Here is a 114298-nt window from a genome sequence, read left to right on the forward strand (position 1 = left end):
CACTTCCGCCGCGTGGACGGGCTGCGCGCCGCGGTCGGCGGCGGGCACAAGGCGCAGTGGCTGGAGAAGCACCTCGCGGAGCTGGGGCTCGACGGTCGGGACGTGGTGCTGATCGGTGACTCGCTCGACGACGCGGACGCGGCGACCGCGGTCGGCGGCGCCGCGGTCCTCTACACCGGTGGCATCTCCGACCCGGCCACGCTGCGCGCCAGCGGCCACCCGGTGGCCGACACCCTCACCGCGGCGGTACGGATGGCCCGCGCCCTGCCCTGACCGCGGGTCAGGCGCGCAGGTGGGCCAGGACCGCGAGCACCCGGCGGTGGTGGGTGGTGGCGTCCGGGGGCAGGTCGAGCTTGGTGAAGATGTTGCGCACGTGCTTCTCGACCGCGCCGTCGCTGACCACCAGGGCGCGGGCGATGGCGGTGTTGGAACGGCCCTCGGCCATCAGCGCCAGCACCTCGCGCTCGCGCGGGGTCAGCGCCGCGAGCGGGTCGTCCCGCCGGCGCCGCACCAGGAGCTGACTGATCACCTCCGGATCGAGCACCGTGCCCCCGCCGGCCACCCGGGCCAGCCCGTCCAGGAACTCGTCGATCGCGGCCACCCGGTCCTTGAGCAGGTAGCCGATCCCGCCCCCGGCGCGGCCCGCGGTGTCCAGCAGGTCGTCGGCGTACGACACCTCGACGTACTGGGACAACACCAGGACCGGCGTGCCCGGCACCCGACGGCGGGCCTCCACCGCCGCGCGCAGTCCCTCGTCGGTGTGCGACGGCGGCATCCGCACGTCCACCACCGAGACGTCCGGCCGGTGTGTGACCACGGCCTCGACCAGGGCGTCCCCGTCGCCGACGGCGGCCACCACCTCGTGCCCGAACTCGGTGAGCAGCCGGATCAGCCCCTCCCGGAGCAGTACGGCGTCGTCCGCGATCACCACCCGCATGGGTCCGGTGTCTATCACGTCCGGGGCCCGCGGCGCTGCCTCCGGCGGCCCTCAGCGTCGTCCGGCGGCGTCGGCGGCCGGCTCCGGGCCGACCGACGTCACCGGGGCAGTTCCGCGTGGACCCACGTCGGCCCGCCGGCCGGACTGGCCACCTCCAGGGTGCCGCCGGCGGCCCGCACCCGGTCGTCGATGCCGCTGAGCCCGTGCCCCTTGGCCAGGTGGGCGCCGCCGATCCCGTCGTCGGTGACGGTGATCTCCAGCCGGCCCACCTTCCGGGTCACCTCCACCCGGCAGGCGGTGGCCCGGCTGTGCTTCGCGACGTTCGTCAACGCCTCGGCCACCACGAAGTACGCGGTGCTCTCCAGACCCGGGTCGAGCCGGCCGCCGGCCCGACCCAACTCGTCGTCGACGAGCAGCTCGGTCGGCACCAGGGCGCGGGCGGCGAGCGCGGCGAGCGCGCTCGGCAGCCCCCGGTCGACCAGGATCGGCGGCGCGATGCCGCGGGAGAGGGCACGCAGCTCGTCGAGCGTCTCCCGGGTCTGGGCGACCGCCTCGTCCAGGGTGCGCCGGGCCGCCTCCGGGTCGGCGGCGAGCTGGTGGCGGGCCCGGCCCAGGTCCATGGCGAGTCGGACCAGGCGCTGCTGCGGCCCGTCGTGGATGTCGCGCTCCAACCGGCGCAGGGCGACCGCTTCGGCCGAGGCGGCGGCCCGCTTCTGCTCCTCCAGCGTGATGATCCGCTGCCGCATCTCGGCCACGCCGGTGAGCAGGGAGTACGCCAGGCCGGCCTGGATCCGGGCCAGCCCGCGGGCGACCAGGGGGAGGGTGAAGAGCGCGAACAGCCCGATCGCGGTGTTCAGTGCGATCCGCGCACCGGCCCCGTCACCCATCCCGAGGAAATAGCTCAGGTGCTGGTCGTCCGGCCCGCGCGGGATGGACCAGTCGTACAGGCCGTAGAACGGGCCGGCCAGCGCCACCGCCCACCACACCACCATGATCACGAACGTGGGCAGGGTCACCGGGAACCGGAGGAACGCGTGCAGCAGGTCGAGCCAGGACTGCGGGTCACGCATCGGGGTGAATACCCGCCGCCAGAACCGGGCGCCACGGCCGGGCACCAGGTAGACCGGGCGGACCCGGGGTCGGCCGAGCACGCCGGGGAGCCGGAGCCGTTCGAGGTCGGCCAGCCCGCGGGCCGCGTACAGCAGGCCCGCGAGGACCGGCAGGCCGAGCGTGGTGACCAGCAGCCCGGCGGTGAGCGAGATCCCCGCGATGACGAGCACGAAGCCGACAATCGCGAACGGAAGGCTGAAGATCACGTACCCGGTGTCGTTCCCGAGCTGGCGGAGCAGGCCCCGGACGGGCGACGAGGGGGCGGGCGCGGCGGCCGACGGCATGGCGGTCATGGTTCGAGGCTAGGAGCGCGGACCCGGCCGGCCCATCCCGCGCGCCGGTGCATCCAGGGTGGGGTTCTCCCTACCGGGAAGTGAGAAGCGCCTCGCTGCGCCGGTCACTGAGCGCTACCGGGCGCGCGCGATTGGTCAGAGAAGTCTGGATTGAGCAATAATCGCCACGCGCTGCGGGGAAGGCGCGGTTGATCGATCTTGTGAGAATGGAGGGGCAGGTGGAGTGGCGTCGCGAGTCATCAAGATCGCGATTTGTGCACCTCTTCACAAGCGCCTACTCTGTAGTTCCGACGCGCCCTGCTAGCACAGCCGGCAACAACGGTCGCCAGCGGGAGTCCCGAAACGACCGGCCTCCGACGCTGGTCGAGGATCGCACCGCACGGAGTCTCATGAGTCAGCACCGTCCACCCGGCGCGCCCGGCCGCACCGGTGCCGTACCGGCGCTTCCGGAGCTGCCCGAGGCGACCGTGTCCCGGCTTCCGGAATACCTGCGCGCGTTGCACGCGCTCGCCGACGCCGGTCACGAGACCGTGTCGAGTGAGAGCCTGGCCAGCGCGGTCGGCGTCAACTCGGCGAAACTCCGCAAGGACCTGTCCCACCTCGGCTCGTACGGCACCCGGGGCGTCGGCTACGACGTCGCGCTGCTGATCGATCAGATCTCCTCGGTGCTCGGGCTCACCCAGTGCCGGGCCGTGGCCCTGGTCGGGGTGGGTAATCTCGGTCACGCCCTGGCCGGCTACGACGGCTTCGCCAGCCGCGGATTCCGCATCGCCGCGCTCCTCGACGCCGACCCGTCCCGCGTCGGCGAACAGATAAACGGGTTGGTCGTGCGGCACGCCGACGAGCTGCCCCAGGTCGTCGCCGAGGAGTCGATCTCGATCGGCGTGATCGCCACCCCGGCGCCCGCCGCCCAGGCCGTCGCCGACCAACTCGTCGCCGTCGGCGTGACGAGCATCCTCAACTTCGCGCCGTGCGTACTCTCGGTCCCGGACGGGGTCGACGTGCGCAAGGTCGACCTCGCGATCGAGCTGCAGATCCTGTCCTTCCACGAGCACCGCAAGGCGTCGTTGACCGCGCTGCCCGCCACCGGCGGGCCCGGTCTCACCGCCCTGCCCGGCGGGCTCGCGGCCACCGACACCCAGGAGGCGATCGGCACGTGAAACTGCTCGTCGTCGGCGCGTCCTACCGCACCGCCCCGGTCGCCACGCTTGAGCAACTGGCCGTCCCGCCCGCGGACCTCACCCGCACGCTGGACCGCCTCGTCGCCCAGCCGTACGTCGCCGAGGCGGTCCTCGTCTCCACCTGCAACCGGGTGGAGGTGTACGCCGCGGTCTCCGGGTTCCACGGTGGGCTCGGTGACATCTGCGCGGTCCTGGCCGAACAGGCCGGCTGCCCGCCGTCGGCGCTCGCCCCGCACCTCTACGTGCACTACGACGCCGCCGCCGTCGATCACGTCTTCCGGGTCGCCACCGGGCTGGACTCCATGGTGGTCGGCGAGGCGCAGATCCTCGGCCAGCTACGCGACGCCTACCATTCGGCCGGCGGCGCCGAGTCGACCGGCCGGCTGTTGCACGAACTGATGCAACAGGCGCTGCGGGTCGGCAAGCGCGCGCACACCGAGACGAACATCGACCGGGCCGGACAGAGCGTCGTCACCGCCGCCCTCGGCCTCGCCGCCGACCTGCTCGACGGCGACCTGACCGAACGACCCGCCATGGTGGTCGGCGCCGGGGCGATGGGCTCGCTGGGCGTGGCGACCCTGTCCCGGCTCGGCGCCGGACCGGTCGTCGTCACCAACCGGGGCGCCGCCCGCGCCGTCCGCCTCGCCGAGTCCTACGGCGCGACCGCCGTGCCGATCGCCGAGCTGGTCGAGTCGCTGTCCACGGTGGACATCGTGGTCGCCGCGACCGCCGCCACCGAGCCGGTGCTCACCCGGGACGTGGTGACCCGGGCGCTGGCCCGCCGGGGCGCCGACCGGCCCTCGCTGGTCCTGCTCGACCTCGCCGTCCCGCGTGACGTCGAGGCGGGCGTCGCCGAGCTGCCGGGCGTCGAGGTGATCGACATCGACCGGATGGCCGCCGTCCTCGCCGACGGGCCGGCCGCCGCCGACGCGGCCGAGGTCGGCCGGATCGTCGCCGGTGAGGTCGAGGCGTTCCTGAGCTGGCTGCGCGGGGCTGACGTGGCACCCACCGTGGCCGCCCTGCGCGGCCGGGCCGACGACGTGGTCACCGCCGAGCTGCGCCGGCTCGGCCAACGCCGACCCGACCTCAGCGACGACCAGCGCGCCGAGGTGGCCCGCACCGTGCACCGGGTGGTCCAGCGCCTGCTGCACCAGCCGACCGTGCGGGTCCGCCAGCTCGCCGCCGAACCCGGTGGCGACCAGTACGCGGCCCTGCTGCGCGAGCTGTTCGACCTGGAAGTGCCACAGACGTCCCCGGTCGACACCGTCCCCGACGTGGTGGCCACCGACCTCGACGGCCGGTCGTCGTTCGACGCGGCCGACGTCCCGACCTCCGGAGGTGCGCGATGACCGCCCCCCTGCGCCTCGGCACCCGGGGCAGCGTCCTGGCGATGGCCCAGTCCGGCCACGTCGCCGACGCCCTCACCGCGGCCACCGGCCGCCCGGTCGAGCTGGTCGAGGTGGTGACCGCCGGGGACCGCTCCACCGCCCCGGTGCAGCGGCTCGGTGTCGGCGTCTTCGTGTCCGCCCTGCGGGACGCGCTGACCGCCGGTGAGATCGACTTCGCCGTGCACTCGTACAAGGACCTGCCCACCGCGGCGGCGCCCGGTCTGCACATCGCGGCCGTGCCGCCCCGGCAGGATCCACGGGACGCGCTCGTCGCCACCGGCGGCCGAACCCTTGCCGAGCTGCCGCCCGGCGCGCGGATCGGCACCGGCGCCCTGCGCCGGATCGCCCAGCTGCACGCGCTCGGCATGCAGTTCGAGGTCACCCCGATCCGGGGCAACGTCGACTCCCGGGTGGGCCGGGTGCTCGGCCCGGACGCCGACTTCGACGCCGTCGTGCTGGCCCGGGCCGGGCTCGCCCGGATCGGCCGCGCCGACGTCATCACCGAGACGCTCGACCCGATGCTCATGCTGCCGGCGCCCGCACAGGGCGCGCTCGCGGTCGAGTGCCGGGCCGACGACCACGACCTGATCGAGCTGCTGGCGCGGCTCGATCACGCGCCGTCCCGCGCCGCGGTCACCGCGGAACGGGCACTGCTGGCCACCTTGGAGGCCGGGTGCAGCGCACCCGTGGCCGCCTACGGCGAACTCGCCGAGGGTGAGACCGGTGAGGAGATCTACCTGCGCGGTGCGGTGATCAGCCCGGACGGTTCCCGTGACCTCCGGCTGTCCCGCACCGGAACGCCCGCCGACGCGGCGGAGATCGGCAAGGCTCTCGCCGCCGAACTCCTCGAACTCGGTGCCGACTCGATCCTCGGCCAAGAAGGACACGCCGGCCCGGGGACCCAGCAACTTGGGAGCACAGAATGACCCGCACCCGTAAGCCCGTAGGCCGGATCGCTTTCGTCGGGGCCGGCCCCGGCGACCCGGGCCTGCTGACCCGCCGGGCGCTCGACGCCCTGGTCGAGGCCGACCACGTGGTGTACGACCGGGGAGTCCCCGAGTCGCTGCTGACCCACGTACGCGCCCAGGCCCGGTCCGACGCCGAGTTCAGCCCCGCCGAGGGCGTGCCGGGGGACGTGGCGAAGGTGCTGATCTCCGCGGCCCGCTCCGGCCAGAACGCGGTGCACCTGGTCGCCGGTGACCCGTTCGGCCACGACTCGGTGGTCAAGGAGGTGCAGGCGGTGGCGCGCACCGCGGCCCACTTCGAGGTGGTGCCGGGCGTCGGCCAGGCCGAGGGCGTCGCCACGTACGCCGGCGTCCCGCTGCCGGGCGTGCGCACCGCCGCCGACGTCGAGGACGTCACCGCGCTGGACTTCGACGCGCTCGCCACGGCCGTGGGCCGGGGCTCGCTGGCGCTCGCGGTGGACGCCGGTGACCTGGCCGCCGTCCGGGACGGGCTGCTGGCGGCCGGGGTCGACGGCGCCACCGCGGTCGGGGTGACCGGCGACGGCACCGGCGAGACGCAGTACACCACCACGTCGAGCGTGGACTCCTTCGTCGCGGCGGCACTCGGCTTCACCGGCCGCGTCGTGCTCACCGTCGGCGCGGGCGTCACCGACCGCGACAAGCTGAGCTGGTGGGAGAACCGCCCGCTGTACGGCTGGAAGGTGCTGGTGCCCCGCACCAAGGAGCAGGCCGGCGCGATGAGCGCGCGGCTGCGCGCGTACGGGGCGATCCCGTGCGAGGTGCCGACCATCGCGGTCGAGCCGCCCCGCACCCCGGCCCAGATGGAGCGCGCGGTCAAGGGCCTGGTCGACGGCCGGTACGCCTGGGTGATCTTCACTTCGGTGAACGCGGTCCGGGCGGTCTGGGAGAAGTTCGCCGAGCACGGGCTGGACGCCCGGCACTTCGGCGGCGTCAAGATCGCCTGTATCGGTGAGGCGACCGCCGACGCGGTCCGCGCGTTCGGCATCCAGCCGGAGCTGGTCCCGGCCGGGGAGCAGTCCTCCGAGGGCCTGCTGGCCGAGTTCTCCCCGCACGACGAGATCCTCGACCCGGTCGGCCGGGTGCTGCTGCCCCGCGCCGACATCGCCACCGAGACGCTTGCCGCCGGCCTCACCGAGCGGGGCTGGGAGGTCGACGACGTGACCGCGTACCGGACCGTCCGGGCGGCGCCGCCGCCGGCCGAGATCCGCGACGCGATCAAGTCGGGCGGATTCGACGCGGTGCTCTTCACCTCGTCCTCCACCGTTCGGAACCTGGTCGGCATCGCCGGGAAGCCGCACGCGCGTACCGTTGTTGCCGTCATCGGGCCCAAGACGGCGGAGACCGCGACGGAGTTCGGCCTGCGGGTCGACGTGCAGCCGCCGCACGCCTCGGTGCCCGACCTGGTGGAGGCGCTCGCCGCCTACGCCGTCGAGCTGCGCGAGAAGCTCGCCGCCATGCCGGCGAAGCAGCGCCGCGGCTCGAAGGTGCAGGGCCCGACCGCCCTGAGGTTCCGCTGACAGGAGGACCCCTCATGCCGTACCCCGAGATCCGGCCCCGCCGGCTGCGCCGCAACGCGGCCGTGCGGCGGCTGGTCTCCGAGACCCGCGTCGCCCCGGCCGAACTGGTCATGCCGATGTTCGTCAAGGAGGGCCTGACCGAGCCGCGGGCCGTCGCGTCGCTGCCGGGGGTGCTCCAGCACTCCCGGGACTCGCTGCGCAAGGCGGCCGTCGAGGCGGTCCAGGCCGGGGTCGGCGGGATCATGCTGTTCGGGGTGCCGGCGACGCGGGACGAGACCGGCTCCGGCGGCCTCGACCCGGCCGGCATCCTCAACGTGGCCATCCGGGACGTGATCGCCGAGGTCGGTGACGCCACCGTGGTGATGAGCGACCTCTGCCTGGACGAGTTCACCTCGCACGGGCACTGCGGCCTGCTCACCCCGGACGGCGGCGTGGACAACGACGCGACGCTCGCCGCGTACGCCGAGATGGCGGTCGCCCAGGCCGACGCCGGGGTCCACATGGTCGGGCCGTCCGGGATGATGGACGGCCAGGTCGGCGTGGTCCGCAAGGCCCTGGACGCCGCCGGTCACCGGGACGTCTCGGTGCTGGCGTACGCGGTGAAGTACGCCTCCGCCTTCTACGGCCCGTTCCGCGACGCGGTGGAGTCGGCGTTGGACGGCGACCGGCGCACCTACCAGCAGGACCCGGCGAACCTGCGGGAGTCGCTGCGCGAGGTCGAGCTGGACGTCGCCGAGGGCGCCGACATGGTGATGGTCAAGCCGGCGCTGCCCTACCTCGACGTGGTGTCGGCGGTCCGGGCCGCGGTGGACGTCCCGGTCGCCGCCTACCAGGTCTCCGGCGAGTACGCGACGGTCGAGGCCGCCGCCGCCAACGGCTGGGTCGACCGGGAGCGGGTCATGCTGGAGACGCTCACCTCGATCCGCCGGGCCGGCGCACAGATCATCCTCACCTACTGGGCGGTCGAGGCGGCCCAGCTCCTCCGCCAGCGTTACTGACCGTACGGGCGGCGCCGGCGGGCGGCCCGGAGCGCCTCGCCCCACCAGGTCAACTCGCCGAGCGTCGCGTCGGCGGCCCGCTCCAGTGGCCCGTCGGCAACCAGCCGCCCCTGCCGGTCGAGGCGCTCCCACGGCGCGGTGAGCACCACGCCGCTGCGGGTGGTGGTGGCGTGCAGCTCGGCGAAGACCAGCCGGAGCTGCTCGACCGCGCGGATCCCGCCCGAGCCGGCGCCGTACGAGACGAACCCGACCGGCTTGGCCACCCACTCCCGGTGATGCCAGTCGATGGCGTTCTTCAGGGCCGCCGGGAAGCTGTGGTTGTATTCGGGCGTGACCACGACGAAGGCGTCCGCGGCGCCGAGGCGGCCGGCGATCGGGCTGGCCGGGTTGCCGCCGGGCGGAGTGTAGGCGAGCGGAAGCGGCACCTCGGCGAGGTCGACCAGGTCGATGCGGAGGCTGTCGTGGCGGCCGGCGTGGTCGACGAACCAGTCGGCGATCATCCGACCCATCCGGGGCTGGCGAACGCTTCCGACGAGCACGGCGAGGGTGAGCGGTGATTCCTGGGTCGTCTCTTGCGTCGTCATGGGTTGGACGCTAAGACTTGAACAATTGTTGAAGTCAAGCACTCGCGGGAGTGGGCGTGACCATGCTGACGGTGGGCGAGGTGGCCCGGGAGAGCGGTGCCAGCGGCTCCGCGATCCGCTTCTACGAGCGGCAGGGCCTGATCGCGGCCAGTCGCACCAGCGGTAACCAGCGCCGGTTCGGTCCGGACGCCGCGTGCCGGGTCCGGGTCGCCCGGGTGGCGCAGCGGATCGGCCTCACCGTCGGTGAGATCCGCGACCTGCTCGCGGCTCTGCCGCCGGAGCCGGACCTGGCCGACTGGCAACGGCTGCACGACCGGCTGACCGCCGACGCGGAACGACGGATCGCCGAGCTGCACACCGCACTCGACGACATCCGCTCCGGTCGCCGGCTCTGCGACCTGTGACCCTGTAATCTGACACCCCCCACGCCGCCACGCCGCCACGCCGCCACTCCGCCACTCCGCCGCGCCGGCCGTCCTCCGACTCCGTCTCCACCCGCTTTCGCGCGCTGCGGCCTGCGCGCTCCCCAGCCATGCGCCCGATACGCTCACGTGCCGCGGCCTACCGTGCCTGTCCCCGCTGCTTGCCCGCGCTCTGTCGTGACGTGTGATATCCCGCTCTCGTGCATCGGTCACCAGCTTCGGCCGGCCATCCTGGCCATGCTCGGCGGCCTTTCCGTACCGCTCGATCTGCTGCAGCGATTTCGTCACAGGGAGTCGCATTTCCTTCGCCTGTGGGCCTCGTCGTCCACAGACTTTGCTCTGCAGCCATCGAGTCAGCAGTAACCGCTGGTGTCTGCTGCGCCGGTGGCTGCAGAGCAAAGTCAGCGAGAGGTGATGTCGGTGGGCGTTCAGGACTGTCCTATTTTGAATCATTAGAGGCATTGGTCATGGCGCATCGATCGCCACGGCGGTCGGTGCGCGTCACTTTGGGTGATGTTTACATTCTGTGACTGCCATTCGGCCCGCGTACCCCGTGGGTCGTGATGGGGTGATCGGCGGATGCCGGGTTTTCCACAGTCGGGGAGGGCGGGGTTGCCGTGGCACCCGGGGAGGCGCGAGCGTGGCGGGGTGACCGACACCGCCGACGCCGCGCCTGAAGCGGCCACCGCGCCTGAAGCGGCTACCGCCCCCGAAGCGGCCACCGTGCCGGAGGTGACCGCCGCGCCGGGGGCGGCCTGCGCGCCGGCCGCAGACGAGCGGCCGGCGTTGCTCACCGAACCCTTCGACATCCCCTTCCCGGCCGCCGGGATCGTCCGTGCGGTCCGCCGCCGCGCCGACGCCAGCCAACGCGAGCTGGCCCGGTTCGCCGGGGTGCACCCGACCACCGTCGGGCGGATCGAGGCGGGCACCCTGGCACCCAGTCTCGCCATGCTGTCGCGGATCGTGGGTACGGCCGGCTTCCGGCTCGTCGTCGTCGACGAGGCCGGCACGGTGCTCAAGCCGATGCGTGACCGGGCCGACCTGCGTGACGGCGCCGAGCGGCGATATCCGTCCCACCTCGACATCGTCACCGACCCGGAGCCGGGGGAGTGGTGGGCCGACAGGTACGGGCTGGCCCGGCCGCCGGAGACGTTCTACCGCGACCGGGCCGTCCGGGACGCCCTGCGGCGCCGCAGCCAGTGGGAGGTGCGGGTGGCCAAATACCGCAACGTGCCGCCCCCGAAGGACCCGCAGCGGTGCGGATACCGCGGCGGCCCGCCGATCCGCTGGAGAGCGAAGTGACGGGCCGCCGCGCGCAGCGCCGATCAGTCGTCGTTCAGGATCGTCCCTACCGCGGACGGGTCGGCGAGCCGGAGCCCCGGCACCCCGGCCACGTACAGCGTGAGCCGCTCGTCCGCCTCGCGTTTGCGGTCGCCGCGCACGGTGACCGGGAAGGCCAGCGAGGTCCGGCCCGGGGCCAGGATCCGGCAGCCCACGTACGGGTCGTAGTCCGAGCCGGCCTGAGCCGTGGTGCCGTAGGTGGTCGCGCAGATCAGGGCCGGCTCGGAGAGCGGACGGGACACGGTGACCGTGAACGTCATCGTGCTGGTGCCCTTGTCGCCCTCGGTCACCGAGGTGTCGGCCACCCGCAGCGCGGCACGCGAGGCGAACCGGGCCACCTGGGGGTCGTGGTCGCTGGCGCCCCGGTCGCCCAGATCCGTGGCGTCCGTGGGGTAGTCGGCGTTGATGTGCGCCGTACGCACCTGCACCAGGTCGTCGTGCATCGGGTCGTTGACGAACATGTTGTCCAGGGTCTGCGCCTGCCCACTGAAGGTGTACGAGTAGGCCGACGCCGGAGCGTCCGCGACCAGGTCGTCCCAGAGGTTGTGCAGGCCGGCCTGGTAGAGCGGGGCGAGCTGGTCCGACAGGGTCGGGTTCTGCCCGGTCGCGATCGGGTCGTCCGGCCGCGGGAAGACATTCAGGTCGCCGCCGTAGACCACCCGCGCGTTCGGGTCGGTGGCCTCGACCGCCCGCACCAGCGCGGCCCCGTACGCCGCCTGCTCGCGGCGCTGCCCGACCCGGCTGTCCGGGCCGGACGAGAAGTGGTTGGCGACCGCCCAGAGCGTGAACCGCTCGGCCGAGCCGGGCGCCGCCTTCACGGTGAACCGGGCCAACTGCGCCGCGCGGGTGTAGACGTTGCTGCCGTCCACCCCGGTCGACCTGTCGACATCGGCCGGCAGCACCGCGTTGAACGCCTTCGGGTTCTGCACGTCCGCGTTGGACGGCAACGCGGCAGACCGATACTGGACGGTCGGCGCGGACCCCAGCAGCGGGTCACCGGCGGTCGCGGAGGCCAGCGCCAGCCGGTCGGTGCGGTAGAGGAAGGCCGAGACGATGCCCCGGGCGTCCGCGCCGGTGCGGTCGTACGCGGCGGCGTAGACCGGGCCGCCGGCTGCCGCGACGGCCAGCGCCAACTCCTGCACCGTGTCCGGCGCGCCGTCGGCGTCGTTGCTGTCGCCGCAGGCCAGGTTGCCGTCGACCACCGAGCAGATGTCCTGGTCCTCGGCCTCCTGCACCAGGATCAGGTCCGGGCTGTGCAGCGAGTGGACGATCTGCCGGGCCTGGGTGGCCAGCTTCGCGGCGTACGCCTCCGGGCTGGCCGGCACGTAGTCGAACGGCGGGCTGACGCCGGGACAGCCGCTGTTGCCGGCGAAGTCGCAGCCGTCGAACGGGTCGTCCCGGTAGTCGTACAGGTTCTCCACGTTGTAGGTGGCGACCGCCACCTCGCTGTTCCGGTCCGCCGGGCGCGGCGGGTTGTTCTCCGCCGGGTCCGCGCCACCGGTGAGGGTGAGCTGTTCGGGTTGCACGCTGTACTTGCTGAACGCGTACGAGACGGCGCCGTAGGCGTCCTCGGTCAGCGTGTCGAACGTGCGGGCCTCGGGCAGCAGCGCGCCGGAGTCGGCGGCGGTCGCCTTCACGCCACCGGCCCCCAGCAGGATCCGCTGGTTGTTCCCGTTGTCGAAGAGCGTGCCCGGGATGTCGTCAAGCGGGTGCGCGTCGCGGAACACCCGACGGGCGTACGGGTCGGACCGCTTCATGATCGGGTCTTCGCGGTCCAGCACGTAGATCTCCGAGTCGGCGGTGGAGGCGTAGATGTGCCGGGGCGCGGAGACGCCACTGCCGGCGCGAACCCGCATCCGTTCGCCCTCGTGCCGTTCCCAGAACAGGTCGGCGGCGTCCGCCTCGGCCGGCGGGACCGCGTCGGTCACCCCGACCACGGAGTCCACGTCGAGGCCCGAGTCGAGCTTGCGGACCAGCGAGGCGCCGGAGAGTTGGGTCTGGTCGAAGTATTCCGAGACCCGGCCGCGCAGCACGACCTCGTCGCCGACGGTCGGGGCGTAGCCGCCGATCAGCGTGGTGAACGAGCCCATGAAGACGTAGAGGCCGTCCGAGGTGAGCGGGTCCCCGTCCTCGCTGCCGAGCCGGCTCTGGAGATAGAAGCCCCACTGGTCCGCCCCGGCCGAACTGCGGGTCAGGGACCTGCTGGTGATCACGCCGCGGACGTCGTACAGCATGGGGCTGGTGCCGTTTCCGGTGGCCGGCGCGAGCGGCGACCGGTCGGTGCGCCCGCTCTCGTCGTCGGTGGTGCGGCCCTGCACCTCGCCCACCGACAGCACGCTTGTCGCCTGCACCGCGAGCGTGCAGGTGGCGGTGCCGCCCTCGGCGTCCGTCGCGGTCACGGTGACCGTGTAGCTGCCGGCCGGCAGGCCGGTCGCGGTCAGCGTCGCACGGGCCGTGCCGCCGACCCCGGCCGCGGGGGTGAACGCGGTACGGCTGATCGAGCCGCTCACCGGGGCCGGGGCGACTCCGGTGACGGCGAGGTCGGTGACGGTGTCGTCGGCGTCGGTGGCGGTCACCTCACGGGTCGCGGTGGCGCCCGCCTCCACGATGAGCGCGCCGCCGCACGCAAGCGTCGGTGCCTGGTCGACCGGGCCCCCGCCGTCGACGGCATGGCTGCCCAGCCCGTCGAACGTGTCGGTGGCGAAGCCGGCCCACTGGGCGGCCGGGTCGAACGGGTCCGTCGGGTCGGTGTCGCCGGCGCTGACCGAGGGCAGCCGGCGCAGCGTGTTGTCGGCCGTGCTGGTGAGCCCGCTGCCCCACTCACTGCCCGGGTCGACGCCGACCTGGCCGATGGAGTCGACCACCGTGTCGCCCCTGCGCAGCACGATCGCGTCGTCGCCGTTGAACAGCGCCCCGCCGTACGTCTGGTCGGCCTGGGCGAGGATCGTCGGGGTGGCCGCCGAGGCGGCGAAGACGAACACGTCCCCGGTGGCAACGGTGCCGCTCAGCGCCACGTTCGTCGAGGTGGTGGAGCCGTTGAAGAAGATCTGGAGCTGGTAGCCGCCGGCGGCCAGGTCGACCGGGCCGCCGGTGCCGTTGAACAGCTCGACGGCCTTGTTGTTGGACGACCCTTCGACGTATTCGGAGATGAACAGGTCGGTGGGCGCGGCGCTGGCCGCGGGGGGCACGACCACGATTGCCGTGGCGGTGACGGCGGCAGTGGTCGCGAGCACGGCCAGTGTGCGGCGCGGGCGCATGGAGCCTCCACGATGGGTGGTCGGGAACTAACGCACGTTAAGGGCCGTGGCCGTCCGTCGTCCATCCTCCGGGCGGCCGTTTGGTGAAGAGGTGTCAGCGGTGACTGTCCAGCCGGTGCACCAGCTCGGCGACGTCCACACCGTATTCGCACCAGTCCCGGTCCGGCTGGTAGCCCAGCTCCGCGTTGACCTTGAGCATCGACTCGTTGGCCTGCGCGTTCCAGGTCTGCACCTCGGCCACCTCGGGCTCGGCCGAGCGCAGCTCCAGCAGCATCCGTGCCTTGATGGCACGGTCGATGCCGAAACCGCGGTGCTCACCGACCACGATGGTGTCGTACTGATCGGCCCGCGTCGGGTGCTGTGCCGGCACCACCACCTCGGTCAGCCCGGCCACCTCGCCGCTCTCCTCGTGCAACGCCAGCACGATGTACGGCTTCATGCCCCGCCGGTGCAGGGTGGCGAGGCTGTCCCGGAGCCGCTCGGGATCGTAGGAGCTGGGGCGCAGCTCGCCGTCGTCCATGTCGCGCACCTCGGCCTTGGCCCGCGCGTACGCCTCGATGAGCTCGTCCGGCGGCCCGCCCGGGCAGAACTCGACGTGGTAGCCCGCGCTCACCTCGGTGGCCATCTCGGTCAGCGCCGGCCAGTCCACCCCGCTCAGGTCGAGCACGCTGCGGGTCTCGACGTATTCCCGGGTGAAGCCCAGCGCCTCGTAGAACGCCAGGGCCGGGGTGTCGCCGACCACCTCCACGCCGATCGACTGGAACCCCTCGTCCCAGACCCGGCGGGCAGCCACCCGCACCAGCTCGCGGCCGAGCCCGGTGCGCCGCAGCGCCGGATGCACGAGCACCTCGAGCACGCCGATCCCGCCGAGCAGCAGCACGTGCACGTGCCCGACGATCCCGCCGGGGCTGCCGTCCGGCGCCGGATCCTCCTGGGCGACCCAGGAGATCCGGCGTTCGCCGGGCATCACCTCGGACAGGTATTCCCGTAGGAAGCTCACCCGCCAGGGCGGATCCTGCGGCAGATCCGCCGCCAGGACCGCGTTCAGCGTGTCCAGCAGTGACGTGATCTCGGCGGACGACGCTGTCCGAGGGTCCCACTCGCGCACCATCACCCGTCTAGCTTGCCGTCAACCGCAGCTCGGGGGAAGGGTTGTGGCCGCGAATGTGCGCGCGTCGTCACGTCACGTGCCGCTTTTGCGTCCGTACTCGTCGGCTTTGTCGAAGACCTCCTGGGCGTACCGCCGCACGTCGTTGTAGGAGAGGATGGCGCCCCACCAGTCGCCCGGGATGGTCATGTTCCGCCCGGCCTTGCACAGGTATTCGCCCGCGGCCAGCGCCGCGTCGTCGATGTCGTGCGGGTTCTTCACGCCGTCGTTGTCGGCGTCCGCGCCGATCTCCTGCCAGGTGCTCGGGATGAACTGCATCGGCCCGAGCGCCCGGTCGAAGGTCGTGTCGCCGTCGAGCCGGCCCTGGTCGGTGTCGAGGATCCGGGAGCGGCCACCCTGACCGTCGAGTCGGGCGCCGAGGATCTCCTTCGAGGTCAGGCCGTCAGGTCGCAGGGTCGCCCCGCCGGCCGTGCCGTGCCGGGACTCGACGAAGCCGATGGCGGCGAGCGTGGTCCAGCTCAGTTGGCAACTGCGGTGGGTCTGTGCCAGCACCAGTTCGGCGTAGCCGTACGCCTGCAACGCCGTCGCCGGGATCCCGGTGGTGACGCCGACCCGCTGCGCCCACCCGGTCAGCGCGTCGGCCGGGCGGGCGGCCGGCAGGACCGGATTGGCGGTCGCGCCACCGGCCGGCGGCGAGCCGGACGGCCCGGCGGTGCCGGGCAGGCCGGTCAGGCCGGGCGCGGCGGTCAGGCCCGGCACGGCGGTCACGCCCGGCACGGTGCCGGTCTGCGGCACAGCCTGGGCCGGGGTGGCGCTGGTGGCCTCGACCGCGACCGGTTCCGGCTCGCGGACGGCCGCCGGCACGAGTATCGCGCCGACCGCGACGGCGGCCCCGACCAGGGCGAGCAGGAACAGCGCGGGCAGGGTGGTGCGTCCGCTCGGCCGGCGCGACCACGCCCGGGTGGCCCGGGCCGCGCCCACCGCGAGCTGCCGTGGTCGCACCCGACCAGCGTGCGCGAACGGCACCCGCCGACGCCGCCCCCCGGCCGCTGCGACCTCCGCCGCCGCGGGTTCCGCCGTTGCGGACTCGGCCTCCGGCTCCGCTGCCGCGGGTTCTGCCGCCGGCTCCGCTGCCGCGGGTTCTGCCGCCGGCTTCGCCGCTGTGGACTTGAGCGCCGGCTTCGCCGCTGCGGGCTCGGCCGCCGTGGGCTCCGCTGTGGACGCGGTCTCGGGTGCGGTCTTCGCCGGCGGAGAGGCGGGTTCGTCCCGCCGCGGGCGGGGGACCGGCTCGGCGTCGCCGTCGGGCGGCGCGGCGGGTCGCAGGGGCCGGACCGTCGGTCGCCGTTCGCCGTCCACCACCCGTCGAGTATCACCCATCCGTGCGACGGCGTCAGGCCCGGCCGTACGCTTACCGCATGCCCCGGTACGAGTTCCGCTGCCGCGCCTGCGGCGACACCTTCGAGGTCAACCGTCCGATGGCTGAGGCGGGCCGCCCCGCCACCTGCCCCCAGGGTCACCCCGACACAGTGAAGCTGCTCTCCACCGTGGCGTTCACCGGCCGAGGTGGTGCCGGCCCGGTCGGTGGCACACCGACCCCGGGCGGGGGTTGCTGCGGCGGCGCCTGCGGCTGCTGACCCACCGCCGGGCGACCGGGCGCGCGTCTTCTGTGGGAACCTTTGGTCGGAATGTGCCCGTCCGTTCTCACGATGCGTGACGACGCGATCATAGGGCAGCATGAACCCGACGTCAGCGGGCGGAGGTTCGACGTATGTCGCCACGGATCCACCTCCCCAGCGGGTGGGTGACCTTCGTGTTCACCGACATCGAGGGTTCGACGCGGATGGCCCGGATGCTCGGCCCGGTCTACCGACCGGTCCTGCGGGAGCACCGCCGGCTGCTGCGCGACACGCTCGCCGGCACGGACGGGGCGGAGTTGCTGACCGAGGGCGACTCGTTCTTCCTGGCCTTCCCGGACGCGGCCGCCGCCGTGCAGGCATGCCTGACCGCGCAGCGGGCGCTCGCCGGGCACGAGTGGCCGAACCCGGACGCCATCCCCCGGGTCCGGATGGGCCTGCACACCGGGTACGCCGAGCCGCGCGACGGCGAGTACGCCAGCCCCGAGGTGCACCGGGCGGCCCGGGTGGCCGCCGCCGCGCACGGCGGTCAGGTGCTCTGCTCGGCGGCCACCGCCCGGCACGCCGACCCGCTGCCGGACGGCGCGTCCCTGCTGGACCTCGGCCTGCACCGGCTGCGCGGCTTCGACGACCGGGAGCGGCTGTTCCAGCTCGTCGCGCCGGGGCTGGAGCGGCGGTTCCCGCGCCCGCGCACCGCCGACGCGGCGGCCCACAACCTGCCCACCCAGTCCACCTCGTTCGTCGGGCGGCACTTCGAGCGGGCCGAGCTGGGGCGGCTGGTCGAGGCGTACCGGCTGGTGACCGTGCTGGGCGCGGGCGGGGCGGGCAAGACCCGGCTGGCGGTGGAGCTGGCCTCCGGGATCGTCGAGAACTATCCGGACGGGGTGTGGTTCGTCGACATCGCCGCCGTCACCGACCCCGGGCTGGTCGCCTTCGAGATCGCCGCCGTGCTCGGCCTCCGCCCGGAACCGGGCCGGCCGATGGTCGACACCCTGGTCGAGTACGCGGCGCCCCGCCGGATGCTCGTGGTGCTCGACACCTGCGACGCCCAGCCGGCCGCGTCGGCGGAGGTGATCAGCCGGCTGCTCGCCGGCGGCCGGGGGGTGCGGGTGCTGGCGACCAGCCGGGAGTCGTTCGGCGTACCCGGTGAGGTGGTGTGGCGGATCCCGCCGCTGTCGGTGCACGAGGAGCCGGGCAGCGGCGCGAGTGACGCGGTGGCCCTGCTGCTGGAGCGCACGGCGGCGGCCCGGGGCGGTCGGGCGCCGGGCCTGACCGAGCAGGCGGACCTGCACCGGGTGGTGCGTCGGCTGGACGGGTTGCCGCTCGCCATCGAGCTGGCCGCGGCGCGCATGCGGGTGCTGTCGGCCGGGCAGTTGGCGGAGCGGCTCGACGACATGATGGGCACCCTGGACGCGGGGCGTGAGTCGGCGGAGCCGCCGCCGGTGGAGGCCGGCTGGAGCGGCAACCAGCAGGACACCGTCGACCTGGTGGCCGCCGCGACCGGGTCCGCCCCGCCGACTCCGGCGTCCCGGGCGGTACAGCGGTCGGCAAGCGAGCGGCACCTGACCATCCAGGCCACGGTGACCTGGTCGTACCGGACGCTCGGCGCCCGCTCGTCCCGGCTGCTGCGCTGGATGGCGGTGTTCGCCGGCCCGGTGGACCTGCCGACCGTGCAGTGGCTGCTGGACGAGGATCCGCTGGACCCGCTGTCGGTGCTCGTGGACAAGTCGATGGTGTTGGCCGAGCCGCACGCCTCGGGCAGCACCTACCGGATGTTGGACCCGATCCGGGCGTACGCGGCCCGCCGGCTGATCGAGACGGGTGAGGAGCAGGCGGCCCGGGACCGGCACGTCGCCTGGTCCCGGCACGCGCTGGACCGGGCGCACCTGGGTCCGGACGGCCGTCCGGTGACTCTCTCGCTCTACGCGCTGGACCCGCTCGCCGGGGAGTTGCGGGCCGCGTTGCGCTGGTGCGCCACCGGGGGCAGCGCCCGGTCGGGGCTGCACCTGGCCGGCGGGTTGGACCAGTGGTGGCGGGAGCGCGGGCTGGCCCGGGAGGGGCGGCTGTGGCTGTTCCGGCTCTACGGCCGGATCGCCGAGACCGGCGAGGACATCCCGGAGGCCGAGCTGGCCGCCGCGTACCACATGCATTCGCTGCACGCGGGCGCCGACGGCGAGTTCGCGGAGGAGCTGCGGTATTCGCAGCGGGCCGAGGCGGCGGCCCGGCAGGCCGGTGACCTGGGGCTGCTGGCCCGGGTGCTGGCCGGGCGTGCCGCGCCGCTCGTCGACATGGGGCAGTTCGCCGAGGCGGAGCGGGTCTGCCGCGAGGTGATCGACTGGGCGTACGCGCAGGACGTGGTCGGCGACGCGCTGCTTGCCGTCTACAACCTGGCCGAGCTGCTCTGGCGCCGGGGCGCGCTGGACGAGGCGGCCGAGGTGCTCGGCTCGGCCCGTCCGGTGGAGGCGGCCCGCCCGGTGGAGCGGGGCCGCCGCTCGGTGGACATGCTGCTCGGCATGGTGGCGCTGGCCCGGGGCGACCTCGTCGCGGCGCACGAGCATCTGCTGGTGGCGCTGCGGTCCCGGATGAGTCACGGCTATCTGGGCCGGGCCTGCGACACGATCAACGCGATCGCGGTGCGCTGCGCGTTGGCCGGCGACGCGGTGGCCGCGGCCCGGCTCTTCGGCGCGGCGCAGGCCACCCGGGCGAGCCTGCGGGCCACCCCGGGCATCTACGAGCCGTACTGGCTGGCCCGGCAGGCGGAGTTGCGCCGGGCCCTGGGCGACGAGGCGTTCGACGCGGCGTACGGCGCGGGCGCCGGGCTGCGGCTGGACGAGGCGGCGGCGCTGGCGCTGCACGTCGAGCACCCGGACCTGACGGCCGACTCGCTCTGGTTCGGCCGCCAGACGTCCCGCCCGACCCCCGAGCCCCACAGCACAGCCGGCTGACCCCCACCCCCCACCCTGCCTGCTGATCCACGGAAGGAGTGGCTATCCGGGCCCGGACAGCCACTCCTTCCGTGAAACCGGGGGCAGGCGGGCGGAGCGCGGCGGGTCAGGGGCGGGGTGCGGCGCGGCGTTCGGCGTCGGCCTTCATTCGGGCAGCGCGGTCCAGGTCGGCCTGCCGCACGGCGGCGACCGAACCGAAGACGTTGACCGCCTGGTAGTAGGTCCAGGCGAGGCTGTAGCAGGCGGGCCGGACGATCGTGTTGTAGGTGGCGCACACCCGCTTGAGATCCGCGTAGAACGCGCTGTCGAGGCGGGACTTGTTGGCCGGGAAGATGCCCATGGCCTTGTGGTTGCGGTAGCCGAAGTCGTGCCGGTAGCAGGAGAGGTTGAAGGAGAAGCCGAGCGGGTTGTCCGGGCTGGACGAGCAGTAGTCGGTGGACCAGTCGAAGCCGTACTCGGCCCAGGGCGCCTTGTTCAACCGGGCGCTGTTCCAGGCGTTGTAGCTGCTGGCGCTGGTCTGGGTCCAGGTGGACAGCACGGAGAGTTTCTGCGCGGTGCTCACCGCGGCGGCGGCCGGTGAGGCCAGGCCGAGCACGGTGAGCAGGGCGATCATGCCGGCGGCGAGGGTGGTGGCGAGGCGTCGGGTCACGGTGGACCTCCGGGTGGTCGGCGTCGGGACGGGCGCTCCGGGATCTCCGGATTTCGAAGAGTGTCGATCAATGTGGTGACGCCGGGGGATGGCTCGGGCGGCCACTTGCTGACATTCGCCCAAACAGACGAATGCCCCCGGCCGCGGTGGCGGCCGGGGGCATTCGGGTGGGTCAGCGGACGAAGCGCGGCGGGCTCGCCGGGCTCTCGTTCCACAGGCGGTCCAACGCGGTCACGTAGTAGGTGTAGCGCGTGCCGGCGACCGCCGAGGTGTCCACCCAGGACTGGGTGGCGCCGTCGGTGGCCCGGACGGTGCCGACCAGGTGGGACGCGTCGGCGAGGTCGCACCGGCCGGGCAGGCCGAGGCCGTCGAACCGGTAGATCGCGTACGAGGTGGCGGTGCCGAGCGGGCCCCTGCCGTCGGCGGGCTGCCGCCAGCTCAGTCGCACCCCGTCCACCTCCCGCCGGGCCTTGGTGACCACCGGGAAGAGCAACGGCTTGTGCGGCAGGTGCGTCATGGCGGGCACCAGCGCCGGGCGGGAGTAGTGCTCGGCCGCGTAGATGTCGGTCGCGCCGAGCCGGTTCGCCCGGACCTGCACCGCCGAGAAGTGCACGTTGCCGAGCACCTCCGGGTACGACCGGTTCAACGTCAGGTGGTCCGACAGCTCCCGCGGGTTCATCCAGTACGACCCGTACGCCGGCTCGCCGCTCTTGTAGTCGGCCTGGCCGAGGTAGAGCTGCACGTGGGTGCCGCGCACCTGCTCCGCCCACCACGGCACCAGCCGGGCATAGTCGGCGGCCGGGTACTGGCCGATGTACCAGTAGAGCTGCGGCACCACGTAGTCGATCCACTCCTCCTTGATCCACTTGCGGGTGTCGGCGGAGATGATGTCGTACGACTGCGAGCCGGTGGTGTCCGAGCCGTTCGGGTCGGCCGACGCGTTGCGCCAGATGCCGAACGGGCTGACCCCGAACTTCACCCACGGCTTCGCCGCCTTGATCTTGGCGTTCATCTCCTGGATCAGCAGGTCGATGTTGTCCCGCCGCCAGTCGGCCCGGTCGGTGAAGCCCCGGTTGTACTCGGCGAACGTGGCGTCGTCGGGCACCTGGTGGGTGCCGCTCGGGTACGGGTAGAAGTAGTCGTCGAAGTGCACGCCGTCGATGTCGTACCGCTTGACCGCGTCCATCATCGCGGTCTGGACGAACTCGCGTACCTCGGGAATGCCGGGGTTGTAGTAGAGCCGGCTGCCGGCGACGCCGGCCGGCGGGTAGGCGAAGACCCAGTCCGGGTGCGCCCGGGCCGGGCTGTCCGGCGCGAGTTGGGACAGGTCGGCGCCGGCGCCGCCGGGGGCGGGCATGGAGACGCGGTACGGGTTGAGCCAGGCGTGGAACTCCAGGTTCCGCTTGTGCGACTCGGCGACCAGGAAGGCCAGCGGGTCCCAGCCCGGGTCCTTGCCGCGTACCCCGGTCAGGTATTCCGACCACGGCTCGTGCGGCGAGGGCCAGAACGCGTCCGCGGTCGGTCGGACCTGGACCACGACGGCGTTGTGGTGGAGCTTCTGGGCCAGGTCGAGCCAGCCGAGGTATTCCGCCTTCTGCTTGGCGACCTGGTCCGGGGCGGTCCACGAGTCCTTGCTCGGCCAGTCGATGTTCGTCACCGACGCGATCCACATGGCTCGGAACTGGCGCTTGGGGGTGGCCGGATCCGTCACGCAGTCGGTGGTGTTCGTGGTTGTCGTCCGGTTCGGCGCGGCGTGTGCCGGGGTGGCGGCGACAAGCGCGCCGAGCAGCGCCACGGCCAGCGCGGCGGCTCTGAGCGGTGTTGCCTTCATGCGGTGCGGTCCCTTCGTCGGGTCCGAGGGCGGACGGCGGCGCGCTCGGCAAGATTCGCCGTGATGATTACACCGCCGGTAGGAAACTTTCATCAATCCCGATCCGGCGCAAGACCCCGGAGCCGCGCACCGCATCGTGACCATTCCGACACCCGACGTACTGGATTGGACGCGGCGAACGGTGGGTAGCTTGGCCGACCACGGACCGCCAACGCGGTGGTCGCGGCGTTGGGGGAGGTGATCCATGTCAGTCCTTCGGACCAAGCCGATCAAGGACGTGCTCGCCCATGGCGACGCCGACGGCGAAGACGGCAAGCCGGGGCTTCATCGTCGACTCGGGCCGGTCGACCTGATGGGATTCGGCATCGGGATCGTGATCGGCACCGGGATCTTCACGCTGACCGGCGTCGAGGCGAAGAACAGCGCCGGACCCGGCGTGGTGATCTCCTTCGGCATCGCCGGGGCGGTCGCGCTGCTCGCCGCGCTCTGCTACGCCGAGTTGGCCTCCAGCGTGCCGACCGCCGGCAGCGCCTACACCTACGCCTACGCCACCATGGGCGAGATCGTCGCCTGGATCATCGGCTGGGACCTGCTGCTGGAGTTCGCGCTCGGCGCGGCGGTGGTGGCCCGGGGCTGGTCCGGCTACTTCACCGACCTGTTCGGCCTGCCCAGCGCCTGGTTCGCCGAGGAGGGCAGCATCGTCAACCTCGGCGCGGTCGGCATCGTGCTGGCGCTCGGCGTGGTGGCCATCGTCGGCATCCGCGAGTCCGCCCGGGTCACCAACGTGCTGGTGCTGGTGAAGGTGGCGATCTGCGCCTTCGTCATCATCGCCGGGCTGTTCTTCGTGAAGGCCGCGAACCTCACCCCGTTCATCCCGTCCAGCGAGCCGGCGGGCGCCGGCGACGACGGCATCAAGCAGCCGGTCACCCAGGCCCTCTTCGGGCTGGAACCCTCCGTCTTCGGCTTCGTCGGGGTGCTCACCGCCGCCGCGGTGGTGTTCTTCGCGTACACCGGGTTCGAGGCCGTGGCGAACCTGGGTGAGGAGACCCGCAAGCCCAAGCGCGACCTGCCGCTGGGCCTGCTCGGCACGCTCGTCATCTCCACCGCGCTCTACATCGGCGTCTCGCTCGTCGTGGTCGGCATGGTCAACTACACCGAGATCGACGAGGGCGCGCCGATCGCGTCCGCGTTCCGGGCGGTCGGGGCCGGCTGGGCCGCGACGCTCGTCTCCATCGCCGCCGTCGCCGGTCTGACGAGCGTGATCCTGGTCGACCTGGTGGCCATGGGTCGGATCGGCTTCGCCATCGCCCGGGACGGGCTCATCCCGCCGTCGATCGCCAAGGTGCACCCGCGCTGGGGCACCCCGTACCGGATCGCCGCGATCATGACGGTCGCGGTGGCGCTGCTCGCCGGCTTCCTGCCGCTGTCCGCGCTCGCCGACCTGGTCAGCATCGGCGCGCTCTGCGCGTTCATGCTGGTCGCGATCGCGGTGCCGATCCTGCGCAAGCGGCGCCCCGACCTGGAGCGGCCGTTCAAGGTGCCGTTCTCGCCGGTGCTGCCGATCGTCACGGCGGTGGCCTGCCTCTACCTGAGCCTCAACCTGTCGGTGGAGACCTGGGTGCGGTTCCTGATCTGGATGGCGCTCGGCGGGATCATCTACTTCGGCTACGGGCACCGCAAGAACCGGCTCGCCCGCCGCGAGCACGCCCCCACCCCCTGACCGCCAGATGTTAGGAGGGGCCCCCGCTTAACACCTGAGTGTTAAGCGGGGGCCCCGCCTATACCGAAAGCGTTAATAAGGGCCCCCGCCTTACCCGCGAGGCGCGAAGCGCAGCAGGTTCCAGGAGGTGGCGGGCAGCACCACGGGGCAACGACCGCCGTCGAGGACGGGGGTGGTGAGTTCCCGCGGCGTGACCCGCTCGGGGTCGGCCTCGGTGTTCGTGGCCGCCGGGTCGGCCCCGGATGCGAGGGTGGTGTGCGCCTCGCCGCGCAACCCGGGCAGGCCACGCAGGTCCAGGTCGAGCGGGAGGTCCTCCGGGCCCCGGTTGACCGCGAAGACGGCCAGGCCGCCGGTCTCCTCGTCGTGCACGGCGACGGTGTCCAGCACCGGCACGTCGCCGTACTTCCTGGTCGGGTACGTCGGGCCGACCGGCTCGGTGTGCAGCACGGTGCCCCGCGCGTAGCGGGCGGTGAGGGCGAACGGGTGGAAGATGGTCTGCCGCCAGGCGGGGCCGCCGGTGCGGGTGCGGATCGGGGCGATGACGTTGGCGAGTTGTGCCTGGCAGGCCACTCCGACCCGGTCGGCGTGCCGGAGCAGGGTGATCAGCAGGTCGCCGACCACCACCGCGTCGTCGGCGGTGTAGTCGTCCTCGATCAACGCCGGTGCCTCCACCCAGCCGCGCCGGTCCAGGTCGGCCTGGAGGCGGGACTGGTACCAGACGTTCCACTCGTCGAAGGAGACCTTGAGCTTGCGCTTCTGCCGCAGCTTCGCGCCGACGTGGTCGGCGGTGGCGGTCACCTCGGTGATGAAGGCGTCCATGTCGACCGCGGAGGCGAGGAGGCTGGCCCGGTCGCCGTCGGCGGGGTCGTAGTAGGAGTGGGCGGAGATGTAGTCGACGTGCTCGTAGGTGTGCTCCAGCACGGTCGCCTCCCAGCCGGCGAACGTGGGCATCTGCCGGCCGGAGCTGCCGCAGGCGACCAGGCTGATCGACGGGTCGATCATCTTCATCGCGCGGGCGGTCTCGGCGGCCAGCCGGCCGTACTCCTCGGCGGTCTTGTGCCCGACCTGCCACGGCCCGTCCATCTCGTTGCCGAGGCACCACAGCCGCACCCCGTACGGCTGCTCGGCGCCGTGCTCGCGGCGCAGGTCGGACAGCCGGGTGCCGCCCGGGTGGTTGGTGTACTCCAGCAGGTCGCACGCCTCGGGCATGCCGCGGGTGCCGAGGTTGACCGCCATCATCGGCTCGACCCCGGCGGCGGTCGCCCAGGTCATGAACTCGTCCAGCCCGAACGCGTTGGTCTCGATCGTCTTCCAGGCGAGGTCGAGCCGGCGGGGCCGCTCACCGGCCGGACCGACGCCGTCCTCCCAGCGGTAGCCGGAGACGAAGTTGCCGCCCGGGTAGCGGACCACGGAAACGCCCATCTCGCGGGTCATCTCCAGCACGTCGCGGCGGAAGCCGCGCGGGTCGGCGTCCGGGTGCCCGGGCTCGTAGATCCCGCCGTAGACGCATCGACCCATGTGCTCGACGAAGGAGCCGAAGATCCGGCGGTCGGCCTCGCCGACCCGGAATGCCGGATCGACCGTGAGCTGCGCGTTCGGCACGGATGCCACCTTTCCCTCGGGGGCTGCTGCCCGGTGACGTCGGTCACCGTGCCCCTGGTTTCTACAACGTTGTAACCCGTCCTGTAAAGGGGGTCGGGACGTCGTCGTCACGCGGTAGAGTTCGCCGCAGTGGCGGCGGGAGGAAGGTCAAGTGCGGCACAGGCTCAAGGACGTGGCGGAACGGGCCGGCGTGTCGGTGAAGACGGTCTCGAACGTCGTCAACGGCTACCAGCACGTGCGCGCCGCCACCCGGGCCCGGGTCGAGGAGGCCATCGCCGAACTTCACTACCGGCCCAACCTGTCCGCCCGCAACCTGCGCACGGGGCGCACCGGCGTGATCGCGCTGGCCGTGCCCGAACTCGACCTCCCCTACTTCGCCGAGTTGGCCCGCCACGTGGTCGCCGCCGCCGCCCAGCACGGGTGGACGGTGCTGATCGACCAGACCAGCGGCGGCCCGGAGCAGGAACGCAAGGCCGCCAGCGGGATCGGCGACCACATGATCGACGGCCTGATCCTCAGCCCGCTCGCGCTCACCGCCGACGACCTCGCCAGCCTCGACGGCCTGCCCATGGTGCTACTCGGCGAACGCGTCGACCACGGCCCCGCCGACCACATCATGATCGACAACGTGGCCGCCGCCCGGGAGATCACCGCCCACCTGGCCGGGCTCGGCCGCCGCCGGATCGCCGCCATCGGCACCCAACGCACCCCCGAGGGCGCCAGCGCCCGGCTGCGCCTGGCCGGCTACGCCGCCGCGCTGGCCGAGGCCGGCATCGAACCCGACGACCGCCTGGTGGCGTCCGCGCCGGCCTGGCACCGCGCGGACGGCGCAGCCGCCATGCGGCACCTGCTCACCTCGGGGGTACGCCCCGACGCCGTCTTCTGCTTCAACGACACGCTCGCCCTCGGCGCGCTGCGCGCCCTGCACGAGGCCGGCCTGCGCGTGCCCGAGGACGTCGCGGTCGCCGGGTTCGACGACATCGAGGACGGTCGCTTCTCCATTCCGACCCTGAGCACTGTCGCGCCGGACAAGGCACACATCGCCTGCCTGGCCGTCGAACTCCTCGCCGACCGCCTCGCCGCCGACCGCGACGCCCCTCCACGTGAACTGGTGGCCCCCCACCGCCTGGCGCTACGCGAATCCGCCCCACCCGCCTGACCCGCTCAGTCGAAGAAGCGCGCCAGGTGGGCGGGGGACGGGAGGTCCGCATCCGCGGGCAGGGGGGTCAGATCGGCGAAGATGGAAGCGCCGTCGCAGCCGACGTGCAGCGGATACCAGCGCGGGGCGCCGGGCGGGCGCTGACCGCAGATGCCCTTGAACGTCTGCACGTCGAGCAGGCGGACGTGGGTCGGGTCGGCCACCGCGTTGACGTGTCGCCACCAGGGGCTCATCACGTGCAGGACGCCGCCGGGCCGCAGCACCCGGTGACACTCGTCGAAGAGCGGCAGGAAGTCGATCAGATGTTCGACGATGTGTACCGCGAAGAACACGTCCACCGAGTCGTCCCGTAGCGGCAGCGGGCCGGAGAGGTCGGCGACCGCGTCCACGCCGGTCGCCGGATAGATGTCCAGCCCCAGGTTGCCCGGCCACTGCTTGGTCGCGCCGCAGCCCAGGTCGACCACCACCGGCGGGCGACCGGCGACGCCGACCCGGCACCACACCCCGAGCACCCCGGCCAGCCGGCCGATCAGCTCGCGTACCAGCCGCAGCTCCGCCGGGTCGGTGACCGCTCCGGTCAGGTGTGCCACCCCGCGGTCGAAGCGCACCTCGATGGTCGTACCCCGCAGCCGGTCGTCATGCCGGGCCAGGTCGGCCCACGCCTCGGCGAGGAACCCGTCGGCCTGGCGGAGCCGCTCACCCGAGAGCGCGGCCTGCCCCATCGCCACCATGCGCCACCTCCGGCCGCGCGATACCCGTTCCACCCCGACACACACGCTTTTGCCCGCCCCGCCGTCCGCCGTCCCGCCCCGGAACTGCCGGAGCAGGGCCGTTGATCATGGGGTTGGCGGCGATAAATCGGGCACGGAGCTGCCGCTAACTTCATGATCAACGCGCCGGGAGGGGGGTTGGGGTGGGTCAGGTGGGGAGGGTGCGGCGGGTGGGACGGGTGGGGCGGAGGCGCTGGCGGGGCTGGGGAGCGGGCGACTTCGGGCGCTTCAGGTGATAGCGGTGCAGCTCGGCGTGGCCTTCCAACGACGGGTCCTCGCTCATCGCGACCAGCTCCCAGCCCTGGTCACCGGCCCGGTTCAGGTGGACCAGCGAGGTGTCGCCGTAGGGCGTGACGTCGACCATGGTGCCGTCCGGGCCGTACCAGTGGAAGACGATCTCCCACCCGGCGTCGGTGGTCGCGGCCTGGCGGCGGCGGACCAGCAGCGCGTACTCCCACTTGAGCATGGGGTCATTGTGGCCCCCGACCGGCGGGCCGGCACGGATCAGTCCTCGGCGATCCGTCCGTCCGTCACGCGCAGCCGCCGGTTGACGCTCACCGCGTCGAGCATCCGCCGGTCGTGGGTCACCAGCAGCAGCGTGCCGGGGTAACCGGCAAGCGCCGACTCCAACTGCTCGATCGCGGCCAGGTCGAGGTGGTTCGTCGGCTCGTCGAGCACCAGCAGGTTGACCCCACGGCCCTGGAGCAGCGCCAGCGCGGCCCGGGTCCGTTCGCCGGGGGAGAGCGTCGCCGCCGGGCGCAGCACGTGGTCGGCCCGCAGGCCGAACTTGGCCAGCAGTGTCCGGACGTCCGCGGGCTTCAGCTCGGGTACGGCGGCGGCGAACGCGTCGAGCAGCGGCTGGTCGCCGAGGAACAGCCCGCGGGCCTGGTCGACCTCGCCCACCACCACACCCGGGCCGAGCGCCGCGTGCCCCTCGTCCAGGGGCAGCCGGCCCAGCAGCGCGGCCAGCAGGGTGCTCTTGCCGGAGCCGTTCGCCCCGGTGATCGCCACCCGGTCGGCCCAGTCGATCTGGAGGTCCACCGGGCCGAGCGTGAAGGCTCCCCGGCGTACCACGGCGCCTCGGAGCGCGGCCACGACGGCGCCGGCGCGGGGCGCGGCGGCGATCTCCATCCGCAGCTCCCACTCCTTGCGCGGCTCCTCGACCACCTCCAGCCGCTCGATCAGCCGGGCGGTCTGCTTCGCCTTCGCCGCCTGCTTCTCGGTCGCCTCGGTGCGGAACTTGCGGCCGATCTTGTCGTTGTCGGTGGCCTTGCGGCGGGCGTTCTTCACGCCCTTCTCCATCCAGGCCCGCTGGGTCCGGGCGCGCGCCTCCAGATCGGCCTTCGTGTCGGCGTACTCCTCGAACTCCTCGCGGGCGTGCCGGCGCGCCACGGCGCGTTCCTCCAGGTAGGCCGCGTAGCCGCCGCCGTAGTGGTTGACCTGCCGCTGATGCAGGTCCAGCTCGACGATCCGGTTGACCGTGCGGGTGAGAAATTCGCGGTCGTGGCTGACCAGCACGGTGCCGGCGCGCAGCCCGGTGACGAAGCGTTCCAGCCGGTCCAGCCCGGCCAGGTCGAGGTCGTTCGTGGGCTCGTCGAGCAGGAAGATGTCGTAGCGACTGAGCAGCAGCGAGGCCAGCCCGGCGCGGGCCGCCTGCCCGCCGGACAGCCCGACCGTCGGATGGTCCAGGCCCACGTCGAGGCCCAGCTCCGCGGCGACCTGCTCGGCCCGCTCATCCAGGTCCGCGCCGCCCAGGTCCAACCACCGTTCCAAGGCGATCGGGTACGCGTCGTCGGCGCCGGCCGCGCCGGCGGTCAGCGCCTCGGTGGCGGCGTCGAGCGCGGCCTGCGCGGCGGTCACACCGGTGCGCCGGGCCAGGAAGTCACGGACCGTCTCGCCCGGCCGGCGTTCCGGCTCCTGCGGCAGGTAGCCGACCGTGGCGCTGGGCGGGTTCAACGCCACCGTGCCCTGCTCGCGGGGTTGGAGGCCGGCGAGCGTCCGCAGGAGCGTGGACTTGCCGGCGCCGTTCACCCCGACCAGGCCGACCACGTCGCCGGGCGCGACGACCAGGCTGAGGTCTTCGAAGAGGAGGCGGTCACCGTGGCCGGCGGTGAGATCCTTGGCGATCAACGTGGCGCTCATCAGGACACCGAGAATACCGGCGGGCGCATCCGGATTACCGTGTCCCGCGCTTGGGAAGGTACCGACGTGAGGGAGACTCACAGCCGTGGTGACCACATTGGCGATCGACTGCGGAGGCGGCGGGATCAAAGCCTCCGTGCTTGATGCCGCCGGCACCATGCGGGCCCGCCCGTTGCGCGTGCCCACGCCGTACCCCCTGCCCCCGGCCGTGTTCGTGCGGACGCTGCGGGATCTCGGCGCCCGCCTGCCCGCGGCGGACCGGCTCACCGTCGGGATGCCCGGCATGATCCGGCACGGCGTGGTGGTGGCCACCCCGCACTACGTGACCCGCTCCGGGCCGCGCAGCCGCGTCGACCCGGACCTGGTCGCGGAGTGGTCCGGGTACGACGCGCGCGGCGCGCTGGCCGAGGCGTTCGACGTGCCGGCGCTGGTCCTCAACGACGCCGAGGTGCACGGCGCGGGCGTGGTCGCCGGGACCGGCTGCGAACTGGTCCTGACGCTCGGCACCGGGCTGGGCAGCGCGCTCTTCGACGGCGGGACGATCGCCCCGCACCTGGAGCTGTCGCACGCGCCGGTGCGGTGGAACACCACCTACGACACGTACGTCGGGGAGCCGGAACGGCGGCGCCTCGGCGACGCGTTCTGGTCCCGGCGGATCCGGCAGGTGGTGGACGGCCTGCGGCCGGTGTTCCGTTGGGACCGGCTCTATCTGGGCGGGGGCAACTCGCGGTTGATCCGGCCGGAGCAGGTGGCCCGGATGGGGGACGACGTCGTGGTCGTCCCGAACACGGCCGGAATCGTGGGCGGTGTCCGGGCGTGGGAGCTGGTGGGCGATCGGTACGACCCCACGCCCTGATCTTTACCGGGTGGAACACTCGCGGTTCCTTCGGTGTTGTGCCAGCGTCGGACAAAGGGCTGACGCGACACGAGGAGGTGGGTCAGGTGGACCTTCTGGCGGAGTACCGGCGGGCGACCATGTTCTTCGACTCCGGGGACCCGACCGGGGCGGCCCGGCTGCTCGAGCCGATCATCGAGGCGGAGCCCGACAACTCCTCGGTGCGGCAGTTGCTGGCCCGCGCCTACTTCCAGTCGGCCCAGCTCAACCGGGCCGAGGAGCACCTGCGTGAGCTGGTCGACCGGGACCCGAGCGACCACTACGCGCACCACGTGCTGGGCCGGACGCTGGAGCGGATGAACCGGCCGGCCGACGCGCTGCGGCACCTGCGCATCGCGGCGGCGATGTACTCGACGAACACCGACTACACCACCGCGCTCGAGCGGGTCGAGGGACGGGTCGGTCGGTGAGCGATGCCGAAGGGCAGCCCGGTTGGGCTGCCCTTCGGCGTACCTAGGATGGAAGCGTGAAGCTGAAGCTCGATCTCCACGACATCTACAACAAGGGCCACGACATCGATCGCGCGCTGCGCGGGATCATGGACGAGGCGGTGGCGAAGAAGGCCACGCTCGTGGAGATCATCCCGGGCAAGGGCTCCGGCGCGCTCAAGAAGAAGGTGCTGCGCTTCCTCGACCAGAAGGACGTCAAGCAGCTCTACCACCGGGTCGAGAAGGACTCGAAGAACTTCGGCCGCCTGTTCGTCCACTTCCGCTGGAAGTAGCCCTTGGCTGGCGCTTGATCCACTCCACTTCGCCGAGGTGGCGGTAAGCCGGGCGCTCCGATCGGGCAATCACGTTATATCTGGCACGGTACCGCGTGGTACAGTCCGGTACATGGCGACGATGACGCTGCGGGAGTTTCGCGATGGTGCGGGCCGGGTGCTGGAGGCGGTCGAACGCACCGGTGAACCGGTCATCATCACCAAGTACGAACGACCCGTCGCCGTGCTGGTCGGCATCGACGAGTGGGAGGAGATCGAGGCATTCCGTGACCGTCGGGACTCCGAGGTGATTGCTCGATCCCGCGCAGACGGCCAGTTCATCCCATTGTCGGCAGCCCTGGAATCGCTCGGAGTCGACCCGAAAGAGGTGGAGGCTCTGCTGGCCGACCGCGCCAACGGTGAGGCGGCGTGAAGGTCCAGATCGACCGGGACGTGCTGGTCTGGCTGCACAAGCAGCCGCGTAATGTCTTCCTGACCGTCCTGAGTGCGATCCTCGGCCTGGTTTCCGATCCCGCTGCGGACGACCGTGTCCGACTGCGCGCCCCCACCTCTCCGAACTGACGCGGTTAGACGCAGACCCAGCAGTAGAGGCGCTCGTCCCGGGTCGTCGCCCGGCGAGCCAACCCGGCCAGCTCGATCAGCACCTCGGCCAGGACCGATTGGTCACCCTGCCCCCAGAACTCCTCGGTCTCGGACCACGGCCGCGCCACCTCACGCAGCCGACTCTCCGGGGCGTCGGCCAGCGCGGCTCGCAGTTCGTCGGTCAGCGAGATGACCAGCACCTCGCCGTCATCACGGACCGCGACGGCCTTGCCCTGCCGGGGGTTCCGCGTCACCGCGTCGTAATCGAGGTTGGTCAGTAGCGCCTCCAGCGTCCCGAGCCGCACGGCCGGCTCGATCCCTTTCAGCTCGACGACATCGAAGCCGGGATCGGCCGCCGCGCGCGGACCGCCCAGGACGTCGGCGACCGCGGCAGCAGCCTCATCGGAGGGCGCCGAGAAGTAATCGCAGAGAATCCCCACGGCGCGGATCATGCCAGTGGGGGCCGACATCAGGGAGGCGCTACAGGTCCAGGACGGCGACCGTCTGGCCCTCGCTCTGCTCGCCGGTCGGGCGGAAGCCCAGCTTCAGGTAGAACGGCTCCGGCCCTCCGTCGCGGGGCTCCCAGGTGACGTATGCCCGGGTGTCGCCCCGGGCGCGGATCTCCGCGCACACCGCCTCCACGGCGAACCGACCGTAGCCGTGGCCCTGCGCGTCGGCCGCGATGTTCAGGCGCCACAGGCCGGCGCGCCTGTCGTCGGGATCATCGCCCCACGGAATGTCGAAGAAGGCCATCAGGAAGCCCACGAGCCGGTCGCCGTCGAAGATCAACCTTGGCCAGGCGTGCTCGGGAAAGACGTACGCCTCGGCCAGCGACTTGACCACCGGCGCGACCAGGTCCTCCTGATCCGGGCGCACCGACAGCGCGAGCGCCGCCTCGTAGTTGTCGGGAGTGACCCGTTCCAGCCGCATGCGGCGCAGCGTAGCGAGCGGATGTGGAGCCGGCGACCCGATATCCGCGGACGGGAGTCCCGCGGACGGCGATCATGATGACGGCCCCGAATGCCATGGGAAATCCAGGTTGTTCCTGTCGTGCTTCTGATTGACGGTGATCGCATGGTCCGGTCCGGCCGGTGACAGTTGACCATCGGGTCGTCGGGGTTTGGCTGGGCGGGCATCGGGACGGGTCGGAGAGCCGTCGACCTTGCCCCGTCCGGCCATACTGGCAATTGGCGGAATCTTCGTAGACTCGTCGGACCCACCCCTGGAGCGGTACCAATGACGGAAATAGTAGTCGCTGCTCTCGGCGTATTGGCGGCGCTCATCACCGGTGTATACACGGTCAGGGCCGTCAAGGCCGAACGGCCGGAGCGACCCGCACCGACGAAACCGGTGGCGCATGTCCGGGGCGTCCGACCGGCGTCCGGCCCGGCTGTCGCCCCCGCTCCGCCTCGGCAGCGGCCGATTCCGGTCGCCCCGGTGGCCCCGGTCGCGGCGCCACCGCCGGGTCAGCAGGTGCTGCCACTGGTCGGCCGCAAGAGCGAGTACGCCGGAATGTCGGAGAAGGAACTTCAGGTCGCAATCCTGACCGACGTCAACTTTCTGCTGCAGCAGGGTGACACCTTCGAATATCGAAAGACGCGAAATGAGGTCGACCCCGAGTGAGCGTGCCGGAAAGGTTTCGCAAGGCTGTTCTCTCCCATTGCTTCGCCGTATCGTGCCTGGACAATTATCCCCTGCTGTTGGCCGTGGTCGGTCCGCCCGGTGACGGAAAGTCGTTCCAGACCGCGGCGTCGCTCAAGGCCGCCGGGTTCGTCCCTTTCCGGTTCTCCTCGTCGGAGCTGGGCGGACGTTCGGAGGGCCGCCCGGTGGAGCAGCTTCGCGGCCTCTACAAACGGGCCGCACAGCACGCCGAGGTCGAGAACAGCTTTCCGGTGCTCGTCCTGGAGGACTTCGACCTCGGGCCGGCCGGGCGGGACCGGAACGCCCGCTACACGGTGAACTCGCAGCTCCTGACGGGCTTCCTGATGAACCTCGCCGACGACGTGCGGATGTGCGACGTGGGGACGAGCCGGCGGTTTCCGATCGTGCTCACCACAAACGATCTGTCGACGCTGCACGGACCGCTGATCAGGCCCGGCCGGATGCGGGTCTTCAGTTGGGAGCCGAACACCGCCGAACGGGCCGAGATGATCTATTCTGCGCTGCACGCGCGGGTGCCCGGACTCACGCTCGGGCAGGTCGAGAAGCTTGCCGCCCGTTATCCGGGCCTCTCCGTGGCCGCCATCTCGTCCGCCTTGGTGGAGTGCCTCGGCGACAAGATCTTCGACTTCCTCTCGGAAAACCCGCAGATGGGCATCGTCGAGGCGCGGCAGCGGTACGCCAACGGCGTCGGCGGGGTGACGCTCGACGAGATCGAGGACGCGTTGCAGCGGCGAGGTCTCACCCGGCGGCGCCTGACCTACTTCCGGACGGGTGGTGAGTGATGGACGACGGCGAGGACGACATCGACGTCTCCGTCGATGTGGACCCGGAAGTGGTGGTCCTCGTGCGGCTGAACGTCATCGCGCACGTCGCCCGGGAGATCGCCAGCGCGGTGCGGGCACCGGCGTCCGCCCTCGAGATCATCATGAGGAGCATCCGTGACAGGTTGCTCGCCCAGGTGAAGCTGATCGCGTACGGTCCGGACGACTCGATCGTCGCCTACCTCGCGCTGAAGATCGACTGGGAGCGGCACGCCTTCCTGCTCACCCAGGGGTCAACCAAGCACGAGTTCATGCTCAAGGCCGACGGGCCGATCGACACGCAGGTGGCGCCGATGCTGGCGAAGGCGCGGGACTACATCCAGCAGTGCTCCGACAACCTCGATGTCCGACGGGTCGACGCGTACTACACCTACCGCCCGGGGAAGCGCGAGGAGGCCAACCAGAAGTACGGCACCTCCGCCGTCGAGCCCGAGGAGGCGGCCCGGCTCCGCGAGGCCGTTTCTGGGCAGGAGCTCAGCGTGGTCGACCACAACCTGTCCGAGTTGCAGGTCGTCTACCGTCACGTACGCGCGAAGTGACGTCGCCAGCCAGCAGGCCGGAGCGCGTAGGCGCGCGGCACCGGCAGAGAAGCAGGGCCGGCCTCCCTCGACATCACTGCCGAGAGCCGCGAGGCCGCAGCCCGTCGAGGGCGGTGGCGACGAGGCGGTCGGCGTAGTCGGTGGTGAGCGGTCCGCTGCGGTGCAGCCACCGCCGGAACAGCGGACCCCAGATCATGTCCGCCGCGATGTCGAGGTCGATGTCCTCGGCGAGTTGTCCGGCCTGCTGGGCGCTGCGCAGGCGTTCCCGTTTGGCCTCCCGCAGCGGCCCGTCCAGCCGTTCGTGGTAGGCCGCCGCCAGCTTGGGGTCGTGGGCGATCTCGGTGGCCAGCGCGCGCATCGGTGGCTCGTACCGGGGGTCGGTCAGCTCGGCGACGGTGGCCCGCAGCACCTCGGTCAGGTCGGCGGCCAGGTCGCCGGTGTCCGGCAGCCGGATCGGCTCGCCCTCGGCGCCCTCGCTGAGCAAAAGGAAGGCTTCGAGGATGACCGCCCCCTTCGAGGGCCACCAGCGGTAGATGGTCTGTTTGCCGACGCCGGCGCGGGCGGCGATGCCCTCGATGCTGACCTTCGCGTAGTCGATCTCCTGGAGCAGGTCGAAGGCGGCGGTGAGGATGGCGCGGCGGGAGGTCTCCCGCCGGCGGGCCGTGTTCGGCGGCGTCATGGGAGCACCATACAGCGAGACGAACCGTCTCGTCTTGACGAAGGGGGAGGGAGGGGGGCAGGGTCGAGACGGACCGTCTCGTCTCACCGACCGAAGGGAAACACCGACATGCGCACCTGGTTCATCACCGGCGCCAGCCGCGGCTTGGGCCGCGCGTTCGCCGAGGCCGCGCTGAACCGGGGCGACCGGGTGGCCGCCGCGGCCCGGACCGTCACCCGGGACCACTTCGACGCCCGGCACGGCGACCGGCTGCTGACCCTGACCCTGGACGTGACCGACCGGGCGGCCGTCTTCGCCGCCGTGGCCAGCGCCGTCGAGCACTTCGGGCGGCTCGACGTCGTCGTCAACAACGCCGGCACCCTGTCCATGGGCATGATCGAGGAGTTCACCGAGGCCGAGGCGCGGGCCCAGTTCGAGGTGAACGTCTTCGGCGCGCTGTGGGTCAGCCAGGCCGTGCTGCCGCACCTGCGCGCGCAACGGTCCGGCCACATCGTGCAGGTTTCCAGCATCGCCGCGCTCGGTGGCTTCCCGAGCACCGGGCTGTACAGCGCGAGCAAGTTCGCGCTGGAGGGCATGAGCGAGGCCCTGGCGGCGGAGGCGGCGGCCTTCGGCATCAAGGTCAGCATCGTGCAGCCGGGCGGCTACTGGACCGACCTCTACACGAGCGTCAGCGCCACCACCCCGATGGACGCGTACGCGCCGCTCCGTGCCGAGTTGGAGCGGCAGTGGGCGGAAGGCTCCGTCGACAGCGAGCCCCGGCTGGCCGCCGAGGCTCTGCTGCGACTCGTCGACAGCGACGACCCGCCGCTGCGGCTGCTGTTCGGCAGCATGGTGTACGACCTGGCGTTCGACCTCTCCCGCCGGCGGATGGACACCTGGGCGAGCTGGGAACAGGTCAGCCGCGCGGCCGAGCGCGCGACGCCCGCCCCCGGAACGGCCTGAGGCCCGCCGGTACGCCGAAGTGGCGGTATCCCGGCGCCCGGATACCGCCACTTCGGCGAGATGGCGTTGATCAAAGCGTGTACGTCTGCGCCACCGCCAGCATCTCCGAGCTGTGCGAGCCGACCACGCCCACATTCGCCGGACGCGCCCGGAACCCGGGCACGGAGGACAACCCGTCGCTGGCGTCCATCGCGCGCACCGTCACGGTGTCGCCCCGCGGCACCAGCGTCAACGTGATCTCCACCCCCTCCGGCGGCGGCGCGTGGAACACGACGCCGAAGCCCCACCGGCCCTCGCGCGCCTTGACCGGCACGTCCCGCCCGGCCACCGTGGCGGACCGCACGGTGGCGGTGCGCGTGTCCACGTGCAGCGTGAGCAGGCGGACGGACCGCTGCGGGGTCACCCGCACCCGCAGCACCCGCTGGTCGCCGGTGCGGTCGTCGGCGAGCACCTCCAGCTTCGGCGCGGGCAGGGACGCCGCCGGAGCCGGGCCGGCGCGCAACTCGCCGTCGCCGATCCCGGGGAAGTCGTCGGCCACCGAGATGTTCCGGTCGACGTAGCTGTCGGTCCAGGGTTGCGGCATCTCCTCGTGGCTGAGCCAGGCCGCCTTCCGCGTGCCGGCGTCGAGCGCGTACATCAGGTGGGTGGGCACGGGATGGTCGGCGTCGAAACGGTCGACGGCGAGGCCGACCCCGGCGAACACCGCCGCCGCCACGAACGCGGCCCCGGCCGGCAGCGCGCCGAGGCGGCGGGCGCGCAGCGCGAGCAGGCCGCGCTGGCCGCCGGCCCGGGGGTGCAGCAGGTCCACCACTGGTAGCGCGGCCAGGCCGAGCAGCGTCGCGAACAGCGCGGCCACCGCGCCCATGCCCATGCCGAGCGCCGGGAAGAGCAGCACCACCGTGGGCAGCAGGATGATCACGGCGACCGCGCCGGCAAGCGTCACCGCGACCACCGGCCACGGGCCGTCCCGGCGGGTGGCGAGCGCGGCGAGGCCGGCGAGCGCGCCGGCCAGGGCCGGCAGGGTCGTCAGGTACGCCGCGCCGGGCACCAGCACGGCGAGCAGCACGCCGAACAGGGCCAGCCAGAGCAGGCCGCCGAACGCCAGCGCGGCCGGGCCGAACCGGCGGCGGAGCAGCGCGTACCAGCAGAGGAGCACCGTGGCGGCGAGCGCCACCACGGCCAGGCGGTACCAGCCCGGACGGTACGGGTCGAGCAGCTCGGCGTACCCGGGACGGATCGTGGTGATCGCGGCCCAGAGCAGCCACGCGCCGAGCGGGGCCACGACGACCGGCGCCAGGGCCAGGCCGGCGCCGGCGGCGAGCGTGCCGGCGGTGGCCCGGCCCCGGCGGCGCAGCAGCCAGCCGAGCGCGCCCACCGCGAGCAGGGCGGCCACAGCCAGCGGCAGGTTCAACCCGCCGGGATAGCGGACCAGCAGGCCGAGCACCGGGAAGTAGGTGTCGTCGTGGCCGGACCGCAGGTCGCCCAGGTCGGTGCGGCCGAACTCGCGGGCCAGGCCCAGCGCGTTGTCGCCGTGCATCTGGAGGCTGCCCCGGTCCATCCGGGCCGGCACGTCGAGCGGGGTGTGGTAGATCGCGCCGCCGTCGATGTAGGCGGAGTTGAGCCCGACGAAGTCGCGGTCGAGGAACGCGGTGAAGTCGGTGTCGTTCGGCAGCGCCCGGTAGATCTCCACGGCGAACGAGGTGCCCACCGGGTGCGGGGCGGCCCGGCCGAAGACGTCCACGAGCTTCGCGTTGTTCCGGGACGTCTCGAACATGATCACCGGACCGGTGGAGCCACGCGCCTCCAGGTTGAGCACCACCCCGCCGCCGTCGGCGAGCGGGTGGTCGGCGGCGAAGCCGGCGGCGCCGCACAGGCACGCCTCCTCCGCGTCGGTGAGCACGAAGACCACGTCGTTGCGGGGGCGCGGGCCGGTGGTCAGCGCCCGGGCCACCTCCAGGATGGTGGCGGTGCCGGCCGCGTCGTCGTTGCCGCCCGGCCCGGTCTGCACCGAGTCGTAGTGCGCGACCAGGAAGACCTTGCCGGTCGGGTCGGTGCCGGGGAGCCGGGCCACCACGTTGCGGACCCGCGCCAGCGTCGCCCCGCCGGCCGCGCCGCTGAGCTGACCGGCCTCGGGCGCCACCGCGTCCTGCACCTCGGTCTCCAGGCCCAGCCCGCGCAGCGCGCCGACCAGGTGTTCGCGTACCCGGTCGTTGGCCGCACTGCCGGCCACGTGCGGCCGGGCCGCGATCACCTCGACGGTCCGGTACGCCCGGGCGGCGCTGAAGTCGCCGGCCGGCGCGCTCGCCGGGCGCGGGGCCGGGGTGGCGAGGCTGACCACGACGCCCGCCCCGACGGCGAGCAGCGCGACCAGCGCGGCGACGGCGGCGGGCAGCCGGCGGCGCGGCTTGGCGAACGCGCGGTCGGCGGGGCGGATGGGAGGTACGCCCACGGGGACTCCTCGGGGGGTGGATCTACGGGGGTGGGCATCATCCTGCACCCCAGCCGGGTGCGGCGGCACTCCCGGTCGGTGCGCTGCCGGGTTGGCAGCGCTCCCGCGTAACATCGTGGGTCGGTCCCGCCGCTGTCCGGACGGACGGGGCACCCACCCGCCACACCGGCGGCGGTGCCGTGGTGTGCGACCGTTGTCTCCGCCAGGATCAGCAAGGGCACTCGAAAGGAGCCCGACATCACCAGCGAACTCCCGCGACTCGCGGCGGTGGCCCGGCCGCACCGGGGTGCCGGCGTGTCGGCTTCTGCCGTCGCGCCCCGAGGTGGCGCGGGGCTGCACGGTGGCCTTCCGCCTGGTGAACGGCTGCGGGTGCTCCTGGTCGAGGACGACGAGGGCGACGCCTTCCTGGTCGGCGAGTTGCTCGCCGAGACCAACTCGATGATCGACCTGCTGGTGGCGACAAGCCTCAGCGAGGCCCGGCAGCGGGTGATGGGTGTCGACTGCGTCCTGCTCGACCTGGGCCTGCCCGACGCGCAGGGCCTGGACGGGCTGCGGCGGGCGCTGGAGATGGCAAGCGGCGCCGCGGTCTGCGTGCTGACCGGCCGCTCCGACGAGCACCTGGGCATCGTGGCGGTCGCCGAAGGGGCGCAGGACTACCTGGTCAAGGGGCAGGTAGATGGCGTCCTGCTGACCCGGGCGCTGCGCTACGCGGTGGAGCGCAAGCGGGCCGACGAGAACGCCCGCCGGCTGCGCGAGGTGGAGCTGCGCCAGGCCGAGTCCGCCCGCCTGGAGCGGGGCCTGCTGCCGCAGCCGCTGATGACCACCGACGAGGTGTCGGTGCACACGTTCTACCGGCCCGGCCGGCACGCCGCGCTGATCGGCGGCGACTTCTACGACGTGGTGCAGACCCGACCGGACCGGATCGACCTGATCGTCGGCGACGTGTGCGGCCACGGCGTGGACGAGGCGGCGCTCGGGGTCGAGCTGCGCGTGGCCTGGCGGGCGCTGGTGCTGGCCGGGGTGCCCGACGACGAGGTGCTGCCGGCGCTGGAGCAGGTGCTGATGAGCGAGCGCCGGCTCCAGGAGATCTTCGCGACGGTGGCCACCGCCCGGCTCGACCTGGCGTCCGCCCGGGCCACCGTACGGCTCGCCGGTCACCCGCCGCCGCTGCTGATCAGCGGCGGTAAGGTCGCCCCGGTGCCGGCCAAGGGCGGGCTGCTGCTCGGCGTCCGCCCCCGTCGCCCCGTTGCCTTCGATCTGGAGTTCGACACCGATGACTGGTCCCTGCTGATGTACACCGACGGCCTTATCGAGGGTCGGGTCGACGGCGGCGACGAACGACTCGACGTGCCGGGGCTCACCGGCCTGCTCGCCGACCCGGCCAACCGGGCGGTGCCACTGTCCGAGCTGCCGGCCTGGCTGGTCGGCCGTGCCGAGCAGATCAACGGTGGCCCGCTCGCCGACGACGTGGCGATGTTGCTGGTGACCCGGGGCGGGGGTCGCTAATGAAGGCGTACCAGCAGGGGTGGACCCTGCGGCGGCGGGTGGTCGCGCTGCTCGGCGTGGTCCTGGTGCTGCTGCTCGGGCTGGCCGCCGCGGAGGCGACGGTCGCGGCGAAGAACCGGCAGAACATCGACGCGGTGCTGCTCAGGACCGGTCCGCTGCGGGTCCAGGCGCAGGAGTTGATGAGCGCGCTGCTGGACCAGGAGACCGCGGTGCGCGGGTACGCGGTGAACGGTGACCGCAGCGACCTGGCGCCCTATCAGGAGGGCCTGCGGCGCGAGCAGGGCCTGGTCGCCTCGATCCGCGGGCTCTCCGCCGACTACCCGGGTGTGCGCCGTGAGCTGGCCGTCATCGAGGGGCAGGCCGAGCAGTGGCGGACCCAGGTGGCCGAGCCGGTGATAGCGACCACCGAGCGCGGCGGCCCGGCGGCCGGTCGGGCGTTGATCACCGACCAGACCCGGCGGCAGTTCGACGGCATCCGGGCGTCGGTGACCACGCTCCAGGACGAGATCCTGGCCGTCCGGAAGCAGACCGCCGACCGGGTCAACGCCACGAGCAACGCGCTCGTCGTGCTGCTGGTCGTCGCGGCGCTGGTGGTGGCGGTGGCCGGCGCGGTGATGCTGCTGTCGCTCGACCGGATCCTGGTCCGCCCGCTGGCCGCCCTGGTCGGCCAGGTGCGGGAGGTCGCCGACGGCGACTACCAGCACCGCATCGCCGGCTCCGGCCCGCCGGAGTTCCGCCAGCTCGCCGACGACATCGACCAGATGCGGCAGAAGATCGCCCAGGACCTGGACGAGGTACGCCAGGCCCGGGAACGGATCGAGTGGGTCAACGACCAGCTTCAGAAGCAGGCCGAGGAGTTGACCCGCTCCAACCGCGACCTGGAGCAGTTCGCGTACGTGGCCTCGCACGACCTCCAGGAGCCGCTGCGCAAGGTGGCCAGCTTCTGCCAGCTCCTCCAGCGGCGCTACGCCGGGCAGCTCGACGAGCGGGCGGACCAGTACATCGCGTTCGCGGTGGATGGCGCGCAGCGGATGCAGCGGCTCATCAACGACCTGTTGGCGTTCTCCCGGATCGGCCGGCTCACCACCGGCTTCACCGAGGTCGACCTGAACAAGGTGATGGGTGACGTGGCCGGGCAGACCGAGGCGGCGCGGCAGTACGCGGACGCGGAGCTGACCTGGGACCGGATGCCGACGATCAGTGGTGAGGAGCCGCTGCTGACCAACCTGCTGGCCAATCTGGTCAGCAACTCGGTGAAGTTCCGCCGCCCCGACGTGCCGCCGAAGGTGCACGTGTCGGCCCGGCTGGTCGACGGCGAGTGGGAGATCAGCTGCCGGGACAACGGCATCGGGATCGAGCCGGAGTTCGCCGACAAGATCTTCGTGATCTTCCAGCGGCTGCACTCCAAGGACGCGTACCCGGGCACCGGCATCGGGCTGGCGATCGTCAAGAAGATCGTGGAATACCACGGCGGCCGGGTCTGGGTGGACACCGACGCGGGGGAGGGCACCACCATCCGGTTCACGCTGCCCGCGCTGGCGGCCGACATCGAGGCGGCGAAGGCCGCCGACGAGGCGGAGAGCGCGGAGAGCGCGGAGCCGGTGGACGCCGAGGGTCAGCCGGACGGGGCGGCCGGGGCAGAGCCGCCCGCGGGGGCGGACCGACAGGATACAAACGGTGACATGAAGGAGACGGTGGGATGACCGCGCCCGCGGACGGCAAGAGCCCGATCGAGGTCCTGCTCGTCGAGGACGATCCGGGTGACGTGCTGATGACCCAGGAGGCGTTCGAGGAGCACAAGCTCCGCAACCGCCTGACTGTCGTCTCCGACGGCGCCGAGGCGCTTGCCTACCTGCGTCGCGAGGGACCGTACGCGGACGCGGTGGCGCCCGACCTGATCCTGCTCGACCTGAACCTGCCCCGCCGGGACGGCCGGGAGGTGCTGGAGGAGATCAAGCAGGACGAGCAGCTACGCCGGATCCCGGTCGTGGTGCTCACCACCTCGCAGGCCGACGAGGACATCCTGCGCAGCTACCAGCTCCACGCCAACGCCTACGTGACCAAGCCGGTGGACTTCGAGCGTTTCATCTCGGTGGTCCGCCAGATCGACGAGTTCTTCGTCAGCGTGGTCAAGCTGCCGCCGCGTGGCTGACGCGCTGCTGGACGACGTCGCCGCGCTGCTCCGGGAGGCGGCGGCCGAGGTGGTCGTGCCGATGTTCCGCCGGCTGGACCCGTCCGACATCTCCGAGAAGGCGCCCGGCGAGGTGGTGACCGTCGCCGACCGCGAGGCCGAAAAGGTGATCTCCGAAGGGTTGCGGCGGTTGCGCCCCGGCTCGGTGGTGGTCGGCGAGGAGGCCGTCGCCGAGGATCCGGACCTGCTCCGGCACCTGCACCGCAGCGGTGACGTGTGGTTGGTCGACCCGGTCGACGGCACGTCCAACTTCGCCGCCGGCCGGCGGCCCTTCGCCTTGATGGCCGCGCTGCTCACCGACGGCGTGCCGGTGGCCTCCTGGGTCTACGACCCGCTGGACGGCACGATGGCGGCCGGGCGGCTCGGCGCGGGAACCCGGCTCGGCGACACGCCGGTGCGGACCGACGGGCCGGCGCCGGCGGCGGGTGCGATGCGCGGCACCGCGATGACGACGTTCCTGCCCCAGGAGTTCCGCCGCGACGTCGAGGCCGGTGGCCGCCGGATCGGTGAGCTGCTGCCCGGCCAGCACTGCGCCGGCCGGGAATACCTGGACATGCTCACCGGCGCGCAGCAGTTCGTGCTGTTCTGGCGCACGCTGCCGTGGGACCACACCCCCGGCACGCTGCTGGTCCGGGAGGCCGGCGGGGTGGCCCGCCGGTTCGACGGCACCGACTACCACCCGGCCGACGAGGGGCGGGGCCTGCTGGTCGCGGCCAGCGCGGAGATCTGGGACGAGGTGTACGGGGCGCTGCTGGCGCACTGAGCGGCGCTGCGCCACGGTGGCGACACGCTGCGTCGACACTATCCGCCATCGGAGGTCACGAATCTGGCGCGACGCACGTGGTCCGGTATCGTGACCGGCGGTTGACGGAAGGACCATCACGTGCCCAGGACCTGGCTCACCGGCCGGCGCGTCCGCCGGTCGCTGCTGACGCTGCTCACCGCGACGGCCGTGCTGCTCGGCGCCGGCCTCGCCGTCGGCGGCCCGGCCGCCGCCGCGCCCAGCCCGAACGCCGGCGACGAGGGCGGCAGCAAGCAGCTCCGGGCGGCGCTGGAGGCCGCGGCGAAGGGCCACATCGAGGCGAAGAACAAGCTGGACAACTCCAAGCGCCGCCAGGCCGCGCTGGCGACCCAGCTCAGGGACATCGAGGTACGCCTGGTCGGGCTGACCGCCCAGGCCGGCGAGGTGGCCGTGCAGTCCTACCGGCAGGGCCGGCTGACCCCGGTGTCGATGCTGCTCGCCAGCTCCGGCCCGGACGACTTCCTCCACCGCGCGGCCGAGCTGGACATGATGGCCCAGCGGGACAGCAAGCGGCTCGGTGACCTGGCCGAGGCGAAGGCGCAGGCGGTCGAGTCGAAGCTGGCCATCGACGTCGAGGTGCGGGAGCAGCAGAAGCAGCTCGCCGTGCTGGCCCGGAAGAAGAAGGACGCCGAGGTGGCGCTGGCCAAGGTCAGCTCCGGGGCCGGCTCCGGCTTCAGCGGCGGCTCCTCCTCGGCCAAGCCCGCGCCACGTAACTCGGACGGCTCGTGGCCGTCGGAGTCCTGCTCGGTGGACGACCCGACGCCGGCCAGCGGCTGCATCACCCCGCGCACGCTGCACATGCTCCAGCAGGCCAAGGCGGCGGGTTACAAGCGCTACGCCTCCTGTCACCGCAGCGGCGGAGGCGGTGAGCACCCCAAGGGCCGGGCCTGCGACTTCGCCGCCGCCACCGGCGGCTTCGAGGACCGCTCGGCCACCGGCGGCGACAAGTCGTACGGGGACAGCCTCGCCAACTGGGCGAAGAACAACGCCAGCAAGCTGGGCATCATGTACGTGATCTGGTACCGGCAGATCTGGATGCCGAACACCGGCTGGCGGGCGTACAGCGGGGGCGGCAGCCCGGCCGCCGACCACACAAACCATGTTCACATCTCGATGTACTGACCCGAACGGTCAGGAACGCCGCGTACCCTCGCGACGGTGAGCAGCACATCGTCCGACATCGTCACGAAACCGGCAACCACGGCGCCGGCCGCGCCGCACGCCCTGCCGAACGGGCTGGCCGCCTTCCTGGTCTTCCTCTCCAGCGGGGCGGTGCTGGTGCTGGAGACCGTCTCGCTGCGCCTGGTCGGCCCGTACGTCGGGGTGACCCTCCAGGTGACCAGCTCGGTCATCGGCATGGCGCTCGCCGCCATCGCGTACGGGGCGTGGATGGGCGGGTGGCTCGCCGACCGGCGGGACCCGCGTACCCTGCTCGCCCCGGCCCTGGTGCTGGCCGGCATCGCCACCGCGGTCACCCTGCCCATCGTCAGGTACGCCGGTGAGGCGTTGCGCGGCGGCGCGGCCAGCGCGGTGCTGCTGCTGACCGCGCTCACCGTGCTGCTGCCGGCGGCGCTGCTGGCCGGGATCACCCCGCTCGTGGTGAAGCTCCAACTCGCCGACCTGCGCCGCACCGGCCAGGTGGTCGGCAAGCTGTCCAGCATCGGCACGCTCGGCGGCATCACCGCCACGCTGGGCACCGGCTTCATCCTGGTCGCCGCGCTGCCCAGCTCGGTGATCGTGCTGGCGCTCGCCGGGGTGCTCGGCGTCACCGGGCTGGCGCTGGGGTTCTGGCTGCGGCGGCGCTCGGGGAGCGGGCTGTCGACGCCGGGCCGGGCCAAGGCGGCGCTGGCGCTGCTCGGCCTCGCCGCCGCCGGGCTCACCGCCGCCGCGCCGAACCCGTGCGACGTGGAGACCGCCTACCACTGCGCCCGGGTCGAGGCGGACCCGGCGTTGCCGGAGGGGCGCACGCTCTACCTCAACTCGGCCGAGCACTCGTACGTCGACCTGGCCGACCCGACCCACCTGAAATACTCGTACGCCCAGTGGGTCGGCCTGGTCGCGGACCTGGCGCGGCCGGCCGGGCAGCCGATGGACGCGCTGCACCTGGGCGGCGGCGGATTCACCGTGCCCAACTACCTGGCCGCGACCCGGCCCGGCAGCGACAACCTGGTCTTCGAGGTCGACGGCGGCCTGGTCGAGCTGGACCGGCGGGAAATGGGCCTGCGCACCGGGCCGAAGCTGCGCGCCCGGGTGGGCGACGCGCGGGTGCTGCTCGGCGGCGAGCCGACCGACAGCCGCGACTTCGTCGTCGGCGACGCGTTCGGTCACCTGGTGGTGCCCTGGCACCTGGCCACCCGGGAGATGGCCGCCGACATCCGCCGGGTGCTCCGCCCGGACGGGATCTACGTGCAGAACGTCATCGACTATCCGCCGGACCGGTTCATCCGGGCCGAACTGGCCACCGTCTCGGCCGTGTTCGCGCACGTCGCGCTGATCGCCCCGCCGGGCGCGATCGCCGGGCAGCACGGCGCGAACTTCGTGATCGTCGCCTCGGACGTGCCGCTGCCGCTGGCGGGGATCCCGCCCGGCCTGAAGCGGCTCCCCGAGCCGGCCGAGCTGCTCGACGAGGCGCGCACGGCCGACTGGGTGGGGGACGCGCGGGTGCTCACGGACGACTACGCGCCGGTGGACCAGCTCCTCGCGACCGCCTGAACGGGTGACATTCCTGACCGATTCCGACCGCACAGGTGTAGCGGGGTCGGCTTCGGGCAACTGCACCGACCATGGGCGGAGCGGTCAGGAACGGCGTGCAACTGCTCGGTGAGCGGTACCGGCTGGTCGAGCAGTTGGGCGCCGGTGGCATGTCGGTGGTCTGGCGCGGCTACGACGAGGTGCTCGGCCGGCAGGTGGCGGTCAAGGTGCTCGCCTCGCGGCTCGCCAGCGACAAGGCGTTCCGGCACCGGATCCGCGTCGAGGCGCAGGCCGCCGCGCGGCTCTGCCACCCCAACATCACCAACGTGTACGACTACGGCGAGTCCGTCCAGGTCGGGCTGACCGTGCCGTACGTGGTCATGGAGCTTGTCGACGGCGGCCCGCTCAGCGGCCGGCTCGGCCGGGACGGGCAGCTTCCCTGGCGGGAGGCGCTGACCATCGGCGCGGAGGTCGCCTCGGCGCTCGCCACCGCGCACGCCCGGGGCGTGGTGCACCGCGACGTCACCCCCGGCAACGTCATGCTCACCCCCAACGGGGTGAAGGTCGTCGACTTCGGCATCTCGGCGCTCGTCGGGGAGAGCGACAAGGGGCCGGACGGCGCGTTGCTCGGCACGCCCGCCTACCTCGCGCCGGAGCGGCTGGACAACGGCCACGTCTCGCCGGCCACCGACGTCTACGCGGTCGGCCTGCTGCTCTACCGGATGCTCACCGGGCGGCTGCCGTGGCAGGCCAGCACCACCACCGAGATGCTGCGCGCCCACATGTACCGCGACCCCGACCCGATGCCCCCGGTGCCGGGGCTTCCGGCGCCGGTCGCCGACCTGGTCCACCGTTGCCTGGCCAAGCGCCCCGAGGACCGGCCGGTCACCGCCGAGGTGGCCCGTACGCTCGCCGAGGCGGTCGGGATCGCGTCGATCGTGCCGGTGTCCCCGGCGTTCGGCCCCGTCGACCCGGTGCTGGCCGAGAACGCGAACACCACGATCCTGCCCTGGTCGGCGGCGACCGACGCGCTGCCGTACTCGTCGATCCGCACCCGGACCCGACGTTCGGCGGCCCGGCGGCGCAGGGTGGAGGCCGGGGTGGCCGCCGCCGGGTTGATCGCGGTCACCGCCACGATGTGGGGTCTGACGTCGAAGAGCCCGGCCAGCGGCGGGGTGGAACCGACCGAGGCACGGATGGGCCTGCCCGAGCCGGTGCCCTGCGCGGTCGACTACTCGTTGCGCCGCGACACCGGCAAGGACTTCTCCGCCGAGCTGACACTCACCAACACCGGCGCCCGGGAGCTGCGCGACTGGACCATGAGCTTCAGCTTCCCCGGCAAGCAGGCGGTGACCACCGCCCAACCCGCGGTACGCCAGGTGGGGCGGACGGTGTCGGTCGCGGCGCCGACGTCCGCGCCGGCACTGGCACCGGGCGCGTCGACGAAGCTGACGCTGGCCGGGCGCTACACCGGGAGCAACACGCTGCCGGTGGCGTTCACGCTCGGCGGCCACCCGTGCGGGGTGCAGGTGTCGGGCATCGCCGGTTCGGTTCCGGTCACCACCGCGCCGAAGACGAAGGCCCCGGCCAAGCCGGCCACGAAGACCACGAAGACCGTGGCCAAGAGCGGGCCGGCGAAGGCGAAACCGAAGCCGGCGCCGAAGGCCAAGCCGCCGAAGCCACCCAAGGCCAAGGGCAAGGAGAGCGGCAAGGGAAAAGGCTAGGCGAACAGCCGGAGGGGGGTGGGCCCGGCAAGGGCAAGGGACCGAAGGGGCCCAAGGGGCCGAAGGGCTGACGGTCAGGTCAGCTCCGCGAAGCGCTGCACCTGGTTGATGCTGCCCTCCACGATGAGCACGCTGTCCGGCGTCAGGACGGTGTCCGGATCGGTGTAGCGGAACGGCTCGCCGGGCAGCTTCGCGCCGACCACCATCACCCCGTACCGGTCCCGCGGGGCGACCTCACGTAGCCTGCGCCCCACCAGCGGCGGGGGCACTCGCACCTTGGCGATCGCGAAGTCGTCGCCGAACTCGATGAAGTCGAGCATCCGGCTGATGATCAGGTGCGCGACCCGTTCGCCGGTCTCCGCCTCCGGGAAGACGACGTGGTGCGCGCCGACCGAGTGCAGGATCTTGGCGTGCTTCTCCGAGGTGGCACGCGCCCAGATCTGCGGGATGCCCAGCTCGGTCAGGGCCAGCACGGTGAGCACGCTCGCCTCGACCGAGGCGCCGATGGCCACCACCACCCGCGGGAAGTCCGCCACGCCGAGCTGGCGCAGCGCCGTCTCCTCGGTGGCGTCGGCCTGCACCACCCGGTCCAGCTCGGCGGCCCACCGTTGGACCCGGGGCGCGTCGCGGTCGACGGCGAGTACGTCGTGGCCGAGGCGGGTCAGCGCCCGGGCGAGGTGGTAGCCGAACCGACCCAGGCCGATCACGATGACGCCGGTGTCGTCCGAGTGTCTAGCCGACAATGGGTTGCTCCTCTGGATAGCGGTACAAACGTCGCCTGGTGTTCAACGCGAGCGCCGATCCGAGGGTGAGCGGGCCGACCCGACCGATGTACATGAGCGCGGTCAGCACGTACTGGCCGTGCGGTGGCAGCTCCCGGCTGAGTCCGACGGTGAGCCCGGTGGTGCTGAACGCGGAGGTGACCTCGAACAGCGCGGCGTAGAAGCGCACGTGCGAGGTGAACACGATCAACCCGACCGTGCCGGCGGCCACGAGCGCCACGCTGAGCAGGGCGACCGTCAGCGCCTGCCGCTGGCTGGCCGGCGACACCCGGCGGCGCCCGACCGTGGTGTCCGGCTCGCCGCGCAACTCCGCCCAGATCGCGAAGCCGAGCAGGAAGAACGTGGAGACCTTGATGCCGCCGGCGGTGCTGGCGCTGCCGCCGCCGATGAACATCAGGCCGATCAACATCGGGTAGCTCTCCTCGGCGAGCCGGTCGACGTTGATCACGTCGAAGCCGGCGGTCCGGCTCAACGCGATCTGACCGAACGCGGCCAGCACCTTGCCCGGCGCGTCGTAGGTGCCGATCGTGCCCGGGTTGGTCCACTCGGCCAGCAGCAGGTAGCCGAAACCGAACGCGGTGAGCACCACGCTGCCCCAGACGGTGAGCTTGGTAGCCACCGCCCAGCGTGCCGGCCGCCGCCACTCCCGCGTCGCCTCGAACAACGCCGGGAAGCCGAGCCCGCCGATGATCGAGCCGAAGCTGAGTGACAGCGTCACCCACGGGTCCCGGGAGAAGGCGACCAGCCCGTCGGAGTAGAGGGTGAAGCCGTTGTTGTTGAACGCCTGGACCGAGTGGAACACGGCGAACCACAGCGCGTGCCCCGGCGGATAGTCGTAGGCGAACCAGAAGCGCGCGCTGAGCACGGCGGTCATCACGGCTTCGGTGACGAAGACGGTGGCCGCGATCCGGAGCAGCAGCCGGCGCACGTCACCGAGACCGAACTCGGCGCTCTCGGCCTGCACGAGCAGCCGGTTACGCAGGCCGAGCTGTCGGGAGACCGCCAGGATCACCAGCGACGCGCCGGTCAGGATGCCGAGGCCGCCGAGTTGGGTCAGCACCATGATCGTCACGAGCCCGAAGTTGTTCCAGTAGGTCGGCGTGTCGACCATCGTCATGCCGGTGACCGAGACCGCCGACGTGGCGGTGAACAGCGCGGTCGAGAACGGGGTCCACCGGTGCGCGTGGTCGGCCCAGGGCAGCATGAGCACGCCGGTGCCGATCAGGATCACCGCCAGGAACCCGAGCGGCACCAGCCGTACCGGCTTCCGGAGCAGACGGCGCACCACGTCATCTTCCGTCCGGAGATTCACCGGCAGGTCAGGAACCGACCAACTGCACGCCAACCACGCCGGGTCTGCTGTGCGTACCCATCGCCGACAGGAGACGGCGTTGCGACGTACCCTTTCCGCCCTCGGCGTGGCCGGCGCGCTGCTCGCGGCGGCGGCCCTGGTGGCGCCGGCCGTGGCTGCCCAGGCCGGCCCGGATCCCCGCGCCGAGCGACCCCGCGCGGCCCAGCGACCGATCGTGATCGGCCACCGCGGCGCGAGCGGCTACCGGCCGGAGCACACCCTGGAGTCCTACCGGCTGGCCATCCGGCAGGGCGCCGACTTCATCGAGCCGGACCTGGTCTCGACGAAGGACGGCGTCCTGGTCGCCCGGCACGAGAACGAGATCTCCGGTACGACGGACGTGGCGGCACACCCCGAGTTCGCCGCCCGCAGGGCGACGAAGACCATCGACGGGGTGGCGGTCACCGGCTGGTTCACCGAGGACTTCACGCTTGCCGAGCTGAAGACGCTGCGCGCCAAGGAGCGGCTGCCGCAGGTGCGGGTGACCAACACCGCGTTCGACGGCAAGCTGGAGATCCCCACCCTGCAGGAGGTCATCGACCTGGCCCGGGCCGAGTCGAAGGCGCGCGGCCGGACCATCGGCGTCTACCCGGAGACGAAGCACCCGACCTACTTCGCCTCGATCGGGCGCCCGCTGGAGGAGCCGCTGGTCACGGTGCTCCGCCGCAACCGGCTGACCCACCGCGACGACCCGGTCTTCATCCAGAGCTTCGAGACGGCCAACCTGCGCAAGCTCGACAAGCTGACCGACGTGCGGCTGGTCCAGCTCATGGACGCCACCGGCGCGCCCTACGACTTCACCGCGGCCGGTGACCGCCGGACCTACGCCGATCTGGCCACCACCGCCGGCCTGGCCTGGGTGTCCCGGTACGCCGACGGAGTCGGCCTGAACAAGAACCTGATCGTGCCCCGCGACAGCGCCGGCCGGCTGCTCACGCCGACCTCGGTGATCCGGGACGCGCACCGGCTCAGCCTGGTGGTGCACGCCTGGACGTTCCGCGCCGAGAACCAGTTCCTGCCGCTGGACTTCCGGCTCGGCGCCGACCCGAACGCGCGCGGCGACATCACCGCCGAGTACGAACTCTTCTTCGACCTGGGCCTGGACGGCGCGTTCGCCGACCAGCCCGACACCGCCGTCGCCGCCCGCGCCGGCCGCTGATTTCCGCCTGTCGGCTCGTCGGCTTCTTGGCTTGTCGGGGTGCCCGCACGATGCGGGTGCCCCGACGCACGTCCGGCTCGTGGTGTGGGCCGCTCTGGGGGCCTCCGGCCGGCCCACGTCGGCTGTTGGCGCTCGGGACTGCCGCTTGTCTCATCCCGGGAGAGGCTCCTCGCCTGCTGCCTTTGGACTCAAGCGTTCCGCTGGCCGCTGGCCGCTGGCCGCTGGCCGCTGGCCGCTGGCCGCGTCAGGCCACGAGGACCGGGAGCACGAGTCGTTTGCCGCTGTCAGCTCTAAAGGCGGGCGAAGGGGAGTGCCCGTGCGGCGCCTAGCAACTTGATGGCGAAAATGGATCGGCCTGTGCGTGGGCCACCGGCCCGCAGACACCCGTGGCGTTCCAGTCGTGGCTCGCTCCGTCGACGGGTGGAACGCTAGGGGTGGCTTGGATCGCGCCGTCGAACTCGGCCGCCCTCACCGTGACCGCCGTGGACCGCGTCGGGGTCCACCGCCGAGCGCGCGGCGGCGCGTGGCGTTCGCTGCCACCGCTCGCCATGGTGACCACGGACCTGTGGGCCCCGGCGTGACCTGCTTGGCGGGTCCGGGCGTGAGTCGTCTACGCCATCAAGTTGCTAGGAGGCGCGAGGCTACTGTCCCGGTGGCTGGGCGACGTAGGTGCCGCGACCGGGCTGGCCGGTGATCAGCTCGCGATCGTGCAGCAGAGACAGAGCGCGCGAGGCGGTGTTCATGTGGACGCCGTAACTTTCGGCAAGCTCGCGCGTCGAGGGCAGCTTGTCGCCGGGCTTCAACTCGCCGCTCCTGATCTTCGCGGCGAGTTCGTTGGCGATGTGGCGGTATGGGGCTTCGGCTGTGGGCATGGTGAGGACTCCGGTTGGTTCGGCACCTCCGATCATGCCGGGCCTACACCAGCAACTGCAACAAGTTGAACGCACGAGCCTCATGCTCGACCTACACAAATATTTTGGGTAGGCTGACCGCGTCCGGCTCCGGTTGGTTCGGCAAACCTCGGGAGTCGGGCCCGGATTGGGCTCCGGGGCCGTACCGCCGAACGGGCTGCGGTCTCGGTGCCGGCGACCCGCCCGCGTCCCCCATCCGTGGGCGGGTCGCCTCCAACGGCTGGGAGGAGAACCCGTGCGCAACCTGTTCCCACCCGCGCGGCGAAGGCGCGGGCGTCGGCTTCCGGACGAGGGCTGGCATCACTCGGAGTCGTGCCGGCCGCTCAGCGTCGGGCAGATCCGCGAGCGGCGGCTTCGCAAGCGGGCGCTCAAGCGCTGGCTCGCGTCGGGGGCGTACCGGTGAGCCGGGAGCGGTTCGTCGTACACCTGCCGGTGCTCGCGGCCGACCTCGACGGCGCCCGGGGCTTCGCGCGGGCCATCTGCCGGGCGCTCGGTTTCCTGGCCGACGTGGAGCGCGCCGGGACGACCGTGTCGCGGGAGGACGAGCAGTCCGTACGCCACTGGGTCTGGTGTGACCGGGTGCTCGACGGGGGTCGGCGCTGCCCGCGTGCTGCCGACCACGACGGGGAGTGTGGCCGGCGGTGAATGGGCGGGCCCGACATTCCGGCCGCGCCCCGCGTGGTGGGCGGGGCCATCCCGGGTCGGCGCGGTTACGAGGTGGTGTCCGGGGTTGTAACGCGCGGCCATCCGGCCCCGGAGACTTGTGTGCGCCGACCACATAGCCCGTGGGTGACGTCACTTCTAGCGTGAGCCGACAACTGACAATCCTCCTGTCCTCACCTGGAGTCGCAATGACGATCCGGCACACGCGACGGGTGTTCCTTTCCGCCGCCACGATGATGGCGGCCACGCTTGCTGCCACGGCGTGTGGCAGCCCGCAGGACACCGCCTCCGGCGGCGGCGACGCCGCGCCGGTCAAGGTCGGCCTGGTCTACTCCCAGTCCGGGCCGCTGGCCAGCTACGGCAAGCAGTACATCGAAGGGTTCAAAGCCGGCCTGGACTTCGCCACCAAGGGCACCGGCAAGGTCGGTGACCGCACGATCGAGGTGACCGAGGCCGACGACGCGGGCGACCCGGCCAAGGCCGTGTCCGCCGCCAAGGACCTGATCGGCAAGGGTACGAAGATCATCGCCGGGTCCACCTCCTCCGGGGTGGCGCTCCAGGTGGCCCCGATCGCCGCGCAGAACAAGGTGCTGTTCATCTCCGGCCCGGCCGCCACGGACGGGGTGACCGGCGCGAACAAGTACACCTTCCGGTCCGGGCGGCAGTCCTGGCAGGACGTGGTGACCGCTCGGTCGTTCATCGGCGACGCGACGGGCAAGAAGGTCGTCGTCTTCGCCCAGGACGGCGCGTTCGGCGACGCGAACGAGGCCGCCGTCAAGGCCGTCATCGGCGGCGCCGGCGCGACCGTGAGCAGCGTACGCGCGCCGGCGAGCGCCACCGAGTTCACGCCGTTCGCCAGCCAGATCAAGGGCGCCAAGCCGGATCTGCTCTTCGTCGCCTGGGCCGGCACCACCGCCGGCGCGATGTGGCAGACGCTCGACCAGCAGGGCGTGCTCGCCTCCACCACGGTCGTCACCGGCCTGGACATCCGCGCGTCCTGGCCGACGTTCGGCGCGGCCGGCAACAAGATCTCGTTCCTGTCGCACTACTTCGACGGGGCAAGCGACACCGAGGCCGCCAAGGCCGCCAAGGCGAAGATCCCCGGCGGCACGCTCGACCTGTTCCACCCGGACGGGTTCGCCGCCGCGCAGATGATCGTCCGCGCGGTGCAGGAGGGCGGCGACGACGTGGAGAAGATGGTCACCGCGCTTGAGGGCTGGGAGTTCGAGGGCGTCAAGGGCGCCATGAAGATCCGCGCCGAGGACCACGCGCTGCTCCAGCCGATGTACCAGGCCAAGCTCACCGGCAGCGGCACCGCGTTCACGGCCACCGCGCAGAAGACCCTGACCGGCGACGAGAGCGCGCCGCCGGTCGCGCAGATGAAGGGCTGAGAAAGTGCTCGCCACCCGCGGTCTGACCTGGCGGATCGGTGAGGTCGCCATCGTCGACTCCGTCTACCTCGACCTGGCGCCGGGGGAGTTCCTCGGCGTGATCGGGCCCAACGGCGCCGGCAAGACCTCGCTGTTCAACCTGATCACCGGCCTGCGCCGGCCCACCGAGGGCAGGGTCGTGCTGGACGGGGCGGACGTCACCACGCTCCCGGTGCACCGGCGGGCCCGGCTCGGCCTGGGGCGTACCTTCCAGGCGTCCTCCGTCTTCGGCTCGCTGACGGTGCGGGAGAACGTCCGGCTCGCCGTACAGGCGCACCGGGGTGGCTCGCTGAAGCTGTGGCGGCGGGCGGCGGCCGACCGGGAGGTGGCCGCCGCCGCCGACGCGGCGCTCGACCGGGTCGGCCTGCACCACCGGGGTACGGCGTTGGCCGGCACGCTCGCCCACGGCGAGAAACGCAAGCTGGAGATCGCCCTGCTGCTCGCCGGGGAACCCCGGGTGATGCTGCTGGACGAGCCGATGGCCGGGGTGAGCGCCGAGGACGTGCCGGAGCTGGTCCGCGTGATCAAGTCGCTGACCGGGGACAGCGGGCGGGCGGTGCTCATGGTGGAACACCACATGGACGTGATCCTGGAACTGGCCGACCGGATCGCCGTGATGCACCACGGCGCGCTGCTGGCCTGCGACACCCCGGAAACGGTGATGGCGAACGCCACCGTGCAGGAGGCGTACCTGGGGGAGTCACTGTGAGCGCGAGGAGTGAGCCGGGTTTGCGAGCCCCGCAGTCGCGAACGACGGGCGGCACTGTGAGTGAACCCGTTCTCAGCGTCGAGGACCTGTCCGTGCGGATCGCCGGGCTGCACATCCTCCAGGGCGTGTCGTTCGAGGTGGCACCGACCGGCGTCACCGTGCTGCTCGGGCGCAACGGCGTCGGCAAGACCACCACGCTGCGCGCGATCGTCGGGCTGACCCCCCGGGGCGGCGAGGTACGCGGCACCGTGCGGATGGGCGCGCGGAGCCTGCTGACCCGCCCCACCCACCGGCTGGTCCGCGACGGCCTCGGCTACGTGCCGGAGGACAGGTGCGTCTTCGCCGGGCTCACCGTCGCGGAGAACCTGCGACTCGCCGAACGGCGGGGCACCACCCCGGCGTACGACAAGGTTTTCGCGCTCTTCCCGGAGCTGGACCGGCGCGGACGGCAACGGGCCGGTTCGCTCTCCGGCGGGCAGCAGCAGATGCTCGCGATCGGCCGGGTGCTCCTCAACGACAACCGGCTGCTGCTCGTCGACGAGCCGACCAAGGGGTTGGCGCCGAAGGTGGTGACCGAGGTGGCCGAGGTGCTGGAACGGGTCGCGGAGTCCGTGCCGGTGCTGCTGGTCGAGCAGAACCTTGCGGTGGTGCGGCGGCTGGCGTCCGACGCGGTGGTGCTCTCCACCGGGAAGGTCGCCTGGACCGGTGACGCCCGGGAACTGCTGCTGGAGACCGCGCTCACCAAGTCGCTGCTGGGTGTGGGCGCCGGTTCCGGGGAGGTACACGCGTGAACACGGTGGTCCTGTTGACGCTGACCGGGCTCGGCCTGGCGGCGCTCTACTTCCTCGTCGCCTCCGGCCTGTCCCTGGTCTTCGGCCTCGCCGACGTGCTCAACTTCGCGCACGGGCTGTTCCTCGGCGTCGGCGCGTACGCGACCTGGTGGGCGGCGGGCAACCTGCCGGGCGCCGGGCCGGACGGGTTCGGCTTCGTGGTGGCGGTGCTCTTCGGGGTGCTTGCCGGGTCGCTCGTCGCGGTGCTCGTCGAGCTGGTGCTGATCCGGCCGCTCTACTCCCGCACCATCGAACAGGTGCTTGTCACAGTCGGCCTGTCGCTTGCCGGCGTGGCGCTGCTCCAGGCCACCTGGGGCGCGGACCCGCGTACGTTCCCGCGCCCCGACTGGAGCCGGCAGGTGACCTCGGTGCTCGGCGCGCAGGTGCCCAACGCCGGGCTGCTGCTGATCGTCGCCGCCGTGGTGGTGCTCGGCGCGCTGCTGGCGTTCCTGCGCTGGACCCGCTACGGCCTGATCATCCGGGCCGGGGTGGAGAACCGGGAGATGGTGACCGCGCTCGGCATCGACGTGCGCAAGGCGTTCACCCTGGTCTTCGCGATCGGCGGGGCCGCCGCCGCGCTTGCCGGCGCGCTCGGCGGCGTCTACTTCGGCACCGTCTCGCCCGGCCAGGGCGGCTCGCTGCTGATCTTCGCCTTCATCGTGGTGGTGATCGGCGGGATGGGCTCGGTGGTCGGGTCCGCGTACGCGGCGGTCGCGGTGGGGCTGCTGCAACAGTTCGTCAACTACTACGGCACGTCCGGCCTGGGTGACCTCTGCGTGGTCGGCCTACTCGCCGTGGTGCTGCTGCTGCGTCCGCAGGGCCTGGCCGGAAAGGTGGCTCACGCATGACCAACTCGGTGGTCGACGCGCCCCCGGCGCGGGTGCCCGACGAACTCGCGCCCCGGCCCGCCCGGTGGCACCGGGTGCGTCCGTACCTGCCGCTCGTGGCCCTGGTGGTGGCGGCGGTCCTGCCCTACTCCACGCTGAGCCTGCCCGGCATCTTCGAGGGGCCGCTGAACTCGCCCGGCACGCTGCAACTGCTCGCCATCTGCCTGGTCTTCGGCGGTCTCGCGGCCGGCTACGACCTGCTGTTCGGGCGCACCGGCATGCTCTCCTTCGGGCACGCGCTCTACTTCGCTGCCGGCGTCTACGGCACCGACGTGCTCGTCACCAAGGCCGGGCTGCCGCTGTGGCAGGCCGGCGTGCTGACCGTGGTCGGCGGCACCACCCTCGCCGCGCTCCTCGGCGCGGTGGCGCTGCGCACCGTGGGCATCGCGTTCGCCATGGTGACGCTGGCCTTCGCGCAGGTCGGGGCGATCCTGGTGGCCCGCGACTTCGGCGGGTTGACCGGCGGCGAGGAAGGGCTGCCGCTCGACGTGTCCGGGCTGCCGGCGGCGCTCGTCGGCGTCACCAACACGGTCAACCTCTACTGGCTGGCGCTCGCGTACCTGGCGCTCGTGGTGCTGGTGGTGCACCGGGTCAGCGGCTCGCCGACCGGGCGGGTGCTGGCCGGGCTGCGCGACGACGAGCGCCGGATCGGGGTGCTCGGGCTCGACCCGTACCGGTTCAAGCTTGTCGCGTTCACCCTGGCCGGTGGCCTGGCGAGCGCCGGCGGGGTGGTCTACGTGCTGATCGTGGGCGGCGCCAGCCCGCACATCACGTCGTCCGAGCTGACCCTGTCGCTGCTGGTGATGGTGGTGCTCGGCGGCCCGGGCACGCGGTGGGGCCCGGTGCTGGGCGGCATCCTCTACATGTACCTGGACCACCGCTTGACCGCGTTCGGCACCAGCGACGCCGTGAACAGCCTCCCGGCGTTCCTGAGCCACCCGCTCAGCCAGCCCCTGTTCGTCCTGGGCACGGTCTTCATCCTGGCGGTGTACTTCTTCCCCGGCGGCCTGGCCAGCCTCCGCTCCCGCCTGTCCCCGCTCCTGGCCTCCCTCCCCTCCCGCCGCTGACCCCCCTGCGCTGCCCGGCCCGCTCCTGGTCCGGCGATCATGAAGTTAACGGCGCGACACGCCGGGCGGGGTGACGCCAACTTCATGATCGCCGGGAGCGGCGGGTGCGCGGCCCCTGGTAGAAATGCCGGATGAGGCAGGATCGGGAGGTTGTGCGGGAACGGGCCGAGGCGGTGCTGCGGCGGCTGGCGGGGGACCACGCCCGGCTGCGTGAGGACCAGTGGCTTGCCATCGAGGCGCTTGTCGTCGACCGGCGACGGGTGCTCTGCGTCCAACGCACCGGGTGGGGCAAGTCGGCCGTCTACTTCGTGGCCACCGCGCTGCTGCGGGAGCACGGCGAGCACGGGCCCACCGTGATCGTGTCGCCGCTGCTGGCGTTGATGCGCAACCAGGTCGACGCCGCCGCCCGGGCCGGCATCCGTGCCCGCACCATCAACTCGGCAAACCTCGACGAGTGGGACGAGATCACCGCCGAGATCACCGCCGGGTCCGTCGACGTGCTGCTGATCAGCCCGGAACGCCTGAACAATCCGGACTTCCGCGACGGGGTGCTGCCGAAACTCGCCGCCACCACCGGGCTGCTGGTGGTGGACGAGGCGCACTGCGTCTCCGACTGGGGGCACGACTTCCGCCCCGACTACCGCCGGTTGCGGACCTTCCTGGCCAACCTGCCCGAGCACACGCCGGTGCTCGCCACCACGGCCACCGCCAACGCCCGGGTCACCCGCGACGTGGCGGAACAACTCGGGGACGCGCTCGTGCTGCGCGGCACCCTCGACCGGGAGTCGCTGCGCCTCGGCGTACTCGAACTGCCGAGCCCGGCCCACCGCCTGGCCTGGCTCGCCGACCACCTGGACCGGCTCCCCGGCTCGGGCATCGTCTACACGCTCACCGTGGCCGCGGCCACCGAGACGGCCGACTTCCTGCGCGGCCGGGGCTGGTCGGTGGCGTCCTACACCGGGCAGGCCGAGGACGCCGACCGCCGCGCCGCCGAGCAGGACCTGCTCGACAACAAGATCAAGGCGCTGGTCGCCACGAGCGCGCTCGGCATGGGCTTCGACAAGCCCGACCTCGGCTTCGTGGTGCACCTCGGCGCGCCGCCGTCGCCGATCGCCTACTACCAGCAGGTCGGCCGCGCCGGCCGGGCCGTCGACCAGGCCGAGGTGCTGCTCCTGCCCGGCGTCGAGGACGCGGCCATCTGGCGTTACTTCGCCTCGCTCGCCTTCCCGCCCGAGGAACAGGTCCGCACCGTGCTCGCCGCGCTCGACACCGACCGGCCGATCTCCACCCAGGCCCTGGAACCGGTCGTCGACCTGCGCCGGGCCCGCCTGGAACTGATGCTCAAGGTGCTCGACGTCGACGGCGCGGTCCGCCGGGTACGCGGCGGCTGGCTCGCCACCGGAGAACCCTGGACCTACGACGAGGCCCGCCTGCGGCGCGTCGCCGAGGCGCGCGCCGCCGAGCAGCGGGCCATGCGGGAGTACGCGGCCACCTCCGGCTGCCGGATGCGCTACCTGCGGGAAGGGCTCGACGACACCGGGGCGGAGGACTGCGGCAGGTGCGACAACTGCGCCGGGCCGCTGTTCGACGCCGACGTGTCCGCCGAGGCGCTCACCACCGCGCAGACCTTCCTCGGCCGCCCCGGCGTCCAGGTCGCGCCGAAGAAGCTCTGGCCGACCGGGTTGGAGGCGGTCGGCGTACCCCTGAAGGGCCGGATCGCCCCGGCGGAGCAGGCGCTGCCCGGGCGGGCCGTGGGCCGCCTGTCCGACCTCGGGTGGGGCGGGCGGTTGCGGGGCCTGGTCGGGCCGGACGCGCCGGACGGGCCGGTGCCCGACGACGTGGTGGCGGCCGTGGTCGAGGTGCTGAAGGCGTGGGCGCACGGCGACGACCCGTGGCCCCGCCGCCCGGCCGGCGTGGTCGCGGTCGGCTCCCGGACCCGGCCGCTGCTCGTCGGTTCGCTTGCCGAGCGGATCGCCACGGTCGGCCGGCTGCCGCTGCTCGGCCTGGTCACTCCGACCGGCCCGGCCGGGGCCGGCGGACCGCGCGGCAACAGCGCCCAGCGGGTACGCGCCCTGCACGACGCCTTCCACCTGCCGGACGAGGTGGCCGATGCGCTGCCCGCGCTGGGTGGGCCGGTGCTGCTCGTCGACGACCTGGTCGACTCCGGTTGGACGATGGGCGTGGTGGCGCGGCTGCTACGCCGTGCCGGCGCGCCGGACGTGCTGCCCCTCGCCCTCGCCAGCATGTAAGGCGGGGGCCCCGGTTAACGCATTCTGCATAGGCGGGGCCCCCGCTTAACACCTGTGCTCCTGCGAGCCGTGCCACCGTGCGCGCGGCCGTCGGCGGCGGGCGGCCCGGCCGGCGGTACCGTGGGGCCATGACCGAGCAGCGACCCGTCGTCCAGACGTACACCGTGACCGGGATGACCTGCGAACACTGCGTGCGGGCGGTGACCGGGGAACTGTCCGCCCTGCCGGGCGTCGACGAGGTCCGGGTCGACCTGGCCCGGGGGACGGCCACGGTCACCAGCGCGGCCCCGCTGCCGGTGGAGTCCGTCCGCGCCGCCGTCGACGAGGCGGGTTACGAGCTGGCCGGCGGCGTTGCCTGAGTCGTCGCCACTCGCGAGTCCGCCCGGCGTCGACGGCACCGTTGCGGATGTCGGTGGCGTCGGGGAAGGTGCGGCGACCGGCTCCGGGGGCGCGGCGGCGGGACCGGTCGCGGTGGACCGGGAGACGTTGCGGTTGGCCCTGGTGGTGGGCGGCCTGGTGCTGGCCGTGCTGCTCGGCTTCGGGCTGGGCCGGCTGAATCCGCCGGCGAACCCCGCCGCCGCCGTCCCGACCGGTGACGCTGCGACGACCGGGGGCGACCACTCCCACGCGCCCGGCACCGGCGCCCACTCGCACGACGGGGCGACGGTGACCCAGGGCGGTGGGGACGGCGCGACCGGCCTGTCGGTCAGCTCGGCCGGCTACACGCTCGTCCCGTCGGCCCGCGAGCTGACCGCCGGCCGCACCGGTGAGCTGCGCTTCCAGGTCCGCGACGACAGGCGTCGGGCGGTCACCCGGTTCGCCGTCGTGCACGACAAGCCGATGCACGTGATCGTGGTGCGCCGCGACCTCACCGGCTACCGGCACCTGCATCCGACGATGGCCGCCGACGGCACCTGGTCGGTGCCCTTGACCCCGCCCGAGCCGGGCGCCTGGCGGATGTACGCGGACTTCACCGTGGTCGCCGACGACGGCCGCCAGGTCGCCGCCGTGCTCGGCGCCGACCTCGCCGTGCCGGGCGGGTACGCGCCCCAACCGCTGCCCGCCCCGGCCACGTCGGCCACGGTCGACGGGTTCACCGCCGCGTACACCGGCACGCCCGAGGTCGGGCGGGCCGCGCCGCTGCGGTTCCGGGTCACCGGCGCCGGTGGCGGGGCCGCGCCGCTGGAGCCTTACCTCGGCGCGTACGGGCACCTGGTCGCGCTGCGCGAGGGTGACCTGGGCTATCTGCATGTGCATCCGGAGCCGACGCGCGACGGCGATGCCGTGACGTTCTGGCTGACCGCGCCCGGGCCGGGTCGCTACCGGATGTTCCTGGACTTCCAGGTCGCGGGCGTGGTGCGGACCGCGGAGTTCACCCTGACCATCGCCTGACCGGCCGGCCCGCGCGCCAGCCGGCCCGGCGGTACACGGTGCAGCCGGCCCGCCTGCGCCAGCCGGAACGCCCGCGTCAGCCGGCCCGGCGGACCGGGCGGCGGGCCAGGTAGCGGAGCAGGTCGCGGATGTGGTGTTTTTCCTCGGCGGGGACGTTCGGGTCGGCGAGCCGTTCCAGGATCACCCGCACGTCGGCCTCGACCGGACCGTCCTCGGTGCCCCGGCGCCGGGGTGCCGTGCCGGCGTCGGGCAGCCCAAGCGCCCGGAACGCGGCGGCCACCGGCAGATCGAGGGCGGCGCAGAAGCCGCGCACCTTGGCGAGCTCGGGATAGTCCTGCCAGTCGCCGGCCAGCCAGCGGAACACGGTGGAGCGGCCGACACCGGTGTGGGTGGCGAGGTCGGTCACCGTCCAGCCGCGCTCTTCGCGGGCGTCGTCGATGGCCCGTCGCACGAAACGCGCGAAGGCCATCTGCGGCGAAACGTCTGCGGAGCCCATCCCTGCTGGAACTGTCCCCTTCCGCCGGTGCGCCCGGCTCTGCGCCACGAGCCTAGTACGCCCGCGCGAAGAAGTAACTGACTGATCGGTCGCAAGGTCCCGCCGGCGGGACCGGTGAAGCATGAACGGTTGCGAACTGTCAACTAAGCTGGTCGAACCCCTCCCCGGCAGCGAATTCAGAGGAGCAGCATGGCCGAGCCGGACCGTCCCGTTCCGCACCGCCCTGGCGCGGTGAGCCTCTTCTTCGTGGCCAAGGCCGGCGTGTTCGCACTCGGCTTCTGGATCTGGCTGCTGGTGCTCGCGGCGCAGAGGGACCCGGCGGAGGGTGTGCACCTGATCGCCGCGACCGGTGCGATCTGCACCACGCTCACCGGCGTGGTGCTGGGCGCGCGGCTGGCGCTCCAGCGCAACGCCGCTGCCCGGCACGCCGAGCTGAAGCGTCTGCTCGTCGACATCTCCTGGAACGCCTTCGCCGCCGCCGGCAACTCCGACCAGACGGCGAAGGTGGTGCCGTTCCCGACGTCGCCGCAGGACACCGAGCGGGCCACCAACCGGGGCCCGGGCGAGCGGGTGTCGGCGCTGGACCGTAGCGACCGCAACCGGAGCGAGCGCCGGCGTTAGTCGGCGAGCAGTGTCTGCAACCGGGGCGTGACGCCCCACCGGTCCACCAGCTCGCGGTATTCGGCGTGGTGCTCGTCGGTCGGCGCGCCCGCTGTTCGGCGAGCGCGGATGAGCAGGTTACGCGGGGTGTGCTGCGAGTCGACGAACTCCACCACCTCGGCGCGGTAGCCGTGCAGCCGGAGCAGCCCGGCCCGTAGCGCGTCGGTGAGCACGTCGGCGAACCGCTCCCGCAGGATGCCCTGCCGGGTGAGCAGCGCGTCCGGCCCGGGGGCGGGGCGGGCCCGGAGCTGGGCGGCCAGGTCGTGGTGGCAGCACGGGGCGGCGAGCACCCAGCGGGCGTTCCAGCGCACCGCCCGGGCCAGCGCCTCGTCAGTCGCCGTGTCGCAGGCGTGCAGGGCCAACATTAGGTCGGGGGCCGGCTCGACGGACGCGTCGGCGATGGTGCCGGCGACGAAACTGACCCGGTCGGCCCAGCCGAGCCGCTCGGCCAGCTCGGTGTTGCGGCGGCGCTGGTCCTCCCGTACGTCCACGCCGACGAGCGTCACGTCGAGGCCGCGCCCGGTCAGGTAACGGTGGGCGGCGAAGGTCAGGTATGCGTTTCCGCAGCCCAGGTCCACCACGCGCAGCGGGCCGGTGAGGTCGTCGGGGAGGGTCGCGGCAAGCGCCCGGAGGAACGCGTCGACCTGTCGGCGCTTGGCCGCGGATCCGCCGATCGCGGCGAACAGCGGATCACCCGGGTCGAGGAGCCAGTCCTTCGCGCGGTCGTGTCCGCCGGGCTCGGCGACCGGCCGGCTGGCGGCGGCGCGGTGCACCTGCGCCTCGCCGGACTTGGTCACGCGCAGCTGGAGGGTGGTGCCGGCGGTTTCCACGTGCCAGTTGCCGAACGGCTCGGCGAGCAGTTCGTCGACGGCCGTGCCGGCCTCCGCGCCGAGGGCGACGTTGCGGGTGTGTGGCCGGGCGCCGTCGGAGGTGGCGATCTGTAGTCGGCTCCCGGCCTTGAGGGTGACCGGGCGCAGCTCCGCGCGTACCACCGAGGGACGCTGCCCACGCCGCCGGCCGGCAGCCACGGCCCGGGTCAGGGCCGGGTCGAGCAGCAACGCCCGTACCTCCCGCAGCGCCGCGTCCAACGGTTCCGCCATGCCGTGTCCCTTTCCTTCCGTCTCCTCGCCGTCCCCCTGCGTCGATCATGAGGTTGGCGTCGGCCCGGCACGGCGTGTCGTGCGGCCAACTTCATGATCGACCGGCCCGGGGCTCGGGCCGGTCGGGCAGGGAGTGGCCCCCGGATCTGGTGGATCCGGGGGCCGGGTGTGTGCGTCAGTCAGTCGGTGGGGGTGGCGCCGGCCTCGGCCGTGGTGGTGGAGCCGCCGCCACGGCGGCGCCGGCGACGGCGCGGCTTGGCGGCGGTCTCGCCCTCGCCGGTGGCGGCCGCCTCGGCGGGCTCGGCCTCGGCGGTGATCACTGCGGTCGGCTGCTCGCCGGCCACCGTCTCGCCGGCCCGTCGGCGGCGCCGCCGACGCGGAGTGCGGGTGCCCTCGTCCGCACCGGCGGTGGTCGCCTCGCTGTCGGTGGGTGCGCCGCCGGTGTCGCCGCCGCGACCGCGTCGGCCCTCGCCACCGCGACCGCGGCCGTCACCGCGACCGCGCTCGCCGCCACGGCCACGGCTGTCACCGCGTCGGCCGTCCCGCCGCGACCGACCGCCGCCCAGGTCTTCCTCGACCTCGGCCGAGAGGCCGGCGCGGGTGCGCTCGGCGGTCGGCAGGGTGTCGCTGACGTCCCGGGAGATGTCCAGGTCGGTGTAGAGGTGCGGGGAGGTGTGGTAGGTCTCCGGCGGCTCGGGCATGTCCAGCCCGAGGGTCTTGTCGATGATCCGCCAGCGGGGCATGTCGTCCCAGTCGACGAATGTCACCGCGACACCGCTCGCACCGGCCCGGCCGGTGCGGCCGATCCGGTGGGTGTAGGTGTCCTGGTCCTCGGGGCAGTCGTAATTGATCACGTGGGTGACGCCTGTGACGTCGATGCCCCGGGCCGCCACGTCGGTGGCGACAAGCGTGTCGATCTTGCCGGCGCGGAACGCCCGCAGCGCCCGCTCCCGGGCGCCCTGGCCCAGGTCGCCGTGCACGGCCGCCACGGCGAAGCCGCGGAAGTCGAGATCCTCGGCGACCCGGTCGGCGGCCCGCTTGGTGCGGCAGAAGATCATGGTCAGCCCGCGCCCCTCGGCCTGGAGGATCCGCGCCACGATCTCGACCTTGTTCATCGAGTGAGTGCGGTAGGCGAGCTGCTGGGTCTGCGGCGACGGGCCCGTCTCGGCGGTGTGCCCGGCGTGGATGGTCACCGGCCGGCGCAGGAAGCGTCGGGACAGCGCGACGATCGGGTCGGGCATGGTGGCCGAGAAGAGCATCGTCTGCCGGTCTTCCGGCAGCATCGCGAGGATCTTCTCGACGTCGTCCAGGAAGCCCAGGTCGAGCATCCGGTCGGCCTCGTCGAGGACGAGCGCGCGGACCCGGTCGAGCCGCAGGTGCTTCTGCTTCTGCAGGTCGAGCAGGCGGCCGGGCGTGCCGACCAGGATCTCGACGCCCTTACGCAGCGCCTCGATCTGCGGCTCGTACGCCACGCCGCCGTAGATCGGCAGCACCCGGATGCCCCGGGTGCGACCGGCGGCGTCGAGGTCCTTGGCGACCTGGATGCCCAGCTCGCGGGTGGGTACGACGACGAGTGCCTGCGGCACACCGTCGCTCCCCTCGGACGGGGCGAAGACCCGCTCCAGCAGCGGGATGCCGAAGCCGAGCGTCTTGCCGGTGCCGGTCGGGGCCTGCCCGATCAGGTCGACGCCGCGCAGGCCGATCGGCAGCGCGTACTCCTGGATCGCGAAGGCGCGGGTGATGCCCGCGGCGGCCAGGGCCTCGACGGTCTCCTGGCGGGCGCCGAGGTCGGCGAACGTGGGTGCCTCCGGGGGGACCGGAGCTGTGGGGGCCAGTGGCTGGCCCGAGATCTGCTCACTCATGTGGATGTGGGGGTGCCCTCTCGTGGTGCGCCCCTCATGTCCTCAGGGCGCGGACGGTTTGGCGCGGGCCACGCGGTCGGGGGCGGTTTCGCCGAGCCGGACCGGGCCGCACGCGCGCCGGGGACCGGTGCTGATCAGCGGGGCTGACCAGGTCGATGCCCACGGCAACTGTTTCATCCTACCCGAACAGCCCGCGGGGCGTCCCGATTCCGGGTGCCGGCGGGCCACTGGGGGGCGCTTCATGTGACCTGTGTCACATGGAGGGGGATGGTGGCCGCGGCGGGTGACCCCCGCCACGGCGACCGGTGCGACGTGGGTCAGCGGACGGTGAACCCGACCGCGCGGGGCGAGGCCTCCGCGATCTCGACGTACGCGACCTTGCCGACCGGCACGATGACCCGCCGGCCCTTCTCGTCGGTCAGGGAGAGCGTGCCCTCACTCCTGGCGAAGGCGTCGGTCACGATCTGCTCGATCTCGGCCGGCGACTGCGCGCTCTCCAGGACCAGCTCCCGCGGCGCGTACTGCACGCCGATCTTGACCTCCACTGTGCCTCCTCAACTGGGGCGAAAAAGCCACCGTGGGAAGGCTATCCGATCGGACGGGGCGATGGTCAGGCTGACTCACCCTGCAGCGGGAAGCTCGCGATGCCGCGCCACGACAGCGCCGCGACAAGCGCCTCCGCCTCCGGCTTGGCCACCTGCCGGCCGCCCGCCAGCCAGAACTGGGCGGCCGTCTCCGCCGCGCCGACCAGGCCGGAGGCGAGCAACTCGGCGTGCGCCCGGCTCACCCCGGTGTCCGAGATGATGGTGTCGGTGATCGCCGCGATGCAGCCCTGCTCGACCCGCTCGACCCGCTGCCGCACGGCCGGGTCGTTGCGCAGGTCGGACTCGAAGACCAGGCGGAACGCCTCGCTCTCGTGGTCGACGAAGTCGAAGTATGCCCGCACGGCGGCGCTGACCCGCTCCTTGTTGTCCTGCGTGCCGCGCATCGCGTCGTGCACGTTGGCGACGATGGCGTCACAGTGCGTGTCCAGCAGCGCCAGGTAGAGCTCCATCTTGCCGGGGAAGTGCTGGTAGAGAACGGGCTTGGAGACGCCGGCCCGCTCGGCGATGTCGTCCATCGCGGCAGCGTGGTAGCCGTGCGCGACGAACACCTCCTGAGCAGCGGCGAGCAGTTGCTTACGGCGCGCCGAGCGGGGCAGGCGGGTGGGCCGGCCGGCGGTCTGGGCACCGTTCCCCACTGCGGTCATGGGAACCTCCGAGTATCTGCGTCGAGCCGGCACGTATCGCCCGAACCGGACCGGGTTCGTGAACCCGTCGCGGAATTGGCCCGCCGCTGTAACTTATCGCCACTGTCACCACACGGTAGCCTCAGCGGGGGCGACCAAGGAGCGCGCGGTGAGTGAAACAGGGCAACCCGGAGCCCCCACCCCGGGAGAGCACGGCGACGGGACGGGCCAGCAGGACGACCCGGCCCGCACCGGCGGTGGTTGGGCGCCCCCGGCGAACGGCTGGTCCCGCGGGGCTCCGGCGCCCGGCGGTTGGCCCTACAGCGACCTGGGTGGCGGTTGGGCCGCCTCCTCGCCCCGACACGGCGACCTGCCGGCCCCGTTGCCCGGTCACGTGGCCGGGGAGCCGCCGGTCCACGCCAACGGCCGGCACGTCAACGGCGTGCGCCACGCCGGGGAGGAGTCGCCCGTGACCCGCCAGGCGCCGGTCAGTGCCCCGCCGGTGGCGGAGCCGCCCCGGGAGACCGACGGCGACCGGCTGGCCGTGCCGGCCCCGCGCCCCGCGCCCGCGATCGAGCAGCAACCCGACCCGACCGACCCCGCCGGCTCCCGGCACGCCTCGGACGACACGTCCGCCGGCCGGGTCCCCCGGTGGGCGGAGAGCGGTCCGACCTCCGCGCCCCCGGCGCTCCAGGTGCCGCCGGTCGGCGCCGCCGCCTCCGGCTTCGAGATGCCGCCGGGCTTCCACGCGCCCACCGTCGACCCCGCGCTGTCGTCCCGCCGCGGCTGGGCCGACCGGGGCCCGGCCGACCCGCCGGCCGCCGGCGCGGGCCATGCCGACCAGGTCCCGGCGGATCCGGCGGCGCACCGCCCGGCCGACCCGCGCCCGCCCGAGGGGCCGCCGGCCACCACCGACAGTCGAGGCGCCGATCCCCGGGCCGCCGCCGGCCCCCGGGGAGCCGGGTCCGACGACCCGACCACGGGGGGCGAGCCGGCCCGGCCCGGCCCGTCCTGGAACCGTCCGAGCTGGGGTGACGGTTGGGCTCCGCCGTGGGCCCGCACCGACGAGCCGGCCAGCCACCGTGCGACCCGCGACGACGATCCCGCCGACCGGCGACCCCGGGACGACGAACCGAGCGGTCGCCGCGCCGCCCGCGCCGCCGAGTGGGCGCCCGAGCCGGTGCGGCCGTACGAGCCGGCCCGCGTCGAGCCGCCCGCCGGCTACGAGCCGCCCCGGCCCGAGCCGGTCCGGCCGTACGAGCCGTTGCGCGCGGAGTCGGCCGCCGGTCACGAGCCGTCGCACCCCGAGCCGACCCGGCCGTTCCGGCTGCCCCGCGAGGATCCGCGGCCGGGTTACGAGCCGCCCGCCGAGCGGCCCTCCTGGGCCGGGCCGCCGGTGCCGGTGACCCCGTTCGGCGGGGCCACCCGTCCCGAGCCGGCCGGCGCGCCGGTCTCCCGTGAGGCGCCCGCCGGTCCGCCGCCCGCCGCCTACGCCCCGGCCGTCGACGAGCCGGCGTACGCCCCCGGGCCGCCCGTCGACGAGCCGGCGCACGCCCCGACCGCCGACGATTCGGCGTACGCGCCCGCGCCGACCGCCCGGGCCGCCGGTGAGCCGGGCGACGGGCCGCGCCGCGTGCCGGACCGCTCGACCGCCGAGCCGGGCGGTGTCCCGCCCCTCTCCGCCGTGCCCGCGACGGGTGGGACGGGGCGTTTCGACCCGCCCGTCGCACCCCGTCCGACAAGCGCTCCGCCCTACGCGGCCCGCCGGTCCGCCCCCGAGCCGCCGGCCGTCGGCACGGTCGCCGAGGACCGGTCGGCCGAACCGGCCCCGGCGGTGCTGCCGCAGCGCGTCCCCGCCGAGCCGGATGTGCCGATCGTGCCGGAGCCGCCGGCCGTGGAACCGTCCGCGGAGACCCCCGAACTCGCCCGCATCGCCACCCACCTGCGCCGCGACGATGAGCCCGCGCCGTTGCGCGAGCGGCCCGAGGGCTTCGACGTCAATGCCATCCTGGACGCCGTCCGCGAGGTCGCCGGCGTCCGGGACGCCGCGCTCCGCCGCACCCCGGCCGGCGCGCACAGCCTCCGGCTGGACCTGGCCGACGGCGCGGATCCGGCCGACGTGAGCCGGCTGGTGGCCCGCCTGCTCCAGGAACGGATGGGCCTGGCCGCCGCGCCGCAGAACCTGCCCGGCGCGCCGCCCGTACCGCCGCCGCCGGTCCGCCGCCGGTCCGCGACGCCGCGCGCCGACCGGCTCGCCGAGTTGGCCGAGAGCCGATCCGGTACGCCGCAGCCACGCGCCGACGACCAGCCAGGTGCGCGGGTCGCGGGGGCGGTCGGTCGGGGCGAGGACGACGCGCCGGCGCGGGTTGGTGCGGGGCGGCCGACGCCGAACCGCCCGGCCGACAACGGCTCCGGCGAGGGCCGGTTCGGCGTGGGGGAGTCGCGTACCGGTCGACCGGCCGACGTACCGGTCGAGGAGACCGAGCCGGGCGGCGAGCCGCCGCGCCGCCGCCGGCAGGCCACCCACCGGGGTCGGGCCACGGTGGACGACACCTCGCTCGCCGCCGCGCCGACCGGCATGTCCACAGGCAGCCCGGTCACGCTCGGCACCTCGTACTCCGGTGGGCAGATGACCACGACGGAGACCGCGCCGTCGCGACCGCTCGACCCCGGCGGCGCGCCGGGGCCCCGGGTGGTGATCGACCACGTGCTGGTGAGCACGTTCGGGCTGGACGCCACCACGGAGGTCCGCCTGATCGCCGGGGACCGGGCGGCCGAGGGGCACGCGACCGGGCCGGCCGTCGACGGGTACGTGCTCCGGCTCTGCGCGGTGGCCGCGGCCGTCGCGGTGGACGAACTGCTCGGTGGCGGCGAGGCGCCGGCCGGCGAGCGGGGCCGGTGTTTCGTGGAGCACGCCGCCGTGGTGCCGTTCGGCAACTGTGAGGTGGCGACCGTGGTGGTGCTGCTGGTCTGCGACGGCTGGGTGGAGCAGTTGGCCGGTTCGGCGCTCGTGGCCGGCGACCCGCGGCAGGCCGTGGTCCGGGCCACGCTTGCGGCGGTGAACCGGCGCCTGGAGGCGCTGCTCGCCTGAGGAGTGTGCGGCGGGTGCCGGTGCGGGGAAGACTGGAGACATGAAGCGTGCCGCACTCTGGCCGGACCGTGCCCTCCCCGCACCTCATGTCCCGCCGCCCTGGCCCGGCCGGCACGTGCCGCTCGACGGCACGCTCGTTCACGTCCGGGACACCCCGGCCGCCGCGCCCGACGCCGAGCCGGCGCTGTACGTGCACGGCCTCGGCGGCTCCGCGCAGAACTGGACCGACCTGGCCGGCCTGCTCGCGGGCCGGCTCGACGGCCAGGCGATCGACCTGCCCGGCTTCGGGCGCAGCGAGCCCGGGCGGCGTTACACGATCCCGGCTTTCGCCGACCGGGTGGTCCGCTGGATCGAGCACAGCGACCGGGGGCCGGTGCACCTGTTCGGCAACTCGCTGGGCGGCGCGGTCGCGGTGCGGGTGGCGGCGTCGCGCCCGGATCTGGTCCGCACGCTCACGCTGATCTCGCCGGCCCTGCCGTTCCTGGACTTCCGGCGTTCGTTGCAGGGGCGGATGCTGCCGGTGCTGGTGATCCCCCGGGGTGAGCGACTGGCTGCCTGGCGGCTCGCGCAGCTCGCTCCGGAGGCGATGGCGCAGCAGGTGATGGAGTCGTGCGTCGCGGACCTGACCCGGATCAGCGAGCAGCGCCGGCAGGAGGCGATCGAGGAGATCCGGATCCGGTACGAAGCGGCGCACTACGCGGCGGCCTACGTCCGCACGTTCCGGGGCCTTGTCGGCAGCTTCCTGCGGTCGTACCTGCCGGGCGCGGGCGCGCTCTGGCGGCAGGCCGCGGCGGTGCGGGTGCCCACGCTCGTGGTGGGTGGCCGGCAGGATCGCCTGGTCGACGTGCGGGTCGCACCGCAGGCGGCCCGGGTGATCCCGGACAGCCGGCTGCTGATGCTCGACGGTGTCGGGCACGTGGCGCAGTTGGAGGTGCCCCGGACCGTTGCGCGGGCGGTGCTGGCGTTGCTCGCCGAGGCGGCCCCGGCCGGGTCCTCGCCGGGGGCCGCCGGCCTGGCAGCCGAGGCGGCCGAGGCAGCCGAGGTGCCGGAGGTCGCCACGCCGGGGTCGAACGGGCGGTAACCGCAGGCCACGGCCCTGGTCGCCGGGACGGCGGAGAGCGAATGCGGGCGCGACGTGGCAGGCTGAGCCGGATGTCCAACTTCCGCCGTCCGCGCGCCGCGCGGTTCACGCCCCGCGTCCACCGATGGCGTGCCGTCGCCGTGGTCTGCGCGTTTCTCGCCACCGCGGCGGTCGGCGTCGGCGTGGCGTTGCGACTTCCGCCGGCCGGCGCGGACGAGCTGGTCACCGACGGGTTCGCGGCGCAGCCCCCGGGCCCTGCGCAGCCGTCGGGCCCTGCGCAGCCCTCGGGCCCGGCGGTGCCGTCGGCGAGCGTCCCGCCGTCGCCGAGCCCGCCGGCCGGGCCGGTGCTGGCGCTGCCCGGTCCGGTGCCCTCCCACGGCAGGGGCAGTTTCGGGTACGACGCCCGGGCCGGCGACGTGCTCGGTCGGGCCGGGGCGGTCCGCCGCTTCCGGGTGGCGGTGGAGAACGGTTCCGGTGAGCAAGCGGTTGCCTTCGGCGACGCGGTGCAACGGGCTCTGGCCGGTCCGGGGAGCTGGGTGGACGGCGGCCGGCTGCGGTTGCGGCGGGTCGCGCCGGGCGGCCGGTACGACTTCACGATCTATCTGGCCACCCGGGACACCGCCGGCCGGCTGTGCGGGGCGGGCGGGATCGACATCCGTAAGGGCGGCGTGCCGTACACGTCGTGCCGGCTGCCCGGCAAGGTGGTGATCAACCTGGACCGGTGGCGGACCTCCGCGCCGCACCTGGTCGCGGCCGGAATGCCGCTCGACGCCTACCGGCTCTACGTGATCAACCACGAGGTGGGGCATCAGCTCGGGCACCACCACGAGGGGTGCCCGGGTGCGGGTCGGGCCGCGCCGGTGATGCAGCAGCAGACCCTGTTCCTCGACGGATGCCGGCCGAACCCGTGGCCGTACCTGCACGGGAAGCGGTACACCGGACCGTCGTTGTGAAGGTTATTCGCGGCTTGGGCGGCAAAAGCAGCTAAATGCCCGAATTGCGTGGCACGCTGAGGTCATGACGTACGTTCCGCCGGAACGCCCCGGGCTGCGCCGGATGCGCCGCCGCCGCCGACGGTCGGTGCTGCTGCTGGCGATGCTGCTCGCGGCCGGCGGCGGCGCGGCGGGAATCACCCGGCTGAGCGAGCCGGCGCGGTCCGCGCGGGTCCCGCTCGCCGCCGAGCCCACCCTGATGCCGGACGCCGACACCGACCACCGGCCGACGCCGACCGGCTATCCCACCGCCGGCCCCGGCACCTTCGCGGTGGCCCAGGGACGATCGGCGGTACGCGGCGACGACGGCCCGCTGCGCCGCTACCGGGTCGAGGTCGAGCGGGGTACGGGGCAGGACGCGGACGGGTTCGCCGCCACCGTCGACTCGGTGCTCGGCGACCCGCGCAGCTGGATCGCCTCCGGGCAACTGCGGGTGCAACGGGTGCCCGAGGCCGCCGCCGCCGACTTCACCATCTATCTGGCCACCCCGGTCACCTCCGAGCGGATGTGCGCCGAGGGCGGCCTGCACACCGAGCGGTACACCTCGTGCCGCCTGCCCGGGCGGGTCGTGCTCAACCTGGCGCGCTGGATGACCGCGGTGCCCGACTACGGCGCCCCGCTCGACGTCTACCGGACGTACGTGATCAACCACGAGGTCGGGCACGAGTTCGGCGAGCTGCACCAGGCGTGCCCCGCACCCGGCCTCCCCGCCCCGGTGATGCAGCAGCAGACGTACGGGCTGGACGGCTGCGTGCCGAACGCCTGGCCGTACGTCGACGGGGTCCGCTACTCCGGCGAGCCGACCGACGGCGTCTGACGTTATTCCCGGTCCCGCAGTTCGGGCCGGGTGTCCCTCGTCATGGCCGATCCCCGCCTTCGCGAGCGACAATGGCGCGGTCCCACCGCCGATCCCGGGGAGTTCACCGTGTCGTTGCCCCCGCTCGTCGAACCCGCCGCCGAGCTGACCGTAGACGAGATCCGCCGCTACTCGCGCCACCTGATCATCCCCGACGTCGGGGTGGAGGGGCAGAAGCGGCTGAAGAACGCCCGGGTGCTCTGTGTCGGCGCCGGCGGTCTCGGCTCGCCCGCCCTGATGTACCTCGCCGCCGCCGGTGTCGGCACGCTCGGCATCATCGACTTCGACACCGTCGACGAGTCCAACCTCCAGCGCCAGATCATCCACGGCGTCTCCGACATCGGCCGGTCCAAGGCCGAGTCCGCCGCCGCCTCGATCCGCGAGATCAACCCGCTGGTCCAGGTGGAGATCCACAACACGGCGCTGGACCGGGAGAACGTCAAGGACATCTTCTCCGGGTACGACCTGATCGTCGACGGCACCGACAACTTCGCCACCCGCTACATGGTCAACGACGCGGCCGTGCTGCTCGGCAAGCCGTACGTCTGGGGTTCGATCTACCGCTTCGACGGCCAGGCGTCGGTCTTCTGGGCCGAGCACGGCCCCTGCTACCGCTGCCTCTACCCGGAGCCGCCGCCGCCCGGCATGGTCCCGTCCTGCGCCGAGGGCGGCGTGCTCGGCGTGCTCTGCGCCTCCATCGGCTCGATCCAGGTCAACGAGGCGATCAAGCTGCTCGCCGGCATCGGCGAGCCGCTCGTCGGCCGGCTGATGGTGTACGACGCCCTGGAGATGAGCTACCGCAAGATCAAGGTTCGGAAGGACCCGAACTGCGCGCTCTGCGGCGAGAACCCCACGGTCACCGACCTGCTGGAGGACTACGAGGACTTCTGCGGCGCGGTCTCCGAGGAGGCGCAGGAGGCGGTGGTCGACTCCACCATCACCGCGCTTGAGCTCAAGGAGTGGCAGGACGCCGGCAAGGACATCTTCCTGGTCGACGTGCGCGAGCCGGCCGAGTACGAGATCGTCCGGATCCCCGGCTCGACGCTGATCCCCAAGGGGGAGATCATCTCGGGCGAGGCGCTGGCGAAGCTCCCGCAGGACCGGCAGATCGTGCTGCACTGCAAGTCCGGCGTCCGGTCGGCCGAGGCGCTCGCCGCGCTGAAGGCGGCCGGGTTCAAGGACTCGGTGCACGTGCAGGGCGGCGTGCTCTCCTGGATCAAGCAGATCGACCCGTCGCTGCCCGCGTACTGAGTCGCCCGGGGGCCCCATCACTCACCGAACATTCACGTCCGTGAGTGATGGGGCTTTCGCGCCTTGTGCCCCTGACCGCCCGGCGGTTCGGCCCAAACCCTGGCCGAGCTACCGAGGCGTAACCGCGTCCGCGCAGGTAGCGTCACCGCCGTGGTCGATCTGGAAGCGGCGATCGGGTTCGTCGTGGCACACGGTGACACGGTGGAGCGCGCCCGCCTGTCCCGGTTGCGCACCGGCACGCCGGCGTCGCCGGACCTACTCGACGCGGCGGAGTCCGGCCAACTCCCCGGCGGCGGCTGGCCCGCCGTGCTCGACGGCGACGTCGCCTCCGTCGACGCGACCTGCTTCCGCCTGTCCGAGCTGGACGACCTCGGCGCGCTCGGCCGCCCCGCCGCCCGGCACGCGCTGGACTGGCTGGCCGCCGGCCAACTCGCCGACGGCGGCTGGGACGAGCACCTGTCGCTTGCCGGGTTCGCGCCGGAGTGGGCCACGCCCGGCGATCCCGAGGCCCGGTTCTACCTGACCGCCGGCGCCGGCTTCTGGCTCACCGTGGCCGGGTTGGACGCCCGCGCCGCCGGCCCGCTCGACCACCGGGTCGGCGGGGCGTACGCCGGGGTGGTGCAGGCGGCGGCCCACATGCTCGCCGCGCAGCTCGGGCCGGACGGCACCTGGCCGTCGTTCCTGCCGGCCGGGTGGCTGGCCGCGGCCGTGCTGCACCGTCAGCAGATGTTCTACGAGTCGGCGCGGATCCAGGCGGTGCTCGCCGACCGGATCCCGGAGATGTCCCCGGCCGACGTGGCCTGGCTCGCCGCCACCCTGCGCCGGGTGGAGGTGGGCGAGGAGCAGTGGCTGCTGGTGTCCGCGCGGCGGCGGCTGGCCGAGACCCAGCGCAGCGACGGTGGCTGGGACAGCGACGACGGTCACCAGTTCGACGTGCACACGACGCTGCGGGCGATCCGGGCCTGCCGCCCGAACACGTTCGAGGCCCCGGTCTCCGGCGCGCCGTTCGTGCTGCCGAGCACCATCGCGCCGCCCGTCCTGCCGCCTGCCCTGCCGGCCCCGCGCTCCGCCCCCGACGCGCCGACGCCTCGCCCCCCGAGCCCCGCCCCCGGCCTCGGCCAACCCTCGGGTTCCGGCCTCGAGCCCTTCTCCGGTCACGTTTCCGACCTGTTCTCGGATTCCGTTCCTGACCTGTTCTCGGGTTCCGTTTCCGGCCCGGCCTCGCCTCCGATCCCGCGGGCGACAGGCACCGCCTGGACCGACCCGCCCTCGATCGACCCGCCCTCGATCGACCCGCCCTCGATCGACCCGCCCTCGATCGACCCGCCCGAGGCATCCCCCGGAGGCCCCCTCCGAGTGGCGTAGCAAGCGATCCCGGAGTCCTCGATCCCGCATGACGGAGATCTTGGAAGTGAAGCGCCCCTCCACTTGGAGTCAAGGGGTGGTTGCATCGGTGCTGGTGAGGAATTTTTGGAGTTTCTCTGCGGGGGTGCGCCAGTTGAGGGTTTGGCGGGGGCGGTTGTTCATCTGGATGGCGGTGGTGTCGAGGTCGTGTTGGTTGATGGTGCGGAAGTCGAAGTGGCCTTTGGGGTAGTACTGGCGTAGCAGGCCGTTGGTGTTTTCGTTGGTGCCGCGTTGCCAGGGGCTGTGCGGGTCGCAGAAGAACACGGGGCAGTTGGTGGCCAGGGTGAACGTGGCGTGTTGGGCCATTTCGGCGCCTTGGTCCCAGGTCAGTGAGCGGCGCAGGATGGTCGGTAGTCGGCTCATGGCGGTGGTGAGTTGGCTGACGACGTGGGCGCTGACGCGGCTGTCGGGCAGGGCGACCAGGATCAGGAACCGGGTGGCGCGTTCGACCAGGGTCGCCACCGCGGAGGTGCCGTTACGGCCGATGACCAGGTCGCCTTCCCAGTGCCCGGGTACCGCCCGGTCGATGGCCTCGGCGGGACGCGCGCTGATGTTCAACCCCAGCCAGGGCCGCTGCGATCGGATCGCGGCGCCGGCGGCGGGCCGGCGCTGCCGGGTGGCGCGTCCGGACCGTAGCGCGACCTGCCGCGTCAACTCGGCCCGCAGGTTTCCCCGGGCTTGCAGGTAGATGGCCTGGTAGATGGTCTCGTGGGACACGTGCATCTCCGGTCGGTTCGGGAAGTCGGCGCGCAGCCGCACCGCGATCTGCCGCGGCGAGTGCCGCTCGGCCAACCGGGCCAGCACGACCTCCCGTAACGGCCCAGGCCGCGCCAGACACCCCGCACGACGTCGTGGCCGCCGAGCCGCCGACACCCGCTCCGCGCGCACCGCCCGATACGCCATCTCCGGCCGACCGTAGACGACCGCGTGGGCGTGCAACGAGTTACGCCGTACCTCCCGCGACACCGTCGACGGCTGACGACCCAACCGTCGACCGATCCCGGCCATCGACTCACCCCGAGCCAACCCGACCGCGATCTCCTCACGCTCACCCAACGACAACCGCGCAGCCATCACACCACCCCACCAAGATCACCGGAAACGATGCAACCAACTATTGACCCCGCCCCAAGGGCCGTTTCCCTCCAAGATCTCCGCTGGTCGCGTCGATCTAGGAGTTGTGGCAGCTCCAATATCCGACAACTCCGGCATTCACTGGCACCACAAGTCCATGATCGACCGAACTGCCTAGCCCGAGCCCCTCTCTCCCGAGGGCAAGGCGGCGATCATGAAGTTGGCGGCGAAGTTGATCTCCTGGAGCGCTGCCAACTTCATGATCGGCGGAGGGCAGGGTCGGCGGAGGGCAGGGTCGGCGGAGGGTGGGGTGGGGTGGGGTGGGGTGGGGAGTTTCGGTCGATGATCGACACCAGCTCGGCGAGGTGGTGGCATTCCCGCCGGCCGGACACCGCCACTTCGCCGAGCTGGCGTCCGGCGCCCCGCCACGGCCGTCCGAGGACAACCCGGGGGCGTGCGGGACGGTTCAGCGCAGGTGGCCGTCGCCGGTGACGACGTATTTCGTGCTCGTCAGCTCCGGCAGGCCCATCGGGCCGCGGGCGTGCAGCTTCTGGGTGGAGATGCCGATCTCCGCGCCGAACCCGAACTCGCCGCCGTCGGTGAACCGGGTCGACGCGTTGACCATCACGGCGGCGGCGTCCACCCGGGCCGCGAACTCGCGCGCCGCCCGTTGCGAGTCGGTGACGATCGCTTCGGTGTGGCCGGTGCCGTACCTCCGGATGTGCGCGACCGCCGCGTCGAGCGAGTCGACCACGGCGACCGAGATGTCGGCGCTCAGGTATTCGGTGCCGAAGTCCTCCTCGGTCGCCGGGACCACCGCGGCGGAGTGGGCAGCCACCTCGGCGGTGCCGTGCACGGTCACCCCGGCATCGGCGAACGCGGCCAGCACCGGCGGCAGGAAGGCGTCCGCGACGGCCCGGTGGACCAGCAGCGACTCGGCGGTGTTGCAGGTGGACAGGCGTTGGGTCTTGGCGTTCAGCGTGATCGCCAGCGCCTTGTCGAGGTCGGCGGCGGCGTCCACGTACACGTGGCAGTTGCCCACCCCGGTCTCGATCACCGGCACGGTCGACTCCTCGACCACGGCGCGGATCAGCGACGCGCCGCCGCGCGGGATCAGCACGTCGACCAGGCCCCGGGCCCGCATCAGCTCCTTGACCGACTCGCGCGAGCCGGCGTCGACGAGCTGCACCGCGTCCGCCGGCAGGCCGGCCGCGGCGACCGCGTCGCGCAGCACCGTGACCAGGGCCGCGTTGGAGTGCGCCGCCGAGGACGAACCGCGTAGCAGTGCCGCGTTGCCGGATTTCAGGCAGATGCCGGCGGCGTCGACTGTGACGTTCGGCCGGCCCTCGTAGACGATGCCGACCACCCCGAACGGCACCCGGACCTGGCGCAGCTCCAGCCCGTTCGGCAGGGTGGAGCCGCGTACCACCTCGCCGACCGGGTCGGGCAGCGCGGCCATCTCGCGCAGCGCGTCGGCGATGGCGGCCACCCGGCCCTCGTCGAGGGCGAGCCGGTCCAGCACGGCCGCGCTCAGCCCGGCGTCGCGCCCGGCCGCCAGGTCCGTCGCGTTCGCGGCCAGGATCTCCGGGGTACGCGCGACGAGCGCGTCGGCCATCGCGTGCAGCGCGGTGTCCTTGGTGGTACGGGTGGCCGCCGCCAGTGCCTCGGCCGCGTCCCGGGCCCGTCGGGCCTGCTCGACGACGCTCATGATGCGCTCTCCTTCGCAGAGGTGTTAGGCGGGGGCCCTTCCTATGCAGAATGCGTTAAGAAGGGCCCCCGCCTTACAACAGGACGAGGTCGTCGCGGTGGACTACCTCGCGTTCGTAGGCCGGGCCCAGCGCCGCGGCCAGCTCCGACGTCGAGCGGCCGAGCAGGCCGGGCAGCTCCACCGCGTCGTAGTTGACCAGGCCGCGGGCCACCGGCGCGCCGGCGGTGTCGACCAGGTCCACCGGGTCCCCGGCGGTGAACGCGCCGTCCACGGCGGTGATGCCGGCGGGCAGCAGCGACTTGCGCCGGCCCACCACGGCCTGCACCGCGCCCGGGTCGAGGTGCAGCCGGCCGCGTGGCGCGGTGGCGTGCGCCAGCCAGAACAGCCGGGCGGCGGGACGCCGGCTGCTGGCATGGAAGAACGTGCCGACCGGATCGCCGGCAAGCGCCGGCCCGGCCAGCGGGGCGGCGGTGAGCACCACCGGGATGCCGAAGCCGGTGGCGATCCGCGCCGCCTCGACCTTGGTGACCATGCCGCCGGTGCCCACCCCGGCCCGGCCGACCCCGCCGACGTTCACGCCGGCCAGGTCGCCCTCGCCGTGCACCTCGGTGATCCGGGTGCTGCCCGGGCGGGCCGGGTCGCCCGTCCAGAGCGCGTCCACGTCGGAGAGGAGCACCAGCAGGTCCGCGTCGACGAGCGCGGCGACGAGCGCGGCGAGTCGGTCGTTGTCGCCGAACCGGATCTCCTCGGTGGCCACCGTGTCGTTCTCGTTGACGATCGGCACCGCCCGCAGGTCGAGCAGCTTGCGTAGGGTCCGGTAGGCGTTGCGGTAGTGCGCCCGTCGGGTCACGTCGTCGACGGTGAGCAGCACCTGCCCGACGGTGCGTCCGTGCCTGGCGAACGCGGTCGCGTACCGCCCGATGAGCAGGCCCTGACCGACGCTGGCGGCGGCCTGCTGGGTGGCCAGGTCGCGCGGGCGTCGGGGCAGCCGGAGCGGGGCGAGGCCGGCGGCGATCGCGCCGGAGGAGACCAGCACCACCTCGCGCCCGGCGGCGACGAGCGCGCCGAGCGTGTCGACGAGCGCGTCGACCCGGACGTCGTCCAGGCCGCCCGCGGTGGTGGTCAGCGAGGACGAACCGATCTTGACCACGATCCGGCGGGCCGAGGTGACTGCTTCGCGCACCCGACCATTCTGCGCGTCGCGGTCCGCGGGCCCGTGGTCCGTTCCCATATCGTGGCAGCTCGTGACACCTGACGAGTACGTCGAAGCGGTGCTGGAGCTGGTCGAGCGGATCCCGCCGGGGCGCGTGATGTCGTACGGGGCGGTGGCCGACGCGCTCGCCGAGCGGTCGGGGCGGGCGTCGGCACGGCTCGTCGGTTCGATCATGGCCCGGCACGGTGGCGGGGTGCCGTGGCACCGGGTGGTGAACGCGGCCGGTCGGCTCCCGCCGGGGCACGAGCGGGAGGCCCGGGCCCGGCTGCGCGCCGAGGGGTGCCCGCTGCGGGGGGAGCGGGTCGACCTGGCGGCGGCTGCCTGGTCACCCGGGAAGCCCAGCGGGCCCGGGAAGCCCAGCGGGCCCGGGAAGCCCAGCGGGCCCGGGAAGCCCAGCGGGCCCGGGAAGCCCAGCGGGCCCGGGAAGCCCAGCGGGCCCGGGAAGCCCAACGGGCCCGGCTGGCCCGGGGAGCCCGACGAGCCGGCGGACGGGATGTGATCCCGGCCATAACGTGAGTAGCATTCGGCTCCATGACCGCTTCGGGCCTGCCCCGCCGGGTGCACCTCGGGTACGCGTCGGGCTCCCTTGTCACCGGCGCGTTCGGGACCGTGCCCGGGCTGCTCCTGCTGCCCTACCTGACCGACACGTTGGGCGTGGCGGCCGGCGTGGCCGCGCTGCTGGTGCTGCTGCCGAAGGCGTGGGACGTGCTCGTCAACCCGGTCGCCGGGCGGATCTCCGACCGGACCCGCTCCCGCTGGGGCGCCCGCCGGCCCTACCTGCTCGGCGGCGGACTGGCCCTGGCGGCGCTGTTCGCCGCGATCTTCGCCGCGCCGTTCGCGACCGGTCCGGCCGCCGCCGCGTACGTGGCGCTCGCGTTCCTGGCCACCGCCACCGCGTTCGCGTTCTTCCAGGTGCCGTACGTGGCCATGCCGGCCGAGTTGACCGCCGACCCGGCGGAGCGTACCCGGCTGATGACCTGGCGGGTCGCGGTGCTGGCGCTCGCCATCCTGGTCTCCGGCGCGGTGGCCCCGGCGGTGGTGGCCGCCGGCGGCGACGGCGTCCCCGGCCACCGGTGGATGGGCCTGTTCGTCGCGGCGCTGATCGTGGTGGGCACGGTCGGCGCGTTCCTGGGCACCCGGTCCGCGCCGGCCGGGACGGTGGGGGAGAGCGAGCCGAGCCTGCGCGCCCAGCTCACCGTCGCCGGGCGCAACCGGCCGTTCCGGGTGCTGCTGGTCTGCTTCGTGATCCAGTCCGCCGGGGTGGCCACCGTGCTGGCCGGCGTGAAGTACTTCGCCGACCAGGTACTGCGCGCGCCGGACAGCGGCCCGACGCTGCTGTTCGCCTGCTTCGTCGCGCCGGCCCTGCTGGTCATGCCGCTCTGGAGCCGGGCCGGCGCCCGACTCGGCAAGCGCACGTCGCTCGTCGCCGCGTCGCTGCTCTTCGCGGCCGGCGCGCTCGCCCTGGTCGCCGCGCCCGCGCTGCCGGCCGCCGCGGTGTACGCAGTGGTCGCGCTGATCGGCGTCGGGTACGCCGGCCAGCAGGTCTTCGCGCTGGCCATGCTGCCGGACTGCATCGCGTACGACACCGCGCGCACCGGCCGCCGCCAGGCCGGCGTGTTCACCGGGCTGTGGACCGCCGGGGAGACGTTCGGTCTGGCCCTGGGCCCGGGCATCTACGGCCTGGTGCTCCAGCTCTCCGGCTACGTCTCCTCGTCGACCGGGTCCGCCGCCGCCCAACCGGCCGCCGCCCGGCTCGGTGTGCTGCTCGGCTTCACCGTCCTGCCGGCCCTGCTGGTGGCCGCCCCGGTGGCGCTGCTGCGCGGCTACACGCTCACCCCGGCCCACCTGACCGCCACCGCCGCGCAGTCGGCGCGGGCGTGATCCGTCCCGAGAGGAACACCAGATGACCGACACGGCCGGGACGGGCGCGCTGCCCGCCGAAGGGTTGCCCGCCGCGCAGGTGTTGGACGAGATCCGGGCACTGCGGGCGACCGACCGCCCGACGCACGGCGGCCGGCTGTTCGCCTACGTCTACGACCCCGGCGTGGCCGGGCTGGACGAGCTGGCCCAGGCCGCGTACGCGGAGAGCGCGCACGTCAACGGCCTCGACCCGACCGCCTTCCCGTCGCTGCTGGCGATGGAGAACACGCTCGTCGCCGCCGCCGCCCGGCTGCTCGGCGGCGGCCCCGGCACCGGCGCGCCGGACGTGGTCGGCAGCGTCACCGGCGGCGGCACCGAGTCGCTGCTGCTGGCGGTCAAGGCGGCCCGGGACGCCCGCCCCGACCTGGCCGAGCCACGGATCGTGGCGCCGGCCAGCGCGCACGCCGCGTTCGCCAAGGCGGCCCACTACCTGCGGGTGAAACTGGACGCGGTGCCCGTCGACCCGGTGACGCTGCGCCCGGAGGTGGCCGCGATGACCGCCGCGATCCGCCCGGAGACGGTGCTCGTGGTCGCGTCCGCCCCGTCGTACGCGCACGGGGTCGTCGACCCGGTGGCGGAGATCGCCGCCGGCGCGGCGGCGGCCGGGGCGCGGTGTCACGTGGACGCCTGCTTCGGCGGCTGGGCGCTGCCCTGGCTGCGCCGGCTCGGCGCGCCGGTGCCGCCGTTCGACTTCGCCGTGCCCGGGGTCACCTCGATCTCGGTCGACCTGCACAAGTACGCGTACGCGCCGAAGGGGGTGTCGGTGCTGCTGCACCGGGACCCCTCGCTGCGCGCCCCGCAGTTCTTCGCGTACGCCGACTGGCCCGGCTACACGATGGTCAACCCGGTGATCGCCTCGACCCGGTCCGGCGGCCCGATCGCCGCGGCCTACGCCACCCTGCGCCACCTCGGCGCGGACGGCTACCTGCGGTTGGCCGCGTCGACCCGCGACGCGGTCGCCGGGCTGGCCGGCGCGGTGCGGGCGACCGAGGGCCTGCGGCTGATGGCCGAGCCGGAGTCCACAGTGGTCTGTTTCACCGCGGACGATCCGAAGCTGGACCTGTTCGTGCTCGTCGACGAGCTGACCGCGCGCGGCTGGCACACCCAGCCCCAACTCCGGTACGCCGACCTGCCGGCAAGCGTGCACCTCACGGTGACCGCCGCGGTGGCGCCCCGGGTGCCCGAGTTCGGGCCGGTGCTCGCCGACGCGGTCGCCGCGGCCCGGGCCACCGGCCCGGTGGCGCTGCCGCCGGACCTGCTGGCGCTGGCCGGCGGCCTCACCCCGGAGGCGCTCACCCCGGACCTGGTGGCCGGCCTGGCCGACGGGCTCGGCCTGGGCGACGGCACCGGTGTGCCGGAGCGGATGGCGGTGGTCAACACGCTGCTCGACGCCGCCCCGGCGGCGCTGCGGGAACGGCTGCTGGCGGAGTTCGTCGGGCTGCTCCAGCGCCCGGCCTGGTGACCGGTGGGGACGGGTGGCGGCCCGTCCCCGACCGCCGTCACTGCGCCGGGCGCAGTCTGGCCGAGTTGTCCTTCGGTTTCAGGTCGTCCCACCAGTGGTCCTGCGCGTCGTAGTGGATGACCCGCAGGGCGGCGTCGCCGTCGGGAGCCGGCGTGTAGTGGAACGAGAACGTGTAGGTCCGCCGGGCGCCGGCCGCGAGGCCGTCCAGGACGCATGCGCCCGAGCTGTCCGAGGGCACCTCGCGGCACCGTTCCAGCACGCCGCCGGCCGGTCCGCCGACGTCGTAGAGCCGGAACCCGGAGAAGCCGAGCCGGGGTACGTCCACCGGGCCCCGGTTCGTCACCGTGGCGGTCACCGTGGCGATCCGGTCGCCGCTGGCGTCCGGCGTCGTGAGGACCACCTCGCCGAGGCGCAACGTGAGGTCCGTCGACCGGGTGTCCGGGCCGAACGCCGTCGGCCCGGCCGTCTGGGTGAACTTCGCGCCGGCCCAGGTGAACGTCCGCCACTGGTGTCGTGGCTTCCACATCGGGGTGTCGCAGCAGGGCTGGATGTCGGCCACGTACGCCCGGACCGTGCCGTCGGCCCGCACCGAGAAGTCGGTGATGTCGTCCATGCCCTCGTGCGTGCCGACCACCCGACCCAGTGTGACCACCTGCCCGGCCCGGTCCCGGTCGAAGGCGAGCAACTGTTTCGCCGACGCCTCCCCGTAGCGGCAGCCGACCAGGGCGACCGTCTCGGTGGCGCCGTCGCCGTCGATGTCGCCGTACGCCGGGTCGCCGAGCAGCACCGGCACGGACTTCGTGATGGGATTCGGGCCCGGGTCGAGACGCACGTCCCGGCTGGTGCAGGTCTTCGGCATCCACGCGCCGACCCAGGCCACCAGGTCGACGTCGCCCGCCAGCAGTTGGGCCCGGCTGATCCGGCCGTCCGGCGCGGCCGGGGTGGGGCTCGTCGCGCTCGGGCTGGCGGAGACGGCCGGCGGGGACGGCGAGGGGTCGCTCGCCGACGGGGTCGGCTCGGCGGTCAGCGCGGGCTCCGGCGGCGGCCCGCCGCGCCGGTGCAGGGCCCCGCTCGCGCCCACCGGGATCGCCACCGCGAGCACCACCGCCCCGGCGGTGAGCACCACGGCACGCCGACGCCGCCGGCGGACGGTCCGCCGGACCGCCGCCGTCCCGGCCGGCTGGACCACCGGGGCGTACGCCGCACGGAAGGCGGCGAACTCGCCACCCACAAGCACGTCGTCGGGGTCAGTCATGACGGGTTCACCTCGTTCGTGGGAGAGAGCTGGGCGGCCAACGCGGCCCGGCCCCGGTGCAGCCAGGACTTGACGGTGCCCTCCGGCACGCCTTCCTGCGCCGCGATCTGCGAGACGCTCAGGTCGGCCAGGTGGTGCAGCACCACGGCGCGGCGCTGGTTCGCGGGCAGCCGGCCCAGCGCGGCGGTCAACGCGACGCGGTCCGGCTCCGGCCCCGGCACGTGCTCCTCGCGCTGCCGGTGCAGCCAAGTCTGCGCCGTCCGCAACCGCCGCCAGCGGCTGGTGGCCAGATTCCAGGCGACCCGGCGTACCCAGGCCACCGGGTCGTCGTAGCGCGACACCCGGGACCAACGGGCGAACGCCCGGCAGAACGCCTCCTGCACCAGGTCCTGCGCCTGCGACAGGTCGCCGCAGTAGGCGGTGAGCTGGATGGTCAGGGACCGGAAGTGGGCGTGGTAGAGGCCGTCGAAGTCGACCGCCGGGTACCCGTCCGGTGCGCCTGTCGTTCCCTCCGGTGGCGGATCGTCGAGCCGTGGCTCCCTCGTCACCGTCATCTGGTCCTCCCCGTGAAACGTGCCCGCCGGCGCGGTCACACCTGTCACACGTACGGACGCCCACGTCGGTTGCGCGGGTTGACGCGGGGGTGCTGTGGTTGACTGTCGGTTCGGGGACAACAGCAGGGGGAGGCCCGAGGTGCAGTTGCCGGCCGTGCTCGGCGAGCCGATCCGGTTCGTGCTCAACTGGGGCCGCCGTTACTCGCTCTGGGTGTTCAACTTCGGCCTGGCCTGCTGCGCCATCGAGTTCATCGCGACGAGCATGGGCCGGCACGACTTCATGCGGCTCGGCGTGATCCCGTTCGCCCACGGCCCCCGGCAGGCCGACCTCATGGTGGTGAGCGGCACGGTCACCGACAAGATGGCCCCGGCGATCAAGCGGCTCTACGACCAGATGCCCGAACCGAAATACGTGATCTCGTTCGGCGCCTGCTCCAACTGCGGCGGTCCCTACTGGGACTCCTACTCGGTCACCAAGGGCGTCGACCAGCTCATCCCGGTCGACGTCTACGTGCCCGGCTGCCCACCGCGCCCGGAGGCGCTGCTGCACGGCATCCTCCGCCTTCAGGAGAAGATCGCCGCCGAGGAGTCGGGTGTCGGCGGCGTGCCCCGCCCGGACCGGCTCGCCTCCCCGGTGGACGTGGCCCCCCGGCCGGTCGAGGCGCTCACCGCGCCCCCGGTGCGCCCGCCGGCCGACTGACCCGGTGGCGGGGCGACGCTAGCCTGCGGACCATGACCGACTCCCCGGAGAAGCGTTCCGCCTTCATCGTCGACGTGCTGACCGAGGAGTTCGGCGCGTCGATGGCGATCGACCCGTTGGCGTTCCGCCGGAAGTTCCGCAAGATGGCCGCCTCGCCGTTCGCGTTCTACCGGGGCAGCGCGTCGCTGTTCTACGCCGACCAGCGGGGTGACTTCGCCAGCGACCGGTTCCTCGACGGCCGGACCAGCCGGGTGTGGATGCACGGCGACCTGCACGCGGAGAACTTCGGCACCTACATGAACGCCTCCGGCAGGCTCGTGTTCAACGTCAACGACTTCGACGAGGCGTACGTCGGGCCGTTCACCTGGGACTTGAAGCGCTTCGCCGCCAGCGTCGCCCTGCTCGGCTACGCCAAGGCGCTCTCCGACCGGGTGATCGGCGAGCTGGTGACCGGCTTCGCCCGGTCGTACCTGGCCGAGTTGCGGGCCATCGCGGCCGGCGGGGACGACGCGATCGGCTCGATCACGCTGGAGAACGCCGACGGGGTGCTGCGCCGGGTGCTCCAGCAGGCCCGGCTGAGCACCCGGGTGGACCTGCTCGCCGCGCAGACCACTGTCGACAACTACGAGCGCCGCTTCTCCCTCGGCGACGGCGTGCACGAGATCGACGCGGCCACCCGCGAGCAGGTCTGCGCCGCGTTCGCCGACTACCTCGACACGCTGCCCGAGTCGACCACCCGGCACCGCCCGGTGGCGGCCGGCATCAAGGACGTGGTGCTGCGCAAGGGCGTCGGCATCGGCTCGGCCGGGCTGCCGTCGTACAACCTCCTGCTGGAGGGGCACACCGAGGCGCTGGAGAACGACGTCGTCATCTACATGAAGCAGGCCCAGGTGCCGGCGGTGGCCCGGCACATCGACGACGAGCGGGTCCGGTCGTACTTCCGGCACCAGGGGCACCGCACCGCCGAGTCGCAGCGGGCGTTGCAGGCGCACGCCGACCCGTGGCTGGGCTTCACCGAGCTGGACGGCGTCGGCCAGCTCGTCGCCGAGGTCTCCCCGTACGCGGCGGACCTCGACTGGGCCGACGTCAACGAGCCCGAGGACCTGGCCGGGGTGCTCACCGACCTGGGCCGGGCGGTGGCCCGGATGCACTCGGTGGCCGACGACGAGTCCAGCCACGACCTGGTCGACTACTCCACCGAGGAGTCGATCGTGGCGGCGGTGGATGCCGACGCCGACGGTTTCGTCGGCTACCTGGTCGACTTCGCGCACCGCTACGGCGTCCGGGCGCGCGAGGACCACCAGCTCTTCGTGGACCTGTTCCGCAACGGCCGGCTACCAGGGATCTGAGCGCCCGGCTCAGTGCGTGAAGTCCAGCACCACCTTGATGTCGTCGCCGGTCGAGGCGTACGCCTCGCGGTACGCCGAGACCGGCACCCGGCGGGTGACGAGCGACGTCAGCCACGACTGGTCGGCCCGGGCGAGCGCCTCGGCGGCCAGCTCCCAGTGCCTGCGGCCGGCGTTCACCGAGCCGAACACCACGTTGTTCTCCAGCACCAGCTCCCGGTTGAGCGCGCCCGCGTCGAAGTTGATCGTCCGGCCGCCGCTGGAGACACCGGTCAGGCAGACGATGCCGTTCGGGGCGGCCTTGCACATCGCGTCCAGCACCACGGGCGGCGCGCCGGTGCACTCGACCACCACGTCCGGTTGCAGGTCAAGCTCGGCGACCGTCGAGGTGTGGTAGGTCGCGCCGAGCGCACGGACCAGGTCCGGCTTCGGGCCGGTCGTGGCGCGGTCCAGCACGTGCACGGACAACTCACGCTGGCTGGCCAGCAACGCGGCCAGCAGGCCGATCGGCCCGGCGCCGGTGATCAGCGCGGTCTTCGGCTTCCACTCGGCCCGGCGGCCGATCCGCTCGATGTGGTCCCACGCCTTCGCCACCACGCTCGTCGGCTCCAGCAGCATGCCCACCGACTCCAGCGCCGGGTTCAGCCCGACGGCGAACTTGGGTTGCAGCCGCCAGCGGTCCCGGGCGAAACCGGGCAGCCCCTTGATGCCGTGCTCGGTGTACTGCCCGTTGCGGCACATGTCCCACTCGTCCACCGCGCAGTTGGCGCAGGGGACCGGGTCGGGGCGACGGACCACGCCGGCCACCAGGTCGCCGGGGTGCAACGTGCCGGTCGGATCCTCCAGCACCCGACCCAGCGACTCGTGCCCGAGCACCAGCCGCTCCTGGCCCGGCGGCGCCTCCCCGTACTCCCCGGAGATGATCTCCTGGTCGGTGCCGCAGACGCCCACCGCCATCGCTTCGACCAGGATCGCGCCCTCCTCGGGGGCCGGCTCGGGCCAGTCCTCGGTGAGGCGTAGCGAGTCGGGGACACCAGGGGTCACAGTCACAGCGCGCACGTCGCTCATCTTTCCGCGCCGGCCGGCCGTTCGCTCGGCAACGCGGGGATTCCGGCCCGGGCGGCCCGACCCGGCCCGCAGCCGTCGGCCATAGGATCAGCGCATGACTCCGGAAGAGGTGGGCCGTCGGTTGGTCGCGCTGCTCGCGCCCGTCGAGGCCACCGCGTCTGTCTCCGGCGGTCAGGGGTACGCCCGCGCCACCGTCGACGTACCCCCGGCGAGCTGGGCGGACGCGGTGCGCGCGGCGCGCGACGACGCCGAGCTGGGCTGTGACTTCCTGGACTGGCTGTCGGCGGTGGACGAGTTGGCCGACGGCTTCGACGTGGTCGCGCACCTCTGGTCGGTCCGGCACCGGCACGGGCTGCTGCTGCGGACCCGGGTGCCCCGCGACACACCCGTCGTCGTGTCCGTGGTCGACGTCTTCCCGGGTGCCGCCTGGCACGAGCGGGAGACCCACGAGATGTTCGGGATCGACTTCGCCGGGCACGGCGAGCTGCGCCCGCTGCTGCTGCCGCCGGAGTTCGAGGGGCACCCGCTGCGCAAGGAGTTCGTACTCGCCTCGCGGGTGGCCAAGCCGTGGCCCGGCGCGAAGGAGCCGGGCGAGTCCGAGGCCGGCGGCGGGCGGCGGCCGATCCGGCCACCTGGCGTGCCCGCGCCTGGGGAGTGGGGGACGACGCCCACGCCGGCCGGTGCGGCCGGGGCGGGCGAGGGCCCACGCGGGGGTACGCCGGCCCGCCCGGCCCGCGAGCGCCCGGCGCGCCCGGCACCGGGAGCACGCCCGGCCCGCCCGCCCCGTCCGGAGCCGGGGGCGGGCTCGCGCCCCGAGCCCGAGGCGGGCTCGCGCCCCGAGGCGGGCTCGCCGCGGGAGCCCGAGGCGGGGGAGAGCTGATGCCGGAGTGGGTGGAGCTGGTCCTGCGCGTCGTCGGCGTGCTCGTCGCGTTCCTCACCCTGCCGCTGATCGTCGGCCAGGCCGAGCACAAGGTGATGGCCCACATGCAGGGCCGGCTCGGGCCGATGTACGCGGGCGGCTTCCACGGCTGGGCGCAACTCGTCGCCGACGGGATCAAGTTCGTGCAGAAGGAGGACGTCACCCCGCGTGAGGCGGACCGGCAGGTGTTCCGGCTGGCGCCGGCCGTGGCGCTGGTGCCCTACCTGCTGGTGCTGCTGGTCATCCCGCTCGGCCCGGGTGACCTGGTCGCCCAGCCGCTCGACATCGGCCTGTTCTTCGTGCTGGCGGTGGTGGGCATCGGGGTGCTGGCGGTGCTCATGTCGGCCTGGGCGTCGGCCAACAAGTACAGCCTGCTCGGCGGGCTGCGCGGCGCGGCCCAGCTGCTCGGGTACGAGCTGCCGCTGGTGCTGGCCGCCGCGTCGGTGGCGATGGCGGCGGGCACGCTCAGCCTGAGCGGCATCGTCGAGGCGTGGCGCCCGTGGTGGCTCCTCTGGCAGGCGCCCGCCATGGTGATCTTCTTCGTGGCCGGGCTGGCCGAGATCCGCCGCCCGCCGTTCGACATGCCGGTGGCCGACTCCGAGCTGGTCTTCGGCTACATGACCGAGTACACCGGCCTGCGCTTCGCGTTCTTCCTGCTCGCCGAGTACGTCGGCATCGTGGTGATCGCGGCGCTGACCACGGTGTTGTTCCTGGGCGGCTGGCAGGGCCCGTTCGCCGACGCGCAGCTCGGCTGGCTGTGGACGCTGCTCAAGGTGTTCGCCGTGGCGTTCGTGATCATCTGGCTCCGGGTGAGCTACCCCCGCCTGCGCGAGGACCAGCTCCAGCGCCTCTGCTGGCTGGTCCTGGTGCCGCTCGCCCTCGCCCAGTTGGTGCTCACCGTAGGCATCCGCCTGGCGATGTAAGGCGGGGCCCCCTTTTAACGTTTCCGGTAGAGGAAGGGGCCCCGCTTAACACGTCAGCGCAGCGGGGTGTGGGTGGGCTCGACGCGCTCCTCGGCGGGCGGCGGCGGGGGCGGGGTGCCGTCGCCGAACGGGCGACCGCCCAACTCCTCGCGGCCGTGCGGGGTGAGCCAGTTCGCCAGGTCGGGGCCGAGCGGCACGATGCCGGTCGGGTTGATGTCCCGGTGGACCTCGTAGTAGTGCCGCTTGATGTGGTCGAAGTCGATCGTGTCGCCGAAGCCGGGCGTCTGGAACAGGTCCCGCGCGTACGCCCACAGCACCGGCATCTCGCTCAGCTTCTGCCTGTTGCACTTGAAGTGCCCGTGATAGACCGGGTCGAAGCGCACAAGCGTGGTGAACAGCCGCACGTCCGCCTCGGTGATCGTGTCGCCGACCAGGTAGCGCTGCCCGGCCAGCCGTTCGCCCAACCAGTCCAGCCGGTCGAAGAGCCGGTGGTACGCCTTGTCGTACGCCTCCTGGCTGCCGGCGAAGCCGCACCTGTAGACGCCGTTGTTGACGTCCGCGAAGACGACGGCGTTGACCTCGTCGATCTCGGCGCGCAGCCGCTCCGGGTACAGCTCCGGCGCGCCCGGCCGGTGGTATGCGGTCCACTCGGTGGACAGGTCCAGGCTCATCTGCGCGTAGTCGTTCGTCACCACCTGCCCGGTGGGCACGTCGACAAGCGCCGGCACGGTGATGCCCCGCTCGTAGCCGGGGAACCGGGCGAAGTAGGCGTCGGCGAGCCGTTCGATGCCGAGCACCGGGTCCTTGCCGCCCGGGTCCAGGTCGAACGTCCAGCTCCGCCTGTCGTGGGTGGGTCCGGCCACGGCCTGCGAGATGGCGTCCTCCAGCCCGAGCAGCCGGCGGACGATGATCAGCCGGTTCGCCCACGGGCAGGCGCGGCTGACCGCCAGCCGGTAGCGGCCCGGCTCCACCGGCCAGCCGTCCCGCCCGTCCGCGGTGATCCGGGTGGCGATGTATCGCTGGTCCCGGGTGAACTCGCCGCCCGGTTCCACGTACTTGCCGCCGGTCCGGTCGAGGACCTCGTCGTCGCTGCCGCCCACGCCCACCTCCGAGTTGAGTTCCGTTCCCATCATGGTCGCTCCGGCCGGTCCCGGCAGGTCGAGCGGCTCACCCGGGGGCATAGGCTGCCGGCCGTGACCGATGTGGAGGCGGCGGCCCGACGCTTCATCGCCGACGTGTGGAACGCCGGCCGCGAGGAGAGCGCGTACGAGCTGGTGGCACCGGAGTGCCCGGGGCTGGGTGGCGCCGGGCCGGAGGCGACGCTTGCGTGGCACCGGGACCGGCGGGCGTCGTTCCCCGACCTGCGCTACAAGATCGTCGAGGTGGTGGCCGGCGGTGGGCGGGTCGCGGTGCACTGGCGGGCGGCCGGCACCCAGGCCGGGCAGTTCGGCCCGGTGCCACCGACCGGCCGGGTGGTCAGCTATTCCGGGGCGTCGTTCCTGCGCTTCGACGACGCGGGGCGGATCGTCGACGTGTGGAGCGTCAACGAGCTGTTCCAGGTGCTCCAGCAGCTCGGTGTGGAGATGCTGCCCCCGCTCACCGGCCCCGGGGCGTGATCCGAGCCAGCGGAATGTCGATCTCCCACGGCTCGGGCAGCAGGATGCCGTCGGTCATCCGGGCCTGCTCGACGTAGACCTGCTTGACCGGATCCAGCTTGTAGGCGTGGACCTCGATGCCGGCTTCGGTCTCGATCCGCCAGAAGTAAGGAATGTCTGCCTCGGCATACACGGTGGGCTTGAGCACACGATCGATGCTTCGCGACCCCTCGGAGACGATCTCCACCACCAGCAGCACCTCGTTCGGCTGATACTTGGCCGGGTTGCGGAGGGACGCGTCGAGTTCGGTGACCAGCAGGTCTGGAATGAAGGACCGTCGACGGGACATGCGCACTTCGACGCCTTGGGTTACGTCGAGGTCGGGGGGACAGGTCTCGTTCAGCGCAGCGCCAAGCATGAGGGCGATGGACTGGTGCAGTCGCGTGGGGGAGGGCGACATGATCAGGTTTCCGTCCAGGAGTTCGAAGCGGCGACGGCCTTCGTCGGGCAACCCGTCGAGGTCGTCGGTCGTCCACCCGCCCTCGGGCGAGCGGAAACTCTCCGGTGCGGCGGTCATCGACAGGTCCTTCCCGGTGTGTCGTTCTCCCCGCGCTCACGATACCGCCGCCATAAGTCGGGTGGTGGTCGCGCGCGCCGGGGGCACAGGGCAGGATGGGCGGCATGAGCGAGCACGGTGGAGTGCCCGGCGGCGGGCTGGTGAAGGGCCTGGCGGTCACGTTGAAGACGATGACCCGCCGCTCGACCACCCAGCAGTACCCGGACGTGGCCCCCGAGCTGCCGCCGCGCTCCCGTGGCGTGATCGCGCTGCTGGAGGAGAACTGCACGGTCTGCATGCTGTGCGCCCGCGAGTGCCCGGACTGGTGCATCTACATCGACTCGCACAAGGAGGAGGTGGCGGTGCCCGGCGCCGCCCGCCCCCGCCAGCGCAACGTGCTCGACAAGTTCGACATCGACTTCTCGCTCTGCATGTACTGCGGCATCTGCATCGAGGTCTGCCCGTTCGACGCGCTCTACTGGTCGCCCGAGTTCGAGTACGCCGAGTACGACATCAAGAACCTGCTGCACGACAAGGACCACCTGGGCGAGTGGATGGGCACCGTACCGCCGCCGCCGGCGCACGACCCGCTCGGCGACCCGTCGAAGGAGGAGACCACCGCCGCCCGCAAGGCCGCCGCGCCGGCCACGCCCGCCGCCCGGCCCACCCCGACCCGGGTACGCCCCGACGCCGCCCCCGGGCCGGACGGAGGCGCGGCCTGATGTCCGGTGCGGACGTGCTGCTGCTCGCGCTGGGCGCGGTGGCGGTGGGCGCGGGCGCGCTCGTGGTGGCCACCCGCCACCTGGTCCGGGCGGGCCTGTGGCTCGTGGTGTGCCTGGGCGCGCTGGCCGGCGACTATCTGGTGCTCACCGCCGAGCTGGTGGCCTGGGTGCAGGTGCTGATCTACGTGGGCGCGGTGGTGGTGCTGCTGCTGTTCGCGGTGATGCTGACCCGTGCCCCGATCGGCCCCTCGGACGATCTCGACCGGCCCGGCTGGCCGGCCGCGCTCGTCGGCGCCGGCAGCGGGCTCGGCCTGGCGGTGTTGCTCGTCGACGCGTTCCGCTGGTCGCGGGTGGACCTGCCGGCGGCGGGCACCGCCGAGCGCCTCGGCGAGCAGGTGTTCCGCTCGTGGGTGCTGCCGTTCGAGGTGCTGTCGGTGCTGCTGCTCGCCGCGCTTGTCGGCGCGATCGTGCTGTCCCGCCCGGACATCGGCCGCCCGACCCGGCCCGCCGACGCCGCCGCGCCGTCAGCCGCAGGACCCGGCCCGGCCGGCCCGCCCGGCGCGCATGGCCCGGCCGGGGAAGGCCCGGCCCGGCCCGCACCGGCCACCGTGGCCGCCGACGAGGGCGGGCGCCGGTGAGGCCGGTCATCCCGTACGTCACCGCCGCGCTGCTGTTCGGCCTCGGCGTCTACGGCGTGCTGCGCCGGCGCAACGCGGTGCTGGTGCTGATGGCGGTGGAGCTGATGCTCAACGCGGTCAACCTGGTCCTGGTCACCGCCGACACCACGGTCCGGGCCGCGTTGCCGCACTCCGGTCAGGTGTTCGCGCTGTTCGTGATCGTGCTGGCCGCCGCCGAGATCGGTGTCGGGCTGGCCATCGTGCTCCAGCTCTACCGGTTGCGGGCCAGCGTCACGGTCGACGACGTCCCGCTCACCGAGCGGCCCCCGGCCGTACCCGACGAGGTGGCCTCATGAGTTCAGCGACGCTATGGCTCGCGGCGGTGCTGCCGGGCGCGCCGCTCGTGGCCGGCCTGCTCGGGTTGCTCCTGCCGCCGGCCTCGCACGGGGACCGGGCGCCGGCCCGGCGGCTGGCGGTCGGGTTGGGCGTGGCCGGCGCGGCGGTGGCGCTGCTGGCCGCGCTGGTGCTGCTGGTCCGCGTCGACGGTCCGGTGGAGGCGGCCACCACGTGGGTCGAGCTGGGCGGGCTGCGGGTCACGCTGGGCCTGCGGCTGGACGGCGTGGCGGTGCTGGTGGCCACGGCGGTGACCGCGGTGGCGCTGGCGGTGCAGGTCTACTCGACCGGCTACCTGCGTCGCGGCCCGCACGACGACGTCGACGTGGATCACCGCTACCCGCCGTACGCGGCGCAGCTCAGCCTTTTCACCGCCGCCATGCTGACCGTGGTGGTGTCCGGTGACCTGATCATGTTGCTGGTCGGGTGGGAGGTGATGGGCATCTGCTCGTACCTGCTCATCGCCCACGACCGGCGGCTGCCGGAGGCGCCGGGCGCCGCGGTGAAGGCGTTCCTGGTCACCCGCGTGGGTGACGTCGGTTTCCTGTTCGGCATCGCGCTGCTCGGCGTGGGCGCGGGCAGTTTCCGGATCGCCGACGTGCTGGCCCACGACTGGTCCACCGGCACGCTGACGGCCGCCTGCCTGCTGCTGCTGGCCGGGGTGGCCGGCAAGAGCGCCCAGTTCCCGCTGCACACCTGGCTGCCGGACGCGATGGCCGGCCCGACGCCGGTCTCCGCGCTGATCCACGCCGCGACGATGGTCGCCGCCGGGGTGTACGCGGTGGCGAGGCTGTTCCCGCTCTTCGACCGGGCTCCGGCCGCGCTCGCGGTGCTGGGTGTGATGGCCGCGGTCACCATCCTGCTCGGCGCGTTCGCCGCCACCGCGCAGGACGACATCAAGCGGGTGCTTGCGTGGTCGACGGTCTCCCAGATCGGCTACATGACCGGCGCGCTCGCGGTCGGCGCGCCCGCCGCCGCGCTGTTCCACCTGCTCACCCACGCCGCGTTCAAGGCGTTGCTGTTCCTCGCCGCCGGCGCGGTGATCCACGCGGTGGGCACCACGCTGATGTCCCGGATGGGCGGCCTGCGCGCCGGCATGCCGGTGACGTTCTGGTGCATGGTGGTCGGGCTCGGCGCGCTGGCCGGGGTGCCGCCGCTGTCCGGCTTCTGGAGCAAGGACGGCGTGCTGGCCGCCGCCGAGGCGACCGCGCTGGACGACGCCGGGCCGACCGCGCCCTGGGTGGGCTGGCTGGTCTGGCTGGCCGGGCTGCTCGGCGTGGCGGTCACCGCCTGGTACGCGACCCGCCTGCTGCTGCGCACGTTCTTCGGCGCGGCCCGCATGCCGCTGGTCCGCCCGCACGACCCGCCGGCGTCGCTGCGCCTGCCGGTGCTGCTGCTCGCGGTCCCGGCCGCGCTGCTCGGGCTGGCCGCGTTCGCGCCCTGGTTCGCCGACCGCCTGCGGGTGCCGGGTGACGACACCGGCGAGGCGGTGGAGCTGGTCCATCTCGCGCCGAATCTGATCCTGCCGTTCCTGCTGCTGGCGGCCGGCGCGGGCGTCGCCTGGGCCGGCTGGCGTCGGGATCCGGCCGCCGACCCGGCCCGCTTCCTGGGTCCGCTGCGGCCGGTGTTCGCCCGCGCGTTCCGGCTCGACGACGTCCAGCAGGCCCTGGTCGTACGCCCGACCGGCGCGCTGGCGCGGGCCGTGCGGGCCGGCGACGAGCTGGGGGTGGACGGCCTGGTGGTGGAGGGCACCGGCCGGGCGGCGGTGGAGCTGGGCGACGGGCTGGCCACGTTGCACCGGGCGGCGCTGCCGCGGGCGGCGGCCGGGGTGCTGGCCGGCGCGTTACTGATCGGCCTGGCGGTCGCCCTGATCGGAGCCACCTCATGACGTTCGGGCAGTTCCTGCTGGTCGCCGTGGTCGCGGCCCCGGCGTTGGGCGCGGTCGCCACGGCCGCCGTGCCGGGTGACCGGGCCGGTCGGCTGGTCGGCACCGCCGCCGCCGCGCTGACGCTGCTGGCGACGCTGCCGCTGGTCGGCGGCGAGCACGGCTGGTTCGGGTACGGTCCGCGCCCGGCGGTGCAGCCGTGGCACCAGCTCGACCTGTCCTGGGTGCCGAGGCTGGACCTGCGCTTCCACCTCGGGGTGGACGGCATCTCCTGGCCGCTGGTGGTGCTGACGGCGCTGCTCACGCTGCTGTGCTGCGGCTACACGCTCTGGCGGGCGCCGGCCGGCGGCGGCAGCGGCCGGGCGCTGGTGGCGTTGCTGCTTGTGGTCGAGGTGGGGATCCTCGGCACGTTCCTGGCGCTCGACCTGGTGCTGTTCTTCCTCTTCTTCGAGGTCGTGCTGCTGCCGATGTACGCGATCATCGCCGGCTGGGGCGGCGACGACCGGCGGCGGGCGGCCCGCAAGTTCGCGCTCTACACGCTGTTCGGTTCGGTGCTGCTGCTGGTCGGCGTCTACGTGGTGGTGGCCGCCGCGGGCACCGCCGACCTGGTCGCGCTGACCGGCGCCGCCGGCCTGTCCCGCAGCACCCAGTTGGCCGCGTTCACGCTGTTGGCGTTGGCGTTCGCGGTGAAGAGTCCGCTCTGGCCGCTGCACTCGTGGCTGCCCGACGCGCACACCCAGGCGCCCACCGTGGGCAGCGTGATCCTCGCCGGGGTGCTGCTGAAGATGGGCACGTACGGGCTGATCCGGGTGGCCGTGGGGGTGGCCCCGGAGGGCGCCCGCTGGGCGTCGCCGGTGCTCGGCGCGCTCGCCGTCGCGGCTATCCTGATCGGCGGCCTGGTCTGCCTGGCGCAGAGCGAGCTGAAACGGCTGATCGCCTACTCAAGCGTGGGTCACATGGGGTTCGTGCTGCTCGGGGTGGCCACGCTCACCGCCACCGGCCTCCAGGCCGCGCTGATCGGCAACATCGCCCACGGCGTGATCACCGGGCTGCTGTTCTTCCTGGCCGGGGCGATCAAGGACCGGACGCACACCGGTTCGCTCGCCGAGTTGTCCGGCCTGCGGGAGACCGCGCCCCGGCTGGCCGGGCTGCTCGGCTTCGCGGCGGTCGCCTCGCTGGGGCTGCCCGGCCTGGCCGGGTTCTGGGGTGAGGCGTTCGCCGTGGTGGCGGCCGTGCGGCGGGGCGGTCCGCTGTGGCTGACGCTCGCGGTGCTGGCCGCGTTGGGCGGGGCGCTCACCGCCGCGTACCTGCTGCGGTTGCTGCGCCGGGTCAGCCACGGTCGGCCCTCCCCGGCGGTGGCCCCGGTCGGGCCGGGGTTGGCCGGGGCGGAGCTGACCGCCTGGGCGCCGCTGGTGCTGCTCGCGCTCGCGGTCGGCTTGGCGCCGGCGCTGGTCCTGTCCTACGCCTCCGGCCCGGTGGAGGCGCTGCTGGGGGTCGTGCCATGAGTCTGGTGCAAAGCGTCGACAACGTGGCGCTGCTGCCGGGTTACCTGGCCGCCGGCACGGCCGTGCTGGTGCTCCTGGTCGACCTGCTGGTGGCCCGGCCCGCCGTAACGGTGGCGGTGGCGGCGCTCGGCGCGGCCGGCACCGCGGCTGGCGCGGCGCTCGTCGGCGCGGCCGGCACCCGGCGCACGTTCTGCGTCGGCGTCGCCGACATGCCCGGGAACAGCGCACCGGGCGCGGACTGCTCCTGGGTGTGGAACGGCCGGGCGGCCCTGGTGGCGGCGGTTATCGCCCTGCTCACGCTCGGCGTGCTGGCGATCTCCGGCCCGCTGCTGCGGTCCGGGCGCACCCCGGCCGGCGAATACTGCTTCCTGCTCGCCTGTGCGATGACCGGCGGCGTGGTGCTCGGCGCGGCCGGTGACCTGATCACCCTGCTGGTGGCGGTGGAGACGCTGACGCTGCCGCTCTACGTGCTGGTCGGGCTGCGTCGGGCCAGCCTGGCCGGGGCCGAGGCGGCGGTGACGTTCTTCGTGGTGAGCGTGGTCGCCACCACGGTCACGCTGCTCGGCGCGGCGCTGCTCTACGCGGTCACCGGCAGCCTGCACCTGGACCGGCTCGGCGCCACCCTGGCCGCCCGGGACGACCTGCGCGACCTGCCGCTCACCACGGTCGCGGTGGCGCTCGTGGTGGCCGGGCTGGCGTTCAAGGTGGCCGCCGTGCCGTTCCACGCCTGGGCACCGACCACCTACGACGGCGCGCCGCTGCCGGTGGCCGCCTACCTGTCGACCGCCTCGAAGCTGGGCGGGGTGGTGGCGTTGCTGGCGGTGGTGCAGCGGGCGCTGCCGGCCGGCGTGACCGGTCCGGTGCTGGCGGCGCTGGCGGCGCTGACCATGACCGTGGGCAACCTGGTGGCGCTGCGCCAGCGGCGTACCGTCCGGCTGCTCGCGTGGTCCTCGGTGGCCCAGGCGGGCTACATCCTGGCCCCGCTGGGCGCGCTGGCGCTGGCCGCGGGGCGCACCGCCGACGCGCGGGACGGCGCGTACGCGGCGGCCGTCGCGTACGCCGTCTTCTTCGTGCTGCTGGAGTTGGCCGCGTTCGCCGCGGTGGTGGCGTTGCGGCCGGCGGACGGCGACGGCGGCACGCTCGCCGACCTGCGTGGCGCGGCGCGGCGGCACCCGTGGGTGGGTGGCGCGTTCGCGTTGGCGCTGATCGGGTTGGCCGGGCTGCCGCCGGGGCTGGCCGGGCTGTTCGCCAAGGTGACCGTGGTCCGGTCGCTGCTGGCCGGGCACGCCGGCTGGCTGGCCCTGGTGGTGGCGTTGAACGCGGTGCTCGGCCTGGCCTACTACCTGCGGGTGGCCGCGACGCTCTACGCGGTGCCCAGCGGCGTCGCCGCGACCCGCCCGGCCCGCACCGTGGCGGTCGCGCTCGGGGTGGCCACCGTGGCGGCCGTGGTGATCGGTTTCGCACCGCAGTTCGTGCTCGACGTCGCGGCGCGTTGACCCGGTTCGTGCCCGGCTGGGCGGTCGGTCCAGGAAGCGCACAGGAATCCTCAGCCAACTTTCAGCCATGAGCCGGATGGTTGACGGGTACCGGTGTGTTGAACCGGTCAGCGGGCCACCCGTGTGGGCCCGCGGCACCGAAGGAGCGATCGACCGTGCATCACAACCGTCTCAAGACCGCAGCGCTGCTCGGCCTGTTGACCTCGCTGATCCTCGCGGTCGGCTACTGGTTCGGCGGTAGCGGCGGACTCGTCATCGCCGTGCTCATCTCGTTGCTGATGAACGGCGTGACCTACTTCTTCTCCGACAAGCTCGCGTTGCGCTCGATGAAGGCGCAACCGGTCAGCGAGGCACAGTTCCCCGAGCTGTACCGGATGGTGCGGGAGCTCTCCACCCAGGCCGGCAAGCCGATGCCCCGCCTCTACGTGAGCCCCACGTCGCAGCCCAACGCGTTCGCCACCGGGCGCAACCCGCAGCACGCGGCGGTCTGCGTCACCCAGGGGATCGTGGAGATCCTCGACTACCGGGAGCTGCGTGGCGTGATCGGGCACGAGCTGTCCCACGTCTACAACCGGGACATCCTGATCTCCAGCGTGGCCGCCGGCCTGGCCGGCATCATCACCATGCTTGCCAACCTGGCCTGGTTCATCCCGCTGGGTTCCGACGACGAGGACGGCCCGAACCCGGCGGTGCTGCTGCTCACCCTGATCCTCGGCCCGATCGCGGCCACCGTGATCCAGTTGGCGATCAGCCGGAGCCGGGAATACCAGGCCGACGCGTCCGGCGCCGAGCTGAGCCGCGACCCGCTGGCCCTGGCCAGCGCCCTGAAGAAGATCCACATGGGTACGCAGGCCCGCCCGCTCGCGCCGCAGGGCCAGCTCACCAGCACCGCGCACCTGATGATCGACAACCCGTTCAAGCGGGGCGGCGGCATCGCCGCGATGTTCGCCACCCACCCGCCGATGGAGCAGCGGGTGGCCCGGCTGGAGCAGATGGCCCGCAACTCCGGCCCGGTGCAGTTCCAGCGCTGACCCCGTCCGTCCTCCTCCGCCCGCGTCCGTCGTCCCGGACGCGGGCGGAGCCGCGTTCGGGCGGCGCGGCTCGTCGTCGGCGGCCCGCGTGCGGTCGGCGGCTCAGGCCGGCTCGGGCAGGCGGTCCGGCCGGGTCAACAGCACCGTGGCGAGCAGCACCAGCCCCGCCGCCAGGTAGGCCACGGCCGGGCCGAACAACGCGGCGGCGCCGCCGAGCAGGAAGACACCGACACCGGAGAGCATGATGTTCCCGGCGACGATCGTCGCCTCCACCTGCCCCATCCGCTCCCGGGGCGCCAACCGCGCGAACGTCGCCTGCGCGCCGATCAGCCATCCGCCGCCGGCCCCGATCAGCGCGTTCGCCACGGCGAGCGCCCAGGCCGGGGCGTCGACGGCCGCCAGCAGGGCGGCCAGCAGCAGCGCCGTGGCGAGCGCGCCGGCCGCCACCACCTGGCCGGACACCCGGACCAGCCAGCCGCGACGCCCGACCAGCAGCACGAACACCGCGCCACCGAACGACGAGGCGGCAAGCACCACCGGCCGCCACGCGCCTCCGGACAGGTCCGGTGCGAGCGTCTCCGGCAGCCCGCCGGCCAGCATGGTGGCGAGCGTGAGCAGGGCGACCCCGCGCAGGATCGGATGGGCGGCGATGATCCGGGCGCCGGCGGTGGCCGGTGGTCGTGGGCCGCGGCGCTCCTGCCGGCCCACCCGCAGGCCGGTGAGGACCACGGCCGCGAGCAGGAACGAGGCCAGGTCGATCAGCAGCGCCACCCGGGGGCCGATCGCCACCGTGACGCTCGCCCCGGCCAGCAGGCCGACGACCTGGCCGCTCTGGTTGGCGAAGGCGGCGAGCCCGAACAGCGGCAGGCGCAGCGGGGGCGCCACCGCCTCGGCGATGATCGCCACGTGCACGCTGCCGTACGCGGCCCGGACCGCGCCGAGCAGGCCGGCCGCCACGATCGCCGGCAGCGCCCGGGGAACCGCCGCCGGCACGGCGATGAGCACCGCGCCGGCCAGCGTGAGCCCGATCAGCATGGTGCGTCGGGCCAGCACGTCCAGCCAGCCGCTGAACACGGTCGCGACGAGCAGCGCGGGCAGCGCCCGGGCGGCGTACACGGCGGCCGGCCCGAGCACCGAGCGCGTCTGGTCGTAGGCGAGCAGCAGCAGGGCGGCCAGCCCGACGAAATCGCCCAGCTCGGAGATGCCCCGGGCGACCAGCAGCCGGGACGCGACCGGGTGCCGGAACAGCGCGCGATAGCCGGGGGCGGGCGTCGCGGTGTCAGTCATCGCTTCGACGGGTCCGCTTCCTCGACCCGCAGCGGTGCGACCGCCATGCCGCTCATCCCGACCTCCGCACGCGTCGGCGGCCGATCCCGCCGCCCCAGGCATGGACTCAGTTCGATCAGGAACCTACTCCCTCCCGGCCCGTACGGCAGCCCCTGTCCTTTGCCCCGCAGGTCAGATGGGTGTCACTGTTCGCAGAGCCGCGACTGGGAGAACGACGGTGCCGGGGCGGGCTGGCCCCGCCAGACGGGATTGACGGCCACCGCCAGCGTCGGGGCCTGCCAGGCCGCACCGAGCAACTGGATGGTGCCGTACTCGCGCCGCCGCGACTCGACGTCCCCGCCGCTCAGGAAGCGGATCACCTGTTCGTCGACCTCCGGCTGGCCCAGCAGCCCGCCGTGCAGGCCGGGCATCTCGTAGACGGGGATCCGGGTGTACGGCCCGGGCGGGAGTTCCGTCGCGCTGACCGTGGGCAGGAAGGCGACCATCCGGATCCCGGGGACCGGGCACATGGTCTGGTAGCGGTAGAACGGCGCCTGGGCCAGCAGCGACCGGATGAACGGCTCGTCCGGGCTGTCCCCGCCCCCGCTGACGCGGGCCACCAGCGCGAAGATCCCGCGCAACTGCCAGCCGGGGGCGATGCCCCAGCCCGCCGCCGCGTCCGCCGGCGGGTAGTAGGCGCGGGCGGCGCGGACCAGCGGGCTGAACATCAGCAGCGCGCCGACCGGAGATCGCGGGCGGTCGCGCAGATAGGTCCGTCCCACCATCGCCCCCTCGCTCTGGCCGAGCAGGGCCACCGGGCGGCCGGTCCGGGCGTGCAGCGCGTCCACCTGCCGGGCCAGCAGCACCGCGCTCGACTCGAGCGAGCGATGCGTGTCCCGGGCGTCGTAGGGCAGCGGGCGACCGGTGGCGTCCTGGCCGGCGTAGGAGAACGTCGTCGCCGCCGGGTCGACCGCCGGCCGCCCGTCGTACCGCGAGTTGTGCCCGCCGAGCACGATCACCGCGTACCGGACCGAGGCGGGCAGCCGCCGGTCGAGCAGCGGCGGCCGGAAGTCGATCGTCTGGTACGCCGGGCTGGACGTCACCGCCTGCACCGCCACCGGGATCGCCAGGGCGAGCACGACGACGATCGGGACCGCCGGCACCCGCGGCCAGTGAACCCGGGCCGGCAGGACCGCCGCCCGCACCGACCGGTTCCACAGCAGGCCGTTGCCGGCGCCGGCGAACGCCGCCACGAGCAGCGTCCACCAGCCGGGCACCCGCCAGACGACCGCGCCGGCCAGCGTGATCACCACGAAGTCAAGCAGTGACCAGCCGACGAGCGCCGCCGACGGCAGGCCGCGCATCCAGTCGCTGCCGACGGCCGCCCGTTGCAGGAACGGCGCGAGCAGCAGCATCGGCCCCACCGCGGCGAACACGAACCAGGAGAGGGACACCACCCCCGCGGCGACGGAGAGCGCGGCGAACGGGGAGACGATCACCGCGGTCATCGCCGCGATCCCCAGGTTGCGCAGCAGGATCCGCCGGCGCGCCGGCCGGGGTTTCTCCGCCGGCCAGGCGAGGCCGACCAGACCCGCGGAGAGCAGCCCGCGCAGCCCGATGGCGACCACCAGCCCGATCGCGTACGCCTCCCAGGAGTTGTGGTAGACGAGCAGCCAGCGCATGTCGTTGTACGAGTCGTACGGCCACACGGCCGAACCTTGCGGGGACAGGCCCTCCGCGCTCCGGAACCCGAGCATCTCGAACAGCACGTTCTGCGCCACCGGTACGGCCGCGGCAAGCGCGACGAGCCCGAGCAACCTGCGCCTCGGCTGGCTCACCCGTACCTCCTCGACCCCGACGCCTCCCGTCCCTGACTCTCCGACGCCGGGCGCCCCCGTGGGACGACATTCCGGAATGACGCGCCGCTGTGAGGCAACCGACCGTTTCCCCAGCCCTCGACCGGCGTTAGGGTCGAAGGGCATCTGACTCATTACATCCGGAGGTTGACCGTGGCCGCGCTGCGCCAGTACCTGGGCGTCTGGCGGGTCCCCGGCGCACCGATGCTGCTGATACTCGGCATCGTCGGGCGGCTCGGGATCGGCATGACCCCACTGGCGCTGCTGCTCGTGGTCGCACAGGTCACCGGCCGCTACTCCCTCGCCGCGGTCGCCGGCGGCATCTACGCGCTCTCCGGCGCCGCGCTCAGCCCGATCGCCGGCCGCGTCGCCGACCGGGTGGGCCCCACCCCGGTGCTGCTGGCCACCGCGCTGGCCCACCCGCTCGCCCTCCTCGGGCTCCTCGCCGCCAGCAGCTCCGGCGCGGGCAACCTCGCCCTGATCTACCTGGCCGCGGGCGTCGCCGGCGCCACGTACCCGCCGCTGACCGCCGCGATCCGGGGCGCCTGGAACGACCTCACCGCGCCGGCCACCGGCCGAGGCCACCTGCGCAACACCGCGCTCGCCGCCGAGACCTCCCTGTTCGAGATCGTCTTCGTGCTCGGCCCGCTGCTGGTGGCCGGCTTCGTGCTCGTCGCCGACGCCTCCGCCGCGCTGCTCGGCGCCGCCGTGGTCACCCTGGTCGGCACCGGCTCGGTCGCCCTCGGCCGGGTGATGCGCGCCTGGCGCCCACACCCGCGCGAGCACCACGCCCGAGGACTCGGCCCGCTGCGGGTCGGCGGCTTCCCCGCCCTGCTGGTCTGCGTGGCAAGCCTCGGCATCGCGTTCGGCGCCTCCGGCGTGATCGTCCCGGCCTTCGCCGGCAACACCGGCGCCGAGGACCCGGAGAGCCTGGCCGGTCTGCTGCTCGCCGTCTGGGGCATCGGCAGCGCCGCCGGCGGCTTCTGGTTCGGCGTACGCAAGCCGGCCGTCAACATGACCCGCCAGTTCGCCTGGCTGCTCGGCACCGTGGCGGCCAGCTTCGCCGTCTTCGCGGTCATGCCCGGCCCGGCCGCGCTCGGCGTCGCACTGGCGCTCGGCGGCGCCGCCATCGCCCCCGCGCTCACCCTGGAGAACACGCTCGTCGGGCGGATCGCCCCGGCCGGCATGCTGAACGAGGCGTACACCTGGGTGGTCACCATGTCGGTGGCGGCGAGCGCCGCCGGCGGCGCGGTCGCCGGCCTGATCGTCGACCACGCCGGCGGCGTGCCGTGGGCGTTCGTCTTCGCCGGGGCGGCGGTCGCCGTCGGGGCCGCGGTCGCCGCGCCGCCCCGCGGCCCGATCGCCCGGGCCGAGGCGACCGCGGTACGCGCCGAGCAGTCGCTCGCCGCCTGACGGCAATAGGGGCCGTCGGCTCAAGCTTCAACGGCTGAAAGACGTGCTTGAGCCTCCCGTTACGTCAGTCTCTACGGTCGCTGCATGGACGACATCACACCCGAGGTCACGCGTGACATCTACGGCATGCCGGCGTTCGTCACGTTGACGGTCGCGGATCTTGACCGCACCGTCGACTGGTATGTCAACGGGCTGGATTTCATATCGCTCTTTACCGTGCCCGGCCCCGACGGCGTGCCGGCGCTGGTCCATCTTCGCCGCTGGCGGTACCAGGACATCCTGGTGCGCAAGGGAGCACCACCGGTTGGCGGTGATTGGACCACGAGCTTCATGGCCACCGCCGAGCAGCTGGATACGATCGCCGAGCGCGCGCGGATGCATGGCGGCGGCGTGGTCGACGGACCCTCCGACACGCCGTGGAACACTCGCGACCTGCGGCTCATCGACCCCGACGGGTACACGATCGTCTACACCGCCCGCCGGCCGGCAGGGGAACGTGACGAGCGCTTCACCGCGATGATGGAGCGGGAGGCCCGCCGGCAGCTCAGCGACTAGGGCCTGTGTCGAAGTCCGTGCGAGGGCTTGAGCTGTTGGGTGAGGGTCTTGGCGTGTCGGTGTTCGAGATGTAGCGAGGTCTCCGGTATCTGGTTCAGCGACCAAGCAGAACCCGAACACCGGAGACCTCGTGGACAGCCTAGCGGTGACGAGGCGGCATGACCTGACCGACGCACAGTGGGCGGCGCTGGAGCCGTTGCTGCCTGCGGGGCGTCGGCCAGGTCGGCCGTCGACATGGACGAAACGGCAGCTCATTGATGGGATTCGGTGGCGGGTACGGGTTGGCGCCCCGTGGCGGGACGTCCCGCAGTGTTACGGGTCCTGGGCGGCGGTGTACGCGCTGTTCCGGCGTTGGCAGCGCGATGGGACCTGGGCGAAGATCCTGACCGTGTTGCAGGCCCTGGCTGACGGGGGTGGACGCGTCGTGTGGGACGTGTCGGTGGACTCGACGGTCGCTCGGGCGCATCAGCACGCTGCGGGGGCGCGTAAAAGGGGGATCTGCAGGTCGAGCCGCCGGGCGGGGTCACGGTCGAACCGGACGACCACGCGCTCGGTCGCTCGCGCGGTGGGCTGACCACGAAGGTGCACCTGGCATGTGAGCAGGGGCAGAAGCCGCTGTCGATCGTGTTGACCGCCGGGCAGCGCGGGGACAGCCCGCAGTTCATCCCGGTGCTCGACGGGATCCGGGTGCCCCGCCTCGGCGGTGGCCGGCCCCGGACCCGCCCGGACCGGGTCCTGGCCGACAAGGCGTACACGTCGAAGGCCAACCGCCGCTACCTGCGTCGACGTGGGATCGCCGCGACGATCCCGTCGAAGGCCGACCAGGACGCGAACCGGCGTAAGAAGGGGTCCAAGGGCGGCCGGCCACCGGCCTTCGACCCCCAGCGGTACCGGCAGCGTCACGCCGTGGAGTGCGGCATCAACCGCCTCAAACGCCACCGCGCCGTGGCCACCCGCTTCGACAAACTCGCCGTCCGCTACGAGGCCACCGTGCACATCGCCGCGATCAACGAGTGGCTGTGACCGACTTCGACACAGTCCCTAGGTGCGCGCTTGAGCTGGCGAGGATCCAGGACGCGGGAGGCCCGGTTGCTGTCGACAGCGGTGGTGACGGCAACCGGGCTGGGCGCCGGCGACCGGCAGCGGAGAGCTACGAGACCAGCGCCCAGGGTCGGGTCACCTGTAGTTGGTGAATTGGAGCGCCACCCCGAAGTCCTCGCCCTTGAGCAGCGAGATGACGGCCTGGAGGTCGTCCTTCTTCTTTCCGGTGACGCGGAGCTGGTCGCCCTGGATCTGCGCCTGGACGCCCTTGGGGCCCTCGTCGCGGATCTTCTTGCTGATCGCCTTCGCCTTGTCCATGTCGATGCCCTGGATCACCTTGGCGTCGATCTTGAAGATCTTGCCGGAGGACCTCGGGTCACCGGCGTCCAGCGACTTCAGCGAGATGTTCCGCTTGATCAGCTTCTCCTTGAAGACGTCAAGGGCGGCCCGCACCCGCTCCTCGGTCTCCGCCTGGAGGCTGACCGCCTCCTCACCCGACCAGGAGATCTCGGCACCGGTGCCGCGGAAGTCGAACCGCGTCCCGAACTCCTTCTCCGCCTGGCGGAGGGCGTTGTCGACCTCCTGACGGTCGACCTTGCTCACGATGTCGAAGGACGGGTTCGCTGCCATGCTCATGCTCCTGCTGTCCGGCGGTGTGTCCTGTTCCGTCCCGCACTGACCAGCGTGGGACCTCCTGACGGTACCCCGTTGCGGTGGGGCGGGGGACAACCGCTATCCTTGCTTCCGCCGCCGCGTTGCGACGCGGTGGGGTGCCCTGGCGGGTTGCCCGAGCGGCCAATGGGAGCGGACTGTAAATCCGTCGCGAAAGCTTCAGAGGTTCGAATCCTCTACCCGCCACCAGGTGCAGATGCGGCCCCTGACCAGCAGAGATGCTGATCGGGGGCCGTTGTCGTTGATCTAGCGGAGTCCGGCTGAGTCCAGCCGTTGACGACTGGTTGTGGGCAGATGGTGGGCAGGTCGATCTTGCCGCTGATGGCTCTTCTGGCGCTGCGGACGCTGGGGTTGGTGGCCCTGGATCCGGTCTCGCGGAGTCCGTGTGTGTAGACGAGCGGATGAGGGGTCCGCGGTGAGGTGCCGCCGGCTGTGGGAGAGGGACCGGTGGCAAGTCAGTCCCGGGGTTGGACTGGCGCGGCAGTCGGAAGCCCTGACCGTCGACCAGGCCGACCGGTTCGGCTTCCGTACCGCCTGGCCGTGACCGTGCCGTCAGCCGGATCAATTGGCTCGGGGCGGCGGTCCGGCGGCAGTCGGTGGCTCGCCGCCCCGGCGCCGCAGGCGGCCGGGGCGGCTTGCCGCCGGCCGGGTTACCGCCCAGCGACGCGCGGAGCGCGGCGCCTTGATCCAGAACAGAGCAAATCGGCAGTAATGTGAGGACACGCTATGTGAGGACACGCTAGGACCTAAGAGAGGCTGGGAGCGGAGACGTCTCGCTCCCAGCCAGCCTCCGCAGTCCTTAAGGCGTGCTACGGCCAGATGGCCCAGAGGTCCGCCTCCGCCCGTTCCAAGCGAGTGGTTGAATGCCGTCAGGCATCTATCTCTAAGCGTCTTTGAACGCTAATCTCGGGGCCATGTCAGGAGAAGCCCGCCATCTGGCAGAACTTCGAGCCAGCCGCAACCAAGCGCGTCACGATTTCGCGTCGAAAATAGCGGATTTTAGGCGCAAGCACGGCAATGCAACGCTCGAATACCTTGCTTCAGCAGCTAGAGAAAGCGGGGTGCGTGTCCAGAGAAGCCAGCTCTCCGACATTCTTGCTGGCAAAAAAACAGCTCCGTGGCAGCTTATGCAGATCATTCTTGAGGCCATGCACAAAGTTGATCCCGCCACGCAAGAAAGCTTGGATCTTAAAGAATGGCGGGAAGCCTACGAGCGATTTATCGAGGCTACTCGGGAGGACATAAACGTACCGATTCAAACCAACATCTTTCAGAGTGGTCGAGACTACACGTACATTGCAGGCGGCCAAGTGGTCGTAGGGGCGACGCGAGCCACCTCGGCCGCTGGATCTGCCGAACAGAGCGGAACTCCGGATGAGATCAGCGAATACCTGTCGGAGCTTGAAAACGAGATCACCGCTGTAGCCAAGGCGGCGCGCAGGCGGCTTGTCGTCTACCGCACCTTACGCTTCGCCGCACTTGCCGCATCAGCTGTGACGCCCGCGGTCGCCCTACTCAACGCTGCGACGTGGATAACAGCAGGTGTGGGAACTGTCGCCTTCCTGTCAGAGGGAGCTGTTCAACTAACGCGGCTAAACGAGCGTGCAGTCCTAGACACGCGGCGGGTGTCAAGCCTGAGCCGCGAATTCCGCATGTACAGGATGAGCGTCGGGGACTATGCGAGTGAAAACAATTATACCCTTTTGGTGCAGCGCATAGAGGAAATCAGGGAGAAAAACGATAACGAGCGACTTGATGTTGTACAGCAGTCTTTTGGTGCTCATGTATCGACTCCCGCGGCCGACCAGATCCTGAGACGAACCTAGGTCCACAAATTCATCCGGATTTTCCTATCGGTACACAGCTTCACCTAATTAGTCACCCAGTCCCACTGGAGCCTGGTAGTCCCCACCCAAGCCGGTGACCCCGTCACCCTGAAGGTCGTAGATGGCTAGCCGTGTCGCTCTGCTAGGCCAAGACGACGTCAACCGCCGCGTTACCTCGCGGTGAGTAGCTGATCTTCACACTCACATGGTCGGCGCCGACAGCGAGAGTTGCCGACATGCAGGGCGACTTCAGGTCGTACGGCGGATGATCCGGGAAGCGCCCGCGCAGTTCCTCATAGAAGAAGACGATCCGCTGGTCAAGCTCACCGTCTCTCGGTGGGCCAGGTCAGTGCAGTGATCGACCATCTCGCGCACCATGTGGAGCTAGACGGCAGGCTCGACCGCGAGGATCAGGAGGTCAAAGCTCGCGGCGGCATCGCCCCTCATAATGGCCACGTCGAGCACCACCTCACCGTCAAACTGGAAGGCGTTTGGATGAAGCTGCCGGTTGTACCGTTCAGGTTGCTGAGCAGGAACGCTGTCGGTTGGGGACCCCAGGGACGGTGGAGGCTGGCGCTGCCAAGCTGCTGCTTCTGACCCATGTTGACCCCTGTACCGGGACGGTGCGGGCACGAGTAGTGGGCATGACCAGCACGTCGCGGAAGCGGCGACGAGTGATGCTTGACGACACGGTCACAATGGGTACGTGACGCAGCCCTCTCCCGGATCAACCGAAAGCGCTCACGCTCCGGTCTTCGCCGACTCGATCGTGTATTTTGTGTATAACTTCAGCTCCAAAAAGCCACTCGACATTTACAAGGCGGCAGATCGCCTGCTGGCTGCGGGGTTGGCCGAGACGGTGGCTAGCCCAGCCTCCGACGAAGTGCGGGTAGCTCCTAGATATCTTGAGTTATTGGCGCTATGGAGGAAGGCGCATCAACTCCACGAAGTGGATGAGTTCTTGGACAAGGGAGACCTGGGAAGCGTCTTCCGGCGGCACCCGGGCTTGGGGTTCAGGCTAGCTTTGGCAGCTCTTCGCGCTCGCATGAAGCGAAGTGGTAGCAGTGATGAAGAAGTTGAAGATGCGACCGAGCCGATCACCGAGACAATTCGAATGATCGAGGATTCGGTTGCCCATGCCCAAACGCTCAACGCAATGCAACAGAGGGTGGAGCAAAAGCTTTTCCGCCCGAGCTATTTGAGTGACGAACCGTACCTGCGTCTCCAACTGCGGGACACTATCCAATGGCGAAGCCTGCTTAAGAGGGTGGTTCGGGAGGCTATGTCCGATGCGGACTTGGTGGTTCGTTAGCGGCCCTGGTTGGTGGGGTTACGCGGACGTCGTCGGTGGAGCCAGGGTGAACAGTCCGGCGTCGGGTTCGGTGAGGATCTGGCGGGCGACGAGGCGTTTGAGCTTGGCGCGGAGATTCTCGGTGTCCTTCGCGGTGGTCCCGGCGCCCAGCGCTTTGCAGATGTCCTTGGCGCGCATCGGTGCGGTCCCGGCGTGGAACACGGCGAGGATCTGCTGGTAGGCGGGGCTGGCGATGGTCGGGTCAGCAGGTGCGACCGCGTCGAGTGGGCCGCCCAGGCTCAGCAGCGTCTTGCGGGTGATGGCGAGTTCGGCCACCTCGGTCTCGGCGGCGGTGAGCTGCTCGTCGAGGGAGGCGATCTGGGCGCGGAGCCGTTCGACGGCGAGGCCGGCGGCGGTTTCGCGTTCAGTGAGCAGGGTCAGCAGCGACGGCTGGGTCACCGCTGGTGGCCTGGGTCGCGCCAGGACGTGGTGGCGGTGCCGGTCAGCCGGCGGATGAGGTTCGCTGTCGAGGCCCACCAGGTGTGGGACACCGCGGAGGCGGGTCGGCTTTCGTACTCGCGGACCAGGCGGCGGTGCAGCATCAGCGTGCCGTTGGTCTGCTCGACCACCCACCGCCGCTTGATCGGCACGAACCCGGCGGTCGTGTCGGACCGCAGGACCTGCTCCACGTCGACACCTCGGACCGCGCCGTGGATCTGCACGTCGTCTTTGAACCCGGCGTCGACCCATGCCTTGGTCACCGTCGGCGTGTGCGCGAGGACGTTGTCCAGCAGCTTCACGCCGATCGCGTTGTCGGTGACCGACGCGGCGGTGACCACCACCGCGATGATCAACCCGAGGGCGTCGACCGCGAGGCCCCGCTTACGGCCCGGCACCTTCTTCGCGGCGTCCTTGCCGGTCGTGGCGGCCGGGACGTGGTTGGCCGCCCGAATCGACTGAGTGTCCAGCACCACCGCGGTCGGATCCTCCCGGCGGCCGGCCTTCTCCCGTGCCTGGCAGCGCAGCAGATCGTGAATCACCTGGTCGGTGCCGTCATCACGCCACAGGGCGAAGTAGTAGTAGGTGGCCGACTTCGGCGGCAGGTCGTGCGGCAGGTACGCCCACTGGCACCCGGTCCGGTTCTGGTAGAAGATCGCGTTCACGATCTCCCGCAACTCGTAACGGCCCTGATGCCCCGACACCGACGGGTGCCGGTCCTTCCACGCCTGCAGGAACGGCCCGACCACCGCCCACTGCTCATCGGTCAGGTCACTCGGATACGCCGCACGCTCACCCATGATCAGCCCAACGCGGCCACCACGTCACCGGTTACGACCACGGCTCACCTTCACATGCCGGGCCGAACCCACAATGGACGAAAGCTACCGAACCACCCTCTAAGGGCGGCAGGCGACGGCAGGCGGGTGACCTTGAAGACGGCTTGATTGTCCAGGCGCTTCTTCTTGTTCACAGGTCGGGCGTAATGCAGTTGACAATTGGGGTGCGACTGCCGGAAGACCTCGATCTGCAAGATTTCCGTAGGCTTATCTTCGGCTCAAGTCCCATGTTTGCTGCTTCGAACATCCCTGCCCCCTTAATCGAAAGGGCTGCCAGACACTGGGGGGAAGAGGACGAACGCAGGTGGCTTGGGGCGTGGTCTGAGGAAGTTGAGGCGGGTACTCGCTGGCGAAAAATGATCTTCGATTCTCCATCGAGCACTACCGAGCTCTTCACCCTCTACCAATCCGCCATTATTGATGCCGTTGGCGGCAACTTCTTCGATGAGTGGCAGTGTTATCCGGTCGTTTGTATAGATGCGGTGGGGTGTTGCGGGGGCGTAGAACAGGTCTGGCTTGAGTCCCATTCGGCCGAGCTTGTTCGTCTGGCGGGGGGCGTGGGAGGCGAGACCGCGCTTCGCGATAGTGCCTTGGAGGCCTTGAGGCCCATCGAGAAGTCGATTGTAGACGATAATTCTCTTTTCATTACCCCCTCGAAAGCGATGTGGATTAACTGGCAGACCGATCCAGGAGGAGTGGATTTCTCGGAACATCTCTGGACGCTTCTAGTTGTCGAGTCAACGCTACTCCAATACTGGCAACTCCGGGCGCTGGATGAGCGACTAGCCGATACGCAGGGCCGCGCATCCAGCGTTAAGGACATTCAAGAGCAGGCCATCTACGGCTTGCAGGAGTTCCGCCACTCAGCCCTCTCTTTCGGTACAGCTATCGACATGGCTGATGAAATGCTGAAAGGGTGGCATGCGCATAAACTGCACCAGAGGATATTGGAGGCGTTGAACCAGCTTCAGCAACTGATGGCCGCTGAAGACGCTAAACGGACCGGGCGACGGGCGAACATCTTGGCAGGTATTGGAGTGGTTGTAGCTCTCACCTTCGGCCTGTCAGCGGTTGATGAGACGCTAAAGATTGCGGAAACCGTGCCTGATGCGGGACTCGTTGGATATCTTGCAGAGCCAGTAAAGGCCTTGGCAAAGCAGGGAAGTGCTGGCGCGTGGAAGGGGTACCTTCTCCTATTGCTTCTCTTGGCCGTAGCAAGCGGGGCAATGAGGTATCGCCGATCGCATAGGTTTAGCAGGCCTTCTCATGGAAGTGCTGGCATCGTGTGGCCACTCCGAAGCCTAGATCTTGTTGACGACGATTCCGAGGACGTAGTCGGAGAAGGGCAGTGACTGGCGGATTGCGGGAAACAGGTCAAGGCCTCCTCGACGGCGACGGCGCTTCGGGTGGCAGTGCGGCAAGGCCATGGTGGGGGTGTGGCGCGCCCACTGGGCAGGCCCCTGGCCTGCCGGCAACGCCAGCCCAAGGGGTAGCAGAGGCTCCGGCGTCAAGGTCGGGCCCCGAGGACCGTCGCCTAGCGACGCAAAGCGCCCTTGACCTCGGAAGGACGCCCCCGCGCAGTCCATGCCGCATACCCACCCACGGTCGGCGGTGAGTCGCGCTACGGCGTGGCGGTGCGAGGGTCGCCGCGCCCGGCCGGCTGCCGGCCCACCACCCCATCGGTCAACGGTCCTGTCGTTCTGCGGCGGCCTCCGGGCTTCCTGCTGTCCGCGCCAGATGCCGGGCATCAGGCGTGACGGCCGCAGAGCGGAAGCGGCTGGCGCGCGTCCAGGCGGCGTCTGCGGCCCGTTCCGGGCCGCCTTGGAGAGGTCTTGAAGGTAAGTAAAGACCTACTGCGTCCCTTGGGGTAGCCGATAGATCCTGACGACGGCTCCGACGGCCCCATTCATCAGGGTGATGTTCTGTTGTTCGACCAAGGCTGCACCGACCTCTACAGCGAAGAGTGCTGCAAGCTCCGGATCGGCCGCTACCTGGCGCTCTCGTGTCTCAACCTCGGGGCCTTCGCCTGGTCCGTCTACAAGGCGATATGGGTTGGCGTATGTGCCGCGGCCGTGTTCGGTCTCGACCAAGCGCTCATCCCGCAAGACGGCGATGGCCTGGCGGATTGTTCCGCGACTTGCCCGGAACTCGGCGGTAAGGGCGCTCTCCGTAGGCAAGAGGCTCCCGGACGGGATGGCTCCGCTCTCGATGCGCCGTCTCAATTCATCGGCGATGACGCGATAGCGGGGCTGTCCGTAGTGCGGGGTGGGCACCTGCTCACCGTACCTGGCACTTGTCTTACCAAGTGCCAACCAAGCGACACGTTTCGACGTATAGACAACACGTCCACTTGTAGGTACGTTTCCCGGTGTGCGGCCAGGGTGACGGCTCGCGTCAGGGGTGGTGCCGCGCCAGCCCTGGTCGCACCTGACGCGCGGCGTCCTGTCGGACCGGTTGCGGTAGCCGCGCGTACAAGTTGGCTCGGCGATACCCGGCCCGTCTGTGTCGGACGGTGCGCCGTGCCTTCATTCGGGCCGGTGGCCGGCTGCATTCCCCCGTGGCTGGCCACCGGTCCCCGCCTACCTGTGGAGGTGCGATGTCCGGCTCTCACCGTCGGCGCCGTTGTTTCTCGTCCTGGTGGTCGCGGAAGCGTCCGCCGGCCCTCGCTGCCAAGAGCAACGTCATGCCGAGTCGACGCACGCCGACGAATGCCGTGCCGGCCCATTGGTGGGGTGTGGGGCCGACGCGGGAGTTGCCCACGCTCGGACGCGCGCCGTTGATGACGCCGATGCAGTTCTACCGGGGTAATGGTGGGCGGTGGCCGCGATGAGGCGGACGAACAACCCGACCGAGATCACAAGGCACCCGGACTGGTGTGCGCCGGATCGGTGCGGCCACTTGGTGCCGCCGTTGATGACGCACATGGCCCGGCGGCACCGAGGCCCGATGCACAAGATCGGTGACATTGGGTCGAGCGGACTTCTAGTCACCTACCTCGTCGCTGCTGACGCCTCGGCGCCATTGGTCGCCGTGCACTCGACTTGTCGGGCCGGGAACGCCTGGGCAGAGTTGTCGCTGCCCCAGGTGGCCCAACTGGTCGAGCATCTGCGCGGTCTGTTGGAGCAGGCCGGCGACCATCGGGGAGCCGACGATGAGTGAAATCCAGCCCGTGACCGACAGTGACCCGTCCTCGGTGACGTCGGCCGCATGCCCGGGATGGTGCCGGGGCTGTGGACCGAACGACCCGATGCACCGAGGCTTCCTCGCCACCGTCGGTCAGGAACGGACGGGCTGGGTCAGCGTTCAGATGCTGCTCGACCGGTTCGCGCGACGGGACCTGGTCGTGAAGCTCGACGCCACCCGCAACGGCGCGACGCAGCCCGTCCTGCTTGACCGGATCCGTCTGGACCGGCTCATCTACGAACTGACCTATGCCCGGCTGGTGATGATGACCAAGGGCCAGTATCTGGAAGAGCGCGATGAGCGCCCCTGAGCGCCGGCGTCCGGGGCGGGCCCCCTCGCTTGCTGGGCGACAGACCAAGCGGCCTGCGGCGCCGGTCGCTCCGGTTGCCGAACGCCCGGCCGGGGGGACCACCTGGCAGACGTTGGAACGTCTAGGGGGTACGGTGACCGGTGTGCATGGCCGGGACTGGCGCCCTCGATACCTGCAACTCGCGGAGGAGTTGCGGGTAAAGATCATGAGCGGAGAGATGGCTCCGGGCACCCTGATGCCGAGCGAAACCGAGCTTGCCGAGTCATCCGGCCTCTCCCGCACCAGCGTCCGCAACGCCATCCGTCAGCTCCGGGAATGGGGCCTGGTCCGGGCCGAACAGGGGCGAGGCACCTACGTCCGGGCACCTCGGCAGCGGG

Annotated in this window: 104 protein-coding genes, 1 tRNA gene and 4 pseudogenes (2 of these 109 only partly in view); 71 read left to right on the top strand and 38 right to left on the bottom strand. The window is 72.5% G+C overall.

The window, feature by feature from the left end:
* Positions 1–273: the end of an HAD hydrolase-like protein gene (locus O7602_RS01655; protein ID WP_281586488.1), read on the top strand. It extends 378 nt beyond the left edge of the window; only the last 273 of its 651 coding nucleotides appear in the window; the start codon falls outside the window, past its left edge; the stop codon is at positions 271–273.
* 7 nt (positions 274–280) lie between these two features.
* Here O7602_RS01655 and O7602_RS01660 read toward each other — a convergent pair whose 3' ends face one another.
* Together O7602_RS01660 and O7602_RS01665 are read right to left on the bottom strand one after the other, a co-directional pair.
* Complete coding sequence (locus tag O7602_RS01660) at positions 281–937, bottom strand: response regulator transcription factor (RefSeq protein ID WP_281586489.1); 657 nt, start codon at positions 935–937, stop codon at positions 281–283.
* Positions 938–1035: 98 nt separating this feature from the next.
* Complete coding sequence (locus O7602_RS01665; RefSeq protein ID WP_281586490.1) at positions 1036–2340, bottom strand: sensor histidine kinase; 1305 nt, start codon at positions 2338–2340, stop codon at positions 1036–1038.
* Positions 2341–2729: 389 nt separating this feature from the next.
* On the opposite strand from O7602_RS01665, the gene O7602_RS01670 reads away from it, so the two are divergent.
* The 5 genes from O7602_RS01670 to hemB are packed head-to-tail and all read left to right on the top strand — an operon-like array spanning position 2730 to position 8410.
* Positions 2730–3500: a redox-sensing transcriptional repressor Rex gene (locus O7602_RS01670; protein WP_281586491.1), complete on the top strand. Its 771-nt coding sequence runs from the start codon at positions 2730–2732 to the stop codon at positions 3498–3500.
* Positions 3497–4870 (top strand): glutamyl-tRNA reductase, encoded by a 1374-nt coding sequence (locus O7602_RS01675; protein WP_281586492.1) that lies wholly within the window; start codon positions 3497–3499, stop codon positions 4868–4870. The genes O7602_RS01670 and O7602_RS01675 overlap by 4 nt, the downstream gene beginning before the upstream one ends.
* On the top strand, positions 4867–5835 hold the full coding sequence (gene hemC, locus O7602_RS01680; RefSeq protein ID WP_281586493.1) for a hydroxymethylbilane synthase: 969 nt from the start codon (positions 4867–4869) through the stop codon (positions 5833–5835). Before O7602_RS01675 ends, hemC begins: the two co-directional genes overlap by 4 nt.
* The gene (locus O7602_RS01685; RefSeq protein WP_281586494.1) at positions 5832–7412 is read left to right on the top strand and encodes a uroporphyrinogen-III synthase; all 1581 of its coding nucleotides are present in this window, start codon (positions 5832–5834) and stop codon (positions 7410–7412) included. Before hemC ends, O7602_RS01685 begins: the two co-directional genes overlap by 4 nt.
* A gap of 14 nt (positions 7413–7426) precedes the next feature.
* The gene (gene hemB / locus O7602_RS01690; RefSeq protein WP_281586495.1) at positions 7427–8410 is read left to right on the top strand and encodes a porphobilinogen synthase; all 984 of its coding nucleotides are present in this window, start codon (positions 7427–7429) and stop codon (positions 8408–8410) included.
* On the opposite strand, the gene O7602_RS01695 is transcribed toward hemB, so the two are convergent.
* The gene (locus O7602_RS01695; protein WP_281586496.1) at positions 8404–8994 is read right to left on the bottom strand and encodes an NAD(P)H-dependent oxidoreductase; all 591 of its coding nucleotides are present in this window, start codon (positions 8992–8994) and stop codon (positions 8404–8406) included. The genes hemB and O7602_RS01695 overlap by 7 nt on opposite strands.
* Before the next feature lie 62 nt (positions 8995–9056).
* Between O7602_RS01695 and O7602_RS01700 the strand changes: the two genes are divergently transcribed.
* Both O7602_RS01700 and O7602_RS01705 read left to right on the top strand, forming a co-directional pair.
* A complete protein-coding gene (locus O7602_RS01700; protein ID WP_281590062.1) occupies positions 9057–9398 on the top strand; it encodes a MerR family transcriptional regulator in 342 nt (113 codons plus the stop codon).
* 666 nt (positions 9399–10064) lie between these two features.
* Positions 10065–10718, top strand: a complete 654-nt coding sequence (locus tag O7602_RS01705; protein WP_281586497.1) for a helix-turn-helix transcriptional regulator — start codon at positions 10065–10067, stop codon at positions 10716–10718.
* Between the two features lie 23 nt (positions 10719–10741).
* Here the strand turns inward: O7602_RS01705 and O7602_RS01710 are convergent, their stop codons facing one another.
* The 3 genes from O7602_RS01710 to O7602_RS01720 form a co-directional block, all read right to left on the bottom strand.
* Positions 10742–14014 carry a lamin tail domain-containing protein gene (locus tag O7602_RS01710; protein WP_281586498.1) on the bottom strand — a complete coding sequence of 1091 codons (3273 nt, stop codon included), beginning with the start codon at positions 14012–14014 and terminating at the stop codon, positions 10742–10744.
* A gap of 94 nt (positions 14015–14108) precedes the next feature.
* On the bottom strand, positions 14109–15125 hold the full coding sequence (locus O7602_RS01715) for a GNAT family N-acetyltransferase (protein ID WP_281590064.1): 1017 nt from the start codon (positions 15123–15125) through the stop codon (positions 14109–14111).
* A gap of 72 nt (positions 15126–15197) precedes the next feature.
* Positions 15198–16481 carry a lytic murein transglycosylase gene (locus O7602_RS01720; protein ID WP_281590066.1) on the bottom strand — a complete coding sequence of 428 codons (1284 nt, stop codon included), beginning with the start codon at positions 16479–16481 and terminating at the stop codon, positions 15198–15200.
* Positions 16482–16537: 56 nt separating this feature from the next.
* Here O7602_RS01720 and O7602_RS01725 point away from each other — a divergent pair, with 56 nt between their 5' ends.
* Both O7602_RS01725 and O7602_RS01730 read left to right on the top strand, forming a co-directional pair.
* Positions 16538–16756: a zinc ribbon domain-containing protein gene (locus O7602_RS01725; protein WP_281586499.1), complete on the top strand. Its 219-nt coding sequence runs from the start codon at positions 16538–16540 to the stop codon at positions 16754–16756.
* A gap of 134 nt (positions 16757–16890) precedes the next feature.
* Complete coding sequence (locus O7602_RS01730; RefSeq protein ID WP_281586500.1) at positions 16891–19701, top strand: adenylate/guanylate cyclase domain-containing protein; 2811 nt, start codon at positions 16891–16893, stop codon at positions 19699–19701.
* A gap of 106 nt (positions 19702–19807) precedes the next feature.
* Here the strand turns inward: O7602_RS01730 and O7602_RS01735 are convergent, their stop codons facing one another.
* Positions 19808–20350, bottom strand: coding sequence for a phospholipase (locus O7602_RS01735; protein ID WP_281586501.1), 543 nt, complete (start codon positions 20348–20350; stop codon positions 19808–19810).
* Positions 20351–20522: 172 nt separating this feature from the next.
* A complete protein-coding gene (locus O7602_RS01740; RefSeq protein ID WP_281586502.1) occupies positions 20523–22181 on the bottom strand; it encodes a family 10 glycosylhydrolase in 1659 nt (552 codons plus the stop codon).
* 244 nt (positions 22182–22425) lie between these two features.
* On the opposite strand from O7602_RS01740, the gene O7602_RS01745 reads away from it, so the two are divergent.
* On the top strand, positions 22426–23901 hold the full coding sequence (locus O7602_RS01745) for an amino acid permease (protein WP_281586503.1): 1476 nt from the start codon (positions 22426–22428) through the stop codon (positions 23899–23901).
* Between the two features lie 90 nt (positions 23902–23991).
* On the opposite strand, the gene O7602_RS01750 is transcribed toward O7602_RS01745, so the two are convergent.
* A complete protein-coding gene (locus O7602_RS01750) occupies positions 23992–25503 on the bottom strand; it encodes an alpha-N-arabinofuranosidase (RefSeq protein ID WP_281586504.1) in 1512 nt (503 codons plus the stop codon).
* 151 nt (positions 25504–25654) lie between these two features.
* Here O7602_RS01750 and O7602_RS01755 point away from each other — a divergent pair, with 151 nt between their 5' ends.
* Positions 25655–26662, top strand: coding sequence for a LacI family DNA-binding transcriptional regulator (locus tag O7602_RS01755; protein ID WP_281586505.1), 1008 nt, complete (start codon positions 25655–25657; stop codon positions 26660–26662).
* Positions 26663–26667: 5 nt separating this feature from the next.
* Here O7602_RS01755 and O7602_RS01760 read toward each other — a convergent pair whose 3' ends face one another.
* The 3 genes and pseudogenes from O7602_RS01760 to O7602_RS01770 all read right to left on the bottom strand — a co-directional run bounded on the left by O7602_RS01760 (position 26668) and on the right by O7602_RS01770 (position 29574).
* A complete protein-coding gene (locus O7602_RS01760) occupies positions 26668–27393 on the bottom strand; it encodes a methyltransferase domain-containing protein (RefSeq protein ID WP_281586506.1) in 726 nt (241 codons plus the stop codon).
* A gap of 253 nt (positions 27394–27646) precedes the next feature.
* Positions 27647–27898 (bottom strand): annotated as a pseudogene (locus O7602_RS01765) (hypothetical protein); the annotation flags it as partial.
* A gap of 38 nt (positions 27899–27936) precedes the next feature.
* Positions 27937–29574 (bottom strand): ABC-F family ATP-binding cassette domain-containing protein, encoded by a 1638-nt coding sequence (locus O7602_RS01770; protein WP_281586508.1) that lies wholly within the window; start codon positions 29572–29574, stop codon positions 27937–27939.
* Positions 29575–29659: 85 nt separating this feature from the next.
* Here O7602_RS01770 and O7602_RS01775 point away from each other — a divergent pair, with 85 nt between their 5' ends.
* The 5 genes from O7602_RS01775 (at position 29660) to O7602_RS01795 (ending at position 31751) form a co-directional block, all read left to right on the top strand.
* On the top strand, positions 29660–30430 hold the full coding sequence (locus tag O7602_RS01775; RefSeq protein ID WP_281586509.1) for an ROK family protein: 771 nt from the start codon (positions 29660–29662) through the stop codon (positions 30428–30430).
* Positions 30431–30516: 86 nt separating this feature from the next.
* The gene (locus O7602_RS01780) at positions 30517–30879 is read left to right on the top strand and encodes a tetratricopeptide repeat protein (protein ID WP_281586510.1); all 363 of its coding nucleotides are present in this window, start codon (positions 30517–30519) and stop codon (positions 30877–30879) included.
* Between the two features lie 56 nt (positions 30880–30935).
* A complete protein-coding gene (locus O7602_RS01785) occupies positions 30936–31190 on the top strand; it encodes a Smr/MutS family protein (protein ID WP_013288724.1) in 255 nt (84 codons plus the stop codon).
* Positions 31191–31302: 112 nt separating this feature from the next.
* Positions 31303–31602, top strand: coding sequence for a type II toxin-antitoxin system Phd/YefM family antitoxin (locus tag O7602_RS01790; protein ID WP_281586511.1), 300 nt, complete (start codon positions 31303–31305; stop codon positions 31600–31602).
* Positions 31599–31751: a hypothetical protein gene (locus tag O7602_RS01795; protein ID WP_281590650.1), complete on the top strand. Its 153-nt coding sequence runs from the start codon at positions 31599–31601 to the stop codon at positions 31749–31751. The genes O7602_RS01790 and O7602_RS01795 overlap by 4 nt, the downstream gene beginning before the upstream one ends.
* Positions 31752–31756: 5 nt before the next feature.
* Here O7602_RS01795 and O7602_RS01800 read toward each other — a convergent pair whose 3' ends face one another.
* Entirely contained in the window at positions 31757–32224 is a 468-nt protein-coding gene (locus tag O7602_RS01800) for a hypothetical protein (RefSeq protein ID WP_281586512.1), read from the bottom strand.
* 28 nt (positions 32225–32252) lie between these two features.
* Complete coding sequence (locus tag O7602_RS01805; protein ID WP_281586513.1) at positions 32253–32702, bottom strand: GNAT family N-acetyltransferase; 450 nt, start codon at positions 32700–32702, stop codon at positions 32253–32255.
* A 507-nt stretch (positions 32703–33209) separates the two neighbouring features.
* Here O7602_RS01805 and O7602_RS01810 point away from each other — a divergent pair.
* From O7602_RS01810 to O7602_RS01820, 3 genes are read left to right on the top strand one after another with little or no spacing between them, the layout of a single operon-like run.
* Complete coding sequence (locus tag O7602_RS01810) at positions 33210–33395, top strand: hypothetical protein (protein ID WP_281586514.1); 186 nt, start codon at positions 33210–33212, stop codon at positions 33393–33395.
* Entirely contained in the window at positions 33392–34216 is an 825-nt protein-coding gene (locus O7602_RS01815) for an AAA family ATPase (RefSeq protein WP_281586515.1), read from the top strand. The genes O7602_RS01810 and O7602_RS01815 overlap by 4 nt, the downstream gene beginning before the upstream one ends.
* Positions 34216–34794: a hypothetical protein gene (locus O7602_RS01820; protein ID WP_281586516.1), complete on the top strand. Its 579-nt coding sequence runs from the start codon at positions 34216–34218 to the stop codon at positions 34792–34794. Before O7602_RS01815 ends, O7602_RS01820 begins: the two co-directional genes overlap by 1 nt.
* A 73-nt stretch (positions 34795–34867) precedes the next feature.
* On the opposite strand, the gene O7602_RS01825 is transcribed toward O7602_RS01820, so the two are convergent.
* Positions 34868–35473 carry a TetR/AcrR family transcriptional regulator gene (locus O7602_RS01825; RefSeq protein ID WP_281586517.1) on the bottom strand — a complete coding sequence of 202 codons (606 nt, stop codon included), beginning with the start codon at positions 35471–35473 and terminating at the stop codon, positions 34868–34870.
* A 108-nt stretch (positions 35474–35581) separates the two neighbouring features.
* On the opposite strand from O7602_RS01825, the gene O7602_RS01830 reads away from it, so the two are divergent.
* Positions 35582–36415, top strand: a complete 834-nt coding sequence (locus O7602_RS01830) for an SDR family NAD(P)-dependent oxidoreductase (protein ID WP_281586518.1) — start codon at positions 35582–35584, stop codon at positions 36413–36415.
* A gap of 70 nt (positions 36416–36485) precedes the next feature.
* On the opposite strand, the gene O7602_RS01835 is transcribed toward O7602_RS01830, so the two are convergent.
* Positions 36486–38864, bottom strand: coding sequence for a M28 family peptidase (locus O7602_RS01835; RefSeq protein WP_281586519.1), 2379 nt, complete (start codon positions 38862–38864; stop codon positions 36486–36488).
* Between the two features lie 267 nt (positions 38865–39131).
* Here O7602_RS01835 and O7602_RS01840 point away from each other — a divergent pair, with 267 nt between their 5' ends.
* The 7 genes from O7602_RS01840 (at position 39132) to O7602_RS01870 (ending at position 47778) form a co-directional block, all read left to right on the top strand.
* Positions 39132–40370, top strand: coding sequence for a fused response regulator/phosphatase (locus tag O7602_RS01840; protein ID WP_281586520.1), 1239 nt, complete (start codon positions 39132–39134; stop codon positions 40368–40370).
* On the top strand, positions 40370–42073 hold the full coding sequence (locus tag O7602_RS01845; RefSeq protein ID WP_281586521.1) for a sensor histidine kinase: 1704 nt from the start codon (positions 40370–40372) through the stop codon (positions 42071–42073). Before O7602_RS01840 ends, O7602_RS01845 begins: the two co-directional genes overlap by 1 nt.
* Positions 42070–42522 carry a response regulator gene (locus O7602_RS01850; protein ID WP_281586522.1) on the top strand — a complete coding sequence of 151 codons (453 nt, stop codon included), beginning with the start codon at positions 42070–42072 and terminating at the stop codon, positions 42520–42522. The genes O7602_RS01845 and O7602_RS01850 overlap by 4 nt, the downstream gene beginning before the upstream one ends.
* Complete coding sequence (locus tag O7602_RS01855; RefSeq protein WP_281586523.1) at positions 42515–43324, top strand: inositol monophosphatase family protein; 810 nt, start codon at positions 42515–42517, stop codon at positions 43322–43324. The genes O7602_RS01850 and O7602_RS01855 overlap by 8 nt, the downstream gene beginning before the upstream one ends.
* A 120-nt stretch (positions 43325–43444) precedes the next feature.
* Positions 43445–44485, top strand: coding sequence for a hypothetical protein (locus tag O7602_RS01860; protein ID WP_281586524.1), 1041 nt, complete (start codon positions 43445–43447; stop codon positions 44483–44485).
* 57 nt (positions 44486–44542) lie between these two features.
* Entirely contained in the window at positions 44543–46075 is a 1533-nt protein-coding gene (locus O7602_RS01865; RefSeq protein ID WP_281590068.1) for a fused MFS/spermidine synthase, read from the top strand.
* Between the two features lie 71 nt (positions 46076–46146).
* Positions 46147–47778, top strand: coding sequence for a serine/threonine-protein kinase (locus O7602_RS01870; protein ID WP_281586525.1), 1632 nt, complete (start codon positions 46147–46149; stop codon positions 47776–47778).
* Between the two features lie 74 nt (positions 47779–47852).
* On the opposite strand, the gene O7602_RS01875 is transcribed toward O7602_RS01870, so the two are convergent.
* Both O7602_RS01875 and O7602_RS01880 read right to left on the bottom strand, forming a co-directional pair.
* Positions 47853–48521: a TrkA family potassium uptake protein gene (locus O7602_RS01875; RefSeq protein WP_281586526.1), complete on the bottom strand. Its 669-nt coding sequence runs from the start codon at positions 48519–48521 to the stop codon at positions 47853–47855.
* Positions 48511–49845 (bottom strand): potassium transporter TrkG, encoded by a 1335-nt coding sequence (locus O7602_RS01880; protein WP_281586527.1) that lies wholly within the window; start codon positions 49843–49845, stop codon positions 48511–48513. Before O7602_RS01880 ends, O7602_RS01875 begins: the two co-directional genes overlap by 11 nt.
* 106 nt (positions 49846–49951) lie before the next feature.
* On the opposite strand from O7602_RS01880, the gene O7602_RS01885 reads away from it, so the two are divergent.
* Positions 49952–51070: a glycerophosphodiester phosphodiesterase gene (locus O7602_RS01885; protein ID WP_281586528.1), complete on the top strand. Its 1119-nt coding sequence runs from the start codon at positions 49952–49954 to the stop codon at positions 51068–51070.
* 641 nt (positions 51071–51711) lie between these two features.
* Here O7602_RS01885 and O7602_RS01890 read toward each other — a convergent pair.
* Positions 51712–51942: a winged helix-turn-helix domain-containing protein gene (locus tag O7602_RS01890; protein WP_281586529.1), complete on the bottom strand. Its 231-nt coding sequence runs from the start codon at positions 51940–51942 to the stop codon at positions 51712–51714.
* Positions 51943–52380: 438 nt separating this feature from the next.
* Between O7602_RS01890 and O7602_RS01895 the strand changes: the two genes are divergently transcribed.
* The 9 genes from O7602_RS01895 to O7602_RS01935 all read left to right on the top strand — a co-directional run bounded on the left by O7602_RS01895 (position 52381) and on the right by O7602_RS01935 (position 61208).
* On the top strand, positions 52381–52626 hold the full coding sequence (locus O7602_RS01895) for a hypothetical protein (protein WP_281586530.1): 246 nt from the start codon (positions 52381–52383) through the stop codon (positions 52624–52626).
* A 206-nt stretch (positions 52627–52832) separates the two neighbouring features.
* The gene (locus tag O7602_RS01900; protein WP_281586531.1) at positions 52833–54035 is read left to right on the top strand and encodes a substrate-binding domain-containing protein; all 1203 of its coding nucleotides are present in this window, start codon (positions 52833–52835) and stop codon (positions 54033–54035) included.
* A 4-nt stretch (positions 54036–54039) separates the two neighbouring features.
* Positions 54040–54783, top strand: coding sequence for an ABC transporter ATP-binding protein (locus O7602_RS01905; protein ID WP_281586532.1), 744 nt, complete (start codon positions 54040–54042; stop codon positions 54781–54783).
* Positions 54784–54839: 56 nt separating this feature from the next.
* Positions 54840–55574: an ABC transporter ATP-binding protein gene (locus O7602_RS01910; protein WP_281586533.1), complete on the top strand. Its 735-nt coding sequence runs from the start codon at positions 54840–54842 to the stop codon at positions 55572–55574.
* Positions 55571–56461: a branched-chain amino acid ABC transporter permease gene (locus O7602_RS01915; protein WP_281586534.1), complete on the top strand. Its 891-nt coding sequence runs from the start codon at positions 55571–55573 to the stop codon at positions 56459–56461. Before O7602_RS01910 ends, O7602_RS01915 begins: the two co-directional genes overlap by 4 nt.
* Positions 56458–57567: a branched-chain amino acid ABC transporter permease gene (locus O7602_RS01920; protein WP_281586535.1), complete on the top strand. Its 1110-nt coding sequence runs from the start codon at positions 56458–56460 to the stop codon at positions 57565–57567. The genes O7602_RS01915 and O7602_RS01920 overlap by 4 nt, the downstream gene beginning before the upstream one ends.
* Before the next feature lie 131 nt (positions 57568–57698).
* Complete coding sequence (locus tag O7602_RS01925) at positions 57699–59816, top strand: DEAD/DEAH box helicase (protein WP_281586536.1); 2118 nt, start codon at positions 57699–57701, stop codon at positions 59814–59816.
* Between the two features lie 128 nt (positions 59817–59944).
* Positions 59945–60175, top strand: coding sequence for a heavy metal-associated domain-containing protein (locus O7602_RS01930; RefSeq protein ID WP_281586537.1), 231 nt, complete (start codon positions 59945–59947; stop codon positions 60173–60175).
* A gap of 112 nt (positions 60176–60287) precedes the next feature.
* A complete protein-coding gene (locus O7602_RS01935) occupies positions 60288–61208 on the top strand; it encodes a hypothetical protein (protein WP_281586538.1) in 921 nt (306 codons plus the stop codon).
* Positions 61209–61284: 76 nt separating this feature from the next.
* Here O7602_RS01935 and O7602_RS01940 read toward each other — a convergent pair whose 3' ends face one another.
* The gene (locus O7602_RS01940) at positions 61285–61704 is read right to left on the bottom strand and encodes a helix-turn-helix transcriptional regulator (RefSeq protein ID WP_281586539.1); all 420 of its coding nucleotides are present in this window, start codon (positions 61702–61704) and stop codon (positions 61285–61287) included.
* Positions 61705–61893: 189 nt separating this feature from the next.
* Here O7602_RS01940 and O7602_RS01945 point away from each other — a divergent pair, with 189 nt between their 5' ends.
* Positions 61894–62325, top strand: a complete 432-nt coding sequence (locus O7602_RS01945) for a hypothetical protein (RefSeq protein WP_281586540.1) — start codon at positions 61894–61896, stop codon at positions 62323–62325.
* On the opposite strand, the gene O7602_RS01950 is transcribed toward O7602_RS01945, so the two are convergent.
* From O7602_RS01950 to O7602_RS01965, 4 genes are all read right to left on the bottom strand, one after another.
* The gene (locus O7602_RS01950; protein WP_281586541.1) at positions 62322–63464 is read right to left on the bottom strand and encodes an SAM-dependent methyltransferase; all 1143 of its coding nucleotides are present in this window, start codon (positions 63462–63464) and stop codon (positions 62322–62324) included. The two genes, O7602_RS01945 and O7602_RS01950, sit on opposite strands and share 4 nt — an antisense overlap.
* Positions 63465–63643: 179 nt before the next feature.
* Positions 63644–65326, bottom strand: a complete 1683-nt coding sequence (locus O7602_RS01955) for a DEAD/DEAH box helicase (RefSeq protein ID WP_281586542.1) — start codon at positions 65324–65326, stop codon at positions 63644–63646.
* Positions 65327–65643: 317 nt separating this feature from the next.
* On the bottom strand, positions 65644–65871 hold the full coding sequence (locus tag O7602_RS01960) for a DUF3107 domain-containing protein (RefSeq protein WP_030502928.1): 228 nt from the start codon (positions 65869–65871) through the stop codon (positions 65644–65646).
* A gap of 65 nt (positions 65872–65936) precedes the next feature.
* Entirely contained in the window at positions 65937–66575 is a 639-nt protein-coding gene (locus tag O7602_RS01965; RefSeq protein WP_281586543.1) for a TetR/AcrR family transcriptional regulator, read from the bottom strand.
* A gap of 148 nt (positions 66576–66723) precedes the next feature.
* Here O7602_RS01965 and O7602_RS01970 point away from each other — a divergent pair, with 148 nt between their 5' ends.
* The 6 genes and pseudogenes from O7602_RS01970 to O7602_RS01995 all read left to right on the top strand — a co-directional run.
* On the top strand, positions 66724–69645 hold the full coding sequence (locus O7602_RS01970) for a hypothetical protein (RefSeq protein ID WP_348651306.1): 2922 nt from the start codon (positions 66724–66726) through the stop codon (positions 69643–69645).
* A gap of 40 nt (positions 69646–69685) precedes the next feature.
* Positions 69686–70726 (top strand): alpha/beta hydrolase, encoded by a 1041-nt coding sequence (locus O7602_RS01975; RefSeq protein WP_281586544.1) that lies wholly within the window; start codon positions 69686–69688, stop codon positions 70724–70726.
* A 71-nt stretch (positions 70727–70797) separates the two neighbouring features.
* Entirely contained in the window at positions 70798–71679 is an 882-nt protein-coding gene (locus O7602_RS01980; RefSeq protein ID WP_281586545.1) for a DUF3152 domain-containing protein, read from the top strand.
* A gap of 64 nt (positions 71680–71743) precedes the next feature.
* The gene (locus O7602_RS01985) at positions 71744–72535 is read left to right on the top strand and encodes a DUF3152 domain-containing protein (protein ID WP_281586546.1); all 792 of its coding nucleotides are present in this window, start codon (positions 71744–71746) and stop codon (positions 72533–72535) included.
* Positions 72536–72577: 42 nt separating this feature from the next.
* Positions 72578–73825, top strand: coding sequence for an adenylyltransferase/sulfurtransferase MoeZ (moeZ, locus tag O7602_RS01990; RefSeq protein WP_281586547.1), 1248 nt, complete (start codon positions 72578–72580; stop codon positions 73823–73825).
* A gap of 99 nt (positions 73826–73924) precedes the next feature.
* Positions 73925–74794: pseudogene (locus O7602_RS01995) on the top strand (hypothetical protein); the annotation flags it as partial.
* 465 nt (positions 74795–75259) lie between these two features.
* On the opposite strand, the gene O7602_RS02000 reads toward O7602_RS01995, so the two are convergent.
* The 3 genes from O7602_RS02000 to proB form a co-directional block, all read right to left on the bottom strand.
* Positions 75260–76303 (bottom strand): IS30 family transposase, encoded by a 1044-nt coding sequence (locus tag O7602_RS02000; protein ID WP_281584264.1) that lies wholly within the window; start codon positions 76301–76303, stop codon positions 75260–75262.
* A 466-nt stretch (positions 76304–76769) separates the two neighbouring features.
* Entirely contained in the window at positions 76770–78011 is a 1242-nt protein-coding gene (locus O7602_RS02005) for a glutamate-5-semialdehyde dehydrogenase (RefSeq protein ID WP_281586549.1), read from the bottom strand.
* Between the two features lie 73 nt (positions 78012–78084).
* Positions 78085–79194, bottom strand: a complete 1110-nt coding sequence (gene proB / locus O7602_RS02010) for a glutamate 5-kinase (protein WP_281586550.1) — start codon at positions 79192–79194, stop codon at positions 78085–78087.
* Between the two features lie 61 nt (positions 79195–79255).
* Between proB and O7602_RS02015 the strand changes: the two are divergent.
* From O7602_RS02015 to O7602_RS02025, 3 genes and pseudogenes are all read left to right on the top strand, one after another.
* A pseudogene (locus tag O7602_RS02015) lies at positions 79256–79555 on the top strand (MGMT family protein); the annotation flags it as partial.
* A gap of 200 nt (positions 79556–79755) precedes the next feature.
* Positions 79756–81105, top strand: a complete 1350-nt coding sequence (locus tag O7602_RS02020) for an MFS transporter (protein WP_348651307.1) — start codon at positions 79756–79758, stop codon at positions 81103–81105.
* 22 nt (positions 81106–81127) lie between these two features.
* Entirely contained in the window at positions 81128–82606 is a 1479-nt protein-coding gene (locus O7602_RS02025; protein WP_281586551.1) for an aminotransferase class V-fold PLP-dependent enzyme, read from the top strand.
* A gap of 37 nt (positions 82607–82643) precedes the next feature.
* Here the strand turns inward: O7602_RS02025 and O7602_RS02030 are convergent, their stop codons facing one another.
* Positions 82644–83861: a hypothetical protein gene (locus tag O7602_RS02030; protein ID WP_281586552.1), complete on the bottom strand. Its 1218-nt coding sequence runs from the start codon at positions 83859–83861 to the stop codon at positions 82644–82646.
* Positions 83858–84415 (bottom strand): SigE family RNA polymerase sigma factor, encoded by a 558-nt coding sequence (locus O7602_RS02035; protein WP_281586553.1) that lies wholly within the window; start codon positions 84413–84415, stop codon positions 83858–83860. Before O7602_RS02035 ends, O7602_RS02030 begins: the two co-directional genes overlap by 4 nt.
* A 139-nt stretch (positions 84416–84554) precedes the next feature.
* Between O7602_RS02035 and O7602_RS02040 the strand changes: the two genes are divergently transcribed.
* Both O7602_RS02040 and O7602_RS02045 read left to right on the top strand, forming a co-directional pair.
* The gene (locus tag O7602_RS02040; RefSeq protein ID WP_281586554.1) at positions 84555–85115 is read left to right on the top strand and encodes an NADH-quinone oxidoreductase subunit B; all 561 of its coding nucleotides are present in this window, start codon (positions 84555–84557) and stop codon (positions 85113–85115) included.
* Between the two features lie 32 nt (positions 85116–85147).
* Complete coding sequence (locus tag O7602_RS02045) at positions 85148–86464, top strand: DUF2252 domain-containing protein (protein WP_281586555.1); 1317 nt, start codon at positions 85148–85150, stop codon at positions 86462–86464.
* A 9-nt stretch (positions 86465–86473) separates the two neighbouring features.
* Here O7602_RS02045 and O7602_RS02050 read toward each other — a convergent pair whose 3' ends face one another.
* Positions 86474–87520, bottom strand: a complete 1047-nt coding sequence (locus tag O7602_RS02050; RefSeq protein ID WP_281586556.1) for a glucose 1-dehydrogenase — start codon at positions 87518–87520, stop codon at positions 86474–86476.
* A 103-nt stretch (positions 87521–87623) separates the two neighbouring features.
* On the opposite strand from O7602_RS02050, the gene O7602_RS02055 reads away from it, so the two are divergent.
* A complete protein-coding gene (locus tag O7602_RS02055) occupies positions 87624–88409 on the top strand; it encodes an NADH-quinone oxidoreductase subunit C (RefSeq protein WP_281586557.1) in 786 nt (261 codons plus the stop codon).
* Complete coding sequence (gene nuoH, locus O7602_RS02060; protein ID WP_281586558.1) at positions 88409–89371, top strand: NADH-quinone oxidoreductase subunit NuoH; 963 nt, start codon at positions 88409–88411, stop codon at positions 89369–89371. Before O7602_RS02055 ends, nuoH begins: the two co-directional genes overlap by 1 nt.
* 53 nt (positions 89372–89424) lie before the next feature.
* Here nuoH and O7602_RS02065 read toward each other — a convergent pair whose 3' ends face one another.
* Entirely contained in the window at positions 89425–90501 is a 1077-nt protein-coding gene (locus O7602_RS02065; RefSeq protein ID WP_281590072.1) for a glutathione S-transferase C-terminal domain-containing protein, read from the bottom strand.
* Positions 90502–90564: 63 nt separating this feature from the next.
* Between O7602_RS02065 and O7602_RS02070 the strand changes: the two genes are divergently transcribed.
* A complete protein-coding gene (locus tag O7602_RS02070) occupies positions 90565–90987 on the top strand; it encodes an ester cyclase (protein WP_281586559.1) in 423 nt (140 codons plus the stop codon).
* Here O7602_RS02070 and O7602_RS02075 read toward each other — a convergent pair.
* Positions 90968–91543, bottom strand: a complete 576-nt coding sequence (locus O7602_RS02075; protein WP_281586560.1) for a Uma2 family endonuclease — start codon at positions 91541–91543, stop codon at positions 90968–90970. The two genes, O7602_RS02070 and O7602_RS02075, sit on opposite strands and share 20 nt — an antisense overlap.
* A gap of 104 nt (positions 91544–91647) precedes the next feature.
* Between O7602_RS02075 and O7602_RS02080 the strand changes: the two genes are divergently transcribed.
* The 7 genes from O7602_RS02080 to htpX all read left to right on the top strand — a co-directional run bounded on the left by O7602_RS02080 (position 91648) and on the right by htpX (position 99171).
* Positions 91648–92244 (top strand): NADH-quinone oxidoreductase subunit I, encoded by a 597-nt coding sequence (locus O7602_RS02080; RefSeq protein ID WP_281586561.1) that lies wholly within the window; start codon positions 91648–91650, stop codon positions 92242–92244.
* Positions 92244–92882 carry an NADH-quinone oxidoreductase subunit J gene (locus tag O7602_RS02085; RefSeq protein WP_281586562.1) on the top strand — a complete coding sequence of 213 codons (639 nt, stop codon included), beginning with the start codon at positions 92244–92246 and terminating at the stop codon, positions 92880–92882. The genes O7602_RS02080 and O7602_RS02085 overlap by 1 nt, the downstream gene beginning before the upstream one ends.
* Positions 92879–93217, top strand: coding sequence for an NADH-quinone oxidoreductase subunit NuoK (gene nuoK, locus O7602_RS02090; protein ID WP_281586563.1), 339 nt, complete (start codon positions 92879–92881; stop codon positions 93215–93217). The genes O7602_RS02085 and nuoK overlap by 4 nt, the downstream gene beginning before the upstream one ends.
* Complete coding sequence (locus O7602_RS02095; RefSeq protein ID WP_281586564.1) at positions 93214–95142, top strand: NADH-quinone oxidoreductase subunit L; 1929 nt, start codon at positions 93214–93216, stop codon at positions 95140–95142. The genes nuoK and O7602_RS02095 overlap by 4 nt, the downstream gene beginning before the upstream one ends.
* Positions 95139–96644 carry an NADH-quinone oxidoreductase subunit M gene (locus tag O7602_RS02100; RefSeq protein ID WP_281586565.1) on the top strand — a complete coding sequence of 502 codons (1506 nt, stop codon included), beginning with the start codon at positions 95139–95141 and terminating at the stop codon, positions 96642–96644. The genes O7602_RS02095 and O7602_RS02100 overlap by 4 nt, the downstream gene beginning before the upstream one ends.
* On the top strand, positions 96641–98140 hold the full coding sequence (locus tag O7602_RS02105; RefSeq protein ID WP_281586566.1) for a proton-conducting transporter membrane subunit: 1500 nt from the start codon (positions 96641–96643) through the stop codon (positions 98138–98140). Before O7602_RS02100 ends, O7602_RS02105 begins: the two co-directional genes overlap by 4 nt.
* A 155-nt stretch (positions 98141–98295) precedes the next feature.
* Complete coding sequence (gene htpX / locus O7602_RS02110; protein ID WP_281586567.1) at positions 98296–99171, top strand: zinc metalloprotease HtpX; 876 nt, start codon at positions 98296–98298, stop codon at positions 99169–99171.
* Between the two features lie 102 nt (positions 99172–99273).
* On the opposite strand, the gene O7602_RS02115 is transcribed toward htpX, so the two are convergent.
* Together O7602_RS02115 and O7602_RS02120 are read right to left on the bottom strand one after the other, a co-directional pair.
* Positions 99274–100458 carry a hypothetical protein gene (locus O7602_RS02115; RefSeq protein ID WP_281586568.1) on the bottom strand — a complete coding sequence of 395 codons (1185 nt, stop codon included), beginning with the start codon at positions 100456–100458 and terminating at the stop codon, positions 99274–99276.
* A 182-nt stretch (positions 100459–100640) separates the two neighbouring features.
* Positions 100641–102275 carry a hypothetical protein gene (locus tag O7602_RS02120; RefSeq protein ID WP_281586569.1) on the bottom strand — a complete coding sequence of 545 codons (1635 nt, stop codon included), beginning with the start codon at positions 102273–102275 and terminating at the stop codon, positions 100641–100643.
* Positions 102276–102446: 171 nt separating this feature from the next.
* On the opposite strand from O7602_RS02120, the gene O7602_RS02125 reads away from it, so the two are divergent.
* The 3 genes and pseudogenes from O7602_RS02125 to O7602_RS02135 all read left to right on the top strand — a co-directional run bounded on the left by O7602_RS02125 (position 102447) and on the right by O7602_RS02135 (position 105284).
* A complete protein-coding gene (locus tag O7602_RS02125; protein WP_281590073.1) occupies positions 102447–103706 on the top strand; it encodes an MFS transporter in 1260 nt (419 codons plus the stop codon).
* 84 nt (positions 103707–103790) lie between these two features.
* The gene (locus tag O7602_RS02130) at positions 103791–104261 is read left to right on the top strand and encodes a VOC family protein (RefSeq protein WP_281586570.1); all 471 of its coding nucleotides are present in this window, start codon (positions 103791–103793) and stop codon (positions 104259–104261) included.
* Between the two features lie 130 nt (positions 104262–104391).
* A pseudogene (locus O7602_RS02135) lies at positions 104392–105284 on the top strand (IS5 family transposase).
* Between the two features lie 153 nt (positions 105285–105437).
* Here the strand turns inward: O7602_RS02135 and O7602_RS02140 are convergent.
* Positions 105438–105932 carry a YajQ family cyclic di-GMP-binding protein gene (locus tag O7602_RS02140; RefSeq protein WP_281586571.1) on the bottom strand — a complete coding sequence of 165 codons (495 nt, stop codon included), beginning with the start codon at positions 105930–105932 and terminating at the stop codon, positions 105438–105440.
* A gap of 147 nt (positions 105933–106079) precedes the next feature.
* Between O7602_RS02140 and O7602_RS02145 the strand changes: the two genes are divergently transcribed.
* The 4 genes from O7602_RS02145 to O7602_RS02160 all read left to right on the top strand — a co-directional run bounded on the left by O7602_RS02145 (position 106080) and on the right by O7602_RS02160 (position 109112).
* Positions 106080–106163 (top strand) — tRNA-Tyr (locus O7602_RS02145).
* A gap of 725 nt (positions 106164–106888) precedes the next feature.
* Positions 106889–107800, top strand: a complete 912-nt coding sequence (locus O7602_RS02150; protein WP_281586572.1) for a DUF4231 domain-containing protein — start codon at positions 106889–106891, stop codon at positions 107798–107800.
* A 336-nt stretch (positions 107801–108136) separates the two neighbouring features.
* Entirely contained in the window at positions 108137–108397 is a 261-nt protein-coding gene (locus O7602_RS02155) for a hypothetical protein (protein WP_281586573.1), read from the top strand.
* 109 nt (positions 108398–108506) lie between these two features.
* Entirely contained in the window at positions 108507–109112 is a 606-nt protein-coding gene (locus tag O7602_RS02160; RefSeq protein ID WP_281586574.1) for a hypothetical protein, read from the top strand.
* An 18-nt stretch (positions 109113–109130) separates the two neighbouring features.
* On the opposite strand, the gene O7602_RS02165 is transcribed toward O7602_RS02160, so the two are convergent.
* Together O7602_RS02165 and O7602_RS02170 are read right to left on the bottom strand one after the other, a co-directional pair.
* Positions 109131–109550: a hypothetical protein gene (locus tag O7602_RS02165; RefSeq protein ID WP_281583623.1), complete on the bottom strand. Its 420-nt coding sequence runs from the start codon at positions 109548–109550 to the stop codon at positions 109131–109133.
* Positions 109547–110389 (bottom strand): IS5 family transposase, encoded by an 843-nt coding sequence (locus O7602_RS02170; protein ID WP_281583622.1) that lies wholly within the window; start codon positions 110387–110389, stop codon positions 109547–109549. The genes O7602_RS02165 and O7602_RS02170 overlap by 4 nt, the downstream gene beginning before the upstream one ends.
* Positions 110390–110592: 203 nt before the next feature.
* Between O7602_RS02170 and O7602_RS02175 the strand changes: the two genes are divergently transcribed.
* A complete protein-coding gene (locus O7602_RS02175) occupies positions 110593–111780 on the top strand; it encodes a hypothetical protein (protein WP_281586575.1) in 1188 nt (395 codons plus the stop codon).
* A gap of 498 nt (positions 111781–112278) precedes the next feature.
* On the opposite strand, the gene O7602_RS02180 is transcribed toward O7602_RS02175, so the two are convergent.
* Positions 112279–112701 (bottom strand): GntR family transcriptional regulator, encoded by a 423-nt coding sequence (locus O7602_RS02180; protein ID WP_281586576.1) that lies wholly within the window; start codon positions 112699–112701, stop codon positions 112279–112281.
* A gap of 640 nt (positions 112702–113341) precedes the next feature.
* Here O7602_RS02180 and O7602_RS02185 point away from each other — a divergent pair.
* The 3 genes from O7602_RS02185 to O7602_RS02195 form a co-directional block, all read left to right on the top strand.
* Positions 113342–113587: a hypothetical protein gene (locus tag O7602_RS02185; RefSeq protein ID WP_281586577.1), complete on the top strand. Its 246-nt coding sequence runs from the start codon at positions 113342–113344 to the stop codon at positions 113585–113587.
* A complete protein-coding gene (locus O7602_RS02190) occupies positions 113580–113921 on the top strand; it encodes a hypothetical protein (RefSeq protein WP_281586578.1) in 342 nt (113 codons plus the stop codon). Before O7602_RS02185 ends, O7602_RS02190 begins: the two co-directional genes overlap by 8 nt.
* Positions 113922–114054: 133 nt before the next feature.
* Positions 114055–114298, top strand: the 5' end (the start) of a protein-coding gene (locus O7602_RS02195) for a GntR family transcriptional regulator (RefSeq protein ID WP_281586579.1). The gene runs 578 nt beyond the window's last position; 244 of the gene's 822 nt are visible here — the first part of the coding sequence; its start codon is at positions 114055–114057; the stop codon falls past the right edge of the window.

The organism is Micromonospora sp. WMMD1128 (assembly GCF_027497235.1).
GTDB lineage: Bacteria > Actinomycetota > Actinomycetes > Mycobacteriales > Micromonosporaceae > Micromonospora.

Coding starts and splice junctions, on each gene's coding strand:
- O7602_RS01965 (WP_281586543.1), bottom strand. CDS start 66,575: ATGACCGCAGTGGGGAACGGTGCCCAGACCGCCGGCCGGCCCACCCGC.
- O7602_RS02075 (WP_281586560.1), bottom strand. CDS start 91,543: ATGACCGCCGCACCGGAGAGTTTCCGCTCGCCCGAGGGCGGGTGGACG.
- O7602_RS01830 (WP_281586518.1), top strand. CDS start 35,582: ATGCGCACCTGGTTCATCACCGGCGCCAGCCGCGGCTTGGGCCGCGCG.
- hemC (WP_281586493.1), top strand. CDS start 4,867: ATGACCGCCCCCCTGCGCCTCGGCACCCGGGGCAGCGTCCTGGCGATG.
- O7602_RS01975 (WP_281586544.1), top strand. CDS start 69,686: ATGAAGCGTGCCGCACTCTGGCCGGACCGTGCCCTCCCCGCACCTCAT.
- O7602_RS01710 (WP_281586498.1), bottom strand. CDS start 14,014: ATGCGCCCGCGCCGCACACTGGCCGTGCTCGCGACCACTGCCGCCGTC.
- O7602_RS01800 (WP_281586512.1), bottom strand. CDS start 32,224: ATGATCCGCGCCGTGGGGATTCTCTGCGATTACTTCTCGGCGCCCTCC.
- O7602_RS02095 (WP_281586564.1), top strand. CDS start 93,214: ATGAGTTCAGCGACGCTATGGCTCGCGGCGGTGCTGCCGGGCGCGCCG.
- O7602_RS02080 (WP_281586561.1), top strand. CDS start 91,648: ATGAGCGAGCACGGTGGAGTGCCCGGCGGCGGGCTGGTGAAGGGCCTG.
- O7602_RS01695 (WP_281586496.1), bottom strand. CDS start 8,994: ATGACGACGCAAGAGACGACCCAGGAATCACCGCTCACCCTCGCCGTG.
- O7602_RS02105 (WP_281586566.1), top strand. CDS start 96,641: ATGAGTCTGGTGCAAAGCGTCGACAACGTGGCGCTGCTGCCGGGTTAC.
- O7602_RS02190 (WP_281586578.1), top strand. CDS start 113,580: ATGAGTGAAATCCAGCCCGTGACCGACAGTGACCCGTCCTCGGTGACG.
- O7602_RS01845 (WP_281586521.1), top strand. CDS start 40,370: ATGAAGGCGTACCAGCAGGGGTGGACCCTGCGGCGGCGGGTGGTCGCG.
- O7602_RS01730 (WP_281586500.1), top strand. CDS start 16,891: ATGTCGCCACGGATCCACCTCCCCAGCGGGTGGGTGACCTTCGTGTTC.
- O7602_RS02035 (WP_281586553.1), bottom strand. CDS start 84,415: ATGACGGTGACGAGGGAGCCACGGCTCGACGATCCGCCACCGGAGGGA.
- O7602_RS02055 (WP_281586557.1), top strand. CDS start 87,624: ATGACTCCGGAAGAGGTGGGCCGTCGGTTGGTCGCGCTGCTCGCGCCC.
- O7602_RS01985 (WP_281586546.1), top strand. CDS start 71,744: ATGACGTACGTTCCGCCGGAACGCCCCGGGCTGCGCCGGATGCGCCGC.
- O7602_RS02030 (WP_281586552.1), bottom strand. CDS start 83,861: ATGACTGACCCCGACGACGTGCTTGTGGGTGGCGAGTTCGCCGCCTTC.
- O7602_RS01760 (WP_281586506.1), bottom strand. CDS start 27,393: ATGGTGGCGATGGGGCAGGCCGCGCTCTCGGGTGAGCGGCTCCGCCAG.
- hemB (WP_281586495.1), top strand. CDS start 7,427: ATGCCGTACCCCGAGATCCGGCCCCGCCGGCTGCGCCGCAACGCGGCC.
- O7602_RS01890 (WP_281586529.1), bottom strand. CDS start 51,942: ATGCCCACAGCCGAAGCCCCATACCGCCACATCGCCAACGAACTCGCC.
- O7602_RS01940 (WP_281586539.1), bottom strand. CDS start 61,704: ATGGGCTCCGCAGACGTTTCGCCGCAGATGGCCTTCGCGCGTTTCGTG.
- O7602_RS02020 (WP_348651307.1), top strand. CDS start 79,756: ATGACCGCTTCGGGCCTGCCCCGCCGGGTGCACCTCGGGTACGCGTCG.
- O7602_RS01715 (WP_281590064.1), bottom strand. CDS start 15,125: ATGGTGCGCGAGTGGGACCCTCGGACAGCGTCGTCCGCCGAGATCACG.
- O7602_RS02130 (WP_281586570.1), top strand. CDS start 103,791: ATGGACGACATCACACCCGAGGTCACGCGTGACATCTACGGCATGCCG.
- O7602_RS01900 (WP_281586531.1), top strand. CDS start 52,833: ATGACGATCCGGCACACGCGACGGGTGTTCCTTTCCGCCGCCACGATG.
- nuoH (WP_281586558.1), top strand. CDS start 88,409: ATGCCGGAGTGGGTGGAGCTGGTCCTGCGCGTCGTCGGCGTGCTCGTC.
- moeZ (WP_281586547.1), top strand. CDS start 72,578: ATGGCCGATCCCCGCCTTCGCGAGCGACAATGGCGCGGTCCCACCGCC.
- O7602_RS01820 (WP_281586516.1), top strand. CDS start 34,216: ATGGACGACGGCGAGGACGACATCGACGTCTCCGTCGATGTGGACCCG.
- O7602_RS01790 (WP_281586511.1), top strand. CDS start 31,303: ATGGCGACGATGACGCTGCGGGAGTTTCGCGATGGTGCGGGCCGGGTG.
- O7602_RS02170 (WP_281583622.1), bottom strand. CDS start 110,389: ATGGGTGAGCGTGCGGCGTATCCGAGTGACCTGACCGATGAGCAGTGG.
- O7602_RS01825 (WP_281586517.1), bottom strand. CDS start 35,473: ATGACGCCGCCGAACACGGCCCGCCGGCGGGAGACCTCCCGCCGCGCC.
- O7602_RS01770 (WP_281586508.1), bottom strand. CDS start 29,574: ATGAGCGCCACGTTGATCGCCAAGGATCTCACCGCCGGCCACGGTGAC.
- O7602_RS02185 (WP_281586577.1), top strand. CDS start 113,342: ATGACGCACATGGCCCGGCGGCACCGAGGCCCGATGCACAAGATCGGT.
- O7602_RS02000 (WP_281584264.1), bottom strand. CDS start 76,303: ATGGCTGCGCGGTTGTCGTTGGGTGAGCGTGAGGAGATCGCGGTCGGG.
- O7602_RS02025 (WP_281586551.1), top strand. CDS start 81,128: ATGACCGACACGGCCGGGACGGGCGCGCTGCCCGCCGAAGGGTTGCCC.
- O7602_RS01930 (WP_281586537.1), top strand. CDS start 59,945: ATGACCGAGCAGCGACCCGTCGTCCAGACGTACACCGTGACCGGGATG.
- O7602_RS01945 (WP_281586540.1), top strand. CDS start 61,894: ATGGCCGAGCCGGACCGTCCCGTTCCGCACCGCCCTGGCGCGGTGAGC.
- O7602_RS02045 (WP_281586555.1), top strand. CDS start 85,148: ATGACCGACTCCCCGGAGAAGCGTTCCGCCTTCATCGTCGACGTGCTG.
- O7602_RS01870 (WP_281586525.1), top strand. CDS start 46,147: ATGGGCGGAGCGGTCAGGAACGGCGTGCAACTGCTCGGTGAGCGGTAC.
- O7602_RS01850 (WP_281586522.1), top strand. CDS start 42,070: ATGACCGCGCCCGCGGACGGCAAGAGCCCGATCGAGGTCCTGCTCGTC.
- O7602_RS02005 (WP_281586549.1), bottom strand. CDS start 78,011: ATGAGCGTCGTCGAGCAGGCCCGACGGGCCCGGGACGCGGCCGAGGCA.
- O7602_RS02065 (WP_281590072.1), bottom strand. CDS start 90,501: ATGGGAACGGAACTCAACTCGGAGGTGGGCGTGGGCGGCAGCGACGAC.
- O7602_RS01665 (WP_281586490.1), bottom strand. CDS start 2,340: ATGACCGCCATGCCGTCGGCCGCCGCGCCCGCCCCCTCGTCGCCCGTC.
- O7602_RS01980 (WP_281586545.1), top strand. CDS start 70,798: ATGTCCAACTTCCGCCGTCCGCGCGCCGCGCGGTTCACGCCCCGCGTC.
- O7602_RS02150 (WP_281586572.1), top strand. CDS start 106,889: ATGTCAGGAGAAGCCCGCCATCTGGCAGAACTTCGAGCCAGCCGCAAC.
- O7602_RS02100 (WP_281586565.1), top strand. CDS start 95,139: ATGACGTTCGGGCAGTTCCTGCTGGTCGCCGTGGTCGCGGCCCCGGCG.
- O7602_RS01685 (WP_281586494.1), top strand. CDS start 5,832: ATGACCCGCACCCGTAAGCCCGTAGGCCGGATCGCTTTCGTCGGGGCC.
- O7602_RS01740 (WP_281586502.1), bottom strand. CDS start 22,181: ATGAAGGCAACACCGCTCAGAGCCGCCGCGCTGGCCGTGGCGCTGCTC.
- O7602_RS01955 (WP_281586542.1), bottom strand. CDS start 65,326: ATGAGTGAGCAGATCTCGGGCCAGCCACTGGCCCCCACAGCTCCGGTC.
- O7602_RS02085 (WP_281586562.1), top strand. CDS start 92,244: ATGTCCGGTGCGGACGTGCTGCTGCTCGCGCTGGGCGCGGTGGCGGTG.
- O7602_RS01920 (WP_281586535.1), top strand. CDS start 56,458: ATGACCAACTCGGTGGTCGACGCGCCCCCGGCGCGGGTGCCCGACGAA.
- O7602_RS01805 (WP_281586513.1), bottom strand. CDS start 32,702: ATGCGGCTGGAACGGGTCACTCCCGACAACTACGAGGCGGCGCTCGCG.
- O7602_RS01670 (WP_281586491.1), top strand. CDS start 2,730: ATGAGTCAGCACCGTCCACCCGGCGCGCCCGGCCGCACCGGTGCCGTA.
- O7602_RS02140 (WP_281586571.1), bottom strand. CDS start 105,932: ATGGCAGCGAACCCGTCCTTCGACATCGTGAGCAAGGTCGACCGTCAG.
- O7602_RS01725 (WP_281586499.1), top strand. CDS start 16,538: ATGCCCCGGTACGAGTTCCGCTGCCGCGCCTGCGGCGACACCTTCGAG.
- O7602_RS01700 (WP_281590062.1), top strand. CDS start 9,057: ATGCTGACGGTGGGCGAGGTGGCCCGGGAGAGCGGTGCCAGCGGCTCC.
- O7602_RS01925 (WP_281586536.1), top strand. CDS start 57,699: ATGAGGCAGGATCGGGAGGTTGTGCGGGAACGGGCCGAGGCGGTGCTG.
- O7602_RS02115 (WP_281586568.1), bottom strand. CDS start 100,458: ATGACTGACACCGCGACGCCCGCCCCCGGCTATCGCGCGCTGTTCCGG.
- O7602_RS01950 (WP_281586541.1), bottom strand. CDS start 63,464: ATGGCGGAACCGTTGGACGCGGCGCTGCGGGAGGTACGGGCGTTGCTG.
- O7602_RS01660 (WP_281586489.1), bottom strand. CDS start 937: ATGCGGGTGGTGATCGCGGACGACGCCGTACTGCTCCGGGAGGGGCTG.
- O7602_RS01745 (WP_281586503.1), top strand. CDS start 22,426: ATGTCAGTCCTTCGGACCAAGCCGATCAAGGACGTGCTCGCCCATGGC.